A 115,092-nucleotide genomic window follows, 5' to 3' on the forward strand; every position below is an offset into this window, starting at 1 on the left:
GCTGGGCGTGGTGCTCGGCGACGTGGCCGGGCACGACGTGCAGGCCGCCGCCCGGATGGGTCAGGTACGCGCCGCGCTGCGCGCGCTGGCGCTCAGCGACCCCCGGCCGGACGCCGTCCTGGCCGGGCTGGACCGGCTGGTCACCAGCCTGTGCGCCGAGGCCGGCACGCACGAGCTCTTCGTGACCGTGGTGCTCGGCGTGGTCGACGCCGAGCGGCAGCGGCTCACCCTGGCCAGCGCCGGCCACCCGGCCCCGCTGATCCGGCGGTGCGACCCGGCCGGCGAGCCGCTCGCCGAGTACGTGGAGGTGCCCACCGGCGCCCCGCTCGGGCTGGGCTCCCGGCCGGCAACCACCACTGTCCGCTTCGCCCCCGGCGACACGCTCCTGTTGTTCAGCGACGGCGTGGTGGAACGGCGGCGGCAGGGCCTGGCCACCGGCCTCGGCTCGCTGGCCGAGGCGGTCGCCGGCGCGGGCAGCGGGGACCCTCGGGCACTGTGCGCGGTGGCTTCCGCGGCGGTGCCCGGCGCCACCGAGGACGACGTCGCGGTGCTCGCGGTGGAACACGCGCTGCGGCCGAGCCGGTCGGCGAGCATGGAGGTGCCGGCCGAGCCGACCGCGCCGAGCCGGGTGCGGCACTGGATGAGCGGGCAGCTCACCGAGTGGGGGGTGGCCGACTCGGTGATCGGGGCGGCGGTCCTGTGCACCAGCGAGCTGACCACGAACGCGTTGCTGCACGCCGGCACCGCCGCCCGGGTGGAGATCGACCTCAGCCCGGAGCGGCTGCTGGTGTCGGTCGCCGACTCGGGCACCCGGGGCACCGTCACCCGGGCGCAGACCGACACGTTGAGCAGTCGGGGACGCGGGCTTGGCCTGATCGAGGAGCTCAGCGACGCCTGGGGGACGGACCCGACCGTACGCGGGTCGACCGTCTGGTTCGAGATCCTGCTGCCGTCCGACTGACGCCGCTGGCGTCGGCCGGGCCCGGAGAGGGTAGGAGGCGCTTCATGCCTACCGACAACCCCGCCGGTGTCCTCTTCGACGTCGACGGCACCCTGGTCGACAGCACCTACCTGCACACCGTGAGCTGGTGGGAGGCGCTGCGCCAGGACGACCGGCCGGTCCCGATGGCGACCATCCACCGCGCCATCGGGATGGGCTCGGACAAGCTGCTCGACCACCTGCTCGGCCCGGAACGCGACCGGGACGCCGACGACCGGCTGCGCGACGCCCACGACACCCTCTACGGCGAGTACTGGGAGCGGCTCCAGCCGCTGCCGCGCGCCGCCGACCTGCTGCGCGCCTGCGCCGAGCACGGGCTGCGGGTGGTGCTCGCCACGTCGGCCGCCGAACACGAGGTGGCCGCGCTGCGCCGGGCGCTGGCCGCGGACGACGTGATCGACACCGTCACCTCGTCGGCGGACGCCCGGCAGAGCAAGCCGGCGCCGGACATCCTGGTCGCTGCGCTGGAGCAGTCCGGACTGGACGCCGCCCGGGTGGTCTTCGTCGGCGACTCGGTCTGGGACGTCGCCGCCGCCGGCAAGTTGGACATCCCGTGCGTGGGCCTGACCTGCGGCGGCACCAGCCGCGGCGAGCTGGCCGGAGCCGGCGCGGTGGCCGTCTACGAGGACCCGGCGGCGCTGCTGGCAGCGCTGCCCGACTCGCCCGTCCTCGCCCGGAGGTGATCCCCGCGCCACACCGGCGCGGCGGGGAGGAATACGGACACCCTCGGCGGGGCATGGACTGTCACCACCTGCCCGTGCCCCGCGGGCGCGGCGAAGGGTGGTGGTCGTGGAGCCGGTGGACGTCGCGTTCGCGGTGGTCGGTGTGGGTGCGTTGCTGGCGGGAGTCCTGCCCCGGGCGCTGGAACGCCGGCCGCTCTCCATGCCGATCGCCTTCCTGGCGCTCGGCATGCTCGTCTTCCTGCTCCCCACCGGCCTGCCCGATCCCGACCCGCTGGTGCACAAGGAGATCGCCACCCACCTCACCGAGATCGGCGTGATCGTCGCGCTGATGGGCGCCGGCCTGAAGATCGACCGGCCGCTGAGCTGGCGGCGGTGGTCGTCCACCTGGCGGCTGCTGGCGATCGCGATGCCGCTGTGCATCGCGGCGGTGGCCCTGCTCGGCTGGTGGTGGGCGGGCCTGGTGCCGGCCACCGCGCTGCTGCTGGGCGCGGCGCTCGCCCCCACCGACCCGGTGCTCGCCTCGGACGTGCAGGTGGGCGAGCCGACCGACGTGGAGGACAACGAGGACGAGGTGCGCTTCGCGCTCACCTCCGAGGCGGGGCTCAACGACGGGCTGGCCTTCCCGTTCGTCTACGCGGCCATCGCCATCGCCGCCACCGGCCTCGCCCCGGCCGACTGGCTGGGTCGGTGGCTCGCCGTCGACGTGCTCTACAAGGTCGCGGTCGGGGTGCTCGGCGGCTGGCTGGTCGGCTGGCTGCTGGGCAAGTTGTTCTTCCGGGCGCCCAACCCGCTGCGGCTGGCCCGGCACGCCGAGGGCTTCCTCGCGCTGGCCGCGACCTTCCTGGCGTACGGGCTGGTGGAGGTGGTCGGCGGGTACGGCTTCCTGGCGGTGTTCGTGGCCGCCCGGGCGATCCGGGCCGCCGAGCGCACCCACGAGTTCCACTCCGTGCTGCACGACTTCGCCGAGCAGGTCGAGCGGCTGCTGACGGTCCTGCTGCTGCTGCTCTTCGGCGGCGCCGTGGTGGGCGGCCTGCTGGCCCCGCTGACCTGGCCGGCCGCCGCGGTCGGGTTGGCGCTGATCTTCCTGGTCCGGCCGCTGGTGGCGTGGTTGTCGCTGCGCGGCGCCCCCGGCCGCCCCGCCGAGCACTGGGTGATCGCGCTGTTCGGCATCCGGGGCGTCGGCTCGCTCTTCTACCTGGCGTACGCGACCACCGCGGTGGACTTCCCGCAGGCCGATCTGGTCTGGGCCGCCACCGGGCTGGTGGTGATCGTCTCCGTGGTGGTGCACGGCGTCGCGGCCACCCCGGTGATGCGGCTGCTGGACCGGGCCGGCGAGCGCACCGCCGACCCGGCGGAGCGGGCGGCCGAGCCGGTGGCCGGTGCGGCCCGGGCCTGACCCGCCCACCAGCCGCCTCGCCGACCTGTCGCCCACCCGGGTGGCCCGATGCCGTCCCGGCAGGGCGCCCTCCGCCGGGCGGGCGGAGGGCGTGCCGGCGGTCAGCGCAGCCGCTCGACCAGGGCCCGACCCAGGTCGCGCCCCGACCGCCAGGCGCTCTGCACCCGGGGCGGGCCGAACGCGTCCCCGGCCAGCCCGACGCCGTCGGCGTCGAGGTGGTACGTCCCCTCCGGTCGGGCGGTCGGCTTGGCGTACGTCCACCGGTGCACGTGCACCAGCTCGGCCGGCTCGGGCAGCCCGAGCAGGTCCCGGACGGCCTGCTCGACGGCCGGCCCGGCGGCGGTCGGCTGGGCCAGGTGACCGGCGGCGAACCCGGGGGTGGTGTGCGCGACCAGCACCGGGGCGTCGTCGCCGCGCCGGTCGCCGTCGTCGCAGACCAGGTTGAGCACCGGGTGGTCGTTGACGAACGCGCCGCGGAACCGGGGCCACCGGCGCTCCGGGAAGCGCAGCACCGCGGCGAGCGAGGGCGACCAGCGCTGCGCCTGGGTGGCCCGGGTGGCCGCGGCCAGCGCCGGGTCGAGCAGCAGGGCGGCCTGCGGTCCGGGCATGGCCAGCGCCACCGCCGCGCAGGGCGACCCGTCCACCACCGGGCCCGGTTCGACGCCGAGCACCAGCCGGTCCACCGCCACGGGCAGGTCGCGGGCCAGGTGTTCGACCAGCGACCGCAGCCCGCGCGGCGCCGCCCAGCGCATCGGGCCCGGCACCTCCCGGCGGCCGTCGGCGCCGTACGCCAGGAAGGTGTCGGTCCACTCGCGGACCAGGCCGGCGGCTCGCCACCGCTCGACCACCGCGGCGAAGTCCGGGTCGCTGACGGTGAGGTACGCGGCGCCGAGGTCCGCCGGCCGGCCGTCGAAGCGCCGGCTCGCCATCCGGCCGCCCGGCACCCGGCCGCGTTCCCGGAGCTGGACCGGCACGCCGGCGCGGTGCAGCTCGGCGGCGCAGGCCACCCCGGCGATCCCGGCGCCGACCACCACCACCTGCCCCCGGTCCGCCGCCATCCGAGGATCGTATGCGCCCGGACCCGGGCGCCCGGCCGAGCCGCCCGGCGGGTCGCTCGCTCGGAGGGTCGCGGCCGGCGGCGCTCAGCAGTTCGCGGCTGCCGAGCGCGGCCCGGCGGGTCACGGCCGGCGGCGAAAGCGGCCGGCGGTTCGCATGAACCGCCGCCGATCCGGGTATTGGCACGCCTGTTCGAAGGAAGGTGGAGATCATGACGGACCGCAGCAACGACCAGTCGGACCCGCGGGGCGCGATCAAGGACCCGGACGAGTGGGTCACCGGCGAGGAGCCGCCGACCGCGGCCCAGGAGTCCTACCTGTCCACGCTGGCCCGGGAGGCCGACGCGGAGGTGCCGGACGGGTTGACCAAGGCGGAGGCCTCGAAGCGGATCGACGAACTCCAGGCGGAGACCGGCCGCGGCCGGTGAGCCCGTCAACGCGGTGGCAGGCGGTGCAGCTCGACCCGGTCGAGCCGCCCCGCCGCCACCCGGGCGGTCAGGTAGGTGGCGTACGGCTGGGCCCGGCGGTCGGTCGGTGATCCCGGGTTGAGCAGCCGCAGCCCGCCGGGGGCCACGGTGTCCCACGGGATGTGCGAGTGGCCGAAGACCAGCAGGTCGCAGTCGGGGAACCGGGCGGCGCAGCGCTCCTCACGCCGGGTGCGCGGGCCGGTCTCGTGCACCACGGCCACCCGCAGCCCGGCCAGTTCCACCTGGGCGATCTCGGGCAGCCGGGCGCGCAGCGGCGGGCCGTCGTTGTTGCCGTAGACCCCGACCAGCCGGCGGGACCGGGCCAGCATCGCGTCCAGCAGCGCCTCGTCCACCCAGTCTCCGGCGTGCAGCACCACGTCGGCGGCGTCGATGGCCGCCCAGAGCGGCGCCGGAAGGTCCCTGGCGCGCTTCGGCACGTGCGTGTCGGCGGTGATGACCAGGCGCATTTCCGCATTCTCCCGGCTCGCCGCGGATCCCGCCGGGAGCGCGCGGGCAACCGGGTCTTCACACGGCGGCAATCAGGCCGTAGGTTGACGACCATGCATGGGAGCGCTTCCAGCGGCGCTCGTCGATCGATCCCCGGGAGAGAGAGCATGAGAAGCAGACCGGCGCTCGCCGCGGCCGCCGCCGCGCTCACCGTCGCCGCCGCCACCGTCGGCATCCTCCGCGCCCCGGCCGCGTCCGCGGCCGACTCGGCGTTCTACGTGGACCCGGCCACCGCCGCGGCGGCCTGGGTCGCGGCCAACCCGAGCGACCCGCGCGCGGCCGTGATCCGGGACCGGATCGCGAACGTGCCGCAGGGTCGCTGGTTCACCCGGACCAACACCTCGACCGTACGCGGCGAGGTGGACGCCCTGGTCGGCGCGGCGGCCGCCGCCGGCAAGGTGCCGATCCTGGTGGTCTACAACATCCCGAACCGGGACTGCAGCGGGGCGAGCAGCGGCGGCGCCCCGGACCACGCCAGCTACCGGCAGTGGGTCGACCAGGTGGCGGCCGGGCTGGCCGGCCGCCCGGCCACCATCGTGCTGGAGCCGGACGTGCTGCCGCTGATGACCAACTGCCAGACCGCCGCCCAGCAGGCCGAGACGATGGCCTCGATGGCGTACGCCGGCAAGCGGCTCAAGGCCGCCTCGGCCGCCGCGAAGGTCTACTTCGACACCGGCCACTCGGCCTGGCTCTCCCCCAGCGAGGCGGCCGCCCGACTCACCGGCGCGGACATCGCCAACAGCGCGGACGGCATCTCGCTCAACGTCTCCAACTACCGCCGCACCGCCGACGAGGTCGCGTACGCCAAGGCGGTGATCGCGGCGACCGGGGTGTCCCGGCTCAAGGCGGTCATCGACACCAGCCGCAACGGCAACGGGCCGGCCGGCTCGGAATGGTGCGACCCCGAGGGCCGGGCGATCGGCACGCCGAGCACCACCGCCACCGGCGACCCGGCGATCGACGCGTTCCTCTGGGTGAAGCTGCCCGGCGAGGCGGACGGCTGCATCGCCCCGGCCGGCCAGTTCGTGCCGCAGCGGGCGTACGACCTGGCCGTGGCAGCCGGACCCACCACCGCACCGCCCACCACCACTCCCCCCACCACCACCCCGCCGACCACCACCCCGCCGACCACGACCCCGCCGACCACCCCGCCGGCCGGTGGGTGCGCGGTGACCTACACGCCGAACTCCTGGCCGGGTGGGTTCACCGCCGAGCTGCGGTTGACCAACCACGGCGCCGCCCGCACCGGCTGGACGCTCACCTTCACCGCCGGCGCCGGGGTGCGGCTGAGCAACGGGTGGAACGGCGAGTGGAGCCAGTCCGGCGACCGGATCACCGTCCGCAACGCCGCATGGAACGCCAGCCTGCCCGCCGGCGGCACGGTCACCCTCGGCTTCCAGGGCACGTACTCCGGCGGCGCGCTGCCCGCGCCGGGCGGCTTCGCGCTCGACGGCACCGCCTGCTCCTGACCCCCATCGGCACGCCGGCCGGGCCCGCCACCGGGTCCGGCCGGCCCCGCGCCGGCCCTGTCCGCAGCCGTACCCGTTCGGGTGCATCCGTTGTCGCTGGAACGACAACAGATGCACCCGGTCTGTCCGCCAGTCGCGGCGGTCTCCGGCGGCGCGCCTGCCGCACTCCGTGGCCGGGCGGGCGTTACCCGCGCAGGCTGCGGGGAACGTAGCAGGCTGACGAAGGAGGACGCTCATGACCAATCCGACCTCGGCCTGGCGTCCCGGGATGCCGGGCGGTGATACCCTCCCCACCGGCCCGGCGGGCCGGCTGGCGGCGCCCAGCGGCGACGGGCACGGGCCGGAGACGGGCCCGCCCACCGTGACGATCGGCTCGTATCCGGACTATCCGTCCGCCCAGCGGGTGGTGGACTACCTGGCGGACAACCGGTTCCCGGTGGAGCACACCGCCATCGTGGGCACCAACCTCACCCTGGTCGAGACGGTGCTCGGCCGGATGACCACCGGCCGGGCCGCGCTGGTCGGTGCCGGCACCGGGGCCTGGTTCGGCCTGTTCATCGGGCTGCTCTTCGGCATCTTCACGGTGGGCAACTGGCTCGCGGTGATCCTGGTCGGGCTGGTGATCGGCGCCATCTGGGGCGCGGTCTTCGGCGCGGTGGCGCACGCGATGACCGGCGGCCAGCGCGACTTCACCTCGGCCAGCTCGCTGCGCGCCGGCCAGTACGCGGTCATCGTCGACGTCCAGTTCGCCGAGCAGGCCCGCCAGCTGCTGGGCCGGATGCACCTGACCGGGGGGCGTCAGCAACCGGCCTGAGCGCCCAGTACGACCATCCGACGGCCCCGGGGCACCCCGGGGCCGTCGGCGTGTGCCGCCACCGGATGCCGGCGCCGCGCGGCACCGGTCAGCGGTCGGCGGCCGGCCGGGCGTGCAGGTGCTCGCCACCGCACGCGGTTTCTCGGTTTGTCTTTCAAAGCTGTATGACCTGCCGTCGTCACGGCCCACCACAGCCAGCTCTCCGCGCGAAGAAGCACTAGTCAAAATTTGAAAGAGTGCTACTCTTGCGACGTGACCGAGAGCCTGGACCGCACCCGCCTCGCCGCCTGGCGCGCGTACATCGAGGCCAGCCAGCGGCTCTTCACCCAGCTGGAGGACGACCTGCGCGCCGACAGCGAGTTGAGCTTCGCCGACTACCACGTGCTGGTGCTGCTCTCCGAGGCGCCCGGGCAGCGGCTGCGAATGGGCGATCTGGCCAGCCGGTTGGTCTTCTCGCCGAGCCGGCTGACGTACCAGATCTCCTCAATGCAGAAGCGCGGCCTGGTGGCCCGGCAGCCCTGTCCGGACGACCGGCGCGGCAGCGAGGCGGTGCTCACCGCCGCCGGGCTGCTCACCCTGCGCGAGGCCGCCCCGCACCACCTGAAGTCCGTCCGCACCCACCTGATGGACGACCTCGACGACGCCGAGGTCGCCTGCCTCACCCGGGTCTTCGAGCGGCTCGGCCGGCGCCTGCGCGCCGGACGCGACGCGTCGACCGCTCCCGGCGACAGCGACAGTTAAGGAGCCCCGCGATGCCCGCCATCACCGTCGACAACGTGCTCGTCCTGCCCCGCCTGCCCCGGCTCGACGAGTCCACCACCTTCCGGCCGGTCCGCCGGCTGACCACCGCGCCGAGCGGCTACGAGGGCGAGGGCTTCCCGGTCCGCCGGGCCTTCGCCGGGGTGCCGCTGAGCGAGCTGGACCCGTTCATCCACCTCGACCAGATGGGCGAGGTCGACTACGCCCCGGGCGAGCCGAAGGGCACGCCGTGGCACCCGCACCGCGGCTTCGAGACGGTGACGTACATCATCGACGGCGTCTTCGACCACCAGGACTCGCACGGTGGCGGCGGCACCATCACCGACGGCGACACCCAGTGGATGACCGCCGGCAGCGGGCTGCTGCACATCGAGGCTCCGCCGGAGCACCTGGTGGTCAGCGGCGGGCTGTTCCACGGCACCCAGCTCTGGGTCAACCTGCCCCGGGTGGCCAAGATGATCCCGCCGAAGTACCAGGACATCCGCGGCCGGGAGGCCGCCCTGCTCACCACGCCGGACGGCGGCGCGCTGATCCGGGTGATCGCCGGCGAGATCGCCGGCCACCGGGGGCCGGGCGCCACGCACACCCCGATCGCCGTCACGCACGTGACGGTCCAGCCGGGGGCGCAGGTCGACCTGCCCTGGCGGCCGGACTTCAACGCCCTGGTCTACGTGCTGGCCGGGCGCGGCACGGTCGGCGCGGACGCCCGCCCGGTGCACACCGGGCAGCTCGCCGTGCACGGGCCGGGCGACGCCCTCCGCTTCGCCGCCGACGCCCGGCAGGACAGCCACACCCCGGCACTGGAGCTCTACATCATGGGCGGCGAGCCGATCCGGGAGCCGGTGGCGCACTACGGCCCGTTCGTGATGAACAGCCGGGACGAACTGATCCAGGCGGTCGAGGACTTCCAGGCCGGACGGCTCGGCGTGATCCCGGCGCAGCGGCTGCCGCACACCGGGGGCCAGGGCCCGCGGCCCTGACCGTCGCCGTTGCGGAGCGCCCCGGCCACGCCGGGGCGCTCACCGCCGTCTCGGGTGCGGGATTCAGGACACGGCGAATATGCCGGCGACGCCGAGGATCACCATCACCAACACGGCCACCAGCGCCCCCCGCTCGCCCTCCACCGCCTGCTCGCGGTACTCGGTCACGGAGTTCGTCGTCTCGCCGGGCATGGTGTGGCCTCCTCGGTGGTTCGCGTCGGTTCGGGGCGGGCGTGCCGGGGGTGGCCGCCGGTCAGCGGGTGTCTGTCGGCGTGCGGACCTCCGGCGGGGGTCCTACCGTGAGGTTGTCGACCTCGGGAGGGCTGGAGCGGTGGCGCTGCGGGACTGGTTCCTCACCGCACCGGAACGCGCCAACCCGGTGTCAGAGTTACCCATCTGGACCAGCGGAAACCTCGCCGAGCCGTTAATTCACGGCGCCGCGTACTTCGACCGGCTGGTCGACGAGGTGGACGCCCTCGAGGCCGGCGACCACCTCTTCTTCACCGACTGGCGGGGCGACCCCGACCAGCGGCTGCGCCCGGACGGCCCGACCGTGGCCCAGCTGTTCGCCCGGGCCGCGCAGCGCGGGGTGGTCGTCAAGGGGCTGATCTGGCGGTCCCACCTCGACGCGCTGACGTACAGCGAGGCGGAGAACCGCACCCTCAGCGCGGCGGTCTCCGCGGCCGGCGGCGAGGTGCTGCTGGACCAGCGGGTCCGCCGGGGCGGGTCGCACCACCAGAAGTTGGTGGTGCTCCGGCACCCGGGCGCGCCGGAGCGGGACGTGGCGTTCGCCGGCGGGATCGACCTGTGCCACAGCCGGCGCGACGACGTGGTGCACCACGGTGACCCGCAGGCGGTACGGATGTCGGCCCGCTACGGCGACCGGCCGCCCTGGCACGACGTGCAGCTCGCGGTCCGCGGCCCGGTGGTCGGGGCGCTGGACCGGGTGTTCCGCGAGCGGTGGACCGACCCGATGCCGCTGGACTCGGAGAACCCGATGGCCTACCTGCGGGACCGGCTGCGCGGGGCGGACCTGCGCCCCGACCCGCTGCCCGGGCAGCCGGCCGACCCGCCGTCCCGCGGCCCGCACCACATCCAGCTGCTGCGCACCTATCCCGCGGTGCGGCCCCGGTACTCCTTCGCCCCGGACGGGGAGCGGACGGTGGCCCGCGGCTACACCAAGGCGGTCCGCCGGGCCCGCCGGCTGATCTACCTGGAGGACCAGTACCTCTGGTCGCGGGAGGTGGCCGAGTTGTTCGCCCGGGCGCTGCGCGACAACCCGGACCTGCACCTGGTGGCGGTGGTCCCGCGGTTTCCCGATGTCGACGGCCGGCTGGCGCTGCCGCCGAACACCGTCGGCCGGGAGCAGGCGCTGTCGCTGTGCGAGCGGGTCGCGCCGGACCGGGTGCACGTCTTCGACGTGGAGAACCACGCCGGCGTCCCGGTGTACGTGCACGCCAAGGTCTGCGTGGTCGACGACGTCTGGGCCAGCGTGGGCAGCGACAACTTCAACCGCCGGTCGTGGACTCACGACAGCGAGCTGTCCTGTGCGGTGCTCGACGAGACGCGCGACGAGCGGGCCCCGACCGACCCGGCCGGGCAGGGCGACGGGGCCCGGGTCTTCGCCCGGGAACTTCGGTTGCGCCTGTTGCGCGAGCACCTGGACCGGGATCCGGACGGCGGCGGGGACGCCGACCTGCTCGACCCGGCCGACGCGGTGGCCGCGATCACCGCCGCCGCCGAGGCGCTCCAGCGGTGGTACGACGGCGGCCGGGTGGGCCGCCGTCCGCCGGGCCGGCTGCGCCCGCACCGCCCGGAACGGCTGCGCTGGTACACCCGCGCCTGGGCGCTACCGGCGTACCGGCTGGTCTACGACCCGGACGGCAGGCCGCTGCGGGCGCGACGGGCCGGCACCTGGTGAACCGGCGCCGGCCGCTCGCCGCCGCGCTGCGCCAGCACCCGCTCCGCCGGTGCGCCGACCGGCCCGGCGGACGCGCCCCGGCCGCCGGGGTGGACGGTGAAGCCGCCGGGATAGGCGAACGAGGCGCGCGGCGCGTAGAACCCGAAGCCGATGGTGAGCGGGTTGGCCGGCCGGAGCGCGTAGGTGGAGTGCCCGGGCTCGAGGAACTCCACCGACTCGATCACGAACGAGGTGACCGGCTCGGCGACGTACGGATACACCGAGCTGAGCAGTTGGTCGTCGCGGGCGGTGAGGTACCGGTGGTGCCCGCTGCTGATCACGCTGCCGGTCTCGCCCACCTGGCACCGGGCCCGGATCAGCGGCACCCCGTCGATCTCCGTCTCGGCCACCAGCGTGCCGCCACGCACCTCGATGGTGGTCCGGCCGAGCGAGGTCGGGGCGCCGCGGGCGACGGCGTACTCGCGGACCCGCCGGCTGGAGGTGACGTAGTGCGTCCACCAGCCGCCGGCGTTCTCACCGCCGGGCGCGTCCACCCCGCTCAGCGACACCCCGACATAGGTCAGCGAGTACGCCCCGAAGCCGGAGGTCTGGCTGTCGTCCTCGACCACGTACTGGTTCATGAAGACCTGCCGGTCCGGCTGCGCGCGCAGCCCCGGCGGCACCAGCGCGGCGACCGCGTCCGGGTCGGCCGGCAGCCAACTGAAGTAGAGCGTGCGGCTGTTCACCACGAGCTGGGGAGCGGCTGGATCGAGCACGACGCCTCCGAACCGGACGATGTACAGGCGACGCTAGGCCGGTCCCGTCGATGGGACAACGACGGAAAGTCGACACTCCTGCCAACTTGTCGGGTTCCCGGCTGCCCGGTCGGCGGGTCCGGGTGACCGAGCGGTGACCGACTGCGGATGTCCGGCCGGCACCGCGTGGGTCGTCCGAACCGGTAATCACCCTCACAGTCGCTCCGCACTATGTCCGGTTCATGCCCTTGATGGCGTAAAATAACTTAAGTACATCGTACTTTCGGCTAGCTTTGGCCAAGCCGATCAGGCTAAGGTGAGTCCCGAACGGCCCATCTGAAGCTAAACCAAAGCGTCACGTCTCATATCCGCGGACGAGGTGCAGGGAGGACCACCCCATGACCGCGCCAACGATCAGCGAGCAGGCGACGAGCGCACCCACCACGGAGAAGCTCGACCCACGAGCGCTCACCGACAGCGCCGCCGACCTGCTGAACGCGATGGCCGCACTGCCCGCCAACCACCCGTCGCGAGCCGCGCTGCGCGACCGGGCGATCGAGGCCTGGCTGCCGCTGGCCAACCACCTCGCCCACCGCTACAGCGGGCGCGGCGAGCCCACCGACGACCTGGCGCAGACCGCCGCCGTCGGCCTCATCAAGGCCATCGACAAGTTCGACCCGTCCCGTGGCGTCGACTTCGCCGGCTACGCGATCCCCACCATCATCGGTGAGCTCAAGCGGCACTTCCGGGACCGCACGTGGGACATCCGGGTGCCCCGCCGCCTGCAGGAGCTGCGGCTGGCCATCTCCGACGCGAACAGCACGCTGCTGCAGACCCTCGGCCGCTCGCCGACGGTCGCCGACATCGCCGCCCACCTCAAGATCACCGAGGAAGAGGTGCTGGAGGGTCTGGAGGGCGCCCGCGCCTACAACGCGGTGTCGCTGTCCACCCCGACCGGCGACGGCGACCGGGCCACCGAGCTGGGCGACATGCTCGGCGGCGAGGACGGCGAGTTCGAGCTGGCCGAGCTGCGGGTGGCCCTCGGCCCGGCGCTCGCCACCCTGGACGAGCGCGAGCAGAAGATCCTCACCCTGCGCTTCTACGGCAACCTCACGCAGTCGCAGATCGCCGAGCAGATCGGCGTCTCGCAGATGCACGTTTCCCGGCTGCTGGCTCGGGCGCTGACCAAGCTGCGCGGGCAGCTCGACGGCACCTACTGACGCCGGTGGTGGACGGTGGCCGGGTCGGCGGGCCCGGCCACTGTCGTGTCCGGCCACTGGGCCGTCGGGTCACCGGGTGACCCGACGGCCCGTGCGGTACGGCCCGCCTGGCGGGCCGGTGGCACCCGGCGACGTCGGGACCGATCCCCCGCCCGCCGGGGCCGGGCCCGACAGCGCCGCGTGAGCCGCTCCCCCGGTCAGCGGGGCTCGCGCCACATCGGCCAGAACGGCGTGCCGTCGGGCAGCCGGAACGGCTCCGCCACCCGGTAGCCGTGCCGGGCGTACAGGTCGCGGCTGAGTTCGCTGCTGGCCTCCAGGTAGCCCGGCACGCCGTGGGCGTCCAGCCAGTCGTGGTGGTGCCGCAGCAGCGCCGTGCCGAGCCCCTGCCCCTGCCGCGCCGGCCGCACCGCGAGGAACGCCAGGTGGTGGTGCTCCGGATGCGGGTGGTTGGCGGCGAAGAGCTCGTCGAGGTGCACGAAGCGTTCGGTCCACTCGCCGCAGGCCGCGGCGAGTCGGGCGGCGTAGTCCGCTGGCGGCGGCACCGGCTCGCCGACCGAGGGGAACCAGACCGCCACCGCGTCCCGGTCCTCGGTGCCGTACACCAGGCCGTGCCGCATCGCGTGGTCGACCAGGATCTCGAAGTTGCGCGCCAGCACGGCCTGGCGCCGGGCGGCGTCGGGCACCAGCCACCGGGTCGCGTCGAGCACCAGAAACGCCTCCGCGATCCGCCCGGCCACCAGCGCCGTCTCCGCCGGTTCCAGCCGCCGCACGGCCACCTCGGCCGCCCGGGTCACCGCCGCACCGCCGTTCCGCCGTCGGCCACGCCGGCCCCGGCGGCGCCGTCGGTGCCCGGCCCGGGCGCCACGTCCGCCGCCGCGCTCTCCGCGCCCAGCCCGATCCGGGCGTACGTCCGCGGCCGGCGCCGGCGCAGCAGCAGTGCCTGGAGCACACCGAGCAGCGCGGCGGTCAGGTAGGCGACCGGGACCGCCCAGCGCAGCGGCGACTCCGGGGACACCCCGAGCAGGTCGGCGAAGTTGTCCACCGCCAGCGCCACGACGACCAGCAGGGCCAGGGTGGCCAGTCCGGGTGCGACCGCCCGGCGCCAGAGCGTCTCCGCCGCGCCGGAGCGGGCGAAGAAGGCGATCACCGCCACCGAGGTGGTGGCGATCAGCAGCAGCACCCCGAAGCCGCCGCTGGTGCCGCACCAGTAGAACAGCTGCACCACCGGGTCCCAGCCGTTGGCCGCGTACAGCACGATCACCACCAGGCCGAGCGCGCTCTGCGCCAGCGACGCCGCCCGGGGCGCCCCGGTGCGCGGCGAGGTCTGCCCGAACACCCGGGGCAGCACCCGCTCCCGGCCGAGCGCGAAGGCGTACCGGGCGGTGGTGTTGTGGAACGAGATCATCGCGGCCAGCACCGAGGTCAGGAAGAGCGCCTGGCCGATGGTCACGGCGGTGTCGCCGAGGTGCGCGCCGGCCAGGTTGAAGATCAGCCCGACGCTCTGCTCGCCCGCCTCGGCGACGATCCGGTCCGGACCCACGGCCACCGTCATGCTCCAGGCGGAGAGGGCGTAGACCGCGGCGATGATGGCCACCGAGAGGTACGTGGCCACCGGCACCGTCCGGCGCGGGTCCCGGCTCTCCTCGCTGAACACCACCGCGGACTCGAAGCCGACGAAACCGAGGATGGCCAGCACCAGCACCGCGCCGACGCCGGGCACCGCCAGGTTGTCCGGGGAGAGAGCGGCGAGGCTGACCGTGCCGCCGGCCGGGTTGGCCAGCTGCCCGAGGTCGAAGACCAGGATCACCAGGATCTCGGCGACCAGCAGCGCGGCCAGCACCCGGCCGTTGACGTCGACCCGGAGCACGCCGAGCACGCCCACCACGGCCCACGCGGCCAGCGCCACCACCCACCAGTCCGGGTGTGCGCCGAAGAGCCGGTCCAGCACCGGCTCCGCCGCCGCGCCGATGGTGCCGTAGAGCCCCACCTGCAGGGCGTTGTAGGCGAGCAGGGCCACCCAGGCCGCGCCCACCCCGGCCGGGCGGCCCAGCCCCCGGGAGACGTACGCGTAGAAGGCCCCGGCGTTGGCGACCCGGCGGGCCATCGCCACGTAGCCGACGGAGAAGAGCCCGAGCACCGCGGCGACCACCAGGAACGCCAACGGGATGCCGGTCACCCCGATGACCCCGTAGCCGGTGGTCACCACGCCGGCGACCACTGTCAGCGGGGCGGCGGCAGAGAGGACGAAGAAGATCACCGAGGGGATGCCGAGCCGGCCGCGGGCCAGTGCCGCGGAGACGTTGCTCGGACGTTCGATCGTTGCTGTCGGCATGGCGCTGCTCCGATTCGAGGGGAGGGGAAGGGGATCAGGGCACGCCGCGCAGCACCGCGGCGCCGACCGCCGCCTCGGTCTGCGCGACCAGTTCCTTCAGCGGCGCGGGAAGCGCGGGGACGAGCAGGCTGAGCCGGTGGTGGGCGCGGGGCCCGGCGCTCCAGAGCACCTCGCGGGTGAGCCCGGCGGCGGAGATCAGACCGAGCAGCAGCGCGTCCGGCACGTTCGGCGGTTCGGGACGGTCCAGCAGGGCGCGCAGCCGGGTCGCCGGCCAGGCGGCCGCGTTGAGGTCGACCGGCTGGTAGCTGACCGTGGTACGCAGCAGCCGCCGGCTCTCCTGGCGGCGCAGCACCCCGGCCCGGGCCAGCCGCTCCCCCACCGCGCCGGCCGCGGTCTGCGCCAGGAAGCTCAACCACGTCCGCACGGCCCGGTGCTGGGGCTCCCCCACCAGCTGGTCGAGCACGGTGTGCGCCAGCGCGTCCGCCGGTGGCCGCCGGTCGAGCACCGCCACCTGCCCGGCCGCGATCGTGACGTGTCCATAGAGGACCAGCTCGCCCAGCAGGGCGCCGGCGAGACCGAGGCCGGTCGCTGTCGGGTTGAGCCGCGCCTTGCCGCGAGAGTCGTTGTGGGCGACCAGGAAGAACTCGTCGGCGGTGAGCAACGGCCCTCCCGGGGGTGTCCGTCCACAGTGCTCGCGATCCGGGAAAGGATGCACCCGCCGCTACCGCAATGCAACTCCCGGATCCGGCCGTTGCACTCCGTGCTGGCGCGACCTGCGGATCTTGTCGTGACAGACTCGGAGGGTGACCGCGAGCCCCACCGTCCGCCGCCGCCGTATCGCCCGGGAACTGCGCCAGTTGCGCGAGCGCGCGGGCATGACCTTGGACGTCGCCGCCCGGCAGTTGGACATGTCCAAGAGCAACCTGTCCCGGATCGAGACCGCCCAGATCGGCATCAAGCCGCGCGACGTGCGGGCCGCGCTGGCGCTCTACCGGGTCACCGGCGCCGACGCCGAGGCGCTCATCGAGATCGCCCGCGGCGCCCAGCAGCGCGGCTGGTGGCAGAAGTACAGCGACGTGCTGCCGGACTGGTTCGAGTTCTACGTCGGACTGGAGGCGGAGGCGGCCACGCTGCGGACGTACGAGGCCGAGGCGGTGCCCGGGCTGCTGCAGACCGAGGCGTACGCCCGGGAGGTCTACCGGCTGACCGCGGGCGAGGAGGGCATCGAGCGCAAGGTCGCCGCCCGGATGCACCGGCAGAACGTGCTGCACCGGGAGAACCCGGTCGAGCTGTCGGTGGTGCTGAACGAGGCGGTGCTGTGCCGGCCGGTCGGCGGGAACGCCGTGATGGCCGCCCAACTGACCCACCTCGGCCGGATGGCTCGACTACCGAACGTGACTGTACAGGTACTTCCGTTCACCGCTGGCGGGCACCCCGCGATGAACTCGCCGTACGTCGTACTGACCTTTCCGGACACTGCCGACGCCGCCGTGGTCTACCTGGAAAACCTCAGCACAGGGCTGGCTCTGGAGGAAGCGGATCAGGTCCGCGGGTATAGCCTGGTGCACGAGGAGCTGTGCCGGATGGCACTGCCTCCGGCGGCGTCGTTGGCCCGCTTGGAGGAGGCTTCTCGTCACTTTGCGTGACCGCATCGGCTGCGGCACGCCGGCACAGACGAGGGGTACCGCGAATGACCGCGCTCGACCTGACCCGGGCCCAGTGGCGCACCAGCACGCGCAGCGTGGGCAACGGCAACTGCGTCGAGGTCGCCGCCGCCGACGGTCGGGTCGCCGTGCGGGACAGCAAGGACCGGGGCGGGCCGGTGCTGGCCTTCGGGCGGCCGGCCTGGCACGCCTTCCTCGCCGGCCTTGCCGGGGTACGCGCCGACTGACGCGCGCGGCGCGGTGCGAGACTGGGCCGTGCTCCGCGACGTCTCCCTCGACCTGCCGGTCCGGCCGGCGCTGCCGGACCTGGTCGCGGCGCTGCGGGCGACCGGGGCCGGGGTGCTGGTGGCGCCGCCGGGCACCGGCAAGACCACGCTCGCCCCGCTGGCCGTGGCCGACGAGGTGCCCGGCCGGGTGCTGATCGCCCAGCCGCGCCGGGTGGCCGCCCGGGCGGCGGCGCACCGGATGGCCACGCTGCTCGGCGAGCGGGTGGGCGACCGGATCGGGTACGCGGTCCGCGGTGAGCGCCGGGTCGGCCCGCGCACCCGGGTCGAGGTGGTGACGACCGGGCTGCTGGTGCGCCGGCTGCACCACGACCCGGAGCTGGCGGGCACCGGCGCGGTGCTGCTCGACGAGTGCCACGAGCGCCACCTCGACGCCGATCTGGCGCTCGCGTTCACGGTCGAGGCCCGCGCCGCGCTCCGCCCGGACCTGTGGCTACTGGCGATGTCCGCCACCCCGGAGGCGGACCGGTTCGCCGCGCTGCTCGGTGGCGAGGCCGGCCCGGCGCCGGTGGTCCGGGCCCCGGCGGCCCTGCACCCGGTGACCCGGATCTGGGCCCCGCCACCCCGGCCGGTGGCCGCGCCCGGCGCCGGACCGGTCGACCGGGCGCTGCTCGACCACGTCGCAGCCACCGTCCGGCGGGCGCTGCACGAGCGCGACGGGGACCTGCTGGTCTTCCTGCCCGGCGCGGGCGAGATCGCCGCCGTCACCGCCCGGTTGGCCGACCTGCGCGACGAGGTGACCGTCCTGGCGCTGCACGGCCGGCAGCGCGGCGCCGAGCAGGACGCCGCGCTGCGCCCGGCTGACCAGCGGCGGGTGGTGCTGGCGACCGCGGTGGCGGAGAGCAGCCTGACCGTGCCCGGGGTGCGGGTGGTGGTGGACGCCGGGCTGGCCCGGGTGGCCCGCACGGACCTGGCCCGCGGGCTCGGCGCGCTGGTCACCGTGCCGGTGTCCCGGGCGGCGGCCACCCAGCGGGCCGGCCGGGCCGGCCGGGAGGCGCCCGGGCACGTCTACCGCTGCTGGTCGGCGGCCACCCACGAGCGACTGGCCGCCCAGCCGGCGCCGGAGATCGCCACCGCCGACCTGACCGGGTTCGCGCTGCAGCTGGCGGCCTGGGGGCGACCGGACGGCGCCGGGCTCGCCCTGCCCGACCCGCCGCCGGCGGCGGCGCTCGCGGTGGCCCGGGACACCCTCGCCGCCCTCGGCGCGGTCGACCCGGACGGCCGGATCACCGACCGGGGCCGGGCGATCGCCGCGGTCGGCACCCATCCCCGGCTGGCCCGGGCGCTGCTGGACGGCGCCGACCGGGTCGGCCCGGACCGGGCGGCCGAGGTCGTCGCGCTGCTCGCCGAGGACACCGTCGCCGGGCCGGGCGACGACCTGGCCGCCGCCTGGCGCCGGCTGCGCGCGGGCGCCGATCCCGGTGCCACCGCCCGCTGGCGGGCCGAGGTACGCCGGCTGCGCGCCGCCCTGCCCGCCGAGGCGGAACCGGCCGCCGGCCGGGACGGCCCGCGGGGCCGGCGACGGGCAGGGACGGCCGGCCGGGACACGCTGCCGGACGACCTGGCCGCCGGGCTGCTGGTCGGGCTGGCCCACCCGGAGCGGCTGGCCCGGGCACGCCGGCCGGGCGGCTCGGCGTACCTGATGACCGGCGGCACCGCGGCGGAGCTGGCGCCCGGGTCGGCGCTGGCCGGGTCCGGCTGGCTGGCGGTCGCCGTCGCGGACCGCTCCCCCGGCGCGCCGACCGCCCGGGTTCGGCTGGCCACCCCGCTGGACGAGGCGACCGCCCGGGAGGCGGCCGGCCCGCTGCTGCGCACCGAACGGGAGGTCGCCTGGTCCGGGACCGACGTGGTGGCCCGCGAGGTGGTCCGGCTCGGCGCGGTCGAGCTGGTCGAGCGGCCGCTGGCCCGGCCCGACCCGGAGGCGGTCACCGCGGCCCTGCTCACCGGGCTGCGCCGCACCGGCCTCGGCCTGCTGGACTGGACGCCGGCGGCGCGGGCGCTACGCGAGCGGCTGGCGTTCCTGCGCCAGGCGCTCGGCGCGGACTGGCCGGCGGTGACCGACGAGGCGCTGCTGGCCGCCGCGCCCGACTGGCTCGGGCCGGAACTGGCCGCCGCGCGGCGCCGGGCCGACCTGGCCCGGGTGGACGTCGCCGCGGCGCTGCGCCGGCTGCTGCCCTGGGCGCAGGCGGCCCGGCTGGACGAGCTGGCCCCGGAACGGATCGCCGTGCCGAGCGGCTCGCGGATCCGGGTCGACTACGCCGACCCGGCCGCCCCGGTGCTCGCGGTGAAGCTCCAGGAGACGTTCGGCTGGCGGGACGCGCCGCGGGTGGCCGGCGGCCGGGTGCGGGTGCTGCTGCACCTGCTCTCGCCGGCCGGGCGGCCGGTGGCGGTCACCGCCGACCTGGCCTCCTTCTGGCGGTCCGGGTACCCCCAGGTGCGCGCGGAGCTGCGCGGCCGCTACCCGCGCCACCCCTGGCCGGAGGACCCGACCACGGCCGAGCCCACCCGGCGCACCGCCCCGCGCCGCCGCTGAGCGGTGCTCACCGCGCCCGGGCCGGCGGGCGCTCAGCCGGCCGGTTCACTCAGGGGCGCCCGCTCACTCCTCCACCACGTCGGCGATCACCACGGTGACGTTGTCCGGGCCGCCGGCGCGCAGCGCCAGGTCGATCAGCTTCCGGGCGCACTCGTCCCGGTCCGGATGTTCGGCGAGCACCTCGGCGATGGTGTCCGGCCGGACCACGTTGGAGAGCCCGTCGCTGCACAGCAGCCAGCGGTCGCCGGCCCAGGGCACCATCGTGGCGTACGTCGGGGAAACCTCGTCACCCTGCAACGCCTGGGTGACCACGGCCCGGCGGGGGTGGCTGCTGGCCTGGTCGGGGGTGATCAGGCCCTGGTCGACGAGCATCTGCACATAGGTGTCGTCCCGGGTGATCTGCTTGAGCACCCCCTCGCGGAACAGGTAGGCCCGGGAGTCGCCGACGTGGGCCAGCGCCAGGCAGCTGCCCGTCCGGGCGAAGAGCAGGGCGGTCAGCGTGGTGCCCATGCCCTGTCGCTCCGGGTCCTCGCTGACCGCCTGGCGGATCCGGGTGGTGGCCAGCTCGATGCCGCTCTGCAAGGCGGCCACCAGGGCGTCCTCCGGCGTCTCCACGTCCAGCGGAGCGACCGCGGTGATGGCGATCGCGCTGGCCAGGTCGCCGGCCGCCATCCCACCCATGCCGTCGGCGACGGCGACCAGCCAGGGCCCGGCGTGCAGGGCGTCCTGGTTCCCGCTGCGGATCAGCCCACGGTCGCTCGTTCCGACGGAACGCAGCTTCAGGGTCATGGGAGGCAGCCTGCCAGGAGAAGGGCGCAGTTGTCTCTAGGAGATCAGGACGACCGGGCGTGGCGCGGTGAATCTCACTGCCGGCGGGGGCGGTTCGCCATCCAGGCGGATCGATTGACACGAGGGCCGACGGCTGGAACCATCGAGCCCGACCATTGGGAGCGCTCCCAGGTCACCGCCACCGCCGCACGTCCGTCCCCCGCCGTCCCGGAAGGACAACCCCGTGACGCCATCCCGACGCCGCCTCGCGTTGCTCGCCGCGGCCACCACCCTGGCGCTGGCCGGCGGCACCGCCGCCCCGGCCCAGGCCGACCCCCCGCCCGACGCCCCCGAGCAGATCGACAACGGCGACTTCAGCGCCGGTGTCTCCCCCTGGTTCTCCTACGGCACCGGCCCGCTGGCGGTGACCGACGGCCGGCTCTGCGCCACCGTCCCCGGCGGGCTGGCCAACCCGTGGGACGCCGGCATCGGCCAGGACGGGGTGCCGCTGCTCGCCGGATCCGAGTACACCCTCGGCTTCGACGTCTCCGCCACCCCCGGCACCCCGGTCACCGCCGTGCTGCAACTGGGCAGCGCCCCCTACACCACGTACGCCAGCCTGACCGGCACCGCCACCGGCACCGCCCAGCGGTTCGAGAAGACCTTCACCGCGCCGGCCGACAACCCGACCGCCCAGCTCATCTTCCAGGTCGGCGGCAGCGCCGACGAGCAGACCGTCTGCCTGGACGACGTGTCGCTGCGCGGCGGCGAACCGCCCGAGCCGTACGAGCCGGACACCGGCCCGCGGGTCCGGGTCAACCAGGTCGGCTACCTCCCCGGCGGCCCGAAGCACGCCACCGTGGTCACCGAGGCCACCGACCCGCTGCCGTGGGAGCTGCGGTCCGCCGCCGGCACCGTGCTGACCACCGGCGACAGCACCCCGCGCGGGGTGGACGCCGCCTCCGGCCAGCGCGTGCACACGGTGGACTTCTCCGCGTACCGCACCCCGGGAGCCGGGCTGACGCTGACCGTCGACGGCGAGACCAGCCACCCGTTCGACATCTCCGGCACCCTCTACGACGGGCTGCGTGCCGACTCGCTCCAGTTCTTCTACGCCCAGCGCAGCGGCATCGCCATCGACGGCGACCTGCTCGGCCCGGCGTACGCCCGCCCGGCCGGGCACCTGGGCGTGGCGCCCAACCAGGGCGACACCGACGTGCCCTGCCAGCCCGGCGTCTGCGACCACCGGCTGGACGTGCGCGGCGGCTGGTACGACGCCGGCGACCACGGCAAGTACGTGGTCAACGGCGGCATCGCCACCTACCAGCTGCTGAACACCTTCGAGCGGACCAAGACCGCGCGCACCGCGGGCGGCGGCGCGGGCCTCGCCGACGGCACCCTGCGGGTGCCCGAGCGCGGCAACGGCGTGCCGGACATCCTCGACGAGGCCCGCTGGGAACTGGAGTTCCTGCTGCGCATGCAGGTGCCGGCCGGCGAGCCGCTGGCCGGGATGGCCCACCACAAGGTGCACGACCGGAACTGGACCGGGCTGCCGCTGCTGCCGCACGACGACCCGCAACCCCGCGAGCTGCACCCGCCGTCCACCGCGGCCACCCTCAACCTGGCCGCCACCGCCGCCCAGTGCGCCCGGCTCTACGCCCCGTACGACGCGGCCTTCGCCAGCCGCTGCGCCACCGCGGCGCGGACCGCGTACGCCGCGGCCGAGGCCAACCCGACCCGCTACGCCGACCCGCAGGACGGCAACGGGGGTGGCGCCTACAGCGACGGCGACGTCAGCGACGAGTTCTACTGGGCCGCGGTCGAGCTGTTCCTGACTACGGGCGAGCAGCCCTACCTGGCCGACCTGACCGCGTCCCCGCACCACACCGGCGACGTGTTCGGCGCCCAGGGCTTCGGCTGGGGCAGCACCGCCGCGCTCGGCCGGCTCGACCTGGCCACCGTGCCGAACGGGCTGCCCGCCGCCGACCTGGCCCGGGTACGCGCCTCGGTGAGCGCCGCCGCCGACTCCCACCTGGCCACCCTGAACGGCCAGGCCTACGGGCTGCCCATGCCGGGCGACCGGGGCAGCTACTTCTGGGGCGGGAACAGCAACATCATCAACAACGCGGTGGTGCTGGCCACCGCGTACGACCTGACCGGGGACGCGCGGTACCGCGACGGCGCGGTGCAGGCGATGGACTACCTGCTCGGCCGCAACGCGCTGAACATCTCGTACGTGACCGGCTGGGGCGACCGGACGGCCCGCAACCAGCACAGCCGGATCTTCGCCAACCAGCTGGACCCGGCGCTGCCCAACCCGCCGGCCGGCTCCCTCGCCGGCGGCGCGAACGCCAACCTGGAGGACCCGTTCGCCGCGCAACTGCTCGCCGGCTGCGCCCCGATGTTCTGCTACGTCGACGACATCAACTCGTACGCGACCAACGAGGTGGCGATCAACTGGAACTCGGCGCTGGCCTGGATCGCCTCGTTCCTGGCCGACCAGGGCGACGCGGCGGCGGTACCGGCCGCCACCTGCACGGCCACGTACACCAACTACGGCACCTGGCACGGCGGCACCGGCTTCACCGCCCAGGTGACCATCCGCAACACCGGCCCGACGCCGGTGCAGGGCTGGACCGCCCGGTTCGCCTTCACCGGTGACCAGAAGGTGCGCGAGGCGTGGCTGGCCAGGGTGACCCAGGCCGGTGCCACGGTGACCGCCCGGAACGAGTCGTACAACGCCCGGATCAACCCGGGCGGCACGGTGACCTTCGGGTTCAACGCGGTGACCGGCGGCGGCGCCAACCCGCCCCCCGGCCTGATCACCGTCAACGGCACCCCCTGCACCGCCGGCTGACCCCCGCGCCGCCGGGCGGTGGTGGCCCCACACCCAGGGCCACCCCGCCCGCCCCCCCGACCCGAAGATCCGCGCGCGAACAGTGAAAGAGTGGCCTTCCGGCAGGCCGAGGCCACTCTTTCACTGAACGCGCGAAGGAGGCCGCGGGGCGGGGATCGACGGGGGTGGGTGTAGGAGCATGGCGGGCGTGATCGAGCGGCAGAGCGTGACGGTGCGGCGGGGTGGACCGGCGGACGCGGGGGCGGTGCTGCGACTGCTCGACGACGCGACCGCCTGGCTGGTGGCCCGGGGCCGCACCGGTCAGTGGGGCACCGAGCCGGCCTCGACCGATCCCCGGCGCATCGCGCAGGCGGACGCCTGGGCCGGCGGTGGCGGGCTCTGGCTGGCCGTCGTCGACGAGCGGCCGGTCGGCGCGCTGGTGGTGGGCGCGGCCACCGAGTACGTGCCGCCGGCCACCGAACCCGAGCTGTACGTCAACCTGCTGGTGACCGACCGGGCGCACGCCGGGCTGGGCATCGGTGGCCGGCTGCTGGCGCACGCCGCCGACCTGGCCCGGGAACGCGGCGTGGGCCTGCTCCGGGTGGACTGCTACGCGGGTGACGACCGCGCGCTGGTCGGCTGGTACACCCGGCAGGGCTTCACCCCCACCGACCCGTTCACCGTCGAACGCCCGGGGCGTCCGCCGTGGCCCGGGCAGGTCCTCACCCGCCGGCTGGACTGACCGCCGGCTCGACCGCCCGCCGGCTGGACCGACCGGCGGCTGGACCGACCGGCGGCGCCGCTCAGCCGATCTCCTCGTCCACGAAGCACCAGCGCCAGGTCTCCCCGGGCTGGACCGAGCGCATCACCGGATGCCCGCTCTGCTCGAAGTGCTTCGTCGCGTGCTGGTACGGCGAGGAGTCGCAGCAGCCGACGTGCCCGCAGGTCAGGCAGGCGCGCAGGTGCACCCAGTCCGGGTTGCCGATGGCCACGCAGTCGGGGCACACCTCGGTGGTCGACGGCTCGGCGGTGCCCGCCTCGGTCAGGTGCGCGCAGCTCATCAGTCGACCCCCCGGCGCAGCAACGACTCCTCCAGGTCCAGGTCTCGATAGGCCCGCACCAGCACCTCCTCGGGGATCCGGCCGGCGTCCCGGGCGGTCCGGAACACCTCCCGCTCGGCGTCGATCATCTCCTGCCGCAGCCGACCGTACGCCTGCGACGGCGTCTCCCGCACGGTACCGCCCAACTGCTCCCAGGCCATGTTGGTGCGCTCGTCGAGCAGCCGGCGCAACCGCTCCACCACCGGGGCGGGCGCGGTGTCGGCGAGCGCGTCGAGGCGTTCCCGGGCGGCCCGGCTGGCCTGCTGCTGCGCCCCGGCGGCGGAGAGCGCGTCCTGCACCGGGTCGTCCGGCGGCAGCTTCAGCATGCGGGCCACCGCCGGCAGCGTGGCGCCCTGGCCGACCAGGGTCGCCACGATCACCGCGAACGCCAGCCAGATGAACAGCGCCCGCGGGTAGGGCTGGTCGCCGGCCACGGTGAGCGGCAGGGCGAGCGCGCCGGCCAGGGTGACCACGCCGCGCATCCCGGCCCAGCCGATCACGAGCGGGTAGCGCACCTCCTTCGCCGCGCCGCGCTGCCGTACCCGGGGCACCAGCCGGGTCAGGTAGGTGGCCGGGAAGAGCCAGGCGAACCGGGCCAGGAAGGCGGTGGCCAGCACCGCCACCGTGATCACGACCAGCGAGCCGACCGGCTCGTCCAGGTCGCGTAGCACCTCCGGCAGTTGCAGCCCGACCAGCAGGAAGACCAGCCCCTCCAGCAGGAACCGGACGAGCCGCCAGACCGCGCCGAGCTGGAGCCGGGACGCCGCCGACAGCAGCCGCGGCAGCTGGTGGCCGAGCGCCAGCCCGGTCACCACCACAGCCATCACCCCGGAGGCGTGGATCGCCTCGGCGGCGAAGACCACCGCGAACGGGATGATCAGCGACAGCGCGTTGTCCAGCAGCGGGTCGCTGATCCGCCTGTGCAGGAAGCCGAAGACCAGCGCGCCGAGCGCGCCGACCAGCACCCCGCCGCCGGCGGACCGGAGCACCTCCAGCCCCACCTCGCCCACCCCGACCGCCGACCCGACGGCGGCCAGCGAGGCCACCCGCAGCAGCACCAGCGCGGTGGCGTCGTTGAGCAGGCTTTCCCCCTCCAGGATGGTCACCACCCGGCGGGGCAGGCCGATCCGGCGGGCCACCGCGGTGGCGGCGACCGCGTCGGGTGGGGCGATCACCGCACCCAGGGCCAGGCAGACGGCGAACGGCGCGGCCGGCACCAGCAGGTGCACGACGAGGCCGACCGCGAACGCCGTGAAGATCACCAGCCCGACGGCGAGCAGCAGGATCGGCCGCAGGGCGAGCCGGAACGCCGGCACCGAGGTCTCCAGGGCCGCGACGTAGAGCAGCGGCGGCAGGATGCCGACCAGCACCAGTTCCGGGTCCAGCCGCACGTGCGGCAGGCCGGGCAGGTAGGAGAGCGCGAGGCCGACCACCACCAGCACGATCGGCGCGAGCAGGCCCAGCTTGCGGGCCAGCGCCGCGCCGAGCGTCGCGATCGCGAGGAAGACGACGACCTCGAACAGTGGCTCCATGGAGTACGAGCCTAGGCGGCCTCACCACCGGGGACGATCATCGGGCGCGCAACTTCGGCAGCACCTCGGCGCCGAACGCGTCGAGGAAGGCCCGCTGCTCCTGCCCGACGTGGTGCAGGGCGATCTGGTCGAAGCCGAGGGCCAGGTACTCCTCCAGCCAGCCGACGTGCCGGCCCAGGTCGGCGGAGACGTTGACCACCCGCTCGACCGTCGCCATCGGCACGTCCGCGGAGACCGCGTCGAAGTGCTCGGCGGTCTCCAGGTCCCAGCAGACCGGCGGGGGGAAGACGTTGCTGCGCCACTGGTCGTACGCGATCCGCTCGGCCTCGGCCTGCTCCGGCGCCCAGCTCACGTGCACCTGCAGGTGCAGCGGGCCGCGGCCGCCGGCGTCCCGGTAGGCGTCGACCATCCGCCGCAGGTGCGGCAGCGGGGCGTTGACGGTGATCAGCCCGTCCGCCCACTCGGCGCACCAGCGGGCGGTGGCCACGCTGACCGCCGCGCCGATCAGCGCCGGCGGCTGCTCGGGCCGGGTCCACAGCCGCGCCCGGTCCACCCGGACCAGGCCGTCGTGGCTGACCTCCTCGCCGGCCAGCAGCGCCCGGATCACCTCGACGCACTCGCGCAGCCGCGCGTTGCGGACGTGCTTGCGCGGCCAGCCGTCGCCGGTGATGTGCTCGTTGCTCGCCTCGCCGGTGCCCAGTGCGGCCCAGAACCGGCCCGGGTACATGGCGGCCAGGGTGCCGATCGCCTGGGCGATGATCGCCGGGTGGTAGCGCTGGCCGGGCGCGTTCACCACGCCGAACGGCAGGGTGGTGGCCTGCAGCGCCGAGCCGAGCCAGGACCACGCGAAGCCGGACTGGCCCTGCCGGGCGCTCCACGGCGAGAAGTGGTCCGAGCACATGCCGGCGTCGAAGCCGACCCGCTCCGCGTGGATCACCGCGTCCAGCAGGGCGCGGGGATGGATCTGCTCGTGGGACGCGTGGAAGCCGAACACCGTCATGCGGTCGTTCCGTACCCACGACGGCGTCCGGTTACGCCGCGATCCCCGGTCGCCGCCCTGTCCGGGTGGCGAACCGGTCGCCCTACCCGTCGTGGCGAACCCCCATCGTCCTACTCGGCGTGCGCCCCGGCGCCGGCCGAGGCCGCTCCCTCGCCCACCCACACCGTCTTGGTGTTGCAGAACTCGCGCATCCCCAGCGCGGACAGTTCCCGGCCGTAGCCGGAGTTCTTCACCCCGCCGAAGGGCAGCTCCGGGAAGGAGGTGGTCATCCCGTTGACGAAGACGTTGCCGGCGTCCAGGTCGGTGGCGAACCGCTCCTGCTCGTCCGGGTCCCGGGTCCAGGCGTTCGAGCCGAGCCCGAAGTTGGTCCCGTTGGCCACCTCGATCGCCTCGTCGTAGGAGGACACCCGGTAGAGGCCGGCGACCGGCCCGAACACCTCCTCGCCCCACATCCGCATCTGCGGGGTCAGGTCGGTCACCACGGTCGGCGGGTAGTACCAGCCCGGTCCGGCTGGCGGCTCGCCGCCGCAGAGCACCGTCGCGCCCCGGTCGACGGCGTCGCGTACCTGGGCGTGGATCTCGTCCCGGCCGCCCTCGCTGGCCAGCGGTCCGACGTCGGTGTCGTCGTTCATCGGGTCACCGACGCGCAGCGCGGACATGTTCGCGGCGAACCGCTCGGCGAACGCGTCGAAGACGTCGGTGTGCACGATGAAGCGTTTCGCGGCAATGCAGGACTGCCCGTTGTTCTGGCAGCGGGCGGTGGTGGCCACCTCGGCGGCCCGGTCCAGGTCGGCCGAGGGCATCACCACGAACGGGTCGCTGCCGCCGAGTTCCAGCACGGTCTTCTTCAGTTCCCGGCCGGCGATCTGGGCGATGGATCGGCCGGCGCGTTCGCTGCCGGTGAGCGTCGCGGCCCGGACCCGGGGGTCGCTGAGGATCCGGTCGACGGCGTCCGAGCCGACCAGCAGGGTGGTGAACGCGCCCTCGGGGAAGCCGGCGCGGCGGAACAGGTCCTCCAGCAGCAGCGCGGTCTGCGGCACGTTCGAGGCGTGCTTGAGCAGGCCGGTGTTGCCGGCCATCAGCGCCGGGGCGGCGAACCGCAGCACCTGCCAGAGCGGGAAGTTCCACGGCATCACCGCCAGCACCGGCCCGATCGGCTGGTAGCGGACGAACGCCCGGGTCGCCTTGACCGCCGGCGCGTCGGCCGGCTCGTCGGCGAGGAAGGCTGCGGCGTTGGCGGCGTAGAACCGGCAGGCGGTGGCGCACTTGGTCACCTCGGCCTTCGCCGCCGCGTACGTCTTGCCCATCTCGGTGGTCATCAGCCGGGCGGTGGCGTCGCGGTCGGCCTCCAGCAGGTCGGCCGCCGCGGTCAGCCACCGGCCCCGCTGGTCGACCGTGGTGCCGCGCAGCTGCCGGTAGGCCAGGTCGGCCCGCTCGATGGCGGCGTCGATCTCCTCGTCCGGCATCGCGTCGTACGTCTTGAGCACCTGTCCGGTGGCCGGGTTGGTGGTGGCGATGGGCATCTCGTACTCCTGTCACTCGAAGAGTGAGTGCCGCACGCCCGGCTCCTCCCGGCGGCGAGCGGCGCGGCGACGCTGGATGATGACCAGGTCGACGACGGCGACCACCGCGAAGAGCACGCAGAGGACACCCAGCCAGACCAGGTCGGCCCGGAACGCCAGCACGGCGAAGACGGCCATGGTCAGCAGGCCGAAGCCGGCGAGCACGAGCCGGAGGTTCAACGCGCTGTAGGCGTGGCCGACCGTGCCGCGGGCGCGTCGGGGCTGCGCTCTCGTCATTCCCTCGACCTACCCCCGCAGCGTCGCGGCTAACCGGCGTTCCGACCCGCCTGGTGGCGTCGACGGACCGGACCGGTGTTCCGGCCGCCCGAGCGGGTAAGCAGGGCGGGGCCAGCCGTCGGTCGGTCCCGTGCCGGGCCGGTGGGGTGCGTTACAGCGGTGCGCCGCGACCGGGGCGGCGCCGGTCGGGCCGGGGAGGATGGGGGCATGACCACGACCCACGCGGCGCCGGTGACGGTCGCCATGACCCGGCGTGTCGACCCCGCCCGCAGCAGCGAGATGGTGGCGTGGATGCGGGCCGGCACCGCGTTGGCCGAGGTGTTCCCGGGTTTCCTCGGTGCCGGTTGGGTGCAGACCGCGCCCGGGTCCCCGGAGTGGCACATGCTGTACCGCTTCGCCGACGCCGAGACGCTGCGCCGGTGGGAGGAGTCCCCGCAGCGACGCTGGTGGCTGACCTCGGCGCAGGGCATCGTCGAGCACACCCGGGCCGAGCGGCGCACCGGCATCGAGGGCTGGTTCGACCCGCCGCGGGAGCGCAGCGTCGAGGAGCTGGCGGCCGCCGTCGAGCCCGCCGTGCCGCCGTCGCCGCCGCGCTGGAAGCAGGCGGTGACCATCTGGCTGGCGTTCTTCCCGCTCAGCCTCACCGCCACGCTGCTCACCGGCCGGCTGATCGCCGGCGTGCCGGTCGCCGCGCGAGTGCTGCTGATGACGCTCTGCCTGACACCGTTGATGACCTACCTGGTGCTGCCCCGGATCACCCGGGCGCTGCACTGGTGGCTGCACGGCCAGCCGATGCCCTGGCGCAGCCGCCGCTGACCCCTACCACGTACGGCTCGGGTGCGGCAGCGGTGTGCCGCATAGCCGACACGAGCCGACCCAGCCCCGACGGCGGACGCATAGAGTTACCGGGCTGTCGCTCTCCGCTGCCGGACTGGGGAAGTCATGCCTCGACGCTGGGTCGCCGCCGTCGCCTGCCTGGTGGCACTGGTCGCGCTCGCCTGCGAGGGCGGCCGGGCCGAGCCCGGGCCGACCGGAGCGCCGCCGGGGGCCGGCGGGATCTCCGCGCTCGGCGACTCGCTCAGCACCGGCTTCGGCTCCTGCCTGGTGCTCACCTCGTGCGAACGCAACTCCTGGTCGACCGGGGACGGGCTGCGGGTGCGCAGCCACTACCGGCGGCTGCTCGACCGCGATCCGGGCGTCCGGGGCCGGGCCTTCAACCACGGCCGGCCGGGCGCGCGTGCGGCGGCACTGGTCGGCCAGGCCGAGGCGGCGGTACGCGACCGGCCGGACCGGGTCACCGTGCTGATCGGGGCGAACGACGTCTGCCGGGGCGGGGTCGAGGCGATGACCCCGGTGGCCGAGTTCCGGGCGCAGGTCGACCGGGGGCTGCGGGCGCTGCGCACCGGCCGGCCGAAGGCCCGGGTGCTGGTGGTGAGCATTCCCGACCTGTACCGGCTCTGGCAGGTCGGGCACACCGACGCGCGGGCGGTGCGGGCCTGGGACCGGGGGGTCTGCCCGGCGCTGCTGGCCGCCCCCACCTCGCAGGCTCCGGCCGATCGCGCCCGGCGGGCCGCCGTCCGGGAGCGGATCGTCGCCTACAACGGACAGCTCGCCGCGGCCTGCCGGGCGTACGGGTCGCGCTGCCGCTACGACGGCGGCGCGGTGCACCGGGTGCGCTTCGGCCTGGACCTGGTCAACCCGCTGGACTGGTTCCACCCGAACGCGGCCGGGCAGGGCCGACTCGCCGAGGTCAGCTGGCGCGCCTGGGGCAGCACCGACTGACCACCGCGCCGGCCGACCGGCGGCGTGCGGGCGGTCCCACCCGCTACACCGTCGCCGCGGCGGTCCCGCCCGCCACACCGTCGCCGCGGCGGTCCCGCCCGCCACACCGTCGCCGCGGCGGTCCCGCCCGCCACACCGTCGCCGCGGCGGTCCCGCCCGCCACACCGTCGCCGTGGCGGTCCCGCCCGCCACGCCGTCCCCGGCACGCCGTCGCCGCGGCGGGCCGGTCAGGGCCGGCGGGGTTCCGGTACGCCGGTGCCGTGCTGGCGGTAGAGGGCCCGGGACCGCTCGGCGAGGTCCTTGGTGGCCGACGAGTTGGCCCAGGTGCCGAGGATGATCGCCGCGCCGGGCACCACCTTGGCGAAGACCCGCTTCGCTGCGCGTACCCCGGCCATCTGGGCCAGCCGCACGCCGAGCCGCAGCATCACCTTGCCGAGCGCCTGCTGACCGCCGGAGCCGAAGAGGGCGCCGGCCCGCTCCCGGCCAGCGGCCACGCCCAGGGCCAGCCGGGCGCTCTCGGCGACCTTGTGCACCCGCTGCAGGACGAGCAGGTCGGTGGCCCGGTCGGGGTGCACCGGGTCGACCCCGTAGGCGGCGGCGATGTGCAGCACCATCCGGGCCTGGGTCCAGGCCAGCACCCCGACGTCGATCACCGCGCCGGGCAGGCCGGCCGCCCCGCTCACCGCGCCGGAGAGCCGGGCCCGGTTGACGAACCGGCGGACCGCCTGGTCGGCCAGCGCCTCGGCGGGCGCCCCGGGCTGTTCGTACCGGACCCGGGCGGCCCACTGCGCCGCCTCGGGACCGAGCCGGCGGACGGCCTCCAGGGCGAGATGCTCCGGGGCGTACTGCGGGTCCTCCCGCATCCGGTCCCAGAGCTTGGCCGGCGGCCCCTCCGGGGCGTCCTGTGGTGTCGCGGGCACCGCCGCGGGCGGGGTGACGGGCTGGCCGTCGGCGGGCGCGGAGTCGGTCACGTCATCTCCTGCGAGGGGTCGGTACGGGCGGAGACGGCGGGGTCAGCGGCGCTTCTGCAACTTGGCCGCGAGACCCCGCAGCTTCTGCTGGGTGGCCGGCTTGGCCAGTTCCCGGCGGCCCCGGTCGACCAGTTGCTGCCCCTTCGGCGAGCGCAGGAACGCGCTGATCCGTTGCATCAGAGCCATGACGTCCTCCTGTCGGTGGTACCTCACTCATGTGTACCCCGGACCGACAAGGTGCGAACCCCGGAACGCCGGATCCGTCACCGTCCACTGTGGTCGGGAGGAGACTACTTCCCGCTCAGGACGATCGCCTCGACGACCTTGGTGGCCCGCCACTCGTGCTTGGCGTAGTGCTCCGGGTAGGCGGAGATCTGCACGGCCTGGGCGGCGTCGGTGAGCCGCATTCGCTGCCAGCCGGGCACCTGCTCGAGCGCGGAGAGGAACTGCCGGGTGGCGAACTCCGGCTCCATCAGCCGCCGAACCGGGCCCCAGCCGCTGCTCGGGCGCTGCTGGAACAGGCCGACGGAGTCGTGGTCCCAGCCGACGGCCTGGTGCGGGTAGTTCTGCGACTCGGGCAGCACGCCGCTGGCGTAGTTGTAGAGGTTGCTCTCCTGCATGGCGGTGGCCACCGCGATCACCAGCGCGCGGCGCGGCACGCCCATCTCCCGACCGGTCCGCACGATGGCCTCGGCGTTCTCCATTTGCGCCTCGGTGAGCCCGGCGACCGGGGCCGGATCGACCGGCCGCGGCTTGCGGGTGGGCCGGGTGTCGGTGTCCGGGTCGGCGGCCGGCGTGGCCGAGGTGGCCGCCCGGTCCGCGTCCCGGCTGGGCCGGTCCTGCTCGGCGCGCTGGGTGGCCTCGGCGCGGGCGGTGAGCGCCTCGCCGCGGGCCGCCGCGTCGGCGCTCTCCCCCTGGGTCTGGGCGACGGCGGCCAGGCTGAGGCAGCAGAGCACGCCGGTGGCGAGCGCCACCCGGGCCCGGGCCGGCCCGTGCAGCAGGTTCCGGGCGTACGCGGCGGAGGCGCGGAGGGCTGTCCACCGATCGGTCGACGGGGTATCGTCCGAACGGTCAGTCAGGTCACCGGGGGTGGTCTGGGTGTCGAGGGTGCGGTCGTCACGCATCAGCCGAGGCTAGGCAGGCCGAAACCCCGATCACCCACGGTGATCACGTGGTCCTCGTTACAGTATCGGCGACCGCGCCCGGACGGCGGGGGCGACCCGGGCGCCTCCGGGCACGGACCTCGCGGAACCGGCAGACCTCCGGATCGCCGCAACCTCCGGACGGCAGGCGGAAACCTCGCGATCCTCCGGGGACCACCCCATGATCGACCAGATCACCCGTACGGCCGATGGGCGTTTCGGCCGAACGGCCAACACTGGCCGACCGCCCGACGAGATCGGGCGATACCCACCCATCCCAACCCACCCGCCGGCCGCCCGACCGAAGCGGGAAGGAATGCAGCAGGATGGCGGGTACGTTCCCCGAACCGGGTGCCGTCCCGCAGCGGCGACCCGTACGCGCCTTCAGGGAGGTCCGCACCGGTGCTCGACCCACACGAGCTGTACGAACTCACCGACGATCTGCCCGACCTCGGTCAGCCGGTCCTGATCCAGGCGCTGACCGGTTTCGTCGACGCCGGCAACGCCACCCGGTTGGCCCGCGAGCAACTGCTCAACTCGCTGGAGTCCCGCCCGATCGCCCGGTTCGACGTGGACCAGGTCTTCGACTACCGCTCCCGCCGGCCGGTGATGACCTTCGTCGAGGACCACTGGGAGTCGTACGACGCGCCGAAGCTGGAGCTGCACCTGCTCCACGACGACGACGAGACACCCTTCCTGCTGCTCACCGGCCCCGAGCCGGACCTGCAGTGGGAGCGGTTCGTGGCGGCCGTCGCCGGGCTCTCCGCCCGGCTGGACGTCCGGCTCACCGTCGGGCTGAACTCGATCCCGATGGCGGTGCCGCACACCCGGCCCACCGGGGTGACCGCGCACGCCACCCGGCGCGACCTGATCGCCGGCTACGAGCCGTGGTTGCAGCGGGTGCAGGTGCCGGGCAGCGTCGGCCACCTGCTGGAGTACCGCCTCGGCGAGCAGGGCCGCGACGCGCTCGGCTTCGCCGCGCACGTGCCGCACTACGTGGCGCAGAGCGAGTACCCGGCCGCCGCCGAGGTCCTGCTCGCCTCGGTCTCCCGCAGCACCGGGCTGCTGCTGCCACGCGACGGGCTGCGCGCGTCCGCCGAGGTGGTCCGGGTCGAGATCGACCGGCAGGTCGCCCAGACCGAGGACGCCGCCGCGCTGGTCCAGGCGCTGGAGGAGCAGTACGACGCGTTCGCCCGCGGCCGTGGCGAGAAGAATCTGCTCGCTGCCGAGACCGGCCCGCTGCCCACCGCCGACGAACTCGGCGCCGAGCTGGAACGCTTCCTGGCCGAGCAGACCCGCCCGGGTGACAACCCGCCGAGCTGACCGGCCGGGCCGCGACACCCCGGGCGGCTGACCCGGCGGCGTGGCGGCGGATACGGCAGGCTGGTGCCATGCGTCTGGCGACCTGGAACGTGAACTCGGTGAAGGCCCGCCTGCCCCGGCTGTTGGACTGGTTGGCCGGCACCGGGCCGGACGTGGTCTGCCTGCAGGAGACCAAGTGCCCGGACGGCGCCTTCCCGGTGGCCGAGGTGGGCGAGCTGGGCTACACGGTGGCCAGCCACAGCGACGGCCGGTGGAACGGGGTGGCCATCCTGTCCCGGGTCGGGCTGTCCGACGTGACCGTCGGGTTCACCGGCGAGCCCGGCTTCCCCGAGCCGGAGGCCCGGGCCATCTCGGCCACCTGCGCCGGCCTGCGGGTCTGGTCGGTGTACGTGCCGAACGGCCGGACGCCGGAGGACCCGCACTACGCGTACAAGCTGGCCTGGTTCGGCGCGCTGCGGGACGTGCTGGAGACCGAGCTGACCGGCCAGCTGCCGGTGGCGGTCTGCGGCGACTTCAACGTCGCCCCGACCGACGCCGACGTGTGGGACCCGGCGCTGTTCCGGCACTCCACCCACGTCACCCCGGCCGAGCGGGCCGCCCTCGCGGCGCTGCGCGACCTCGGCCTGGTCGACGTGGTGCCGACCCCGATGAAGGGTCCGCACCCCTACACGTACTGGGACTACCGGGCCGGGATGTTCCACCAGAACAAGGGCATGCGGATCGACCTGGTGTACGCCTCGGCGTCGTTCGCCCGAGCGGTCCGCTCGGCGTACGTGGACCGGGAGGCGCGCAAGGGCAAGGGCCCCTCCGACCACGCCCCGATCGTGGTCGACGTGGAGCTGGTGCCGGCGGTCGAGTCGTTCTGACCGGGCCGGCCCGCATCCGGCCGCTGGTTAGGGTGAGGGCATGGCAGTCGTGAAGATCAACGCGATCGAGGTGCCGCCCGGGGCGGGCGAGGAACTGGAGAAGCGGTTCGCCGCCCGGGCCGGCGCGGTGGAGAACTCCCCCGGCTTCCTCGGCTTCGAGCTGCTCCGCCCGGTCGGCGGGGAGAACCGCTACTTCGTCTACACCAAGTGGGAGTCCGAGGAGGCGTACCAGGCGTGGGCCGCCGGCCCCTCCCGGGCCGCCCACGCCGCCGCCCCCGGCGAACCGAAGCGCCCCCCGGTCGCCTCCGGCGCCACCCTCCTGGAGTTCGAGGTCGTCCAGCAGGTCCCCTGACCCACCCCGCCACCCCCGTTGATCATGAGGTTGACGGCGATGTCGATCTCCTCGGCTGCCGCCAACCTCATGATCAACTCTGGTCGTTCCGGGAGGTGGTGAGGGAGGCGAAGGCGATGACGTTGTCGGTGTAGCCGGTGCGGCCGCCGACGAACTCGCCGCCGCAGGTGATCAGGCGCAGGCCGGGCGGGCCGTCGTCGCGGTAGACCCGGTCGGCGGGCAGGCGGTCCTTCGGGAACCGCTCGACCGAGTCGACCCGGAACGCCACCACCGAGCCGTCGGCGCGGGTCACCTCGATGGTGTCGCCCGCGCGCAGCTGGCCCAGGTCGTGGAAGACCGACGGGCCGTCCTTGGTGTCCACGTGCCCGACGATGACCGCCCAGCCCGGCTCACCGGGGGTCGGCCCGCGGTCGTACCAGCCGGTCTCGTGGTGCCGGCTCAGCGGCGGTACGGCGATCGACCCGTCCCGGGCCTGGCCGACCGGTTCCACCGGCGCGGCGACCTTGATCGCCGGCACCGAGAGGCGCACCGGCCGGCTGGCCTTCAGCCCGCCGGACTCGCCGCGGGCCGGCCGGTCACCACCGGCGGCGACCCAGTCCAGCGGCCCCACCGAGCGGCCCAGGCCCGCCCCGGTGGCGAAGACCCCGACCAGCACCAGCACCACGGCCAGCGGAATCGACCACGGGCTACGGCCACCGGGCCGGCGGCGACCCGGCTGCGCGCTGCGGGCGGTGGTCGTCATGGCGGCGGCCTCACCGTCGGGCGGCGCCGCGGACGGTACGGGGCCGGCGCAGCGCCAGCACCCAGACGACCAGCCCGACCACGGTGAGCGCCAGCCCGCCGGGGATCAGCAGCCCGCCGGTCATCCCGCCGGCGCCACCACCGAACCCGGTCGCCGGACCGCGGCTGGGCTTCACCGCCTTGACCACCTGGAGCATGGTCGAGGCGGTCTCCCCGTCCGGGCACTCCAGCTTGACCCGGTAGTTGCCCGGCCGGGTGCGCTCCCGGACCATCGGGGCCGCGGTCAGCAACCCCCGCTGCGGCTGCACCTGCACCCGGCCGAAGGCGTCCGAGACGACGATCGCCGGGATCGAATTGTCCTTGCAGCTGGCCTTGACGCCGACCAGGAAACCGGGCTCGACGGTGCTCGGGCTCACCTCGACGAAGACGGTCGGGCCGGGGATGGGCTGGGGAGCGGCCAGCGGCGCGGCCTGGGCCGGGGCTGCCGCCAGCAGCGGGCCGGCGAGCAGGGCCGCGATCGAGAGCGCCAGACCATCGCGGGTCACTGACACGACGCCCCCTCCCGGCGCGCTGGAGCAGTGCCGGACAGCCGAGGCGCCCGGGCCTGCCGTACGGGATGGATCCTCTCATCCCCGGTCGTACATCACATCCGATCCGGCGCGGCCGTCGCGTACGCTCGGGTCGCTGTGACCACCACCGACTCCGAACCCGCCACCGTCGCGCCGCCCGCGGCCCGGTCGATCCGCACCTTCCACCCGCGCCGCGGCCGGCTGACCGACCGCCAGCGCGCGGCGCTGGAGCAGCTCTGGCCGGCGTACGGCCTGGCGGTCCCGGACGACGGCCGGACGGCCGTCGAACCGGCCGAGCTGTTCGGGCGCCGGGCCCCGCTGGTGCTCGAGATCGGGTCCGGCATGGGTGACGCCACCGCCGCGATGGCCGCTGCCGATCCGGATCGAGACTATCTGGCGGTCGAGGTGCACACGCCCGGAATCGCCAACCTGCTGGACCTGGTCCGGCGGCACGGACTGGGCAACGTTCGGGTCGCCCGGGGCGACGCGCTCGACCTGGTCCGGGCCCTGCCGGCCGGCTCGCTGGACGCGGTGCACGTCTTCTTCCCCGACCCGTGGCCGAAGGCCCGGCACCACAAGCGGCGGCTGATCCAGCCGGCGCACGTCGCCCTGCTGCGCTCCCGGCTGGCGCCCGGCGGCACGCTGCACTGCGCCACCGACTGGGCCGAGTACGCCGCGGCGATGCGCCAGACGCTGGACGCCGACCCGGGGCTGGTGAACGCCCACGACGGCTACGCGCCGCGCCCGGCGCACCGGCCGGTGACCAAGTTCGAGCGGCGCGCCCTGACCGCCGGGCGGGAGATCTTCGACCTGGTCCACCGCCGCCGCTGACCCGCGGCGACCGGCCCGGCCCCGTCGGCGCTCCTCGGCCCTGCCGGGACGGCCCGCCCGGTCGGCGCCGGTCGCCCCTGAGCGGCCCGGCCCGGTCGGCGCGGTCGGCCTGAGCGGTTCGGCCCGGTCGGCCGGAACGGCCCGGCCCGGTCGGCCTGAGCGGCCCGACCCGCCCGGCTTGTGTGGCTCTGCCCGGCCCGGTTGGCGCGCGGGGCCATGATCCAGGCACCATGGACGCGCTATGACGCTCACCGCCGCGCTGCCGACAAGCGCCGACCCCGACACCCTCTACGACGCGTTCGCCGGCTGGGCGAAGGAGCGCGGTCTCGACCTCTACCCCCACCAGGAGGAGGCGGTCATCGAGATCGTCTCCGGCGCCAACGTGATCATGAACACCCCGACCGGCTCCGGCAAGAGCCTGGTCGCCATCGCGGCGCACTTCGCGGCCCTGGCCGACGACCGGACCACCTTCTACACCGCGCCGATCAAAGCCCTGGTGTCGGAGAAGTTCTTCGCCCTCTGCGAGGTGTTCGGCGCCGACAACGTCGGCATGCTCACCGGCGACGCCAGCGTCAACGCCGACGCCCCGATCATCTGCTGCACCGCCGAGATCCTGGCCAACCTCGCGCTGCGCGAGGGCGAGCGGGCCGACGTCGGCCAGGTGATCATGGACGAGTTCCACTTCTACGCCGAGCCGGACCGGGGCTGGGCGTGGCAGGTACCGCTGATCGAGCTGCCGCAGGCCCAGTTCATCCTGATGTCCGCGACGCTCGGCGACACCACCCGGTTCGTCGACGACCTGACCCGGCGCACCGGGCGGGCCACCGCCGTCGTCCGCTCGGCCGAGCGGCCGGTCCCGCTGCTCTTCTCGTACGCGATGACGCCGCTGCACGAGACCCTCGAGGAGCTGCTGGAGACCAGGCAGGCCCCGGTCTACGTCGTGCACTTCACCCAGGCCGCCGCGCTGGAACGCGCCCAGGCGCTGATGAGCGTGAACGTCTGCACCCGCGCCGAGAAGGACATGATCGCGAGTGCGATCGGCAACTTCCGGTTCACCTCCGGCTTCGGTAAGACGCTGTCCCGGCTGGTGCGGCACGGCATCGGCGTGCACCACGCGGGCATGCTGCCCAAGTACCGCCGGCTCGTGGAAACCCTCGCCCAGGCCGGCCTGCTCAAGGTCATCTGCGGCACCGACACCCTCGGCGTCGGCATCAACGTGCCGATCCGCACCGTGCTCTTCACCGGCCTGAGCAAGTACGACGGCACCCGCACCCGGCTGCTCAAGGCCCGCGAGTTCCACCAGATCGCCGGGCGGGCCGGCCGGGCCGGCTTCGACACCGTCGGCCGGGTGGTGGTGCAGGCCCCCGAGCACGTGATCGAGAACGAGAAGGCGCTCGCCAAGGCCGGCGACGACCCGAAGAAGCGGCGCAAGGTGGTGCGCAAGAAGCCGCCGGAGGGCTCGATCGGCTGGGGCCAGCCCACCTTCGAGCGCCTGGTCGAGGCCGAACCGGAGCCGCTCACCTCCAGCTTCCAGGTCAGCCACTCGATGCTGCTCAACGTGATCGGCCGGCCCGGGGACGCGTTCGCCGCGATGCGGCACCTGCTCACCGACAACCACGAGGACCGCGCCGCCCAGCGGAAGCACATCCGGCGCGCCATCGCCATCTACCGGGCACTGCGCGCCGGCGGGGTGGTCGAGGAACTACCCGAGCCGGACGAGACCGGGCGGCGGGTCCGGCTCACCGTCGACCTCCAGCTCGACTTCGCGCTCAACCAGCCGCTGTCGCCGCTCGCGCTGGCCGCGATCGAACTGCTCGACCGGGAGTCCCCGGCGTACGCCCTCGACGCGCTCTCGGTGATCGAGTCGATCCTTGACGACCCGCGGCAGGTGCTCTCCGCGCAGCAGTTCAAGGCCCGTGGCGAGGCGGTCGCCGCGATGAAGGCCGAGGGCATCGAGTACGAGGCCCGGCTCGAACTGCTCGACGAGGTGACCTGGCCCAAGCCGCTCGCGGAGCTGCTGGAGTCGGCGTACGAGATGTACCGGCAGGGGCACCCGTGGGTGGCCGACCACCAGCTCTCCCCCAAGTCCGTCGTCCGCGACATGTACGAGCGGGCGATGACCTTCACCGAGTACGTGCAGTTCTACGGGCTGTCCCGCTCCGAGGGGCTGGTGCTGCGCTACCTCGCCGACGCGTACAAGACGCTGCGCCAGACCGTGCCGGAGGACGCCAAGACCGAGGAGCTGGTCGACCTCATCGAGTGGCTCGGCGAGCTGGTCCGCCAGGTCGACTCCAGCCTGATCGACGAGTGGGAGCGGCTGCGCAACCCGTCCGACGTCGAGGAGGTCGCGTCGTCCCTGGACGACCGGCCGCCGGCGGTCACCCGCAACGCCCGCGCGTTCCGGGTGCTGGTGCGCAACGCGCTGTTCCGCCGGGTGGAGCTGGCCGCCCTGCGCCGCTGGGACCTCCTCGGCGAGCTGGACGCCACCGACGGCTGGGACGCGGACGCCTGGGCGGACGCGCTGGAGCCGTACTTCGACTCCTACGACGCGATCGGGACCGGGCCGGACGCCCGCGGGCCGGCGCTGCTCATGATCGAGCAGGGCCGGGAGCGCTGGACGGTCCGGCAGATCCTCGACGATCCCGAGGGCGACCACGACTGGGGCATCAGCGCCGAGGTCGACCTCGCCGCGTCGGACGAGGTGGGCGCGGCGGTCGTCCGGATCACGTCCGTCGGCCAACTCTGAAATTCTGCCGCCGAGGGCCGTCCGGGATGTCCCGGACGGCCCTTTTCGTTCCCTGGGCGATGTCAGCCCCGTCGATTAGAATGTATGTACTAATCGACGTCCTGACCTGGGAGGACGACCGTGACCGCGCCCGCCTCCACGCCGCTCACCCCCTACGCCACGCTGCTCGGCTTCACCCGCTACGTCGACCGCACCGGCCCCACCAAGGCCACCTTCGTCGGCGGGCTGCGCAAGCAGCGGGCCAGCCGCTCCGGCTTCAACCCGCACGGCCAGTTCGTCAAGGCGCTCAAGGCCGACATCGCCTTCCACACCGGCGGCACCCACCTCGACCAGGTGGTCGACGTGGTCAAGCCCCGCTGGCGCCCGCTCTACCAGGCGCTGGTGCCGGGCGCGGCCACCTGGCTGCGCTCGCTGGGCGAGCCCACCTCGGTCGATCTGGCCCAGACCCGCGACGCGCTCGCCATGCTCGGCGACCTGCCCGTCAAGATCAACCCCCACTTCGGCGTACGCCACGCCGACGGCCGGGCCGAGGCCGTCCGGCTGCACTTCGACGAGACCCCGCCGAGCGAGGAGGCCGTGCTCGCCACCCTGCACCTGATGGCCCGGCACATGGACCACATCCTCCCGCACGCCGAGCCGGTCCTGGTCGACGTGCGGCGCGGCCAGGCCCACCGGATGCCCGACGGGGTCAAGTTCGACCAGATCGAGCACTGGCTGGCCGGCGAGGCCGCCGCCTTCCGCGCCATCTGGTCCACCGCCGCCTGACCCCCAGGCACGGGACACGCACGTACACGGAAAGAGTGGCTATTTCTCGTCGGATAGCCACTCTTTCCGTGTACGTGCATGCGGTCGGGGCGTAGTTGTCCACAGGGCGTGGCGTGGGGTGAAGGGGTGGGGCAGGGTGCGGGGGTGAGTCGCGAACCCCGCCGTCCGGCGGAACTCGTCGGGCGGGTCTTCTACTCCCGGGAAGCGATTCAGCGTGGCCTGTTGACGAAGAACGATCTCCGCACGAGCGCATGGCGGCGGCTCTTCCACAACGTCTACGCCGATGCGCGACTAGAGATCTCGCACCACACCCGCTGCCGGGCCGCCGCGTCGTGGCTCTTCCCGCCCGGGTGTGCGATAGCAGGCAGATCGGCGGTCGCGCTCCACGGCGGAGCCACCTGCGGCCCGGACGACGATGTCGAGGTGGTCGTCGAGCCATCAGCACGGTTCGGCCCGTTGGCTGGTCTCCTGATCCACGTCGCTCCATGGCGGGACGGCGAGGTGAGCCGGATCGATGGCATTCCCGTCACCACGGTCGAACGTACGTGTTGGGACGTGGCGCGTTGGCTCGACGTCGTCGACGCCGTTGCCCTCATCGACTCGCTCGGCCATATCGGTGCAGTCGGACGCACCGAACTGGACCGGTATCTCGTGACGCGGCGAGGCGAGCGCGGATCGCGTAGGTTCGCCGAGGCGATCAGCCTGACCGACCCCGGCGCGGAGTCGCTGCCGGAGTCGCGACTGCGGGTGCGCCTCGTCAGGGCCGGACTCCCGCGCCCCGTCACCCAGCACGTCATCACGCGAGCTGGACGGTTCGTCGCCCGGGTCGATCTCGCCTGGCCCGAACTCAAGGTCGCCATCGAGTACGACGGACTCTGGCACCACGATCCCGCACAGTTCCATCGCGACCGGCAACGTCTCAACAGAATCCTCGGCGACGACTGGATCGTGCTGCACGTCACGAGCAAGCGAATGCGCGAGGACTTCGATGGCTTCCTCGCGGAAGTCCGCGCAGCCCTAACCCACCGCACCCGCCCCCGCCCCTAACGCCGCCACCAACCCACCAAGACCGACACCCCGCCCAGCCGGACGGCCAAACAGAGAAAGAGTGGCTATTCCTCGCGGAATAGCCACTCTTTCAGTGAACGTGCGCCCGTCGAGGCGCCCGGAGCGCCTCGGGTCAGGCGGCGAGGTACTTCTCGAGGTCGTCGACGATCTTGTTGGCGGCGCCGACGCCGATGCCGGTCATCCAGATCTCGTCGGAGACCACGTACGTCTTGCCGGCCTTGACCGCCGACAGGCCCTTCCAGAGGCTGCCCGCGGTGACCTTGGCCTGCTCGCCGGCGGCCTTCTCGCCGTACGCCGTCACGAAGATGACGTCGCCGTCGACCTCGTTGACCCGCTCGGGGCTGACCAGGTCGAACCGCTTGTCCTCCTTGTTCGCCAACTGCTGCCGCTCGGGGCGGCCCAGCCCGGTGTCGCCGATGACGATGCCGGAGAAGGAGTCCGGGCCGTAGACCCGGATGTTGCCCGGGACGAAGCGGACGATGGAGATCTTGCGGTTGGCGGCGTCGCCGAGCTTGGTGCCGAACTCCTTGGCCCGCGTCTCGTACGTGGTCAGCAGGTCCTTGGCCTGCTGCTCCTTGCCGAGCGCCTTGCCGTCGAGGAGGAAGTTCTCCTTCCAGGTGATGCCCACCTTCTCGGTGAAGACGGTCGGCGCGATGGCGGCCAGCTCGTCGTAGAACTTCTCCTGGCGGAACTTGCTGCCCAGGATCAGGTCCGGCTTCAGGGCGTTGATCGCCTCCAGGTCGGGCTCGGTGAGCACCCCGACCTCCTTGATGCCGGCGAGCTTGTCCTCGCCGAAATAGGTCGGCCAGCTCCGTGCCTCACCGGCGGTGGCGGCGCCGACGGGCGTGATGCCGAGGGAGAGCGCGGTGTCGATCTTGTCGGTGTCGAGCACGACGACGCGCTTCGGCTCGGCCGGCACGTTGGTGGTGCCCATGGCGTGGGTGATCTCCCGGGTCTCCCCGGTGGTGGTGCCGGCGACCGGGTCGCTCTCACCGCAGGCGGTGAGGCCGACGCCGAGGGCCAGCGCCGCGGTGAGAGCGGCGGCGAGACGACGCATCAGATTCCTTCCGAGGGGTACGAGCCGGCGAGAGCGTTCCCGCCGACGGTTGGGGCGGCGCCGGACGGCGCGGCACCGGAGTGGGTGCCACCGGACCGGGCGGCGCCCGGGGCGGCGTCGGACGACGCGACACTGGAGGAGGCGGCGTCGGCCGGGGTGGCCTGTGCCGGCGGGGTGGCCAGGGTCGGGCTGGTGAGCGCGGGCACCACCAGCGGCGCCCCGGTGACCGGGCAGGGCACGACCACGCAGTCGAGGCCGAAGACGTCCCGGACCAGGTCGGCGGTGAGGATCTCGCGGGGCGGCCCGGCGGCCACCACGGCGCCGGCCCGCATCGCGATCAGGTGGTCGGCGTACCGGGCGGCCTGGTTGAGGTCGTGCAGCACGGCCACCACGGTGCGGCCGCGCTCGGCGCGCAGCCGGTGCAGCAGGTCCAGCACCTCGACCTGGTGGGCCAGGTCGAGGAAGGTGGTCGGCTCGTCGAGCAGCAGCGCCTCGGTGTCCTGGGCGAGGGTCATCGCGATCCACACCCGCTGCCGCTGGCCGCCGGAGAGGGTGTCCACCGGCCGGTCGGCCAGCCCGGCGACGTCGGCGAGCGCCATCGCCCGGTCGACGGCGGCGCTGTCCTGCTCCGACCACTGCCGCCACCAGCGCTGGTACGGCTGCCGGCCGCGGCCGACCAGGTCGGCGACGGTGACGCCCTCGGGCACCAGCGGGCTCTGCGGCAGCACGGCGAGCCGGCGGGCGACCTCCCGGGTCGGCAGTTCCCGGATGGCCGTGCCGTCGAGCAGCACCGTGCCGCGGCGGGGGGTGAGCAGCCGGGCGAGGGTGCGCAGCAGGGTGGACTTGCCGCAGGCGTTCGGGCCGACGATGACCGTGAACGCGTCGGCGGGCAGTTCCAGGTCCAGCCCGTCCAGCACGGTCCGCTCGTCGTAGCCGGCGACCAGGTCGCGGGTGGAGAGCATCGTGCCTCCTTCGAGGGGTCGGCGGTCGGGGGCCGGCCCGTGTCGGCCGGGGTCGGCGGGCGTCACGACGACCGCCGGCGGCCGCGCAGCAGCAGGAACATCAGGTAGGGGCCGCCGATGGCGGCGGTGAGCACGCCGGCGGGCAGTTGGGTGGGGGCGAACAGCCGCCGGCCGGCCAGGTCGGCCAGCACCAGCAGCAGCGCGCCGAGCAGCGCGGCGCAGACCAGCGGCGGGCGCTCCGCGCGGACCAGCCGCCGGGCCAGCTGCGGGGCGACCAGGGCGACGAAGTCGACGGCGCCGACCTGGGCGGTGACCGACGCGGCGGCGAGCACCCCGGTCACCGCGAGCCCGATCCGGCGGGCCACCGGACGCAGCCCGATCCCCCGGGCGGTGTCGTCGTCCAAGGCCGAGCTGTTCAGCGCCCAGCCGGCCCAGAGCAGCACCGGTAGCAGCGCCAGCAGGGTGAGCGCGATCCAGGCGGTCTCGGTCCAGCCCTTGCCGGCGAGCGTGCCGATCAGCCAGATCTGTGCCCGCAGCCCGTCGATCGGGTCGGCGGTGAGCATGACCACCTCGGTGAGCGCCCGCAGCGCGAAGGCGACCGCCACGCCGGCGAGCACGAACCGCTGCGCGGCCAGCCCGTGCCGGGCGCCGAGGACGAGCAGCAGCAGCGCGGCGGCCAGCCCGCCGGCCAGGGCGGCGGGCGCCACCACCACCGCGGCCGCGCCGGTGGTCAGCGCCACCGTCGCGGCCAGACCGGCGCCCTGGGTGATGCCGATGACGTCCGGGCTGGCCAGCGGGTTGCGGGCCACGCTCTGGATCAGGGTGCCGGCCACCCCGAACGCCGCGCCGGCCACCGCGGCCAGCACCAGCCGGGGCAGCCGCAGGTCGAAGACCACCAGGTCGTACGGGGTGCCGGCGCCGGAGAGGGCGCGCAGCACGTCGGCCGGGGCGACGTACGGGGTGCCCAGGGAGAGGCTGAGCACACCGGCGGCCAGCAGCAGCACGACCAGCGTGGCGGCGACCAGCACCGAGCGGCGGCGCACCTGCAGGCTGACCGGGCCGACCCGCAACAGCGAGCGGCCGGGCAGGCCGGCGACGCCGGGGCCGCCGGTCTTCGGCTCGACGGCCGGGACGGGTGCGACGGGACGGGCTGGGGCGCTCACGCGGTCACCACCTTGGCGCGGCGGACCAGGAAGGCCAGCAGTGGGGCACCGATCAGCGCGGTGACGATGCCGGCCGGCACCTCTCCGGGCGGGGCGACGAGCCGGCCGATCACGTCGGCGGCGAGCAGCAGCGCCGGCCCGAGCAGCGCGGAGACCGCGAGGGTCCAGCGGTGGTCGGCGCCGACCAGGGCCCGGGCCAGGTGCGGCACGGCGAGCCCGACGAACGCGATTGGCCCGGCGGCGGCGACCGCCGCCCCGGTGAGCAGCACGGCCGCCGCGCCACCGCCGAGGCGGACCAGCCCGATCCGGTGCCCCAGGCCGCGGGCGACGTCGTCGCCGAGGGCGAGCGCGTCCAGGCCGCGGGCGACCAGGGCGGCCAGCGCGAGCCCGGCGAGCACGAACGGCAGCACCTGGGCGGCCACCGTGAGGTCCCGGCCGGTCAGCCCGCCGACCACCCAGAACCGGTACTCCTCGAAGGTGCGGGCGTCGATGCTGAGCAGCGCGTACACCACGGAGGCGAGACTGGCGTCGAGGGCCGCGCCGACCAGCGCGAGGGTGACCGGGCTGGCGCCCTCGCGGGCGCGGCTGGCGACGGCGAAGACCAGCAGCCCGGCCAGCAGCGCGCCGCCGATGCCGAACCAGACATAGCCGGCGAGGGTGCCGACGCCGAAGACCGAGATGGCCAGCACCACGCCGGTCGACGCGCCGGCGCTGATGCCGAGGATCCGGGGCTCGGCGAGGGGGTTGCGGGTGAGCGCCTGGAACAGCACCCCGGCGACGGCCAACGCGAGCCCGACGGCGAGCCCCAGGGCGGTACGCGGCATGCGCAGTTCCCGGACGATGGTGCTGGCCTCGCCGCCGTCTGGGGCGACCAGCGCGTGCCAGACCTGGTCGACGGGGAGCGGCCGGCTGCCCAGCGCGAAGCTGGCCAGCACGGCGAGGAGCAACGCGAGCGCGGCGGCGAGGGTGACCGCCACCCGGCGGCCGCCACGGCCGCCGGTCCGGCCGCCGGCGGGCGCCGGTCGGGTGGCGAGGGTGGTCACGGATCTCCTGCACGTTTCGCGCTTAGGTACGCCTTACCTTAGCCGACCCGACTTAGCCGGACCTAACTCGCGGCCGTCGATCCGGCTCCCCGTCGGGCAGGGCGGACAGCGCCGGTTCACGGCGCGGCGGGCCCGCTCCGCCCTAGGGTGTGGGCATGCGATTCGACCAGCACACGGTCGTGCTCCTGGTCCGTCCGCCGGACGCCCCGGACCTGCCGCTCGACGCGCTCGACCGGCTGCAGGACGCGCACCTGGCGCACCAGGCGGGGCTGGTGGAGCAGGGGCTCGTCCTCGCCGCCGGCCCGTTCGTGGACGCCGACGACGAGCGGCTGCGCGGTTTCGTCGTCCTGTCGGTCAGCCCGGCGGAGGCCCGCGAGCTGTACCACAACGACCCGGCGGTGCGGGCCGGCCGGCTGGCCGTCGAGGTGATGAGCTGGCTGGTGCCGGAGGGCAACCTGCGCTTCGAGAGCGTGCCGCTGCCGCGGTCGATGCTGGAGGCCGCCGCCGGCGACTGACCGGCGCCGGCCGTCGGGCGACGGACACCGAGCGACGGACACCGGCCGACAGACGCCGCCCGGCGGGCGGTGGACGCCGGGCGGTCAGTCCCCGGTGCGCTGCGCGGGCGCCGGGTCGACCGGCGCGTCGAGCTGGTGGTCGGCCCAGACGTAGGTGTCGGGCAGCAGTTCGCCGACCGGCACCACGCGCAGCGCGTCCGGCGGGCCGACGATCACCCGCAGGTCGGGGAAGTAGTCCCGCAACACCTGCCGGCAGCGGCCGCACGGCGGGATCACCCCGCGCCCCCGGTCGCCCACCGCGACGATGGTCTCCAGCTCGGTCACGCCCTGGGTGGCGGCCGCGCCGATCGCCACCACCTCGGCGCACGGGCCGCCGGTGAAGTGGTAGACGTTCACGCCGCTGAAGACCCGGCCGTCGGCGCTGCGGACGGCCGCGGCCACCGTGTGGTTCTCGCTGCGGCAGCGCAACTTGGCCACCGCCGTGGCGGCCTGCACCAGCGCCCGGTCGGTCTCGCGCATCATCCCGCTCCCCACGCCTCGAATCGGCGGTCAACTCTAGACCGGGCGACGGACCGCCCGGCCGGCCGGCGACCCGACAGCCAGGCGACGCGGCGGCCAGGCGGCCGGCGCGGGGGCCGGATAACCCGGGGGCGCCCCGGCGCCCGGCTGCCTATCCTTGGCCACGACATGCAGAATCCAGCCGCACCCGCCGGGACCGACGTCCGCGACCTGCACCGCCGCCTGAACCCGCTGATGTTCCGTGACCAGCGCCGCCTTCAGCGGCGGCTGGACGGGGTGCGGAAGCTGCGGGACCCGCAGCGTCGGGAGTCGGCGCTCGCCGAGATCGCCGCCGACGTGACCGCGGCGGAGCTGCGGCTGGAGTCCCGCCGGGCCGCGGTGCCGGTGATCACCTATCCGGCCGGGTTGCCGGTCAGCGAGCGCAAGGACGAGATCGCGGCCGCGATCCGCGACCACCAAGTGGTGATCGTGGCCGGCGAGACCGGCTCCGGCAAGACCACCCAGCTGCCGAAGATCTGCCTGGAGCTGGGGCGTGGCGTGCACGGCCTGATCGGGCACACCCAGCCCCGCCGGCTGGCCGCCCGGACGGTGGCCGACCGGATCGCCGAGGAACTCGGCACCGAGCTGGGCGACGTGGTCGGCTACAAGGTGCGCTTCACCGACCAGGTCAGCGACCGCAGCCTGGTCAAGCTGATGACCGACGGCATCCTGCTGGCGGAGCTGCAGACCGACCGGATGCTGCGCCAGTACGACACGCTGATCATCGACGAGGCGCACGAGCGCAGCCTCAACATCGACTTCATCCTCGGCTACCTCAGGCAGCTGCTGCCCCGCCGTCCCGACCTCAAGGTGATCATCACCTCGGCGACCATCGAGACCGAGCGCTTCGCCCGGCACTTCGCCGGCCCCGCCACCGACGAGCACCCCGAGGGCGCGCCCGCGCCGGTGGTCGAGGTCTCCGGCCGGACCTACCCGGTGGAGGTGCGTTACCGCCCGCTGGTCGAGGTCACCGAGGCCGAGGAGGAGGACGCCGACGACGAGGAGACCGTCCGGGACCAGATCCAGGCGATCGGCGACGCGGTCGAGGAACTGGCCGCCGAGGGGCCCGGTGACATCCTGGTCTTCCTCAGCGGCGAGCGGGAGATCCGGGACACCGCCGAGGCGCTGGGCAAGCTGGTGCAGAAGAAACGCGCGCTGCTCGGCACCGAGATCCTGCCGCTGTACGCCCGGCTCTCCACCGCCGAGCAGCACCGGGTCTTCGCCCCGCACTCCGGCCGCCGGGTGGTGCTGGCCACCAACGTGGCGGAGACCTCGCTGACCGTCCCCGGCATCAAGTACGTGGTGGACCCGGGCACCGCCCGGATCTCCCGCTACAGCAGCCGGCTCAAGGTGCAGCGGCTGCCGATCGAGCCGATCTCCCAGGCGTCGGCGAACCAGCGCAAGGGGCGCTGTGGCCGCACCTCGGACGGCATCTGCATCCGGCTCTACGACGAGCAGGACTTCCTCTCCCGCCCGGAATTCACCGACCCGGAGATCCTGCGCACCAACCTGGCCTCGGTCATCCTCCAGATGACCGCGATCGGCCTCGGCGACATCGCCGCCTTCCCGTTCATCGACCCGCCGGACCGGCGGAACATCACCGACGGCGTCAACCTGCTGCACGAGCTGGGCGGGCTGGACGTCACCGAGGCCGACCCGGCGAAGCGGCTCACCCCGCTGGGCCGGCGGCTGGCGCAGCTCCCGGTCGACCCGCGGCTGGCCCGGATGGTGGTCGAGGGCGAGCGCAACGGCTGCGCCACCGAGGTGATCGTGATCGCCGCCGCGCTGTCGATCCAGGACCCGCGGGAACGGCCGGCCGACAAGCAGGCCCAGGCCGACCAGGCGCACGCCCGGTTCACCGACCGCGAGTCGGACTTCGTCACGCTGCTCAACCTCTGGCGGCACCTGCGGGAGCAGCAGCGGGCGCTCTCCTCCAGCGCGTTCCGGCGGATGTGCAAGGCCGAGTTCCTCAACTACCTGCGGGTGCGCGAGTGGCAGGACATCGTCAGCCAGCTGCGCCAGGTGCTGCGTACCCCCGAGGGGGACGGGCGGGGACGCGGCCGGCGCGGCGCCGGGGAGGCCGCGGCCGACGGTGGCCGGCGCAGCGCCGCCGGCGCGGACCTGCCGGAGGAGATCGACACCGCGAAGGTGCACCAGTCGCTGCTGGCCGGCCTGCTCTCCCACGTCGGGCTGAAGGACGCGCAGAAGAACGAGTACCTGGGCGCCCGGGGGGCGAAGTTCGCGCTCTTCCCCGGCTCGGCGCTGTTCCGCAAGCCGCCACGCTGGGTGATGGCCGCCGAGCTGGTGGAGACCTCCCGGCTCTGGGGTCGGGTCGCCGGCCGGATCGAGCCGGAGTGGGTCGAGCCGCTCGCCCAGCACCTGGTGAAGCGCAGCTACAGCGAGCCGCACTGGGAGAAGAAGCAGGCGGCGGTGATGGCGTACGAGAAGGTCACCCTCTACGGCGTCCCGCTGGTCACCGCTCGCAAGGTCAACTTCGGCCGGATCGACCCGGCGCTGAGCCGCGAGCTGTTCATCCGGCACGCGCTGGTCGAGGGCGACTGGTCCACCCACCACCAGTTCTGGCGGGACAACCAGCGGCTGCTGACCGAGATCGAGGAGCTGGAGCATCGGGCCCGGCGGCGGGACATCCTGGTCGACGACGAGACGATCTTCCAGTTCTACGACGAGCGGATCCCGGCCGACGTGGTCTCCGGCCGGCACTTCGACGCGTGGTGGAAGAAGACCCGGCGGGACCGGCCGGAGCTGCTCACCTTCACCCGCGAGCTGCTGGTCAACGCCGGCCGGGGCGGGGTGGACGAGGCCGACTACCCCGACGAGTGGTCCGCCGACGGGGTGAACCTGCCGCTGACCTACCGGTTCGAGCCGGGCACCCCGACCGACGGGGTGACCGTGGACATCCCGCTGCCGCTGCTCAACCAGGTGCCGGCCGAGAGCTTCGACTGGCAGGTGCCCGGGCTGCGCGAGGAACTGGTGGTCGCGCTGATCCGGTCGCTGCCCAAGGCGGTGCGCCGCAACTTCGTCCCGGTGCCCGACTACGCCCGGGCGGCGCTGGCGGCCATGCCGGCCGGTGAGGAGCCGCTGCTCGACGCGCTGACCCGGCAGCTGCGTCGGATGACCGGGGTGACCGTGCCCCGGGACGCGTGGGACCTGGAGAAGCTGCCGGCGCACCTGCGGGTCAGCTTCCGGGTGCTCGACGAGGAGAACAAGCCGGTCGCCGAGGGCAAGGACCTGCCGGCCCTGCAACGCCAGCTCAAGGCGGAGGTACGTCAGGTGGTGGCGGCCGCCGCGCCGGACGTGGCCCGCACCGGGCTGCGCGAGTGGAGTATCGGCACCCTGCCACGCACCATCGAGCAGGTCCGTGCCGGCTACGCGGTGACTGCGTACCCGGCGCTGGTGGACGAGGGCGCCACGGTCGGGGTGAAGGTGTTCGACTCGCCGGCCGAGCAGGAGGCCGCGCACTGGGCCGGCACCCGGCGACTGCTGCGGCTGACCGTGCCCTCACCGGCGAAGTTCCTCCAGGGGCGGCTGTCGAACGAGGCGAAGCTGGCGCTGAGCCGCAACCCGCACGGCGGGGTGCAGCCGCTCATCGAGGACGCCGCCGGGGCGGCGATCGACAAGCTGGTCGGCGACGCGGGCGGGCCGGCCTGGGACGCCGACGGGTTCGCCGCGGTGCGTGAGAAGGTCCGCGCCGACCTGGTGGACACCGTCGTCGAGGTGATGGACCGGGTACGCCGGGTGCTCGCCGCCGCGTACGCGGTGGAGCAGCGGCTCGGTCGGACCCAGAACCTGGCAGTGGTGGCCGCCCTGGCCGACATCCGGGCCCAGCTCACCGGCCTGGTGCACGCCGGCTTCGTCACCGAGACCGGGTACGCCCGGCTGCCCGACCTGCTGCGCTACCTGACCGCGATCGAGCGGCGGCTGGACCGGCTGCCGGGCAACCCGCAGCGGGACAAGCAGCAGCAGGACCGGATCGCGGTGGTGTGGAAGGAGTACCAGGACATGCTCGCCGCCCTGCCGCCGACGAAGCGGACCTCGGCGGCGGTCCGGCAGATCCGCTGGATGATCGAGGAGCTGCGGGTGAACGTCTTCGCCCAGGCGCTGGGCACCCCCTACCCGGTCTCCGAGCAGCGCATCTACCGGGCGATGGACGAGGCCGAGGGCCGCTGACCCGGCCCGACCGCTACGCCAGGGGCTCGACGCCGGCCGGCAGCTGGCCCTCGGCGGTCGCGTCCCGGACGTAGTCGAGCAGGATCCGGCGCAGCTCCCGCCCGGCGTGGGTGGGCACCACGTCCCGCCGGCGGGCCACCGCGATGGTCCGGGTCACCCCGGGCGGCGCCAGCCGGGTGAACCGTACGCCCGGGCGGCGGGCGATGCCCGGCACCAGCGCGACGCCCAGCCCGGCCTCGACGAAGCTGAGCACCGCGTCCATCTCGCCGCCGTCGACCGCGACGGTCGGCTCGAAGCCCGCCGCCCGGCACGCCTGGAGGGTGGCGTCGCGCAGGTCGTAGCCCTCGCGGAACATCACCATCGGCTGGTCGCGCAGGTCGGTGATGAGCAGCCGACCGGTCGGCATCGCGGCGGGCAGCTGCTCCACCGACGCCACCACCAGGCTCTCCCGCAGGATCGGGTCGGCGCGCAGGCCCGGGTCGATGCCCTGCGCGGGCATGATGATCAGGGCCAGGTCGAGGTCGCCGCGGAGCAGGTCGCGGACCAGGTCCTGCGAGCCGCCCTCCTCGACCCGCAGGTCGATGGTGGGGTGCGCGTCACGGAACCGGCGCAGCACCGGCGGGGCGAGCGAGGTGGCCAGGCTCGGGGTGGCGCCGAGGCGGACCCGGCCCCGCCGCAGCCCGACCAGCTCCTGCACCTCGCGGGTGGCGGTGTCGACGTCGGCGAGGATCCGCTTGGCCAACGGCAGCAGCACCTCGCCGGCCGCGGTGAGGCTGATGTTGCCCCTTACCCGCTCGAAGAGCGGGGCCCCGAGGTCGGTCTCCAGGGCGTGAATTTGCTTACTCAACGAAGGCTGGGTTATCCCCACCAGGTCGGCGGCTTGGGTGAAATGTCGTACTTCTGCGACCGCGACGAAGTACCGGAGCTGATGGAGCTGCATCTACATAGCTTATGGCTATCAAGACTACGAGGTCGATGCATTGGACGACTGATCAAACTGCTCCTAGCGTCGGTCGCGTGGTAGTCACGAGAACACGGTCGCCCATCCGCTCCAATGTCGGCCTCAAGGCCGTCATGGCGGTGACGGGCATCATCCTGGTGCTGTTCCTGATCCTGCACATGCTCGGCAACCTGAAGGTGTTCACGGGGGAGACCTCGTTCGACCACTACGCGCACTGGCTGCGCGACATCGGCAAGCCGCTGCTGCCGGGCGTCTGGTTCCTCTGGATCCAGCGCGGCGCGCTGACGATCGCCGTCGTGGCGCACATCGCCGCCGCCACCATGCTGGCCCGGCGCTCCCGCGCCGCCCGCCCGGTCCGGTACGCGCACCGCCCGAAGGTGCAGGGCAGCTACGCGGCCCGCACGATGCGCTGGGGCGGAGTGATCATCCTGCTCTTCGTGATCTACCACCTGCTGGACCTGACCACCGGCCACCTCAACCCGGTCGGCGACCCGAGCAAGCCGTACGCCAACGTCGTCGCCGACTTCGCGCCGGAGCGCTGGTACGTCACGCTCTTCTACACCCTGGCGATCGTCGCGCTCGGCTTCCACCTGCGGCACGGGGCGTTCAGCGCGTTCCGCAGCCTCGGCCAGCAGACCCCGAAGGGCGAGCGCCGGGCGCGCACCGCGGCGCTGGTCTTCGCCGTCGCCCTCTGCGCCGGCTTCCTGGTGGTCCCGTTCGCCGTACTCACCGGATTGGTGTCCTGACATGGATCTTTACACCGAGGGCGACCCGATCGCCGACACCAAGGCTCCCGACGGCCCGATCGAGACCCGCTGGGAACGCCGCCGCTTCGACGCCAAGCTGGTCAACCCGGCCAACCGGCGGAAGATGACGGTGATCGTGGTCGGCACCGGCCTGGCCGGCGGCTCGGCCGCCGCCACGCTCGCCGAGCAGGGCTACCAGGTCAAGTCCTACTGCTACCAGGACAGCCCGCGCCGGGCGCACTCGATCGCCGCCCAGGGCGGCATCAACGCCGCCAAGAACTACCGCAACGACGGCGACTCGGTGCACCGGCTCTTCTACGACACGGTCAAGGGCGGCGACTTCCGCTCCCGCGAGTCGAACGTGCACCGGCTGGCCGAGGTCTCGGTCAACATCATCGACCAGTGCGTGGCGCAGGGCGTCCCGTTCGCCCGCGAGTACGGCGGCCTGCTGGACACCCGCTCCTTCGGCGGCGCCCAGGTGCAGCGCACCTTCTACGCCCGGGGCCAGACGGGCCAGCAGCTGCTGCTCGGCGCGTACCAGGCGCTGGAGCGGCAGATCGGCCTGGGCAACGTGGAGATGAACTCCCGGCACGAGATGCTGGAGTTGATCGTCGTCGACGGCAAGGCCCGGGGCATCGTGGTCCGGGACCTGGTCACCGGCGAGATCACCACCGAGTTCGCGGACGCGGTGGTGCTCGCCTCCGGCGGCTACGGCAACGTCTTCTACCTCTCCACCAACGCCAAGGGCTGCAACGTCACCGCCACCTGGCGGGCGCACCGCAAGGGCGCGTACTTCGCCAACCCCTGCTACACCCAGATCCACCCGACCTGCATCCCGGTCTCCGGCGACCACCAGTCGAAGCTGACCCTGATGAGCGAGTCGCTGCGCAACGACGGCCGGGTGTGGGTGCCGAAGGCCAAGGGCGACACCCGCGGCCCGAAGGACATCCCCGAGGACGAGCGGGATTACTACCTGGAGCGGATCTACCCCTCCTTCGGCAACCTGGTGCCCCGGGACATCGCCTCCCGGGCCGCGAAGAACGTCTGCGACGAGGGGCGCGGCGTCGGCCCGACCGGGCTCGGCGTCTACCTCGACTTCGCCGACGCCATCCAGCGACTCGGCCGCAAGGCCATCGAGGCCAAGTACGGCAACCTCTTCGAGATGTACGAGCGGATCACCGGCGAGGACCCGTACGAGGTGCCGATGCGGATCTACCCCGCCGTGCACTACACGATGGGCGGCCTCTGGGTCGACTACGACCTGCAGTCCACCATCCCCGGCCTGTTCGTGATCGGTGAGGCGAACTTCTCCGACCACGGCGCCAACCGGCTCGGCGCCTCCGCGCTGATGCAGGGCCTCGCCGACGGCTACTTCGTGCTGCCGAACACCATCGCCAACTACCTGGCCGCCGGCCCGTTCGAGAAGGTCGACGGCAGCCACCCGGCGGCGGTCGAGGCGCGGCGCGACGTCGAGGACCGGATCCAGCGGCTGCTGGCGGTCAACGGCGACCGGACCGTCGACTCGTTCCACCGCGAGCTGGGCCAGATCATGTGGGAGCACTGCGGCATGGAGCGCAGTGAGGCGGGGCTGCGCAAGGCGATCCACGAGATCCGGGCCCTGCGCGAGCAGTTCTGGCAGCGGGTCCGGGTGCTCGGCGACGGCGACGGGCTCAACCAGTCGCTGGAGAAGGCCGGCCGGGTGGCCGACTTCTTCGAGCTGGCCGAGCTGATGTGCATCGACGCCCTGCACCGCGAGGAGTCCTGCGGCGGCCACTTCCGGGCCGAGCACCAGACCCCCGACGGTGAGGCGCAGCGCGACGACGAGCGGTTCGCCTACGTCGCGGCGTGGGAGTTCACCGCCACCGGCGAACCCTCGGTGCTGCACAAGGAAGACCTGAAGTTCGAATACGTCCACCCCACGCAGCGGAGCTACAAGTGAACCTGACCCTGCGCATCTGGCGCCAGTCCGGCCCCGAGGACAAGGGTCGGATGGTGACCTACCAGGTCGACGACGTCTCCCCGGACATGTCGTTCCTGGAGATGCTCGACGTGCTCAACGAGCGGTTGATCCTCGCCGGCGAGGAGCCGGTGGCGTTCGACCACGACTGCCGCGAGGGCATCTGCGGCATGTGCGGCCTGATGATCAACGGCAACGCGCACGGGCCGCAGCGCGGCACCACCGCCTGCCAGCTGCACATGCGGCAGTTCTCCGACGGCGACACGATCGACATCGAGCCGTGGCGGGCCCGGGCCTTCCCGGTGATCAAGGACCTGGTGGTCAACCGCGGCGCGTTCGACAAGATCATCGCGGCCGGCGGCTACATCACCGCGCCGACCGGCAGCGCCCCCGAGGCGCACTCGGTGCCGGTGGCCAAGGCCAACGCGGACGCCGCCTTCGAGTCGGCGGCCTGCATCGGCTGCGGCGCCTGCGTGGCGGCCTGCCCGAACGGCTCGGGCATGCTCTTCACCGCGGCCAAGGTCACCCAGCTCTCGCTGCTGCCGCAGGGCCAGCCCGAGCGGTACACCCGGGTGATCGGCATGGTCGACGCGCACGACGAGGCCGGCTTCGGCGGCTGCACCAACGCCGGCGAGTGCACGGTGGTCTGCCCGAAGGGCATCCCGCTGAACACCATCGGCCGGCTGAACCGGGACTACCTGAAGGCCACCGCCAAGCGGGGCGACACCCCCGGCTCCTGAGCCTGGCGGCTCGTCGGACGGGCCGCCGCACTCCCCGATCGGGAGCGCGGCGGCCCGTCCCCCTTCTCCCAGCTCTCCCGCGAGCCACGGCTCGGCGGGGGACCGCCCGCCCGGCCGCCGGTTCAACCCGGCCTGCCGGGGTAGCACCCGGGGGACGCGCACGGCGAAGGGAATCGGGCATGAAGGCACTGACCTGGCAGGGCAAGCGGGACGTACGGGTGGAGGACGTGCCCGACCCGCGCATCGAGGAACCGACCGACGCGGTCATCCGGGTCACCTCCACCGCGATCTGCGGCTCCGACCTGCACCTGTACGAGGTGCTCGGGCCCTACCTGAAGCCCGGCGACGTGCTCGGCCACGAGCCGATGGGCATCGTCGAGGAGGTCGGGCCCGGGGTGACCCGGCTCAAGCCCGGTGACCGGGTGGTGGTGCCGTTCAACATCGCCTGCGGCTCCTGCTGGATGTGCGACCGGCAGCTGTACGCGCAGTGCGAGACCACCCAGGTCACCGCGCAGGGCAAGGGCGCCGCGCTGTTCGGCTACACCTCGCTCTACGGGTCGGTGCCCGGCGGGCAGGCCGAGTACCTGCGGGTGCCACACGCCGGGTTCGGCCCGATCAAGGTGCCGGCGACCGGCCCCGACGAGCGCTGGCTGTACCTCTCCGACATCCTCCCCACCGCCTGGCAGGCGGTGAAGTACGCCGACACCCCGCCGGGCGGCACCCTGGCCGTCTTCGGGCTGGGCCCGGTGGGCCAGTTCTGCGCCCGGATCGGGCGGCACCTCGGCGCGGGCCGGGTGATCGGGCTGGACCTGGTGCCGGAACGGCTGGCGATGGCCCGCCGGCACGGCATCGAGGTGCTCGACGTCAGCGAGCTGGACGACGTGCCGAGCACGCTGATCGACCTGGTCGACGGGCGCGGCCCGGACGCGGTGATCGACGCGGTCGGCATGGAGGCACACGGCGCGCCGCTGGGCAAGCTCGCCCAGACCGCCGCCGGGCTGCTGCCGGACGCGCTCGCCCGGACGATGACCGACAAGATCGGCGTGGACCGGCTGGTCGTGCTCAAGGCCGCGCTCAAGGCGGTCCGCCGCGGCGGCACCGTCTCCGTCTCAGGGGTGTACGGCGGCGAGGTCGACCCGCTGCCGCTGATGGAGATGTTCGACCGGGGCGTGCAGCTGCGGATGGGGCAGTGCCACGTGCGCCGCTGGGTCGACGAGATCATGCCGCTGCTCGCCGACGACGCCGATCCGCTGGGCGTGGCTGACCTGCGGACCCACCGGGTGCCGCTGGCGCGGGCGCCGCAGGCGTACGAGATGTTCCAGAAGAAGGAGGACGGCTGCGTCAAGGTCGTGCTCGAACCGTGAGCCGGGTCGTGGTGGTCACCGGCGCCACCAGCGGGATCGGCCGGGCGGCGGCCCGGGCCTTCGCCGAGCGCGGGGACCGGCTGGTGCTCGCCGCCCGCTCGCCCGCCACCCTCGCCGAGGTACGCGCCGAGTGCGCCGCCGCCGGCGCCCAGGCGCTGGACGTACCGACCGACATCACGGCCGACGGCGCGGTCGACGCGCTCGCGGACGCGGCGGTGGACCGGTTCGGCCGCGTCGACGTCTGGCTGCACACCGCGGCGGTGATGGCGTACGGCCGGTTCGAGGAGACCCCGGCGCGGGTCTTCGAGCAGGTGGTACGCACCGACCTGCTGGCCGCCGCGGCGGTGGCCCGGGTGGCGCTGCGCCGGTTCCAGGCCGCCGGTGGCGGGACGCTGATCCTCGTCGGCTCGGTACTGGGGCACATCACCGCCCCCTACCTGAGCGGCTACGTGGCGAGCAAGTGGGGGTTGCAGGGGCTGGGCCGGGTGCTGCAGCAGGAGGCCCGGGACACCCCCGGCGTCGAGGTCTGCCTGGTCAGTCCGGGCAGTGTGGACACCCCCGTCTACCAGCGGGCCGCGAACCATTTGGGTCGGCTCGGCCGCCCACCCCTGCCGGTCACCACCCCGGAGCGGGTCGCCCGGGCCATCCTGGACTGCGCCGACCGGCCCCGCCGGGAGGTCTCCGTGGGCCGGGCCAACGTGGTGATGCGGGTCGGCTTCACCGCGCTGCCCGGCGTCTACGACGTCCTGGTCGGGCCACTGATGCGGCTGCTGGCGCTGACCGACCGGCGCACCCCGCCGCGCGACGGGGTGGTGTTCGCTGCCGACCCGTCCAGCGAGGTGGTCCGCGGCGGCTGGCTGCCCGACCTCGGGCAGCTGGCCCGCGCCGTCGGCGGCCTGCCCGGCGCGGTCGGATCGGCGCTGCGGCGGCGGCCGTGGTGAGCACGGGATCACCCGCTTCGATCTCTTCCCCTATGGTGGCCGGAGGACATGATCCGCGCCGGACGGGAGAGACGATTGGCCATCAGAGTGAACCGCAGGACCGCACTGGGCATCGGCACGGTGGCCACCGCCGGCACCGTGCTGGGTAGCGCGGTGCCCGCCGCCGCTGACCCGGGATCGTCGGCCGTCGCCGGCCGCTCCGCCCGGGTCAACGCCCGACCGGAACTGGTCGCGCCGCTGATCCAGGCGGCCTACCTGCGGGAGACGACGACGGCCGGCGGGAACTGGCAGGCCTACCTCAGCCTGGCCACCGCCGACGGGCCGCTGGAGGTCGTGGCCGACTCGCCCGACCAGGTGCTCGAGGCGTACAGCGTGAACAAGATCGCGGTCGCGGTGGCGGTGCTCGACAAGGTCGACCGAGGGCTGCTCACGCTGGACCAGCGGGTCGACGTGACCGCCGCGATCGTGGTGCCGGGCGGGGACGGCATCTTCAGCCTGGACAACGCCTACCCCAGCTCGGTCACCCTCGGCCACGCGCTGGCCGCCCTGCTGACCGTCTCGGACGACACAGCGGTACGCCTCTGCGGCCTGGTCTGCCCGGCCGCCGAGCTGAACAGCATCCTGGTGGCCAAGGGCTTCCCGAAGACGCAGGTGCAGCCGGTGGCCAACCCGAACCGGTTCTTCCTCGGCACCAGCACGCCCCGGGAGACGCACGACCTGCTGCGGGCGCTGGTCGCCGGCACCCTGCTCACGCCGGCCTCCACCGCGTTCCTGCTCAAGCTGCTGCGCTCCCCCATCGCGTTCAACGAGGGGATCCGGCGCACCACGTCGTCGGCCGAGCGGGCCCGGATCGCCACCAAGGCCGGCTGGTTCGCCGACGCCCGGCACGAGGCCGGCGTGATCTTCGACGCCGCCGGGGCACCGCTGGTGACGTACGTGCTCTTCGCCGACGGGCAGGCCGACCCGGACAACTACGGCGCCACCCACCCCGCCGTGACGGCCCGGGCCCGGCTGGGCCGGCGGATGCTGGACGTCACCGCCAACCTCACCGGCGCCGGGGTGACCCACCGGCTGGCCGCCCAGCGGCCGAGCAACGGCGGCTGAGCCGCCCGCGTGCCGCCGTGACCGCCGTGGCCGCCCGATTCGCCCGGCCACGGCGGTGCCACGGTGGCTACCGTGTAGGGCGGGAGACGGCGGAGGGGACGGCGATGCGGCGACCAGTGGGGCGATCGGAACTCGACCAGGCGTGGGGGCGCCGACTGCGCGGCGGCGTCGGGCTGGCCGCGCTCGCCGGGCTGGCCTGGGTCGCCCGGGACGTGCCGGCGGCGCTCGGTGGCCGGCTCACCGGCGCCCGGGCCGAGCGGGCCGCCCGCTCACCGCAGTTCCGCGACGGCACCTTCCACAACCGGGCGAGCACCCGGACGATGGTCGCCGACCCCGGCCGCAACCTGCTCTGGGAACTGGTCTTCGGCAAGCAGCAGCGCCGGCCCCGCTCGGCGGTGCCGCTGCTGCGCCCGGCCGAGCCGCCGGCCACCGACACCGACCGGCAGCTGAACGTCGTCTGGTACGGCCACGCCTCCGCGCTGATCGAGATCGAGGGCCGGCGGGTGCTGCTCGACCCGGTGTGGAGCGAACGCTGCTCACCGTCGGCCATGGTCGGCCCGCGCCGGCTGCACGAGCCCCCGGTACGCCTCGACGAACTGCCGCCGGTCGACGCGATCCTGATCTCGCACGACCACTACGACCACCTCGACATGGCCACCGTGCGAGCGTTGCTGGCGAGCCAGTCCGCGCCGTTCCTGGTGCCGCTCGGGGTCGGCGCGCACCTGGACCGCTGGGGCGTACCGGCGGACCGGATCGTCGAGCTGGACTGGTCGGAGTGCCACCGGGTGGGCGGGTTGGAGATCACCGCCACCGCCGCCCAGCACTTCTCCGGGCGGGGGCTGCGCCGCGACGGCACGTTGTGGAGCTCGTGGGTGATCGCCGGGGCGCGGCGCAAGGTCTTCTACACCGGTGACTCCGGCTACTTCGACGGGTACGCCGAGATCGGCGCGGAGCACGGCCCGTTCGACGTGACCCTGATGCAGATCGGCGCGTACGACCGGGCCTGGCCGAGCATCCACATGTTCCCCGAGGAGGCGGTCAGCGCCCACCTGGACCTGCGCGGCGGGCTGCTGATCCCGGTGCACTGGGCCACCTTCAACCTCGCCCTGCACGACTGGTCCGAGCCGGTGGACCGGCTCTGGGCCGAGGCCAAGGCGCGCGACGTGCGGCTGGCCGTGCCGCGGCCGGGCGAGCGGGTGGTGGTGGACGACCCGCCCGCGGTCGACGGCTGGTGGCAGTCGGTCGCCTGAGCGGTCCACTGGTCCGGGGCGCCGCCGGCGCGCCCGACGCCCCGCCGGACGCCCGGCCGGCGGTCAGAGCACGAAGGCGTCGGTCCAGAGGGCGCCGGAGCGGCCGGAGAGCGCGTCCAGCATGGCGACCGCCTGGTTGTCGGTGAGCTGCGCGACGAAGTCGACGATGGCCCGCCCCCGGGCCTTGCCGATCCGGTCCGGGGTACGCGGATGCAGCTCCGCCTCGGCCAGCTCGACCAGGTCGTGCAGCCGGCGCGGCAGCCGGGACTCCTCCTCGGGGTCGAGCAGCCAGTCCAGCAGCGCCTCCACCAGCGTGCCCAGCAGCCGGGCCTGGCCGCGCTGGTGCAGGGCCAGATCGGGCCGGGCCAGCACGAACCGGTGGTGGACGAACTTGAGCACCTGCACCTCGTGCCACTGCGCCGGGGCCAGCAGCACGTGCCCGGAGCGCACCGACGGGTGCTCCACCACGGTGATCGCGTCGACGAACCGGGTGGTCCACCGGGCGGAGAAGCGGGCCACGTACTGCTCCGCCTCGATCGAGCCGTCGAACGGCACCGCGAGCAGCCCCTCCACCAGTTCCTCGCGGACGTGCTCGACGGCGGCGGCGAACGCCTCGTCGTCGGCGACCCAGGCGTCCTTGCGGTGCAGCTGCCGGCGCAGCCGCTCGATCGCCGCGCCGGGCCGGCGGGCCGCGCTGCCCAGGGCGGCGTCGGTGATGGCCCGGAAGTGCCCGCTCTCGCGCTGCCACGCCATCAGCTCGGCGGCCACCGCCCCCTGCTGGAGCACACCGACCCGGTAGAAGTCCTCCACGTCGTGGATGGCGTACGCGATGTCGTCGGCGGTGTCCATCACGGACGCCTCGACGGTCTGCTGCCAGTCCGCGATCCGGCCGACGAACGGCTCCCGGGCCTGGCGCAGGTCGTCCACCTCGGTCCGGTACGCGCCGAACTTCGCCGAGCCGCTGGCCGGGTCGTCCGGCGGCGGGGTGGCACCGCGCGGCGGCGGCTCCATCAGCCGGGGGTGCGGATCGGGGTGGTCCAGCCGGGTCCACGGATATTTCAGCAGCGCCGCCCGGACGGCCGCGGTCAGGTCCAGGCCGGTGGTCGCCGCGCCCCGGATCTCGGTGCTGGTGACGATCCGGTACGACTGCGCGTTGCCCTCGAAGCCGTCGGCGAGCCCCAACCGGTGCCGGGCCAGCCGGTCCAGCACCCGCTCCCCCAGGTGCCCGAACGGCGGGTGGCCAAGGTCGTGCGCCAGTGCAGCCGCCTCCACCACGTCGGGATCGCAGCCACCGAGCTTCGCCAGCAGGTCGCGGTACTCGCCGTCGGCGGTGAGCCGTTCGGCGATCGCCCGCGCCACCTGGGCGACCTTGAGGCTGTGGGTGAGCCGGTTGTGCACCAGCAGGCCGGAGCCGACCGGGCTGATCACCTGGGTGACCCCGCCGAGGCGGGCGAAGAACGGCGAGCCGACGATCCGGTCGCGGTCCGACCGGAACGGACTCGTCGCCAGATCGCCGAGGGCCCGGGCGCTGCCGCCGAAGAGCCGCCGGGCGCGCGGCTCCGCAGGTTGCTCCATGATCGCCACGCTAGCGCAGGGTGGCCGGCGCCGACGACGGCTCGCCGCCGTACCGGCCGGGCGCGACGACGGCCGTCGGGGCCGGCCGGCAGAATGCAGGGCGGACCCCAGACCCGAAGGCGGATCGAGATCGTGACCCTCTCTGTTCATCAGCGGATCGCCGAGGAGCTCGGCGTCGCCGAGCGTCAGGTGCGGGCAGCCGTCGAGCTGCTCGACGGCGGCGCCACCGTGCCGTTCATCGCCCGGTACCGCAAGGAGGCCACCGGCCTGCTCGACGACACCCAGCTGCGCACCCTGGAGGAGCGGCTGCGCTACCTGCGCGAGCTGGACGAGCGACGGGCCGCCGTGCTGGAGTCGATCCGCGGCCAGGGCAAGCTGGACGAGGCGCTGGAAGCGCAGATCATGGCCGCCGACTCCAAGTCCCGGCTGGAGGACATCTACCTGCCCTACAAGCCGAAGCGGCGGACCCGGGCGCAGATCGCCCGCGAGGCGGGGCTGGAGCCGCTGGCCGACACGCTGCTGGCCGACCCGTCCCGGGAGCCCCGGGAGGTGGCCGCCGGCTTCGTCGACGCCGACAAGGGGGTGGCTGACGCGGCCGCCGCGCTAGACGGCGCCCGGGCCATCCTGATCGAGCGGTTCGCCGAGGACGCGGATCTGATCGGGTCGCTGCGCGAGCAGATGTGGTCGCGGGGCCGGCTGGTCTCCCGGGTACGCGACGGGCAGGAGCAGCCCGGCGCGAAGTTCGCCGACTACTTCGACTTCGCCGAGCCGTACCCGAAGCTGCCGTCGCACCGGATCCTGGCGATGTTCCGGGGCGAGAAGGAGGGCGTGCTCGACCTGACGATGGACCCGGAGCCGGGGGGTGACCCGGACGCGCTGGTTACCGGCCCGACCCGGTACGAGGCGGCCATCGCCGGCCGGTTCGGGATCACCGACCAGGGGCGCCCGGCCGACCGGTGGCTGGCCGACACGGTGCGCTGGGCCTGGCGTACCCGGATCCTCATCCACCTCGGCGCGGACCTGCGGATGCGCCTGTGGCAGGCGGCCGAGGAGGAGGCGGTCCGGGTCTTCGCCACCAACCTGCGCGACCTGCTGCTGGCCGCCCCGGCCGGCACCCGGGCGACCATGGGCCTCGACCCGGGGCTGCGCACCGGGGTGAAGGTCGCCGTGGTGGATGCCACCGGCAAGGTGGTCGCCACCGACACGATCTACCCGCACGAGCCGCGCCGGCAGTGGGACGCCTCGATCGAGACGCTGGCCCGGCTCGCCGCGGCGCACCGGGTGGAGCTGGTCGCGATCGGCAACGGCACCGCCTCGCGCGAGACCGACAAGCTGGCCGGTGAGCTGATCAAGCGGCACCCGCAGCTCAACCTCACCAAGGTGGTGGTCTCCGAGGCCGGCGCGTCGGTCTACTCGGCGTCCGCGTACGCCGCGCAGGAGCTGCCCGGGCTGGACGTCTCGCTGCGCGGGGCGGTCTCCATCGCCCGACGCCTGCAGGACCCGCTCGCCGAGCTGGTCAAGATCGACCCGCGGTCGATCGGGGTCGGCCAGTACCAGCACGACCTGTCGGAGGTAAAGCTCTCCCGGTCGCTGGACGCGGTGGTGGAGGACTGCGTGAACGCGGTCGGGGTGGACGTGAACACCGCCTCCGCGCCGCTGCTGACCCGGGTCTCCGGCATCGGCGCCGGGCTGGCGGAGAACATCGTGCTGCACCGGGACGCCAACGGCCCGTTCCGTTCCCGGGCCGAGCTGAAGAAGGTGCCGCGGCTCGGCCCGAAGGCGTTCGAGCAGTGCGCCGGCTTCCTGCGCATTCCCGACGGCGACGACCCGCTGGACTCCTCCAGCGTGCACCCGGAGGCGTACCCGGTGGTACGCCGGATCCTGGCGCACACCGGGCAGGACCTGCGGTCGCTGATCGGGAAGAGCGCCATCCTGCGCGGGCTGCGGGCCACCGATTTCGTCGACGAGACGTTCGGCCTGCCGACGGTCACCGACATTCTCGCCGAGCTGGAGAAGCCGGGCCGCGACCCGCGGCCGGAGTTCCGCACCGCCACCTTCGTCGAGGGGGTGGAGAAGATCAGCGACCTGGCGCCCGGCATGGTGCTGGAGGGCGTGGTCACCAACGTGGCCGCGTTCGGCGCGTTCGTGGACGTCGGGGTGCACCAGGACGGCCTGGTGCACGTCTCGGCGATGTCCCGGACGTTCGTCAAGGACCCCCGCGAGGTGGTCAAGTCCGGTGACGTGGTCCGGGTCAAGGTGCTCGACGTCGACGTGCCGCGCAAGCGGATCTCGCTGACCCTGCGACTGGAGGACGACGCGGAGCCCGGCGGCCGCCGGGAGCGCGGCGGCGGTCGCGGGGAGTCGGGCGGCCCGCGCGCCGACCGCGCCGACCGCGGTGCCCAGGGCGGGCGCGGCGGCCAGGGCGGGCGCGGCGGCCAGGGCGGTCGCGGCGGCGGCCAGGGCGGTCGCGGTGGGTCGCAGCGGCAGGGCCGGGGTGGTACGGCCCCGGCGCCGGCGCCGGCCAACGGCGCGATGGCCGACGCGCTGCGCCGGGCCGGCCTGGCTTGACCAGCCGGGCTGCCTGACGGGCTGGGCTGCGTGACGGGCCGGGGTGCGTGACGGGCCGGGCTGTTTGACGGGCCGGTCCACCTGCGCATCGGGAGGCGATGTGTGCCGGGCCAGCCTGGCCCGGCACAGCGCGGTGGTGCCAGGGTCGCCCGGCCCGACTGCACCCCGGAGCGACAGCGTGACTGCCCGGTGGTCGACCGTGCCGCAGGCTCGGCGCAGGCGGTCTTCCCGCCGAGCGGACGCTGTGGAGCTGATGTCGTAGACGGATCGCGGTGGTGACACCACGAACGGTCCACTCCGCCCCGACGGGACCCGCGCGGACCAGGACCGTCGCGCCCTGTCGACCTGCCCGCACAGCCGGGGCACACCAATCCGCCACCCGTCGAGCGACAGGACGGTGCGTGTGGCGACCGCTCGCCACGACCGGCGGTCTCACTGAGCCGCCCTCCAGCACAACAGCGGCCCGGGCGGCGGGTACCCCGGGGGGCCAGCCGGGCGGCGTTGAGGTGGGTGGGCGGGGGCGGTCGGGCGGGTGGGCGTACCGTCGCGTCGTGGGTGAGGTGGACGGCCTGGACTGGCGGGAGCGGCAGCGCCGCGCGGTGCGGGCGCACGCGGCGGCCGACGAGCGGCGCCGGGCGGCGGAGCGGGCCGAGGCCGCCGAGTTGGTGGCCGAATTCGTGGCCGAGGCGACCCGGCGTGGGCTGGCCACCACCCGGCTGGTCGCCCGCGACTACGCCGGGCGCGGCCGCTACCGCACCCGGCTCACCGGCTGGTACGTCGACCGGGCCCGGACCCGGGCGGTGGACGTCGACGGGCGGTTCCACCTGCTGACCGTGCCCGGCGGTCTGCGGGCGCGGCTGTTCGGCGCCGAGCCGCAGCCCAGCCCGCCGCCGCTGATCGTCGGGGAGGGCGGCCGGGACGGCGAGTCCGTCCCGCTCCGCACGCTGCTCGCCCGCCGGCTCGATGCCGGCGACGGCTGGCCGTGACCTGACTCAGCGGCCGCCCGCGCGGGCCGCCCGGCCTCCGCCGCCGGCTCGAGGCAGCTCGCCGCGTTGCGCGGCGCCGTGGCGGGCACGGTGTTGCAGGGCGCCGAACCGCCCGCGACGCCTGCCGTGACCGGACTTAGCGCCCGCGTCGCGCGGGCCGCCCGGCCTCGCGTCGGGCCAGCCGCCACCAGCCCAGCTGCTGTACGACGAGGGTGAGCAGCCCGGCGAGCACGATCGCGCACAGGTTGATCAACAGCTGTAGCGCCGAGCCGGCCGCCTCGTGCCAGACCCGGTACGCGGCGGCCACCGCGACGTTCGCGGCGGCCGGGACCGTGGTGACCGAGATCAGCACGCCGACCAGGCTGCCGGACTTCTTCGAGGTGAGCGAGAGCATGCCGGCCACCCCGGCGAGCAGACCGACCACCCAGGAGAGGGCGTCGGGCCGCCAGATGAAGTCGGTCAGCGGCCGTTCGGCCAGCAGCATGTCCCGGGTGACCAGGCCGGCCAGGTCCAGCGCCCAGGTGCTCAGCACGGTGGCCACCATCGCGGCCAGGAAGCCGACCACCAACGCCTGCACCGACCGGAGGATGACCCGGCCCCGGCGCCGCAGCAGCGCCACGCAGAGCGCCGCCAGCGGACCGAACTCCGGGCCCACCACCATCGCGCCGACGATGAGGATCGGCTGGTCCAGCAGCACACCGATGCCGGCGATCATCGTGGCCACGATGAGCAGCACCAGGTAGGTCGCGGAGAGTTCGGTCTGCTCGCCGGTCTTCGCGGCGATCTCGTCCCAGACCACCGCGTCGGCGCCGCTGCCGGGGGCGGTACGGGCGGCCCGGTCGGCGGCCGTCGAGATGGTCAGCTCCACGTCGTCGGCGGCGATGCCGCCGCGAGCTTCCACGCCGAGCTGCCGCAGGCCGTGCAGCACGCTGTCGGCGCTCTCCCGGACCACGTCGCAGAGGATGAGGTCGCCGCGCGGCTGGCGGGCGGCGTCGCTGAGCACCACCAGGTGGGTCACCCCGGGGTCGGCGGCCAGCAGATCCGTCACGGCCGGGGACTGGTCCGGCGGCACGATGACCCGCAGGTGCAGCACGGCACTCCCCTCGCCCGATCGGCCGCCGAGCAATCTACCGCCCGCCCGCCAACCCGAGGGTCCCGCGGGATCTACCTGGTCAGGGCCGTTTCCTCGGCGGGAGTTCTGGGGTTGATCCGACTGGTTACCGCCCGAGTGTCGTGATTCGGCACTGCTGCGAGCTAACCGCCTGTTACAACCCCTTTGTTGCTCAATGACTGTTGCAGGAGGTAAGAACGGTGCCTGGTCTCGTGATTGCGCCCGAACGCCCGCCGCGGCGGCCGGTCCGGCCCGAGCGGGGCAAGCGGATCATCGACGTGACCGTGGCCGCCGTGCTGCTGCTGCTCGCGACGCCGGCGCTGGCGCTGGTGGCGCTCCTGGTCGCGCTGGGCCTCGGCCGCCCGGTGCTGTTCCGCCAGCGCCGCGCCGGGCTGCACGGCCGGCTCTTCGACGTGGTCAAGTTCCGCACCATGCGGGCGCCCGACCCGAGCCGCGGGCTGGTCACCGACGGCGACCGGCTCACCCCGCTCGGCTGCTGGCTGCGGGCCACCAGCCTGGACGAGCTGCCCACGCTCTGGAACGTGCTGCGCGGCGACATGAGCCTGGTCGGGCCGCGCCCGCTGCTGCCGGAGTACCTGCCCCGCTACTCCCCCACCCAGGCCCGTCGACACGAGGTGCGGCCCGGGGTCACCGGGCTGGCCCAGGTACGCGGCCGCAACGGCCTGAGCTGGGAGGAGAAGTTCGACCTCGACGTGGAGTACGTCGACAACCGCTGCCTCCGGCTGGACCTGTCGATCCTCGTGGCGACCGTCCGCACGGTGCTGCGCCGCGAGGGCATCGCCGCTGCCGGCTCCCCGACCGCCCCCGAGTTCCTGGGCACGCCGAACCGGTCGGCGTCCCTCGATCGCACCCCGGCATGACCACCTGCCCCGGAGGCGCCTGATGAGCCCGACCATCTACCTGTCACCGCCCGACGTCGGGCCCCTGGAGGAGTCGTACCTGCTCGCCGCCCTGCGCTCGGGGTGGGTCGCGCCGGTCGGCCCCGATCTCGACGCGTTCGAGCGCGACGTGGCCGAGCGGGTGGGCGCCCGCGGTGCGGTAGCGGTGAGCTCCGGCACCGCCGCCCTGCACCTGGCCCTGCTGGGCGTCGGGGTCGGGCCCGACGACGTGGTCGTCGTGCCGACCCTGACCTTCGTGGCCACCGCGAACGCGGTCCGGTACACCGGCGCCCGGCCGGTCTTCGTCGACTGCGACCCGCACACCGGCAACGTCGACGTCCCGCTGCTGGCCGAACTGCTACGCCGGCTGGCCGACCGTGGCGAGCGGGTCGGCGCCGTGGTGCCGGTGGACATGTTCGGCAGCTGCGCCGACTACACGGCCCTGCTGCCGCTCTGCGCGGAAGCCGGCGTACCGGTGGTGGAGGACGCGGCCGAGGCACTCGGCGCCCGGCACGGCGGGCGGCCGGCCGGCACGTTCGGCCGGATCGGCGCCCTCTCCTTCAACGGCAACAAGATCATCACCACCTCCGGGGGCGGCATGCTGGTCTCCGACGACCTGGCGCTGCTGGCCCGGGCCCGGCACCTGGCCACCCAGGCGCGCGAGCCGCTGCCACACTACGAGCACCGCGAGACCGGCTACAACTACCGGCTGAGCAACCTGCTGGCCGCGTTGGGTCGGGCCCAGCTGGTCCGGCTGGACGGCATGATCGCCCGCCGCCGGCAGCTGCGCGACCGGTACGCCAAGCTCTTCGCACCGGTACCCGGGGTCGAGCTGATCGGCGCGGAGGACGCCGAGGCGAACTGCTGGCTGACCTGCATCCGGGTGGACCCCGAGCGGGCCGGTTGGCGAACCGCGGACCTCGCCACCCACCTGGCGGGGCGGGAGATCGAGACGCGGCCGGTGTGGCAGCCGATGCACCGGCAGCCGGCCTACGCCGGGGCCGAGAGCCTGCTCACCGGGGCGGCCGACGCGCTCTTCGCCGAGGGGCTCACCCTGCCCAGCGGCAGCGCGCTCACCGACCCGCAGATCGGGTACGTGCACGGCGCGATCGACGAGTTCCTGTCCCTGCGGACCGGAGCGGCGACGGCGTGATGATCCCACTGGTGGTGGTCGGCTGCGGCGGACACGGCCGGGAGGTGCTGACCATCGCCCGGGCCGTCAACGCCGCCGCCGGCCGGCAGCGCTGGCAACTGCTCGGCTTCCTCGACGACCGGCCCGCCGAGGAGAACCTCAAGCGGGTGCAGCGGCTGGACGTGCCGTACCTGGGTGGGCTCGACTGGCTGCGCGACGCGCCGGCGGACACCCACCACGTCATCGGCATCGGGGATCCCCGCGTCCGGCGCGCGGTCGGGCAACGCCTCGACCGGTACGCCACGCCGGCGGCCAGCCTGGTCCACCCGGCGGCCACGATTGGCCCGGACACCGAGCACGGGCCGGGGTTCGTCGCGTTCGCCGGCGCCCGGGTCACCACCAACGTGACCATCGGCCGGCACGTGCACCTCAACCAGAACGCCACCGTCGGCCACGACAGCACGCTCGCCGACTACGTCTCGGTGAACCCGCTCGCCGCCGTGTCGGGTGACTGCCAGTTGGCCGAAGGGGTGCTGATCGGGACCACCGCCGCGGTGTTGCAGGGGCTGCGCGTCGGACGGGACAGCACGGTCGGCGCGGGCGCCTGCGTGGTCCGGGACGTGCCGGAGGGCGTCGTGGTCAAGGGCGTACCCGCCCGGTGAGCGGAATCGTCCGCGCGGCGCGGGCGGCCCGTACATTCGGACGGCGATCGTAAAACCGCCCAAAAGGCTGGTCATGGCATGTAACTACTTAGACGAGCACAAAACTCCTCCCGCCGGTGCGTGGTGGGAGTGGTCGGAGACCGGACAGGAGCACACATGCCGCGGGACACACAGAGCACCCGTACGGAACTGACATCGCGGACCAGGGCACGCCGCCGGGCCATCGGCTTCCTCGCCACCGACACCACGGCGTGGATCGGCGGCTTCCTCGCGGCCGTCTGGACCCGGTACGAGTTCCAGCTACCCCCTGGCATGCTCGCCCGCGCCGCCGGGGTGGGCGCGGTCGCCGCCGTCGTGCACGTAGCGGTGGCCGGGCTGCGCCGGCTCTACTCGGGCCGGCATCCCCTCGGCAGCCTGCAGGAGGTGCAGGGCGTGGCGGGTACCACGCTCACCACGGCGGGCATCGTGCTGCTGGGCCTGCTGCCGTCGGTCGACCGGCCGGTACCGGCGAGCACACCGCTCGTCGGCGGCGCGCTCGCCCTGCTCTTCATGCTCGCCGCCCGGTTCGCCTACCGGCACCGCCGGGATCTGGCGATGCGGCCGGACGTCCGCTCCTCCACGCCCGTCCTGCTGTTCGGAATGGGTGACGCCGGGCAGGGCCTGCTGCGGGCGATGCTGAGCGACCCGCGCGGCCGGTACCTGCCGGTCGGCGCGCTCGACGACGACCCGGACAAGCGCGACCTGCGCATCGGCGGGGTACGGGTGCTCGGCGGCCGGCACGACGTGGGCGCCGCCGTCCGCCGCACCGGGGCCAGCACCGTCATCTTCTCGGTCGCCAACGCCGACGCCGCGCTGATCCGGCAGATCCGGGAGGCCACCCTGCAGACCGGCGCCGCGTTCAAGGTGCTGCCCCCGGTCCGCGACCTGCTCGACCACCGGATCACCGTCACCGACGTCCGCGACGTGCGGATCAGCGACCTGCTCGGCCGCCGCCAGGTCGTCGCCGACCTGCCCCTCACCAGCAACAGCATCGCCGGCCGTCGGGTGCTGGTCACCGGCGCCGGCGGCTCGATCGGTTCCGAGCTGTGCCGTCAGCTGATGAAGGCCGACCCGGGTGAGCTGATGATGCTCGACCGGGACGAGTCGGCCCTGCACAGCCTGCAGATGTCGCTGGCCGGGCGGGCCTTGCTGGACGGCCCCGAGCTGATCCTCGCCGACCTGCGCGACGACGAGGGCATCCGCCGGATCATCCAGGAACGCCGGCCGGACGTCATCTTCCACGCGGCCGCGCTGAAGCACCTCACGCTGCTGCAACGGCACCCCGGCGAGGCGGTGAAGACGAACGTCTGGGGCACATTGTCGGTGCTGGACGCCTGCCGCGACGTGGCCAAGTTCGTGAACATCTCCACCGACAAGGCGGCCGACCCGATCAGCGTGCTCGGCTACTCCAAGCGGATCACCGAGCGGCTGACCGCACACGCCGCCTCCCGGTTTCCCGGCACCTTCCTCAGCGTCCGGTTCGGCAACGTGCTGAGCAGCCGGGGCTCAGTGGTCACCGCGTTCCAGCGGCAGATCGAGGCGGGCCGCCCGCTGACCGTCACCCACCCCGAGGTGACCCGTTATCTGATGACGGTGCAGGAAGCGGTGCACCTGGTGCTGCAGGCCGCGGAGATCGGCCGGGACGGCGAGGCGTTGGTGCTCGACATGGGCGAACCGGTGCGCATCGCCGACCTGGCCCGGCAGCTGGCCGAGCAGGCGCAGAGCTCGGTGCCGATCGTCTACACCGGGCTGCGCCCCGGCGAGAAGCTGCACGAGGACCTGCTGGGCACCGGCGAGATCGACACCCGGCCGCTGCACCCGCTGATCTCACACGTGGCCGTCCCGGCGCTGGACCCGCTCGAGGTCAGCGGGCTCGACCCGTACGACGATCCGGAGAAGGTCATCGCCCAGCTCGCGCTGCTCTGCGCCGAGCCGTCGGGGCTCCGCGACGGCTCGGTGCAGGTGCCGCTCTCCCGCTGACCACAGGTCGACCCGCCGCCCGCGTTCACCGGGCGGCGGGTCGTTCCGTGTCCACCGACGCCGAACCCTTCCCGGCCGACCCGGGACGCGCGGCGTCACGGGTTCACATCGCGGTGGATCGAGCCGGCCGCCGCACGGGTGGCGTGGGGTGGCGGGACCGGCTCGGACGGCTGGTGGGCGGCACGGTCACGTGAGCTGGTGCTGACGAGCCCAATGGGTGTGACGACCTGCGGAGACGATGCGGGCCGGTGACCCGAATGTCGGTCACCGGCCCGTGAGACCAGCGGTCAGCGGCGGATGCCGGCCCAGTCGTGGTGGCGCCGGACGGTGGAGAGGATGAAGTCGACGACCCGGCGTGAGGTGTCCGGCACCCGGTAGTCGGCCGGGCACGGTACACCCGCGGCGGCCACCTGTTCGACGGTGACCTCGACCGCCTCCACCACCCCCTGCCGGTCGAGACCGGTCATGATGATGCCCCCGGCGTCCAGCGCCTCCGGGCGTTCGATCGACTCGCGTAGCGTGACCGCCGGGAACCCGAGGATGGCCGACTCCTCGCTGATGGTCCCGCTGTCCGACAGCGTGCAGTAGGCCCTGCTCTGCAGGTGCACGTAGTCGAGCAGGCCGAACGGCTCGTGGAACGCGATCCCGTCGAGGGCGGTGACGTCCGGCGCCAGCGCCTCCAGACGCTTGCGGGTGCGCGGATGGGTGGAGACCAGCACCGGGTAGCCCCAGCGGTCGCGGACCGCACGCAGGCACTCCAGCAGCCTCGCAAGCCGGTCCGGGCGATCCACGTTCTCCTCCCGGTGAGCGCTGACCAGGAAGTATTGGCCGGCCGTGAGTTCCAGCTGGCGCAGGATCGTGGAGGCGGCGATGTCGGCCCGGTAGTGCTCCAGCACCTCCCGCATCGGCGATCCGGTGTGCAGGATCCGTCGGGGGTGCAGCCCTTCGGCCAGCAGGTTACGCCGTGCGTGCTCGGTGTAGACCAGGTTGAAGTCGGCGACGTGGTCGACCAGCCGGCGGTTGGTCTCCTCCGGCACGTTCAGGTCGAAGCAGCGGTTGCCGGCCTCCATGTGGTAGACCGGCACCCGCATCCGCCGAGCCATCAGCGCGGCGATACAGCTGTTGGTGTCCCCGAGCACCAGCAGCGCGTCCGGTCGCAGCTCGGCGATGGCCGTCTCCACACCGACCAGCACGCCGCCGAGCACCCGGCCGAGGGAGGACGTGTCGACCCGGAGAAAACGGTCCGGCTCGCGCAGCCGCAGTTCGGTGAAGAAGACGTCGGAGAGGCTGCTGTCCCAGTTCTGACCGGTGTGCACGAGCACGTGGTCGACGGTGTCGTCCAACCGGGCGATCACCCGGGAGAGCCTGATGATCTCGGGTCGGGTGCCGACCATCGTCATGATCCGGGTCATGACCGTCCTCTCTCCGCGGCCACCTTGGCCAGAATGTCCTCGAACTGGTCGACGCCCACCCGGAGTGACATCCGGTCCCGGTAGACCTGGCGGGCCCGGCTACCCAACTCGGCCCGGGCCGCCGCCGGTCGGGCCGCCGCCTCGGTGAACCGTTCGGCCAGCGCGCGCCAGTCCCCGGGTGGACTCACCAGGCCGACGCCGGTGGCGCGGACCAGTGCGGCGGCATCGCCACCCACCGCCGCGATCACTGGCACGCCGCAGGCCAGCGCGGCCTGCAGCTTCGACGGGATGGTGCCGCGCAGGGCCGGCAGGTCGCGCAGGCAGACCAACTGCCAGTCCGCGGCGGCGTACAACTCGGCCATCTGCTCCGGCGGGCGGCGGCCGACGAACCGTACGTTGTCGGCGCCGAGGTCGGTGGCGAGCCGCCGCGCAGCGTCCTCGTCGGCGCCCGAACCCACCAGCACCAGGTCCATCCGGTCGCCGACGGCGGCCGCGGCCCGGATCGCCGTCTCGATCCCCTGCAACAGTCCCAGGTTGCCGGCGAACATCACGGTGCAGCGGCCACGATGGCCGAGCACGGCGCGGGCCTCGTCGGTGGCCGGCACCGGGCGGAACAGCGCGTCGTCGGTCCAGTTCCACACCACCCGCACCCGGGCCGGATCGGCCCCCCGCTCCACCACCAGGTCGGCCATCGCCGGCGAGATCACCACGATGGCGCCGGCCAGCCGGTACGTGGTCCGCATCAGCGTGGTGAGGCCGCGCTCCAGGGCGCGGCCGCCCCGGCCGGTCGGCGCCATCCCCGACTGCAGCACCGACTCGGGCCACATGTCCTGCACGTGCAGCACGATGGGGGTTCGCCGGGCCGCCCGGACCAGTGCGGCGGCGGCGATGGCGGTGGGTGGCGGGTGGTAGACGTAGGTCACGTCGACGCCGCCCAGCCAGCCGAGACCGGCCAACGCACTGCTGGCTCCGAAGGAGAGATGGCTCAGCGCGCGCCGGGCGGCCGAGGTGTCGTGGCTCGGGTACGCGGGCACTCGGCGGATCGCCACCCGGCCGTCGATCTCGCGGTGCCGCCACCGCTGTCGCCAATCGGGAAAGACCCGACCGTGCGGGTAGCTCGGGAACGTGGTGAGCACCCGCACCTCGTGGCCCCGTTCGGCGAGCTGGTTGGCGAGATTGCCGGGGATGAACACACCCTCGGGCGGATACCACTGGCTGACCAGACCGACCTTCACGCGGCGACCGCCACGGGCGACGGGCGGGCCGCCTCCACCGGCTCCGGCCAGGTGTCGGGTCGGGCCGGGTCGAACAGCTCGTTCGTCCAGAACATCGTGACCAGCTCGTCCGGGCCGGTGTTGACCAGCTTGTGCGCCCACATGGTGGGCATGTCGATCAGTACCGGCTCGGTGCCGGTGACCGGGAACCGGAGCACCTCGGTGTCGCCGACCCGGCGCAGGCTGATCTCGGCCGAGCCGCGCAGCACCACGAAGCGTTCCACCTTGGCCAGGTGGAAATGCTCACCGCGGGTGACTCCCGGCCGGGTGGTCGAGCAGAAGGTCTGGCCGGCGCCCCCGTGTGCCTTGACCGTCTCGACGAGCTCACCCCGGGCGTCCGCCCGGCGAGGCAGGGCAAGCGGGTAGCGCGCCGGGAAGCAGTGGGACCGGTAGGTGTTGAACAGTCGCACGTCGTGCCGATCCAGCAGGGACGGGATCTCGCCGGTGCGGTAGACGGCGGCGATCTCGGTGAGCCGGTCCGCGAGGTCTCGGACACCGGTCCGCAGCGCCGGCATGCCGGGGTCCCAGGACCCGCCGGCCGGTATCCCGGCCAGCCTGGCCGCCGCATCGGTGACGTGCACGAGCGCGAACTCCCGGTCGCCGTGCACCTCGGGTCGCCCGCCGTCGGCCAGCAGCCGGCAGAAGGTGGCCACCGCCGAGTTGTAGTGCGGCCGGCCGTGCTCTCCGTAGAGGTTCGGCAACATCAGGTCGTCGAAGGGCAGACCGACATCGGCGAGAATGCCGGCGGCGGTGGCCTTGGCGTCGCCGTACGGAGTGCCGTTGCCGGCCTGCACGGAGTTGGCGAAGACCAGGGCGCCGGGCGGGGTCGGACAGCGCCGCAGCCCCTCGGCGAGCTGAACGGCGAGGTCGACGTTGCCACCCGCCACCTCGGCGGGCTCCCCCCGATTCACGCCGGCCAGATGGAGCACCCGGTCGACCCCGGCGACCTTCGCGGCCACCTGGCTCGGGTCGGTCAGGTCGGCCCGGGTGACGACGGCAGGCTCAGGCCAGCCGAGTGCGCGCAGCAGCACCCGCACATGCCATCCGAGGAAACCGCCGGCACCGGTGATCGCGAGCCTCAGCACGCCAGCACCGGATCCCGCAGGGCCAGTTCCGCACGGACCTCCGGCAACGTCTTCAACAGCTCGACGATCGCGGGTACGTCCAGCCGCGGCGCGTTGGCCGAGTTGAAGTCCTCGACCGGCCCCGCCCCGAGTTCGCCCTCGGACACGTAGAGCGCGTAGTTCAGGTCCCGGGCGTCCAGCGGCACCCGGAGGAAGTCGCCGAAGTCGTCGGCCTGGGCGAGCTCCTCCCGACTGGCCAGCGTCTCGTCCTGCTTCTCGCCGTGGCGTACGCCGATCACGTCGAGCTTGGCCGGTACGTCGAACAGCTGGCAGACGGCCTCGGCCAAGTCCCCGATGGTGCAGGCGGCGGCCTTGCGAATGAAGATGTCGCCGGCCCGGGCGTGCTGGAAGGCGTGCTCGACGAGCTCCACCGATTCCTCGAGGGACATCAGGAACCGGGTCATGCCCGGGTCCGTCACCGTGGGGGCGCGGCCCGCCTTGATCTGCTCGATGAAGAGCGGGATGACCGAGCCACGCGAGTACATGACGTTGCCGTACCGGACGCAGGAGACGGTGGTGGCGCTGTTCGGGTTGTTCCGCGCGTGCGCCTGCGCCACCTTCTCCATGAGTGCCTTGGTCATGCCCATCACGTTCACCGGGTAGACGGCCTTGTCCGTACTCAGCACGACCACCGAGCCGACTCCGCTGCGCTGCGCTGCCTCGACGACGTTGGCGCTGCCCACCACGTTGGTGCGGACCGCCTCCAGCGGGAAGAACTCGCAGGACGGCACCTGCTTCAGGGCCGCCGCGTGGAAGACGTAGTCGATGCCACGGCTGGCCCGCAGCACCGAGTCGTAGTCCCGCACGTCGCCGACGTGGTACCGCACCCGGTTGTCCCCGAGCAGTCGGCGCATCGCGTCCTGTTTGGCCTCGTCCCGGCTGAGCACCCGGACCTCCTCGACCCCCCGGTCGAGGAGCCGGCGCACCATGGTTTGGCCGAAGGATCCGGTGCCGCCGGTTATCAACACCCGGCTACCAGCAGGTAGAACGCTCACGGACGCTCCTTCGATGCTCGACCTGGGCGGCGCGCACCCATGAGGCCGCCCGCACGTGTACATCCGGTCAACGAGAGCAACAAGGTGAAGAAACGCCCAAACGGGCATGTTCAACCCAATCAGCGATTCCTGCGCCCAGACAGGAGCTTGAAGTAGCGCGACCGAATTCGGTAGAGCGTCGGATCGGACATCGACGCGATGGCCAGCCGGTCGATCAGCGGCAGATCGGGCCCGAACAACACCCGCAACGTCTGGCCGTTGTACCGGAGCTCTTCCGCCCACCAGAGCTGCTTCAACAGTTGACGACTGGCTTCGGGCAGGTTGAGCCGCGCGCTCGCCAGCAACGCCTGGTACGCCTGATGCCGCCGGCGAGTCGACTCGTTGAGCTGCGTAAACGACTCAGCGCGCTGGTTGGAGTTTCCTTCATGCATCCGGTAATGCAGCACGACATGCGGCAGCGAGATCACTCGGCTGGCCAGCGCTTCGGCCGCGTGCCCGAGCCAGATGTCCTCACTCCGGAGGCTCTCGTCGATCGGAAAGACGAGGTCTGCAAGGCCGCGTGTCATCGTGATGCTCCCGCCAGACCTGCTCGCCGAGTCTCCGCGCGGCAGCACCATCCCGTCCCATCGGGGGTTCTCCGAGAACGTCCGTAGCTTGAAGAAGGCGACGACCCGCTCCTCCGCCGGTGTCCCGCCGAGGGCCTCCGCCCGGTGACGCAATGAGTCCACGGGCATGATGTCGTCCCCGGCGAGCAGCACCACCACCGCACCTGTCGACGCGGCGTACGCGAGGTTGAAGGCCCGCGCCTTACCGATCTTCCGGCCTTGCCCGACCACCTGGATGCGGGGGTCCGCCGCTGCGGCGGCAGTGATCAGTTCCACCGTCCGGTCTGTCGAACCATCGTCGACGAAGAGCAGTTCCCAGTCCGGGTGGAGTTGGGATCGCACGCTGGCGATCATTTCTTCGACGTGCTGCTGCTCGTTGTATACCGCCGACAAGATCGAAATCTTCATTTTTCCTCCATAGTGTCGTGGCTGCCACTCGCCAAGGAGGTGGACGCCAGAGTCATCTCACGCCCGAGGAGGCCGCGACGGGAACTTGTGGGCGGGCGGAATCGCCATGCCTTTCCCTTCTGAGGGCTCGATGCGCAACCAGCCAGTTGACCAGGTAGAGGAGCGCCGACGTCGTGCCGAGGGCCCAGACCGCTGCGTGGTCCGACCATCCCAACAGCGCCGCGACCGTCACGGCACCGGTGACCACGACGAACCGCACGGCGTCCCAGGCGAATTGCATTGCCTGCCGGTTCAGCACGATCAGGGTCTGCGAGAGTGGCGCCGCCACAAACTGGGTGGCCATACTGATCGCCAACGCTTGGGCATAGCCTCCGCTCGCGTTCCAGCGCTGGCCGAAAACGAGCGGGAACAGGGCCGGCCCCGCCATCAGCACGATCAGACCACCGGCCGCAGCCACCACCGCGAGGAGCCGGCTGGCCCGCCGGAAGAGGACCTGCGCATGGGCCGGATCGTCGCGGACGATTCTGGAGAACTCGGCGAGATAGACCTGAGCGACAGCGGCGCCCACAAGCGCCACCGGCATTGCGAGAACCCTCTGAGTCAGCCCAAGCCAGCCCGCGACTGTCGCCCCATAGCAGTAAGCGATGATCAGCACCGGTAACTGCCCGCCCAGGATGTTGAGTAGCCCCGACGGAGCTAGCAGGATCGGGAACCGGCGGTAGCCGACCGCGCAGCGACGCAACCGAGCCGGGGCAGCACCAGCACTGGCCGCGGAGCCGGAGAAACCGCCACCACGTACCAGGCTCGCCGCGGCAACCGCATGACCGATGCCCTGCCCCACTATGAGACCGCCGGACTGCACCCCTGCGAAACCAGCGGAAACCTGTGCCAGAACGGTGCCGACGGACTGGTACAGATTGCGACGACCGATCGCGGCATAGCGACGGTGTCGGGCGGCGAGTTGATTGAGCACCACGACGGCGGCCATCACCGCGGCCAGCCCAGGTACCACCCAGAGCCAGGACCGGAGCTCGGGTTCGTTGAACGCCTCCGCTATCCGACCGCCGAGGAGCGCAACGCCCAGGGTGCCCAGAACCGCAGCGCTCGCGGCGGACAGCAGGCCGAGGAACACCAGGGCGTAGGCGTCGGGCTCAGCGCGCGGCAGCGGTACGGCCAACTCGAAGCGAAGGGCCGCCACGGTGCTGACTGTCGCCGCGAGCGTAACGGTGATCGTGAAGATGCCGAAGTCCGCCGGGTCATAGAGCCGAGACAGGACCGGAGTGCCTGCCAGCACCAGGACCTGTCCGCAGAGGGTGCCGAGGATGATGTTGAGCACTCCTCGTCGACTGACCGTCAGGCGGGCACGCAGGGCCTTCGGCAGCACCTCGCCCCTTTCGCCGCAGCCTCCCGCTCCGCCAGTCTCACAGTCGAGCTCCCGCCGCCACCGGGTGGTCCGGTCCGGTGGACCGCACCCGATGTCTGCCGGGTTCGAATGTCGGAGCTCGCCCGGTTGCGGTTCCGTACGCCGATGCCCGTCGTGCGGCACGTCGCCGGTCCTCCGCGGAAACCAAGAGGAAGGCAGGTCGACCCGAGCGGCTCCAGCGCGCCCCGCCGTACCAGATGAGGAGGTACGCGACGAGACCCAGGTTCATCAGGGCATCGGGCCCAGCAACCGTCCAGGTGCCAACGGTCGCGGTCACGCCGGCGTAACCGATCAACTCCAACGTGTTGTAGCTGGCTCTCCGCAGGCTCCGGAAGGTGAGTACCTGCAACGCGACGCCGAGCAGCGCGGCGAAGACCAGGACCCCCAGTGTGCCGAAGTTGTGGTGGGCTGAGCCCCAGAGCGACGGGGGCGCAGTGCCCACGGTCGATCCGTAGAGCGTCGCGAACACCTCGTTCGCCAGGGAACTGCCGCGGTCGCCCGGAAGGATGCCCTGGAGACCAGCCAACCACTCGCGCCCGTACTGCACAGGGAGCGATTCGGTGTATCGATACGCAGCGAGGCCGGAGAGCTGGTTGTCGTTGAGGAATCGGCGGTACAGCTCCTCGGAGGTCGCCGCCACCGGACTGTCAGCCGCTCCGGCGCTGCGGCCCAGTGCGTATGTGGCCAACAACGCGAAGGGCAATCCCATCGCAGGCAGCAGCAGCACCCACCGCGAGACACGCCGTCGATTGACCAGGAACACGTAGATCAGCAAGGTAACCAGGAACAGGATGAACGCACCGCGCTGCCCGGTGCCCAACAGTCCGAAGACCGCGAGTCCGACAAGCACCAGGCCGCCAAGCCGCGCCGCAAGCCCGGACCGCATGAAGACCCATGTCAGGATCACGACGACCAGCGCCGGGTAGATGACGTTCTTGAATTGATTGGCGTATCCGGGGAAGAGGTACGTTTCTCCCGCGTACGACTGGAGCCGCAGTGTTGCCACGTCTTGCGGGCTACCGCTGAGCTGCCCCTGCAGCCCGAGGAGGAAAGCGCTGTAGCCCACCGCTGCGAAGTAGGTGAGCATGATCGCCAGCGACAGTGCGGTCACCAGCAAGACAGGGCCCTTGGGCGGCACCAGGGACACCTGGAAAGTCCGCCGCTCACTCCGGGGCGGAGTGAGCTGCTCCGATCTGGTGCGTAGCGCCAGGTAGGTGACGCAGCTGGCCGCTATGTAGATCATCACCGCAGCGACCATCATCTGCAGGTATGCGTTGTCGACGGAGGAGCCGGGTTCGACCAGCGCAGCCGTACCGACGACCATCAGGAGCTGAGTACAAACGAACAACCCGTCCGGGGTCAGTACGCCGTAGTGGCGTACTGACAACAGGTAGTGCACCACTGCCAGCAGCAGTAGCGGCATCACAATCCACATCATTCTGGTAGATCCGTCCGTCTCCCGAGCGCCGGCCCGCCGGTCGCCGCAGTCCGTTCATGCAAATAGCCGAGCCACCCAGGCAGCGACCACGCGACTCATCGCCTGTCGGCGCGTTCGATTGCCGCAGTGACGTGCTGCTCCAGCGGCGCCCGGAGCCAGCTGGCGACCTGCTGACTGAGATGGTGCCGATCGATATAGACCAGGATGTTTCCGAGGATCGCCGGGCAGACCTCCGGACCACAGAGGTGATCGTTGAGGTCCAGGTACCGTCCGCCGTTGCGCCGCACCAACTCGGCCTCGCTTCGGGTGAAACCGACGTTGATGCCGGACGCTCGCCGCACCGCGCAGGCCATTGCGTCGGTCAACCGATCGGAGAGGCAGACGGGTACGTCCCCACGCGCATAGGGCGTGTCCGCGAGCACGGTGACGTTCGATACCGCACGAAGCCGGTCGAACATCCCCTCCATGCCCTCCCACCACTCGTCGTCCGGCACTCGGTCGCGTCCGGTCGCATTGGTGCCGTTCGCAACCAGCAGCAGGTCCGGCTGCTCCGCCACGATCCGTTCAAGCGCCTTCCTCCGCCACGTGGCGCACTCCCAGTACTCCCGCCCCAGGAAGGAGCTGTACTTACTCACCTCGGCTGTGGGGCATCCCGACTTGGTCAGCGAGACCAGTCGGATGCCCTGCGCTTCGGCTATCGTCCGCAGTGGCGGGAACCACTGTGCCGCGTGGGAGTCTCCGAACAGGACGATCGTGCGTTCGGAGTCGGTCTTGCCGTACTCACAACGATGGACTTCCACATCACGAAACTCGCTGTGGCAGCCGTCGTGGAAGACGGCCGGGAAGTCGTCTCGAGCCTCTCCTAGTGGCGGCGTCAGGTTGGCCGGCACATATCGGGTCCAATGCTCCGGCGCTGTGTGCGCCTGGACCTCGGCTGCGGCGAGCACCTGGGCGGGTCGGTCGAGGTGCAGGACCGGCGGAATCGCCAGCACCACGGCACAACCGGCGGCAACCAGCGTCGCCGCGCCCGCGGCGCCCACCGTCCGCCGGTGCCGAGCTGACAGCCAGGCATGATGCCGCAACGGCTGCTCCACGAACCGGAAGGTGAGGTAGGCGGCAACGGCCGTAACGGACAGCATTCCCAGCTTGGCGAGCCAACCAAGGGAACCACCACGTCCGGCTCCGGTGAGCAACAGCAACGGCCAATGCCACAGGTAGATCGAGTAGGAAAGAACACCGATGATGGTCAGTGGCCGACAACTGAGGACCACTTGAACCGGACCGCGACCCATGCTTCCGGAAATCAGCAACAGCACCGTACCGGCGACGGGCAGGGTGGCGATCCAGCCTGGGAATCCGGCGTGGTCGCCGAGGACGAAGGACCCGATCAGGATCGTCACCAGGCCAGCGATGCCCAGTACCTGCACCAGACGGGCCCCTGCCGGCGCCTTGCTTACGGTGAGGGCGACGAGCCCGCCGGCCGCCAACTCCCAGGCACGGGTGGGCAGACCGAAGAAGGCCCAGGGTTGGGCGACGACGGTGATCACCACGCACAGCCCGAGGGAGATGACCAGCACACCGCCCACCGCGATCCGGACGGCGGTCCGAGGGGACGCGGCCCGCCGCAGGAGCAAGGCGGCGATGACGAGCATGGCGGGCCAGAGCAGGTAGAACTGTTCCTCGACCGCGAGCGACCAGTACTGCTGGAACGGTGACGCACCGACGTGGTCTTGGAGGTAGTCGGTGTTGCGGATGGCGAACCAGTAGTTCGAGACGTAGGTCAGGGTTGCGAAAGCGTCTCGGCGCAGGTCGATCAGGGACAGTGGCGGCATGGCCAGACGCGCCAGCACGAAGGTAGCCACCGCGACCAGGATTGCGGCCGGCAGGAGGCGCCGTACTCGCCGAGCGTAGAAGTTCGCGAATGAGATTCGCCCAGTCTCGGCCAACTCCCTGGTCAGCAAACCGGTGATGAGGAAGCCGGAGATGACGAAGAAGACGTCGACGCCGACGAATCCCCCGTCGAAGCCCGGCACACCGGCGTGGTAAAGCACGACCATCGTTACCGCCAGACCGCGCATCCCCTCGATGTCAGCTCGAAAGGACGCCGATCTCGACTTGCCGACCTGCACTGACACCTCCCCACGAGGGCGGCGGAACACCGCTCCGTCCGCCATGCTAGGCCGGGAATTTCATGGTTTCAGGCGCTTTCGGCATCATTGTACGGATTCGAGGGCGGGCGGAACCATCAGGACTTCTGACTTAACGGGGCCAACGACACCGAGTTACGCCCAGCGCCAGCGAGGGGCGGGCTCTCCTGCTGCGGCCTTGTTACAGCCCCGCCGGCTCTACTGGCTCCCATCAGGACTGCGCCCGCCGGTACGCGGGTCTGGACGTCCGGAATGTGGTGAGGTGTAGGCATGGAACGGATCCGGCTCGGGCTGGTGCTGCACCCCACCCGGGACGTCTCCGAGGTGGTCGGGACCATCACCGACTGGGCGGCCCGGCATCGGATGGACCTGGCGGTACGCGCCGAGGACACGCACCGGGTGCCGGCCACGGTCGAGCCGCTACCGGTCGACGAGGTGGCCGCCGCGTCGAACGCCCTGGTCGCTATCGGCGGGGACGGCACGATGCTCGGCGCGCTGCGCTCCGCGGTACGTGACCCGAAGCCCGTGCTCGGCGTGCACGTCGGCAAGCTCGGCTTCCTGGTGGAGGTGGAGCCGCCGGACCTGCCACGAGCGCTGGAACGGCTGGCGAACAAGGACTTCACCGTCGAGCGGCACAGCTGCCTGGCCTGCGACGTCTGCGGCGACGACGTGGTCGCGTTCAACGACGTCGCGCTGGTCCGCCAGCCCGGTGCCGGCTTCGTCAACGCCACCCTCTCCGTAGACGGCCAGCAGTACGGCTACTACCGCTGCGACGCGCTGGTGGTGAGCACCCCGACCGGGTCGACCGCGTACAGCTACGCCGCCGGCGGACCGCTGATCTCCCCCGCCACCGACGCGGTGGTGGTGACGCCCTCCGCCCCGATGTCCGGCATCTCCCGCTCGGTGGTGCTCTCCCCGGAGGAGACCATCCGGCTGGACCTGCGGCCCGGCTCCGGGCCGGTCGCCGTCGAGATGGACGGTGTGATCATCCGGGACGCCGCGACCGAGGGGTCGGTGCAGGTGCGCTACCGGCGGGACGCGGGCCTGGTGGTCCGCCTGGACCCGCGCCGCTACCAGGAGCGCAACCAGCTCAAGCTGAGCCTGCTGGATCTTCCGCTGCTTCCCGAGCAGCTGCGCGAACTGCTCCCCGAGAACCTGCGCCAGCAGCTCAACCGCCGCGAGCTGCCCCCACCCCGCTGAACCGGGTCGAGGGCGGCTCAGGCCTGCTTGAGCACCTCTGAGACCAGGTCCTTCGCCTCCTGCTGGATGCGGGTGAGGTGCTCGGGGCCCTGGAACGACTCGGCATAGATCTTGTAGACGTCCTCGGTGCCGGAGGGCCGGGCGGCGAACCAGCCCGACTCGGTGGTCACCTTGAGGCCGCCGATCGGCGCGCCGTTGCCCGGCGCGGTGGTGAGCGTCGCGGTGATCGGCTCGCCGGCCAGCTCGGTCGCCGTCACCTGCTCCGGGGAGAGCTTGCCGAGCACCGCCTTCTCCTCCCGGCTCGCCGGGGCGTCGATCCGGGCGTACGAGGGCGCGCCGAAGCGCTCGGCCAGCTCGGTCCAGTGCTGGCTGGGGGTGCGCCCGGTGGTCGCGATGATCTCGGCGGCGAGCAGGCAGAGCAGGATGCCGTCCTTGTCGGTGGTCCAGGTGCTCCCGTCGCGGCGCAAAAACGACGCGCCGGCGCTCTCCTCGCCGCCGAAGCCGACCGCGCCGTCGAGCAGGCCGGGCACGAACCACTTGAAGCCGACCGGCACCTCCAGCAGCGGGCGGCCCAGATCGGCGGCGACCCGGTCGATCATCGACGAGGAGACCAGGGTCTTGCCGACCGCGGCGGCCGGCCCCCACTCGGTGCGGGTGCGGAACAGGTGGGCGATCGCGACCGCCAGGTAGTGGTTGGGGTTCATCAGCCCGACGTCCGGGGTGACGATGCCGTGCCGGTCGGCGTCGGCGTCGTTGCCGGTGGAGACCTGGTAGTCGGCGCGGGCGGCGATCAGCGAGGCCATCGCGTTCGGCGAGGAGCAGTCCATCCGGATCTTGCCGTCGCCGTCCAGGGTCATGAACCGCCAGGTGGGGTCGACGGTCGGGTTGACCACCGTGAGGTCCAGCCGGTGCCGCTCGGCGATCTCGCCCCAGTAGGCCACGCTCGCCCCGCCGAGCGGGTCGGCGCCGATGCGCACGCCGGCGGCGCGGATCGCGTCGATGTCGATGGCCGCCGGCAGGTCGTCCACGTAGCCGGCGAGGAAGTCGTACGTCCCGGTGGTGTCGGCGGCGCGGGCCCGGGCGTACGGGACGCGCCTGACCTCGGTCAGCCCGCCGGCCAGGATCGCGTTGGCCCGGTCCTGGATCCACTTCGTGACGTCGGCGTCGGCCGGGCCGCCGTGGGTGGGGTTGTACTTGAAGCCGCCGTCGTCGGGCGGGTTGTGCGACGGGGTGATCACGATGCCGTCGGCGAGCCCGGTGGTGCGCCCCCGGTTGTGGGTCAGCACGGCGTGCGACAGCGCCGGGGTGGGGGTGTAGCCGTCCCGGCTGTCCACCAGCACGGTGACCCCGTTGGCGGCGAGCACCTCCAGCGCGGTCACCGCGGCCGGAGCGGAGAGGGCGTGGGTGTCGCGGGCGAGGAAGAGCGGGCCGTCCGGGCCGCGCTCCCGGCGGTGGTCGCAGAGCGCCTGGGTGACGGCGAGGATGTGGTCTTCGTTGAACGCGCTGCGCAGGCTCGACCCGCGGTGGCCGGAGGTGCCGAAGGAGACCTGCTGCGCCGGGTCGTGCGGATCCGGGTGCTCGGCGTAGTAGGCGGTCACCAACCTCGGCACGTCGACCAGGTCGGCGGGCTCGGCGGGCTGGCCGGCACGGGGATGGGCCACTGCGGCAACCTCCTCAGGCGGGGACGGACGTCGACTCTTTCCCTCGGGCGGGCGGGGTCACACGTGGCGGTGCCTCACAGCTCCACCCGCTGGCCCTTGCCGATCACCACGACGCCGTTGTCCGACACGGTGTAGCGCTGCCGGTCCTTCTCCAGGTCGACGCCGATCTCGGCGCCCTCGGGCACGACCACGTTCTTGTCGAGGATGGCCCGGCGGACCACCGCGTGCCGGCCGATCTCGACGCCCTCCATCAGCACCGAACCGTCGACGTGCGCCCAGGAGTGCACCTTGACCTTGGGCGAGACGACCGAGTTCTCCACCAGCGAGCCGGAGATCACCGCGCCGGGCGAGACCATCGAGGCGACCGCCCGGCCGACCCGCTCGCCCCACTGGTGCACGAACTTGGCCGGCGGGTACGGCGGCTGCTCCGTGTAGATCGGCCACTCGAAGTTGTAGAGGTTGAACACCGGGTGCACGTTGATCAGATCCATGTGGGCGTCGTAGAACGAGTCGAGCGTCCCCACGTCGCGCCAGTAGCCGCGGTCCCGGTCGGTGCTGCCGGGCACCTCGTTGTCGCGGAAGTCGTAGACGTTCGCCTCGCCGCGCTCGACCATCATCGGGATGATGCTGCCGCCCATGTCGTGCTTGCTGGACTTGTCCTCCGCGTCGCGCTCGACGGCGTCGCAGAGCGCCTTGGTGGTGAAGACGTAGTTGCCCATCGAGGCGTAGATCTGGTCGGGGGCGTCGGGCAGGCCGACCGCGTCGGTGGGCTTCTCGCGGAACGCCCGGATCCGCCGGCCGTCCTCGCCGACCTCGATCACGCCGAACTGGTCGGCCATCGACAGCGGCTGCCGGATGCCGGCCACGGTGACCGCGGCGCCGGAGGCGATGTGGTCCTCCACCATCTGCCGCGGGTCCATCCGGTAGATGTGGTCGGCGCCGAAGACGATCACGTAGTCGGGCTGCTCGTCGTGGATCAGGTTGAAGCTCTGGTAGATCGCGTCGGCCGAGCCGGCGAACCACCAGGGACCGCGGCGCTGCTGCGCCGGCACCGGGGTCACGTAGTTGCCCAACAGGGTGGACATCCGCCAGGTCTTGGTGATGTGCCGGTCGAGCGAGTGCGACTTGTACTGGGTCAGCACCACGATCTTGAGGTAGCCGGCGTTGGCCAGGTTGGAGAGGACGAAGTCGACCATGCGGTACATCCCGCCGAAGGGGACGGCCGGCTTCGCCCGGTCCGTGGTGAGCGGCATCAGGCGCTTGCCCTCCCCGCCGGCCAGGACGATCGCGAGCACCTTGTCAGCCATGCTCCGACGCTATCCATCCGCGTCGGACTTCACCACTCGTACGGGCACACTTCTGCACTAGGGTGCGGGGGGTGACCGACTCCCCTCAGCTGCGCGTCGACCTGCTCACCCGGGAGTACCCGCCGGAGGTGTACGGCGGCGCCGGGGTGCACGTCGAGTACCTGGCCCGGGAGCTGCGCCGGCTGGCCGAGGTGCGGGTGCACTGCTTCGGCGCGCCGCGCACCGAGCCGGGCGTCACCGCGTACGCCGAGCCGTTCGCCCTCACCGGCGCGAACGCCGCGCTGCGCACCATGGGGGTGGACCTGGAGATGGCCGCCGGCTGCGCCGGCACCGACGTGGTGCACAGCCACACCTGGTACGCCAACCTGGCCGGACACACCGCGAAGCTGCTCTACGGGGTGCCGCACGTGGTCACCGCGCACAGCCTGGAGCCGCTGCGGCCGTGGAAGGCCGAGCAGCTCGGCGGCGGCTACGCGCTCTCCTCCTGGTGCGAGCGGACAGCGGTGGAGGCCGCCGACGCGGTGATCGCGGTCAGCGCCGGGATGCGCCGCGACGTGCTGGCCGCCTACCCGCAGGTGGACCCGGAGCGGGTCCGGGTGGTGCACAACGGCATCGACACCGGGCAGTACGCCCCGGACCGGGGCACCGACGTGGTGGACCGGCTCGGCATCGACCCGGCCCGGCCGAGCGTGGTGTACGTCGGCCGGGTCACCCGGCAGAAGGGGCTGCCGTACCTGCTGCGGGCGGCCCGGGACCTGCCGGCCGACACCCAGCTGGTGCTGCTCGCCGGCGCGCCGGACACCCCGGAGATCGCCGTCGAGGTGGAGAACCTGGTGCACGAGCTGCGGGCCACCCGCTCGGGGGTGGTCTGGGTGGCCGAGATGCTGCCCAAGCACGAGGTGATCCAGGTGCTCACGCACGCCACCGTCTTCGTCTGCCCGTCGGTCTACGAGCCGATGGGCATCGTCAACCTGGAGGCGATGGCGTGCGAGACCGCGGTGGTGGCCACCGCCACCGGCGGCATCCCGGAGGTGGTCGCCGACGGCGAGACCGGGCTGCTGGTGCCGATCGAGCAGGCCACCGACGGCTCGGGCCGCCCGCTGAACCCGGCGGCCTTCGTCGCCGACCTGGCGACCCGGATCAACGAGGTGCTGGCCGACCCGGAGCGGGCGGCCGAGTTCGGCCGGGCCGGCCGGCGCCGGGCGGTGGAACACTTCTCCTGGGACACCGTGGCCCGGCGGACGCTGGAGGTGTACCGGTCGGTGGGCGCCGTCGGCTGAGCCGCGCGGGAACGGATCACGCGCAGTAGGTTGGCGGGGTGACTGGACGGTTCCCGATCGAAGACGTCTCCCCCGTCGTCTCGTGCGGTCGCTACCCGGCCAAGGCCGTGGTCGGCGAGGCGGTGCCGGTCGCGGCGCGGGCCTACCGCGAGGGCCACGACGCGCTCGGCTGCAACGTGGTCTGGCGTGGGCCCGACGGGCAGCCGCGCCCGTTCACCCGGATGCGCCCGGGCGAGCCCGGCCAGGACCGCTGGCACGCCACCATCCGCCCGGACGCGGTCGGCGCCTGGACCTTCGCCGTCGAGGCGTTCCAGGATCCGTACCTCACCTGGCAGAACGCGGTCAGCAAGAAGATCGCCGCCGGTCAGGGGGCAGCCGAGCTGGCCAACGACCTGGCCGAGGGGGCGCGGGTGCTGACGGCGGCGCTCGAGCTGGTGCCGGCCGCCGACCGGGACCGGGTCCGCGCGGCGGCGGAGGCGCTGCGCGACGACGAGGTCGACCTGCCCCGGCGGGTAATCCCGGCCCTCGACCTGGCCGGGCTGCTCTGGGAGCACCCGGTGCGCGAACTGGTCACCACCGGCGAGGAGCACCAACTCTGGGTGGACCGGGAGCGCGCGCTCTTCTCCGCCTGGTACGAGTTCTTCCCCCGCTCGGAGGGGGCGGTCCCGGCCACCGTCGACGCGCCGGCCCGCTCCGGCACCTTCGCCACCGCCACCGAACGCCTGCCCGGCGTCGCCGCGATGGGCTTCGACGTGCTCTACCTGCCGCCGATCCACCCGATCGGCCGGATCAACCGCAAGGGCCGCAACAACTCGCTCACCGCCGGGCCGGACGACGTCGGCTCGCCCTGGGCGATCGGCGCCGAGGAGGGCGGGCACGACGCCATCCACCCCGACCTGGGTACGGCCGAGGACTTCCGGGACTTCATCGCCGCCGCCGCGGAGCAGGGCCTGGAGGTGGCGATGGACCTGGCGTTGCAGTGCGCGCCGGACCACCCGTGGGTAACCGAGCACCCGGAGTGGTTCACCACCCGGGCCGACGGCACCATCGCGTACGCGGAGAACCCGCCGAAGAAGTACCAGGACATCTACCCGCTGAACTTCGACAACGACCCGGAGGGGATCCGCGCGGAGATCCTGCGGGTGGTGCTGCACTGGGTCGGCGAGGGGATCCGGATCTTCCGGGTGGACAACCCGCACACCAAGCCGTTCGACTTCTGGCACTGGCTGATCTGGCAGGTCAAGCAGGTCGACCCGGACGTGCTCTTCCTCGCCGAGGCGTTCACCCGGCCGGCGATCATGCACGGGCTCGGCAAGATCGGCTTCACCCAGTCGTACACCTACTTCACCTGGCGCACCTCGGCGGCCGAGATGCGGGCGTACTGCGCGGAGCTGGTCGCGGCGGCCGACTACATGCGACCGAACTTCTGGCCGAACACGCCGGACATCCTGCACGAGTCGCTGCAGCACGGCGGCCCGCCGATGTTCAAGATCCGGGCGGTGCTGGCCGCCCTACTCTCCCCCTCCTGGGGCATGTACGCCGGCTTCGAACTCTTCGAGCACGAAGCCCGCCCCGGCGCCGAGGAGTACCTGGACAACGAGAAGTACGAGCTGCGCCCCCGGGACTGGGCCGGCGCGCAGGCGCAGGGCCGCTCGCTGGCCCCGTTCATCGCCACCCTGAACCGGGTCCGGCGGGACAACCCGGCCCTGCACCGGCTGCGCAACCTGGTCTTCCACGACATCGACAACCCGGCGCTGCTCTGCTGGTCCAAGCACGACCCGGACACCGGCAACGCGGTCATCGTGGTCTGCTCGTTCGACCCGCGCGAGGTGCAGTGGGGCAACACCACCCTGGACCTGCCCGCGCTCGGGTTCGACTGGCACGAGCGGTTCACCGTGCACGACGAGCTGACCGGCGCCCGGTACGAGTGGGGCCAGCGCAACGCTGTCCGGCTCGACCCGTACCTGCAACCCGCGCACGTGCTGACCGTGCGCCGCCCGACCGCTCCCGACACCCCGCCCCCGGCGGTGCCGGCCCCGGCCGAGCTGACCGTCGCCGACGTGCCCGCCGACCTGTCGGGCGGCACCGCCCCCACCGCACCCGCGCAGGAGGACGACGCCCGATGGAGCAGCTGATCACCGGCGCGACGCACGACCCGCACGCCGTGCTCGGCGCGCACCCCGCCGACGGCCGCACCACCATCCGCACCCTGCGCCGGGGCGCCGGCGACGTGGCCGTGCTGGTCGGCGAGGAGCGGCACCCGATGAAGCGGGTGCACGACGCGGGCGTCTTCGAGGCGGCGGTGCCGGGCACCGTCCTCGACTACCGGTTGGAGGTCGACGGCAGCGTCCACGACGACCCCTACCGCTACCCGCCGACGCTGGGCGAGCTGGACCTGCACCTGATCGGCGAGGGCCGGCACGAGCGGCTCTGGGAGGCGCTCGGCGCCCGGGTCTTCGACGAGGGGGTCGCCTTCACGGTCTGGGCGCCGAACGCTCGCGGGATGCGGGTGGTCGGCGACTTCACCGGCTGGGCCCCGGACGACGGCTGGCCGATGCGCTCGCTCGGCGCCAGCGGGGTGTGGGAGGTGTTCGTGCCCGGCGTCCGGGTCGGCGCCCGGTACAAGTACCGGGTGCACGGCGCCGACGGGCAGTGGCGGGACAAGGCCGACCCGTTCGCCGCGTACGCGGAGGTGCCGCCGGCCACCGCGTCGGTGGTGCACCACTCCCGCTACGAGTGGTCCGACGCCGCCTGGCTGGAGCGGCGGGCCGCCCGCCGGTCGCACCAGGAGCCGATGAGCGTCTACGAGGTGCACCTGGGATCCTGGCGGCCCGGCCTGGGCTACCGGGAACTGGCCGACGAGCTCACCGCGTACGTCACCGAGCTGGGCTTCACCCACGTGGAGTTCCTGCCGGTGATGGAGCACCCGTTCGGTGGCTCGTGGGGCTACCAGGTCACCGGCTACTACGCCCCCACCTCGCGGTTCGGCGACCCGGACGACTTCCGCTACCTGGTGGACCGGCTACACGGCGCCGGGATCGGGGTGATCCTGGACTGGGTGCCGGCGCACTTCCCCAAGGACGAGTGGGCGCTGGCCCGCTTCGACGGCACCCCGCTCTACGAGCACCCCGACCCGCGGCGGGGCGAGCACCCCGACTGGGGCACGTACGTCTTCGACTTCGGCCGCCGGGAGGTGCGCAACTTCCTGGTCGCCAACGCGCTCTACTGGTTGACGGAGTTCCACGTCGACGGGCTGCGGGTGGACGCGGTCGCCTCGATGCTCTACCTGGACTACTCCCGCCAGGAGGGGCAGTGGACGCCGAACGTGCACGGCGGCCGGGAGAACCTGGAGGCGATCGCGTTCCTCCAGGAGGTCAACGCCACCGTCTACAAGCACCACCCCGGGGTGGTGATGGTCGCCGAGGAGTCGACGGCCTGGCCGGGGGTGACCCGGTCGACCGCCGACGGCGGGCTCGGCTTCGGGTTCAAGTGGAACATGGGCTGGATGCACGACACCCTGCTCTACACCTCGAAGGACCCGATCTACCGGCAGCACCACCATCACCAGCTCACCTTCTCGCTGGCGTACGCCTGGAGCGAGAACTACGTGCTGCCGATCAGCCACGACGAGGTCGTGCACGGCAAGGGCTCGCTGGCCGGGAAGATGCCCGGCGACACCTGGCAGCGGCTGGCCAACCTGCGGGCGCTGCTGGCGTACATGTGGGCGCACCCGGGCAAGCAACTGCTCTTCATGGGCTGCGAGCTGGCCGACGACCGGGAGTGGAGCGAGGAGCGCGGGCTGGACTGGTACCTGCTGCACGACCCGGCCCGGGCCGGGGTGCAGCGGCTGGTCGGCGACCTGAACACGGTCTACCGGGACACCCCGGCGCTCTGGGCGCAGGACACCGAGCCGGCCGGCTTCCGCTGGATCGCCGGCGACGACGTCGCCAACAACACCGTGTCGTTCGTCCGGATCGCCCCGGACGGCTCCACGCTGGTCTGCGTGGCGAACTTCTCCGCCCTGCCGCTGCGCGACTACCGGGTCGGGCTGCCGTCCGGCGGCACCTGGGCGGAGGTACTCAACACCGACGCGCACCACTACGGCGGCTCGGGGGTGGGCAACCTGGGCGCGGTGCACGCCGAGGACGTGCCGTGGCACGCGATGCCGGCCTCCGCCGCGCTCCAGGTGCCCCCGCTGGGCGTGCTCTGGCTGCGACCGGCTTGACCGGGGCGGGCCTCCCGGCTCGCGCCGCGGCTGCCGACGATGCCCCTCAAGCCTGATACCTCAGAGTCATCAATATGCCTCTGAGGTATCAGGCTGGAAAGGGAAGTGCTATCCAGGTCGGTCGCCCTGCGTCACCACGCCGCCGTCCCGCCGCGGCGCGACCGCAGGCCCCGGCAGGTCACCGCCGGGCGGCGAGCACCGGCTCGGACGTCCGTCAGACCAGGCCCGCCTCGCGCAGCAGCTTCCACAGCCCGGCGCCGTCCGGCGCGGAGAGCCACTTCTGCCCCACCGGCCCCTGCGACGAGGGCCCGGCCGGAGCCGGCAAAGTACCGGCCAGCACCGCCTGGGTCGGCGAGAGCCGACGGATCGCCACCCCGGCCACGTTCTCCGGGTGGGCGACCACGAACTCGCGGTAGATCTCCTGGTCGTGCTGGCCGTCGTCGCCGACCAGCAGCCACCGCACGTCGGGGAACTCCTTGGCCAGCCGGGCCAGGGTGACCCGCTTGTGCTCGCGGCCACTGCGGAACCACCGGTCGGCCGTCGGGCCCCAGTCGGTGAGCAGCAGCGGCCCGGCCGGGTAGAGGTGCCGGGACAGGAACCGGGTCAGCGTCGGCGCGACGTTCCACGCGCCGGTGGAGAGGTAGAAGACCGGCGCTCCCGGGTGCGCGGTGACCAGCCGCTCGTAGAGCACCGCCATGCCGGGCACCGCGGTGCGGGCGTGTTCGTCCAGGACGAACGTGTTCCACGCGGCGAGCAGCGGGCGGGGCAGCGCGGTGACCATGACCGTGTCGTCGATGTCGGAGATGACACCGAACCGGACGTCCGGGTCGAGGATGCGTACCGGCGCCTCCACCGGCTCGGCGTCCGGCATGCTCAGCCGCACCGACCCCCAGCCGGGCGGCAGGTCGGCCGACACCACGGTGTCGATGAAGCCGCTGCGGTCGGCCTGCGCCTCGTGCCGCACCCCACCCGCCTCGATGGTCACCGTCACGTGCTTGGCCGGCAGGGTGGTGAAGCTGCGCCAGCCGCGCACCTTCTCCAGCCGGGCCCGCTGGCGGGTGTCCGGCCGGCCCAGCAGCACCCGGCACATCACCCGCACCCAACCCGGCGCGCCGTAGCCGGTGTACGCGATGATGTTGATCCGCCAGCCGGTGCGCCGCAGCCGGCGCTCGACCAGCTGGTGGATGGCGTCCTCGATCCGCGCGGCCCGGTGCAGGTGCGGTACGGCCAGCTGGCCGGCGGGAGTGGGTGGCACGTTTGCCACCCTGCCACACCCCGGCCAGGCCGGCCACGCGAGACGACCGCACCGCCCGGCGCCGGCTCCGCCGATCCGCCGCGCCCGTCCGGCCGTACGTGAAACACTCCGGTCGGGACGACGACGGGGGCGTTGGTCGTGTCGCAACCAGTGCGCAACCGGGAGCGTCGGCGCCCGCAGCTCGACCGGCCGGCGCTCGTCGCGCTGCTGTTCGGCCTGGTCGGGGTCGGCTACCGGCTCGTCCTGACGCTGCAGACCGTGCCCGTCTCCAACAGCGACGAGGCGACCTTCGGGCTGGCCGCGCTGCACATCGCCGAAGGCCGGCACCGCCCGGTCTTCCTGTACGGGCAGCGCTACATGGGGATGCTGGAGTCCTACCTGGCCGCGCCGCTGGTGGCGCTGGCCGGCCCGAGCTGGCCGGTGCTGCGGCTGCCGCTGCTGGCGCTCTACGCGCTCTTCCTCTGGCTGATCCACCGGCTCACCCGGCGGATCGCCTCGCCGTGGTTTGCCACCTTCGTCGTCGGCCTGCTGGCGCTCGGCTCGGAGCGGGTGATCCGCGACCAGGTCACCGTGGTCGGCGGCCGGCCCGAGGTGAAGGCGGCGGTGCTGCTGATGCTGCTGATCGTGGTGGGGCTCGCGCAGCGTACGCTCCGCCACCGGCGGCTGGCCGTCGGGCTGTTCGGCCTGCTCGCCGGGATGGCCGTCTGGTCGGACTGGCTGATCGTGCCGTACCTGGTGGTCGCCGGGCTGGCCCTGCTCTGGGTGCTCCGGCGGGAGCTGCTCGGCTGGGCCGGCGGACTGCTGCTGGTCGGCTTCGGGCTCGGCGTGGCGCCGATGGTCCGGGACAACCTGGTCGCCCCGCCCGGCGAGGACTCGGTGTCGGTGTTCCGCGAGATCAGCGCCGGAACCGGGGCCGTACCGCCGTGGTCCGAGCGGCTGCGCGGCGGGCTGCTGGAGGGGGTGCCGCTGGCCGGCGGGCTCTGCCCGGTCGACGGCTGCGCCCGCTGGCAGGAGTGGTTCGGGCTGCTCTACCCGGTGCTGCTGGTGGCCGCCGCGGCGGTGGCGGTGGTCGCGTACCGCCGCGGCGGCCCGCGCGGCCGGCGGGTCGGCCCGGTGGTGCAGCTCGCGCTGGTCGTCGGCGCCGCCGCCACCCTGGCGTCGTACCTGCGCAGCCCGCAGGCCGCCACCGACCCGCTGGGCAACGCGCGCTACCTGTCGGTGCTCCAGCTGTCGCTGCCGGCGGTGCTCTGGCCGCTCTGGCTGGCGGCGGTCGCCTGCTGGCGGGGCACGGTCGGGGTGGCCGGCCGGCTGACCGGCGCGCTCGCCACCGCCGCGCTGGCCGCGCTGGCCGCCACCACGCTCGTGGTCACCGTGCTCTTCGCCGCCGTCGGCACGGCGGCGTCGCGGACCGAGGAGCGGCAGGCCCGCGACCTGGCCGCCGCGGTGCGCGGCAGCGGCCTGCGCGAGGTGTACGCCGACTACTGGACCTGCAACCGGCTGGTCTTCAACACCGCCGAGGAGGTGGTCTGCGGGGTGCTCGACGGCCACCTCACCCCGGGGCAGAACCGGGTGCCGGCGTACTGGGACCGGGTGGGGCGGGCCGACCGGCCCGGCTACGTGGTCGAGGCCGGCTCGACCCTGGAATGGCGGCTGCGCCGGCTGCTCGGCGACCGGGCCGACGCCGCGCTGGTCACCGAGGCGGGCGGGTATCGCGTGTACCACCCGGCGGAGCCGGTGCGGCCGTGGCAGTAGGCCCGCCCCGTACGCTGACCGGGCCGGCCCGATCGCCGGCACGATCGAGGAGTCACCGATGCTCGTCCTGCTGCCACCCTCGGAGGGGAAGGCCGACGCCGGCACCGGCCGCCGGCTGGACCTGACCCGGCTCTCCCTGCCGGAGCTGACCCCGGCCCGGGAGGAGGTGCTGGCGGCCCTGGTCACTCTCGCCACCGGCGACCCGGAGACGGCGCGGGCCACGCTCGGGCTCAGCCCCGGGCAGGCCGGCGAGCTGCGGCGCAACGCCCGGCTGCGGGAGGCCGCCACGGCGCCCGCCGGCCGGATCTACACCGGGGTGCTCTACGAGGCGCTCGACCTGGCGTCGCTGCCCCCAGCGGCGCTGCGCGCGGCCCGCCGGTCGGTGCTGGTCAGCTCGGGTCTGTGGGGCGCGGTCCGGCTCACCGACCGGATCCCGCCGTACCGCTGCCCGATCGGGGTGAAGCTGCCGGGCGTCGGCGCGCTGGCGACGTGGTGGCGGCGGGCGCTGGCGCCGGCGATGATCGAGGCGGCCGGCGACGGGCCGGTGCTCGACCTGCGTTCCGGCGCGTACGCGGCGACCTGGACGCCCCGCGGCAAGCTGGCCGAACGCACGGTGACCGTCCGGGTGCTGCACGAACGCGACGTCAACGGGGTGCCCGTCCGGTCCGTGGTGAGCCACTTCAACAAGGCGACCAAGGGTCGGCTGGTCCGTGACCTGCTGCTCGCCGGCGCCCGGCCGCGGACCGCCGACGGGTTGGTGACGGCGCTGCGCGACCTGAAGTACCCGGTGCTGGAGCAGCCCACGGCAACCGGACGGCCACGGGTGGTCGACGTGGTGGTCACCGAGCTGTAGGGCAGCCGCAAGATTTCCTCAAGGCTGGCGCGGATCGGTACCGCGGGGGCGGCGCACGGGTAACGGTAAGGGGACCCGACGCCCCACGAGGAGCGCCCCTGTTGGAACCGACCCTGCTCGACCGCCCCCGGCTGCCGGCGACGCCGCCGCCGCTGGACTGGCTGACCCTGGCCGACGCGTTCGAGGCCGCCTGCCTGCTGCGCTGCATGCCCCCACCGGCCGGGGTCGGGCACCGGCAGCCGCCCCCGCCGCACCGCAACGGCACGGTGGAGTTCAACCGGGAGGAGGCGGCCCAGCGGATGCGGCAGCTGCTCGCCCGCCTCGACGTCCCGGTGGAGCACGAGCTGGCCGTCGGCGGGCTGCGCCGCCGCTACGAACTGCACCGGCTCTCGGTGCCCCGGGAACACCGGCCGGCGTACGCCCGGCTACTGGAGGCCGGCTGGCGGCAGGGGCGGCGGGAACTGCTCGGCGGGCCGTTCCCCGGCGCCTCGATGCCGCGCCGGGTGTGGCGGCCGCGGCTGGCCGCGGCGGCCTGGCGGGCCGCCCTGCTGGCCGGCGGACGGCACGTCCGCCGGCACATCCTCGGCGTACGGCTGACCGACCGGGAACTCGCCGCCGTGCTGATCCGCGGCGCCGCCCTGCTGGACGTCCCGGCGCTGCTCCGCCCGGGCACCGGCTGCTTCCTGGTCAGCGTCGCCGACGGCCCCGACCGTCAGCGCATCCTGCACAGCACCGCCCTCGGGCCGGCCAACCGGGCCAGCTGAGCCCACCGGCCTCCCGGCGGTGGTGCTGCACGGCGGCCCCCGCTCCGGCGCCCCGGCCCGACCGGGGCCGCCGGCCCCGGCCCGCGCAGGACGAACCGCTCGACCGCCTCGGCCGGCCCGGGCTCCGGGCTTGCGTGCCGTCGCCCGCAGGGCGCAGAGTGCAGCGCGTGAGTCGATTCCGGTCCCGTCGCGCCCGCCCGCGCCCCGCCCGCCCGCGGGCGCTGCTGGCGCTGCTGCTGGTCGCGGCGCTGACCGGCGTCGCCGGCTGCCGCGACGCCCCCGCCGCGTCGGTGCCGATCCGGATCGCCACCGGCAGCCCGACCGCCGTCTACCACGCCTTCGGGCAGTCGCTGGCCGCCATCCTCAACCGGGAGCTGCCCGGGGTGCGCGCCAGCGTGGTGGTCACCGCCGCCTCCGCGGAGAACGTCCGGCTGGTCGGCGCCGGCGACGCCGAGCTGGGCTTCACCCAGGCCGACGTGCTGCCGGCCGCGCCCGCCACGCACCCGTCGGTGCTCGCGGTGGCCCGGGTCTACGACGACCTGCTGCACCTGGTCACCACCGCCGGCGGCCCGGTGCGCACGCTGGCCGACCTGCGCGGCCGGCGGGTGTCGGTGGGCGCGGCCGGCTCCGGCACCGAGATCACCGCGAGCCGGCTGCTGGCGGTGGCCCAGTTGGGCGACAACGCGGTCCACCGCGAGCGGCTGGGCCTGGACGACTCGGTCGCTGCGCTGCGGTCCGGGCGGATCGACGCGTTCTTCTTCTCCGGCGGGCTGCCGGTACGGGCCGTCGAGGAGCTGTCCGGCGCCACCGCCATCCGGATCGTCGACCTGGGCGACTGGACCGATCCGCTGCGCCACGGCAACCCCGAGGTGTACGTCTCCCGGGACATCCCCCGCTCCGTGTACGGCGTGGACCCGGTCACCACGGTGGCCAACCCGAACTTCCTGGTCGTCCGGGCCAACCTGCCGGAGTCACTGGTCCGGGAGGTGACCCGGCTGCTGATGGAGCGCCGGGCGGAGCTGGCCGCCGCGCATCCGGCGGCCGGGCGGATGAGCCCCCGCGCGGCGATCGCCACCGCCCCGCTGCCGCTGCACCCCGGCGCCGCCGCCTGGTACCGCGCCACCAAACCCTGATCCCAACGGTGATCGTCTGACGGTGGGCAGGTCCACGGTCGCCCTCCCGGCCTGCTCACGATCAGACGATCACGGCGCCCCGGGGTGTGGGGGCGGTGGGTGTGGAGTCGGGGGGTGGGGGGTGGTCGGTGGGGGTGGGGAACCAGAGGCCGGCGACGAGGCCGCGGGGCTGCCCGGGGCGCATGGTGAGCCGCCCGTCCGAGGCGTCCGCCAGCACCGCGGCGATGGTCAGGCCCAGCCCGGCGCCGTCGACGTTCTGCACCTCCGGCGCCCGCCAGAAGCGTTCCGTCGCCTGGCCCAGCTGGCTGGCGGTCATCCCCGGGCCGGTGTCCCGCACCTCCAGCGCGATCCCGCCGTCCTGCCGCCGGACGGTCACCGTCACCTCCCCGCCGGCGCCGCTGAACTTCACCGCGTTGTCGATCAGCGCGTCCAGGGCCTGGTCGATGGCGGTCGGCACGGTCCGCGCGTACGCGGGCGCGTCGGTGGCCACCAGCCGGAGGGTGACCGACCGGTGCCGGGCCAGCGGCTCCCAGGCGGACATCCGGGCGGCGGCCACCTCCGCCGCGTCCACGGTCACCCGCTGGTTCTCCCGCCGCTCGGCGCGGGCCAGGGTGAGCAGCGCGTCCAGCACCAGGGCCAGCCGGTCGGTCTCCTCCAGGGCGAGCCGGTGCTCCGCGCGCCCCTGCGGATCGGTCAGGCTCGGCCCCAGTTCCTCCACCCGCAGCCGCAGCGCGGTGAGCGGATTGCGTAGCTGATGACTGGCGTGCGCGACGAAGGCGCGTTGCCGGTCCATCACGTCCGACACCACGTCGGCCATGTGGTTGAAGCTGGTCGCCAGCCGGCGCAGCTCGGGCGGACCCAGCCGGTGCTGCACCCGGGCGCCCCGGTCCCCCTCGGCGATCTCGTGGGTGACCGCGTCCAGTTCGGTGACCGGGCGAAGCACCCAGCCGGCCAGGCCGAACGCGGTGAGCACGCAGGCCAGCACCGCGAGCAAACCCAGCCCGGCAAGCAGCAGCCACCAGGTGGTGACGGTACGGCGGACCGCGTCGGCCGGGGTGGCGGTGACCACCGCGCCGAGCACCTCGCCGCCGTCGTTGATCGGCACCGCCACCACGATCGGCCCGTCCACCCACGGCCAGACCGACTCCGGTCCGCTGGCCTGCTGGCCGGAGAGGGCGGTGTCCAGCGCCGCGCCGGTGCCCGGGGCGGCCCGCCAGCTCGCCGAGGCGACCACGGTACGGCGGTCCCGGTCGACCACCGCCGCGCCGATCCCGTACAGCTCGTCGTAGCTGCGCAACTCGTTGTCGATCGGGCCGGGCGTTCCGCCGCGCAGCGCCGGCCCCGCCAGCGAGGCGAACCGGGTCGCGTCGGCGAGCCGGTCGGCGCGGACCCGGTCGGTCTCCCGGGTGGCCAGGGTGGCCGCCAGCGGGGTCTCCAGCGCCATCAGGACCAGCACCATCAGCAGCAGATAGCTGATCACCAGGCGGCGGCGCACCAGTGCCCCCTCACTCGCCGCGCAGCCGGTAGCCGACCCCGCGCACCGTCTCCACCAGGCGCGGGTCGCCCAACTTGCCGCGCAGCGAGCCGACGTGCACCTCAACGGTGTGCCGGTCGGCCCAGGTGGTGCCCCAGGCGTCGAGCAGGATCCGGTCGCGGGGCACCGCCACCCCCGGCTGCCGGGCCAGCGAGAGCAGGATGTCGAACTCCTTGCGGGTGAGCGCCACCGCCCGGCCGGCCACGGTCACCGTACGGGCCGCCACGTCGATCCGGACCGGCCCGGACTCGATCAGGTTGCGCTCGGGCACGGTGTGCGCGGCCCGGCGCAGCACCGCCTCGATCCGGGCCTGCAGCTCCACCATCGAGAACGGCTTGACCACGTAGTCGTCCGCGCCGAGCCGCAGCCCGAGCACCCGGTCCCGCTCCTCGCCCCGGGCGGTCACCGCGATGATGCCGAGTTGCGAGCTGCGCCGGCGCAGCTCCCGGCACAGGTCGGTGCCGTCGCCGTCGGGCAGGGTCAGGTCGAGCAGGACCAGGTCGCAGGGGGCGGCGGAGAGCGCGGCGGCGACGGTGGCGGCGTGCTCGACCTCGTAGCCCCGCCGGGTGAGGGCGGACGAGAGCGCGGCGGCCACCCGGCGGTCGTCCTCGACCAGCAGGATGCGCAAGCGGGTCCCCCATTCGTCGGTCCGTCGACCCGAATGGTGGCAGAAGCCGGACCGGGGCGGGAGGGCCGGCCCCGGTGGTACGGCGTCGGTCGGACGCGCTAGAGGCCGAAAGTGTCGTCGGCGACGGCGTCCCGGACTCCGTCCACGAAGCCCCGGAAGCCGGGATCGTCGTGGCTGGCCGGCACGCTGGTCACGTTCTCCCCGGTGGCCTGGGTGACCGCGTCGACCAGCGGCGGGAAGTCGATCTCGGCGTCGGCCAGGGTGTCGTCGTCGGCCTCGCCGAGGTTGATCACGTGCTGCACGTCCTCGCTCGGCGTGTCCGGGTCCTCGGCCCACTCCCCGCCGGCCTGGTAGCACTCGTCGTACAGCGCGCGCTGGCTGTCGGTCCAGTCGTCGTCGTAGCTCTGCATCGCCATCCCTCTCCGAACCGCTCCACCTGAGCATGCCGGGCCGGAGGCGACGGACGGGCCGGTACCGGCGAAACCGGCCGCGCCGGGACGAGCCGCCCGCCGCCCTCCCGGGCGCGTAGGCTCCCGATGTGATCTACAAGCTGCTGCCGACCACCGAGTGGGACGAGGCGCTGGCCGCCGGGCGCCTGGCGGGCACGGCCGTGGACCGGCAGGACGGCTTCGTCCACCTCTCGGCCGCCGACCAGGTGGTGGAGACGGCCCGCCGGCACTTCGCCGGCGTCACCGGGCTGACCCTGCTGACCGTCGACCCGGCCCGGCTGGGCGACGCGCTGCGTTGGGAGCCGTCCCGCGGTGGGCAGCTCTTCCCGCACCTGTACGGCCCACTGCCGGTGGCCGCCGTGGTGGCCGCGCAGGCGCTGCCGGCGGACACCCCGGCCGCCGACGCGGTGGCCGCCCTGCTCGACTGAGCGGTTCCCGGCGTACGCCGGACAGGGCCGCGCCCGGGACGACGTGGTCGTCCCGGGCGCGGCGAGGTCGGTGCGCGCGCGCTCAGCGGTGGCAGAGCCGGGCGATCTCCTCCTGGAACCGGTCCATCGGGTTGGCCTCCGCCGGGCCGAGCAGGTAGGTCTTCAGCTCCCGGCGGGCCTCGGTCAGCGGGTCGTCGCCGGCCCGGGTCAGCGAGACGATCTTCTCCAGCTCGCCGCAGTCGGCGGAGAGCAGGTACGCCGCGCGGGCGGTCGGGTACTCCCGGCGGAACTCGTCCTCCGGCAGCCCGCCCGGGTTGGCCACCACGTACGGCCGCTGGCTCTGCACGAAGTCGGAGACCACACTGGACACGTCGCTGATCAGCAGGTCGGTCTGGTTGAAGCAGTCGAACAGCGCCGGCGTGCGGCCGGTGACCACCAGGTGCCGGGTGCCGTCCAGCGAGGTCGCGTCGGTGTCGCCGCCGGCGGCCCGGATCCGCCCCACGATCCGGTCGTGCACCGCCTTGGCCTCCTTGGCCCGCGAGCCGGTCAGCGGGTGCGGCTTGTAGACCAGCCGGATCCGGGGCGAGACGGCGAGCAGCCCCTTGACGATCCGCTCGCCCATCAGCACCAGCGAGGTGTGGTAGGGGTCGTCGTCGAGCCAACCCTCCCAGGTGGGTGCGTAGAGGACGGTGAACGGCCGGTCCACCGCCTCGGCGCCGAAGGTGTGCACGCCGGCCAGCTGCGGGCGTCCGATCTCGACGATGTCGGAGTCCAGCACGCCCACTCCGGCCCGGGCGTACCGCTCGCGGCCGGCGAGCCCGGCCACCCAGACCTCGTCGTACACCTTGCTGTAGGGGTTGACGCTGGCCGCCTTGTCGCTGTCGCCGTGCCCGACGAAGACGTGCTTCATGCCCGGCTCGCGGAGCATGTGGATGTTCGCGCCCACGTTGGCGGCGTAGAGCGCCGCGCGCACGCTGCCCAGTTCGAGGTTCATGAAGTCCACCCCGGCCGGTACGCAGATCACCGGCAGCCGGGTGTCGGCGAGTTCGAGGAACGCCTCCTTGTTGCGCAGCAGCACCACCGCGCGCTGCTGCAGCGCCTCGGTCGGGGCCAGCCACATGTTGGCCTGGTAGACGTCCTTGGCCGGGCCGGCGAAGTAGAGCGCCACCTCGGGGCGGTAGGTGTCCAGCCAGCGCTGCACGGCGGGCAGCAACGGGCTCTGCCCGCTGCCCCGGCCGCGCAGCCAGGTCAGCGCGACGATCGCGCCGACCACCCCGGTCACCGCGACCGCCACCGCCGCGGTCACCAGGAACGGGGCCGCGTCGTCCGACACCGCGGCCACCACCGCGGCCGGCACCAGCAGCACGTTGACCACCGGCATCCGGTCACCGGCGATGGCGGACGCCCAGGCCGGCGGCTCGGGAGCCGAGCGGAGCCGACCCAGCTCGATGTTGCGCACCAGCGCCGACTGCGGATTGCGCCGCTCGATCATGGTGACCAGCGCGCCGGAGAAGACCGCGACCACCCACACCGCGGCGGGCAGCACCAGCAGCAGGCTGAGCTCGACTCCGCTCAGCGCCACCTCGGCGGCCACCAGCAGCACGCTCGCCAGGTCGCGGGTCAGCTGCCGGTACCCGCGGTTCAGGCCGACCTTCTCCAGCAGCACGTCGGAGGCGGGCGACCAGCGCATCAGGGCGAATTCGCCGAGCACGGCGACCAGCCCGGCGACGGCGAACAAGCCGATCCAGCCGAGTGCGCCCGCGGCGAGCATGACCAGGTAGGACAACACCAGCAGCGCGCCGCGGGCGGCAACTCCGATGCGTCCTGTCAACGTGCCGAACAACGAGTACGCTCCCTACGAAGATCGATGACGGGCCGGGCCCATGTCGTGCTCTTCCCCCCGCGGCGGGCCGTCAGCGCGTGCTGCGACCTTAACGCGAAGGGACAGCCGGGCGTCGCTCGGGTATCCGGCACCTTTCGGTCAAACCCCGCACCCGGCCGTCCACGCCGCACCGCGGGCACACTCCCACGGCGTCGTCGCGGACGGCCGGCGTGCCGCTCAGCCGCGCCGGAAGCAGGTCACCGCGCCGGGCGCGGGACGCTCGGCGAACTGCTCGAAGCCGAGCCGCGGCGCCATCTCCCGGGCGTAGCTGTTGCCGTTGTAGACACAGATGGTGCCGACGCCGAGCCGGTCGATCGCCGCGGCCACCTCCGCCTCGGACGGGGTGATGGTCCCGTCGGCGAACTTGGCGAGCAGCAGCCGGTCCTTGGCGAAGTCGGAGTTCAGGTCGTACTCCACCAGGTAGAAGTCGCGGGGCAGGACCACCCGCACCCGGCTGGTGACAATCAGCGAGGTCCGCATGATCACCGACGGGGCGAGGACGAGCCCGTCCGGCCGGTCCAGGTCCTTGATCCAGAACGCGATCCCCTGTCGCTGCTGCGGCAGCTTCCAGGTCGGCCGGTCGTGCACGGTCACCCAGCTCTCCTTCGACCACATCGGGGTGGCGAAGACCGCGAACGAGGCGACCATGGCCGCCGCGACGCCGACGCCGACCACTCGGCGCAGCGCCGGCATCCGGGCGGGGATGTCCACCGTGCAGAGCAGCCCGACCAGCGTGGGCAGCGCCAGCAGCCAGGGCACCCGCCAGAGCACCACCGAGATGCCACTGAGGTCGCTCAGCAGCTCCAGCACCCCGGGGATGAGCAGCACGCTGAGCGTCAGGGTGCCGCCGGCGGCGAGCAGCGCCGGGGTGCGCCGGCGGGCCAGCAGCGGGCCGCACCACAGCGCCAGCCCGCAGATCACCCCGACCACGCCGATCATCAGCGTCCGCCGGTAGGTGTACTCGGCGTCGAAGAACGCGTCGTCCGCGCCGGTGGCGGCCGCCATGTCGAGGACCAGCTGGGAGACCACCACCGAGCCGACCGGGTACGTGACAGCGGCCGCGCCGGCCAGCAGCGCGTCCTTCCAGCGGCCGACCAGCAGCATGGCGAACGCCGCGGCGCCGACCAGCATCGGCAGGATGATCGCGGCGGTGGTGGTGAGCCCGGTCGCGGTCACCGAGAGCGCGACGATGAGCAGCAGGCCCCACCGGGAGCGGTTGTCGAACCAGTTGGTCAGGTAGAGCCACATCAGCGGGATGACCGCCGAGACGAACATGCCCTTGCCCTCGTAGAGCCGGGGCAGGTGGAAGGTGCCGAGCGCGGCGTCGCTGCCGGCCACCAGGTAGAGGAAGGCGACGGCCACGCTGAACGCGAGCAGCGGCCGGCGCGGGGCCCAGCGCTGCACCAGCCGCCAGAGGGCGAGGATGGCGAGCACCGCGAGCACCGGCAGCAGCACGTACCAGGTGGCCGAGGCGCCGTGGATGCCGAAGACCCGGCCCAGCGCCCCGGCGAACACCTCGATGGACGCGATCGGCGGCTGGGAACCCATCGGCGGCGCGACGTTCTCGGTGAACAGGAAGTCGTTCATCGGGATGATGTCCCGCTCGGCGATCCACACCGACTTGCCGACGTAGTAGACGTCGTCGGGGGTGTTGCGGGCGATGAAGAACGAGGAGATGGCGACCAGCAGCGAGACGACCAGCGCGTACCCGGACTGGAACGCGGTCGGCGCCGGCGCGACCGACGCGGTCACCGGCGAGCTCAGCCACATCCGGCGGATCAGCAGCATCCCGCCGACCGCCGCGACCGCCCCGGCGCTGGCCGGGACCCACCAGGACATCCCGTCGCCGGCCGTGGTGTTCGCCAGACCGGCGGTGACCGCGGCCACGGTCGCCGCGGCCAGCACCACGACCAGCCAGCGGCGGGGGTACCCGGCCGCCTCCCCGGTGGTGGCCGCCGGCGCGGCGGCCGTGGCCGGGTCGACCGGGGACGCCGCCGGGCGCCGTCGCACGGCCCGCAGCACCGCCACCCCGGCCAGCACCAGGCAACCGGCCAGCCAGATCGTGAAGGTCACCGACGGGGCCAGGCTGAACAGGAATGCCGCGTGGTAGAGCACCGTCCAGAGCGCGAACGCCAGCACGCCGGCGTCGGTGAGGACGGCGGGCGCGGCGGCGATCAGGGACCGGAGCCGGCCGGGTTCCGCCGGAGCCGGGGTCGCGGCCGCGGCGGAGCGCGGCGGGACGACGGCGACGTGGTCGACTTTCGACACGGGGGGTCCTTGTCGGTTGTACGGGCACGGTGTGGGCGATGAAACGGGACGACGGTGCCGGCGGGGCCCGTCGGCGACCCGACTGGCAAGCAGACTAGCCGGACCGTTCGGGCGCCGGTGTCCGGCGCGGGCGGCGCCGGCGGGTCGGCAGGTCAGCCGGTGACCGGGGCCTCCCGCTGTCGGGGCAGCGCCCCGTCCGCGCCCAGCCCGATCGCGACCGACTCGACCAGGGTGTCGAGGTAGCCGGTGGTGAGCGGGGTGCGGGCGATGGCGAGCCGCCAGTAGAGCGGGCCGACGATGAGGTCGACCGCCGCGTCCGGGTCGGTGTCGGCGGGCAGTTCGCCGCGCTGCACCGCGCGGCTGATCAGCCGGCCGCCGATCTCCTGCTGCCGGGCGCGCAGCACCCGCTGCAGGGTCTCGTCGATGGTCGGGTTGCGGGCCGCCTCGGCCAGCAGGTCGGGAATGATCTGCGAGGCCAGCGGGTGCCGCAACGCGTGCGCCACCACCTGGAAGAGCAGTTCGAGGTCGCCGCGCAGGGTCCCGGTGTCCAGCGCCGGCAGCTTGCCGCCGGCGGCGGCGGCGACGATGTCCAGCACGAGTTCCAGCTTCGAGCTCCACCGCCGGTAGATGGCGGTCTTGCTCACCCCGGCGCGGCGGGCCACCGCCTCGATGGAGAGCCGGCCGTAGCCGACGGCCGCGAGCTCCTGCATCAGGGCCCGGCGGATGGCCGTGGTGATGTCGTCACGGAGCACGGCCGCGCCGGCCGGCGTGCGCCGTTTCTCGGTCGTCACCTGGGACTCTTCTCGGCTGTCACGTGGAACAATGTAGCGCAACGACGGTACGGTTGCGTCCCGACGTGTTTTGAACTACGGTCCACGCAGCGACGGGGGCGGCGCTCCACGCACTGGCCACGCTAGATTCCATCGTCGCGCGCATCCCCGTCGAACCGAAAGATCGGAGCGCCCATCCATGGCCGACACGGCGCTGGCCGACCCCGACGCCGGCCTCACCCAGGCGCAGCTCGCCGCCCGGTACGGGCTGCGGGTCGCCGGCGAACGTCCCTCGCTGGCCGAGTACAGCCGGCGGCTCTGGCACTACCGGCACTTCATCTCCGCGTACGCGAACGCCAAGCTGGTCGCGTCGTTCAGCAATGCCAAGCTGGGGCAGCTGTGGCAGGTGCTCACCCCGCTGACCAACGCGGCGGTCTACTACCTGATCTTCGGCCTGGTGCTGGAGCAGCGGGAGATCCCGAACTTCATCGCGTACCTCTGCACCGGCCTGTTCATTTTCAACTTCACCCAGACGGCGGTGCAGAACGGCACCCAGTCGATCACCGGCAACCTGGGCCTGATCCGGGCGCTGCACTTCCCCCGGGCCTGCCTGCCGCTCGCGGTCACGGTCACCCAGTTCCAGCAGCTGCTCGGGGCGATGGTGGTGCTGATCGCGATCGTGCTGATCACCGGCGAGCCGCTCACCCTCGGCTGGCTGGTGCTGGTGCCGGCGATCCTGCTCCAGACGATCTTCAACGCCGGGCTCACCATGGCGGTGGCCCGCCTGGGCGCGAAGGTGGCCGACCTGAAGCAGGTCATGCCGTTCCTGCTGCGCGCCTGGATGTACGGCTCCGGGGTGCTCTACAGCGTCACGCTCTTCGCGGAGAACCTGCCCGGCTGGGCCACCCGGCTGGTCGAGCTGAACCCGATGCTGGTCTACATCGAGCTGGGCCGGGTCGCCCTGCTGGAGGACGCCCCGCTGCTCAACTCCTCCCTGCCGCAGCTCTGGCTGGTGGCGGTGGGCTGGGCGATCGTGATGGGCGCCGGCGGTTTCCTCTACTTCTGGCGCGGCGAACAGGAGTACGGCCGTGGTTGAGCACTTCGAGACGTCCAACGACGTGACGGTCACCCTGCCCCGGGTCCGGGAGCGGATCCCGACAGTGGTGGTCGACGACGCGCACGTGATCTACCGGGTGCACAAGGGCGCCGGCGGCGGTGGCGGGCCGGTGGGCGCGCTCAAGCGGATCGTGACCCGCACCTCCGCGCCGAACATCCGGGAGGTGCACGCGGTCAAGGGGGTCAGCTTCACCGCGTACCGGGGTGAGGCGATCGGGCTGATCGGCAGCAATGGCTCGGGCAAGTCGACCATCCTGCGGGCGATCGCCGGCCTGCTGCCGGTGAACCGCGGCGCGATCTACACCCAGGGCCAGCCCTCGCTGCTGGGCGTGAACGCCGCCCTCTTCAACGACCTCGCCGGCGAGCGCAACGTCGTACTGGGCTGCCTGGCGATGGGGATGCACCCGACGGAGGTGCAGCGGCAGACCCCGGAGATCATCGAGTTCTCCGGGATCAACCAGCGCGGCGACTTCGCCTCGCTGCCGATGCGTACCTACTCCTCCGGCATGGCCGCCCGGCTGCGCTTCTCGATCGCCGCGGCGAAGAAGCACGACGTGCTGCTCATCGACGAGGCGCTGGCCACCGGCGACAAGGGCTTCCGCAAGCGCAGCGAGCAGCGGGTGCGGGAGTTGCGGGAGAGCGCCGGCACGGTGTTCCTGGTCAGCCACCAGCTCTCCTCCGTCCGCGACACGTGCGAACGGACGATCTGGCTGGAATCGGGCGTCATCCGGATGGACGGCCCGACCGACGAGGTGGTCCGGGCCTACGAGGCGTTCGCCAACGGCAAGTAGGCCCAGCCATCGACCCGCGTGCGCGCGGGCCGCGTCGTCGCGTTGGGGCGGCGCGGCCGGCGCGTTAAGGTTCATCCCGTCGCCGCGCCGGCGGAACCTTCTGTTCACGTACCCCTGAGAGTGAGGATCGGCAATGACGCAGGACCACACCACTGGCCCGGACGCCGCGCCGCAGACCGCGGCGCCGTGGCGGCCCTCGCGGACGGTGGCGGTGGTCCTGGCGGGCGGCACCGGGACCCGGCTGGGCCTCGGCATCCCGAAGCAGCTGCTGAAGATCGCCGGCAAGCCGATCATCGAGCACACCCTGGCGGTCTTCGAGGCGGCCCCGGAGATCGACGAGATCATCGTGCTGATGGCCGCCGGCCACGTCGCCGACGCCCAGCGGATCGTCGAGAAGGCCGGCTTCCGCAAGGTCACCAAGGTCATCGAGGGTGGTGACACGCGCAACGCCACCACCCGGATCGCGCTGGAGGCGGTCGGCGCGGGCGACTGCAACATCCTCTTCCATGACGCGGTGCGGCCCCTGGTCAGCGGCCGGATCGTGCGGGAGTGCGTGAACGCGCTCTGGACGTACTCGGCGGTCGACGTGGCCATCCCGTCGGCCGACACGATCATTCAGGTCGATGAGGACGACTGCATCACCGACATCCCGGTGCGCTCGTCGCTGCGCCGCGGGCAGACCCCCCAGGCGTTCCGCTCCGGCACCATCCGCGAGGCGTACCGGCGCGCCGAGAGCGACCCGGACTTCGCCGCCACCGACGACTGCGGCGTGGTGCTGCGCTACCTGCCGGGCACGCCGATCAAGGTGATCGACGGCTCGGACGAGAACATCAAGGTCACCCACCCGGTCGACGTGCACCTGGCGGACAAGCTCTTCCAGCTCGCCGCCGCCCAGGCGCCCCGGCTGACCGACCACCGCAGCTACACCGAGGAGCTGACCGGCCGGACGATCGTGATCTTCGGCGGCAGCTACGGCATCGGGCACGACCTGGCCGAGCTGGCCCGCGGCTACGGCGCCCAGGTCTTCCCGTTCAGCCGCTCCAGCACCGGCACCCACGTCGAGCGCGCCGCGGACGTCGAGGCCGCGCTGAAGACCGCTTTCGAGGCCACCGGCCGGATCGACCACGTGGTGGTCACCGCCGGCATCCTGGAGAAGGGCGCCCTCGTCGAGATGGACGAGGAGACCATGGACCGGGTACTCCAGGTCAACTTCGTCGGGCCGGTCATCGCCGCCCGGCAGGCGCTGCCCTACCTCCAGCAGACCAAGGGTCAGCTGCTGCTCTACACCTCCAGCTCCTACACCCGGGGCCGGGCCCAGTACGCGCTCTACTCCTCCACCAAGGCCGCCCTGGTCAACCTCACCCAGGCGCTGGCCGACGAGTGGGCCGAGTTCGGCGTACGGGTCAACTGCGTCAACCCGGAGCGGACCGCCACCCCGATGCGCACCAAGGCGTTCGGTGAGGAGCCGGAGCACACCCTGCTCGCCGCCGAGACCGTCGCCCGGGCGTCGCTGGACGTGCTGATCTCCGACCTCACCGGGCAGGTCATCGACGTACGCCGGGCGCCGGGCGAGGTGCCCGCCCAGCCGACGCCGGCGCAGGCCGACCAGGCGGCGGGCGCCGCCGTCGGCGGCTGACCCGGGCGCGGCGACGGCGGGAGGCGCAGCCGAGATGCGTGGTGACCTGGTCCGGAAGCTGATCGCCCGGGGCCTGACCACCGGGCTGGCCGTGCTGGCGTTCCTGGTGGTGGCGCTGACCGGCGCCACCGGCTGGGGGCTCGGCCTGGCGGTGGCCGCGCTCGCCGCGGCGGCGTGGGAGCGGCGGGTCCGGCCCGGCGCCGACAGCGTGCCGGAGACCGTGCTGGTCGCGGCCAGCATCCTGGTCGGCTACGCCCGGCGGCTCGACGCCGGGTTCGATCCCGTGCTGGCCGTCACCGCGCTGGTGCTGCTGGGCCTGGTGCTGCTCGTCGGGCCGCTGCGCGACGCCGGCAACCTGGAGATCCGGGCCGCCAACCTGCCGGTGCGCGGCTGGACGCCGCTGGTCGCCGCCCGGCTGGGCAGCGCCCTGCTCGGGCTGCTCGCGGTGGTCGCGCTGGCGGCCGCGTTCGCGCTGCCCGCCGCCGTCGCGCTGGTCGCCAGCCTGCTGGTCGGCGCGAGCGCCGGCGCGGTCGGCCTCGACCTGGCCCGGCGGCGGTTCCGGCCGCCGGCCGGCGGGTCGGCGGTGACCCGGGCGCTGCGCCGGCACCAGCCCGAGTTCCTGCTGCACTTCTCCGCGCCGCCCGGCTCCGAGTACCAGGTCACCATGTGGCTGCCGTACCTGGAGCGGATCGGCCGGCCGTTCCTGGTCATGGTGCGCGAGCCGGAGTTCCTGCGCAGCATCGCGGCGGCCACCACCGCCCCGGTGGTCTACTGCCCCACGCTGAAGGCGATGGACGAGGCGCTGGTGCCGAGCCTGCGGGTGGCCTTCTACGTCAACCACGGCGCCAAGAACAGCCACTGCATCCGGTTCACCCAGCTCACCCACGTGCAGCTGCACCACGGCGACAGCGACAAGGCGCCCAGCGCCAACCCGGTCTCGGCGATCTTCGACCGGATCTTCGTGGCCGGCGAGGCCGCCATCGACCGGTACGCCCGGGCCGGGGTGGAGATCCCGGCGGAGAAGTTCGAGGTGGTCGGCCGCCCGCAGGTGGAGGCGATCAAGGTCCGCCCGGAGCCGGCGCGCGGCCTGGCGCAGCCGACGGTGCTCTACACGCCGACCTGGACGGGGCACCACGCGGACGCCAACTACTGCTCGCTGCCGGTGGCGGAGACGCTGCTGCGACGGCTGCTGGCACGCGGGGCCACGGTGATCCTGCGGGCGCACCCGTACACCGCGCAGAACCCGGCCTCGGCCCGGCAGCTGGGCCGGCTCACCGAACTGCTGGCCGCCGACCGGGCGCGCACCGGCCGGCAGCACGTCTTCGGCGCCGCCGCCCGCGAGCTGACCCTGACCGAGTGCGTGAACCGCTCGGACGCGCTGGTCTCCGACGTGTCCGGGGTGATCTCCGACTACCTCTACTCGGGCAAGCCGTACGCGGTGACCGACATGGGCGGCGACGGTGACCGGTTCACCGAGCGGTTCCCGCTGGCCGGCTCCGGCTACGTGCTGAGCCGGGACATGGCCAACGTGGACGAGGTGCTCACCGCGCTGCTCGACACCGACCCGCTGGCACCGGACCGGTGGGCGACCCGGCGGCGCTACCTGGGCGACTTCCCCGCCGAGTCGTACGCGGAGGCGTTCCTGGCCGCCGCCCGCCGGGAACTCGACCGGGGCGGCCGGCCGCCGGCGCCGCGTACGGGCGGGCTGCCGGTCGAACCGGAGGCCGTCTCCCCCGCCACCTGACTCCGCCCGAACATCCGGCGCGGTGCCGGTGAAATCGGTCAAGAGGGACTTATCCTACGTCGAGTCCCGATACCCGAGTCCTGCGAGTCGACATGGCTGACACCGCGCTCTCCCCCGCCTTCGTCCACCCCACGGCCGACGTCGAGGAGGGCGCGTACGTCGGGGACGGCACGAAGGTCTGGCACCTGGCGCACATCCGGTCCTCCGCCCGGGTGGGCGCCGGCTGCGTCATCGGCCGCAACGTGTACGTCGACGCCGGCGTGACGGTCGGCGACCTCGTGAAGATCCAGAACAACGTCTCCGTCTACCAGGGCGTCACCCTTGAGGACGAGGTCTTCGTCGGCCCGTGCGTGGTCTTCACCAACGACCTGCGCCCCCGCGCGCAGAACCCGGACTGGACGGTCACGCCGACCCTGGTCCGCCGGGGCGCCTCGATCGGCGCCAACGCCACCCTGGTCTGCGGCATCGAGGTGGGCGCGTACGCGATGGTCGCGGCCGGTTCGGTGGTGACTCGGGACGTGCCGCCGTACCAGCTCGTGGCCGGGAACCCGGCCCGCCCGCTGGGCTGGGTGGACGCCCGGGGCGAGGTGATCTCCCGCGACCCGGGCACCCGCCCCGCCGGCCTCGACCTGGCCTGATCGGCCGACCTCAGAGCTGACCGGCGGCCTCGGGGCTGACCGGCCTCGCCTCGGCCTGGGCTGACCGGAGGGGCCCGGCCGGGTGGTCAGCCGCCGATCACGATCCGGCGGACGCCGGTCCAGCGCGCCGGGTCGGTGATCCGGCGACCGTCCACCAGCACCCGTACCGAGGGCAGGTCGGCGGGGGTCAGCGACCGGTACTCCGGGTGGTCGGCCTGGATCACCGCGGCGGTGACGGCCTGGTCGTCGTACGCCGGCAGCCCCAGCGCGGTCAGCTCGGCGGCCGTGTACATCGGGTCGCAGACGTACGGCCGGGCACCCCGGGCGCGCAGCGCGTCGACGGTCGGGAAGACGCCGGAGAAGGCGGTCTCCTTCACCCCGCCCCGGTAGGCGGCGCCGAGGACCAGCACCTCCACTCCGGTCAGGTCGCCGTACGCGGTGGCCAGCAGATCGACGGCGTACTGCGGCATCTGGGCGTTCGCCTCCCGGGCGGCGCGGACCACGCTGGCGGCCGGGTCGTTCCACAGGTACATCCGCGGGTAGACCGGGATGCAGTGCCCGCCCACCGCGATGCCGGGCTGGTGGATGTGGCTGTACGGCTGGGTGTTGCAGGCCTCGATCACGGTGGTGACGTCCACCCCGACGGTGGCGGCGAACCGGGCGAACTGGTTGGCGAGGCCGATGTTCACGTCCCGGTAGGTGGTCTCGGCCAGCTTCGCCAGCTCCGCCGCCTCGGCCGAGCCGAGGTCCCACACGCCGTTGGCGCGGGGCAGGTCCGGCCGGGGGTCGAACTGGAGCACCGACTCGTAGAACGCCACGCCCCGCGCTGTCGACGCCCGGTCCACGCCGCCGACCAGCTTCGGGTAGCGGCGCAGGTCGGCGAAGACCCGGCCGGTGAGCACCCGCTCGGGGCTGAACACCAGGTGGAAGTCCTCGCCCACGGTCAGCCCACTGCCCTGCGCCAGCATCGGGCCGAACCGGTGCCGGGTGGTGCCGACCGGCAGCGTGGTCTCGTAACTGACCAGGGTGCCCGGCCGGAGCCCGGCCGCCACCGCCCGGGTGGCGTCGTCCATCCAGCCGAAGTCCGGCAGCCCCCGGTCGTCCACGACGAGCGGCACCACCAGGACCACCGCCTCGGACCGGGCGACGGCCGCCGCGGTGTCGGTGGTGGCCGACAGCAGGCCGGCCGCCACCGCCTCCTTCAGCCGGACGTCCAGGTCGGCCTCGCCCGGGAACGGGACCGCCCCGTCGTTGACCAGCCCGACGACCCGCTCGGAGACGTCGGCGCCGACCACCCGGTGCCCGCTCGTCGCGAACTGCACGGCGAGCGGCAGCCCGATCTTCCCGAGGGCGACGACACAGATGTTCATGGCTCTTCCTTCTTCGTCTTGGAAACGGCGGCCGGCCGACCCGGTGGCGCGGGCACTACGGCGACAACGAGCCGGCCGGGCGGTTGGTGCGGAGTGGCCCGGATCCGGGCCCGGTCAGAACCGCGGGATGGATGAGGCGCTCAGGACAGCGCGACGGTCGCCGCGGCTACGGGTGCGAGGTCGGTGTCGATCGCCACCGTGCTGCCCTCGGCCGCGGACTGGAGCAGCGCGGCGGCGACCCGCACCGTGCGCAGCCCCTGCCGCAGGGTGACGATGTCGCTCTGCTTGCCGTCGACCGCGTCGCGGAACCGTTCGTGCTCCACCAGGAGCGGTTCGCGCTTCGGGATCGCGTACCGGACCATGTCGCCCTCGGCCACGCCACGGAAGGCGCGCAGCGCCTCCCATTCGGTGTCGATCGCCCCGTTGGCGTACCAGGTCAGGTCGGCGGTGAGGGTGTCGGCGACGAAGCAGCCCCGCTCGCCGGTGACCACGGTGGACCGTTCCTTCAGCGGGCTCAGCCAGTTGACCAGGTGGTTGACCATCGCGCCGCCGGCCAGCTGGCCGACCGCGGCGACCATGTCCTCGTGCAGCCGGCCGCTGCGCGAGACGGTCCGCGCCGACACCGTCCGGTACTCCCGGCCGACCACCCAGCTGGTCAGGTCGATGTCGTGGGTCGCCAGGTCCATCACCACGCCCACGTCGGCGATCCGGTGCGGGAACGGCCCCTGCCGCCGGGTGACCACCTGGAACACCTCGCCCAGCTCGCCGGCCTCCAGCCGCAGGCGCAGGCTCTGCAGGGCCGGGTTGTACCGCTCGATGTGGCCGACCCCGGCCACCAGGCCGGCGGCCTCGAACGCCTCGACCAGGCGGCTCGCGGCGGCCACCGACTGGGCGAGCGGCTTCTCGATGAGCGCGGGCACGCCGCTGGCGGCCAGCGCCAGCCCGACCTGCTCGTGCAGCGCCGTCGGGCAGGCGACCACGGCGTAGTCGACGCCGATCGCCAGCAGGCCGTCCAGGTCGGGCACCACCGGCACCCGCAGCGCGCTGGTCGGGTCGCCCGCCGGGTCGACGATGCCGACCAGCTCCACCCCGTCCAGGGCGGCGAGGACCCGGGCGTGGTTACGCCCCATGGCGCCGAGACCGATCAGGCCGGCGCGCAGCCGGGCCCGCGTCATCGGGCACCCCCGGCGAGGTTGGCGGCCTCGGCGATCCGCTCCAGGTCCTGCTGGGACACCGCCGGGTGCACCGGCAACGAGATCACCTCGGCGGCGGCCCGGTCGGTCTCCGGCAGCTCCCACGGGCCCGGTCGGCCGTCCTCGGCGAGGTAGGGCCGCAGGCGGTGGATCGGCGTGGGGTAGTGAACGGCGTTGCCGACGCCCAGCTCGGTGAGGCGCCGGCGGGCCGCGTCGCGGCGACCACCCGGCACCCGCACCGTGTACTGGTGGTAGACGTGCCGGGCGGCGTCGGCGACCGGCGGGGTGACCATGCCGGTGATCCGGGCGTCGAGCAGCTTCGCGTTGGCCCGCCGCTGCTCCGTCCACTCCGGCAGCTGGCGCAACTGCACCCGGCCGATCGCCGCGGCCACGTCGGTCATCCGCATGTTGGCGCCGACGATCTCGTTGGCGTACCGCTGCTCCATGCCCTGGTTGCGCAGCAGCCGCAGGGTACGGGCCAGCTCGCCGTCGGCGGTGCTGACCATGCCGCCCTCCAGCGAGTGCATGTTCTTCGTGGGGTAGAAGCTGAAGCAGCCGGCCGTGCCGAACGCGCCGACCGGCCTTCCCGCCAGGGCGGCGCCGTGCGCCTGGGCGGCGTCCTCGACCACGGCGAGCCCGTGCCGGTCGGCGACCGCCATGATCCGGTCCATCGCGGCGGGGTGCCCGTAGAGGTGCACCGGCAGGATCGCCACCGTGCGGTGGGTGACCGCCGCGGCAACCGCCGCCGGGTCCAGGCAGAAGCTGCCGGGTTCGATGTCGACGAAGACCGGCCGGGCGCCGACCAGCCGGATCGCGTTGGCGCTGGCGGCGAAGGAGAACGACGGGACGATCACCTCGTCGCCCGGGCCGAATCCGAGC

99 protein-coding genes (2 of these 99 cut by a window edge) are annotated in these 115,092 nt (G+C 73.5%); 53 read left to right on the plus strand and 46 right to left on the minus strand.

Going from position 1 to position 115,092, the window contains the following annotated elements; all coding sequences use genetic code 11:
* The 3 genes from GA0070609_RS18535 to GA0070609_RS18545 form a co-directional block, all read left to right on the plus strand.
* Positions 1-961, plus strand: the 3' portion of a protein-coding gene (locus GA0070609_RS18535) for an ATP-binding SpoIIE family protein phosphatase (RefSeq protein WP_088994951.1). 1,169 nt of this gene lie to the left of the window's left edge; only the last 961 of its 2,130 coding nucleotides appear in the window; its start codon lies beyond the left edge, outside the window; it ends in the stop codon at positions 959-961.
* Positions 962-1,005: 44 nt separating this feature from the next.
* Complete coding sequence (locus GA0070609_RS18540) at positions 1,006-1,683, plus strand: HAD family hydrolase (RefSeq protein WP_088994952.1); 678 nt, start codon at positions 1,006-1,008, stop codon at positions 1,681-1,683.
* A 106-nt stretch (positions 1,684-1,789) separates the two neighbouring features.
* On the plus strand, positions 1,790-3,079 hold the full coding sequence (locus tag GA0070609_RS18545; protein WP_088997816.1) for a cation:proton antiporter: 1,290 nt from the start codon (positions 1,790-1,792) through the stop codon (positions 3,077-3,079).
* A gap of 101 nt (positions 3,080-3,180) precedes the next feature.
* Here the strand turns inward: GA0070609_RS18545 and GA0070609_RS18550 are convergent, their stop codons facing one another.
* Positions 3,181-4,116 carry an NAD(P)/FAD-dependent oxidoreductase gene (locus GA0070609_RS18550; RefSeq protein WP_172899530.1) on the minus strand — a complete coding sequence of 312 codons (936 nt, stop codon included), beginning with the start codon at positions 4,114-4,116 and terminating at the stop codon, positions 3,181-3,183.
* A 230-nt stretch (positions 4,117-4,346) separates the two neighbouring features.
* Here GA0070609_RS18550 and GA0070609_RS18555 point away from each other — a divergent pair, with 230 nt between their 5' ends.
* Positions 4,347-4,562, plus strand: coding sequence for a DUF3072 domain-containing protein (locus GA0070609_RS18555; protein WP_088997817.1), 216 nt, complete (start codon positions 4,347-4,349; stop codon positions 4,560-4,562).
* 5 nt (positions 4,563-4,567) lie between these two features.
* Here the strand turns inward: GA0070609_RS18555 and GA0070609_RS18560 are convergent, their stop codons facing one another.
* Positions 4,568-5,068: a metallophosphoesterase family protein gene (locus GA0070609_RS18560; protein WP_088994954.1), complete on the minus strand. Its 501-nt coding sequence runs from the start codon at positions 5,066-5,068 to the stop codon at positions 4,568-4,570.
* A gap of 147 nt (positions 5,069-5,215) precedes the next feature.
* Here GA0070609_RS18560 and GA0070609_RS18565 point away from each other — a divergent pair, with 147 nt between their 5' ends.
* The 4 genes from GA0070609_RS18565 (at position 5,216) to GA0070609_RS18580 (ending at position 9,130) form a co-directional block, all read left to right on the plus strand.
* On the plus strand, positions 5,216-6,577 hold the full coding sequence (locus GA0070609_RS18565; RefSeq protein ID WP_088994955.1) for a glycoside hydrolase family 6 protein: 1,362 nt from the start codon (positions 5,216-5,218) through the stop codon (positions 6,575-6,577).
* Between the two features lie 235 nt (positions 6,578-6,812).
* Positions 6,813-7,391 (plus strand): general stress protein, encoded by a 579-nt coding sequence (locus GA0070609_RS18570; protein WP_088994956.1) that lies wholly within the window; start codon positions 6,813-6,815, stop codon positions 7,389-7,391.
* A gap of 252 nt (positions 7,392-7,643) precedes the next feature.
* Positions 7,644-8,132, plus strand: a complete 489-nt coding sequence (locus GA0070609_RS18575) for a MarR family winged helix-turn-helix transcriptional regulator (protein ID WP_088994957.1) — start codon at positions 7,644-7,646, stop codon at positions 8,130-8,132.
* 11 nt (positions 8,133-8,143) lie between these two features.
* A complete protein-coding gene (locus GA0070609_RS18580) occupies positions 8,144-9,130 on the plus strand; it encodes a pirin family protein (RefSeq protein WP_088994958.1) in 987 nt (328 codons plus the stop codon).
* A gap of 63 nt (positions 9,131-9,193) precedes the next feature.
* Here the strand turns inward: GA0070609_RS18580 and GA0070609_RS34910 are convergent, their stop codons facing one another.
* On the minus strand, positions 9,194-9,322 hold the full coding sequence (locus GA0070609_RS34910) for a hypothetical protein (protein ID WP_255456070.1): 129 nt from the start codon (positions 9,320-9,322) through the stop codon (positions 9,194-9,196).
* A gap of 139 nt (positions 9,323-9,461) precedes the next feature.
* On the opposite strand from GA0070609_RS34910, the gene GA0070609_RS18585 reads away from it, so the two are divergent.
* Positions 9,462-11,051, plus strand: a complete 1,590-nt coding sequence (locus GA0070609_RS18585) for a phospholipase D family protein (protein ID WP_088994959.1) — start codon at positions 9,462-9,464, stop codon at positions 11,049-11,051.
* Here the strand turns inward: GA0070609_RS18585 and GA0070609_RS18590 are convergent.
* The gene (locus GA0070609_RS18590; protein WP_088994960.1) at positions 11,000-11,806 is read right to left on the minus strand and encodes an acetoacetate decarboxylase family protein; all 807 of its coding nucleotides are present in this window, start codon (positions 11,804-11,806) and stop codon (positions 11,000-11,002) included. The two genes, GA0070609_RS18585 and GA0070609_RS18590, sit on opposite strands and share 52 nt — an antisense overlap.
* Positions 11,807-12,183: 377 nt before the next feature.
* Between GA0070609_RS18590 and GA0070609_RS18595 the strand changes: the two genes are divergently transcribed.
* Positions 12,184-13,005: a SigB/SigF/SigG family RNA polymerase sigma factor gene (locus GA0070609_RS18595; protein WP_088994961.1), complete on the plus strand. Its 822-nt coding sequence runs from the start codon at positions 12,184-12,186 to the stop codon at positions 13,003-13,005.
* Between the two features lie 197 nt (positions 13,006-13,202).
* Here GA0070609_RS18595 and GA0070609_RS18600 read toward each other — a convergent pair whose 3' ends face one another.
* From GA0070609_RS18600 to GA0070609_RS18610, 3 genes are read right to left on the minus strand one after another with little or no spacing between them, the layout of a single operon-like run.
* Complete coding sequence (locus GA0070609_RS18600; RefSeq protein ID WP_231928328.1) at positions 13,203-13,799, minus strand: GNAT family N-acetyltransferase; 597 nt, start codon at positions 13,797-13,799, stop codon at positions 13,203-13,205.
* Positions 13,796-15,337 (minus strand): APC family permease, encoded by a 1,542-nt coding sequence (locus GA0070609_RS18605; protein WP_088994962.1) that lies wholly within the window; start codon positions 15,335-15,337, stop codon positions 13,796-13,798. The genes GA0070609_RS18600 and GA0070609_RS18605 overlap by 4 nt, the downstream gene beginning before the upstream one ends.
* Positions 15,338-15,371: 34 nt before the next feature.
* On the minus strand, positions 15,372-15,998 hold the full coding sequence (locus GA0070609_RS18610; RefSeq protein WP_088994963.1) for a GOLPH3/VPS74 family protein: 627 nt from the start codon (positions 15,996-15,998) through the stop codon (positions 15,372-15,374).
* 142 nt (positions 15,999-16,140) lie between these two features.
* Between GA0070609_RS18610 and GA0070609_RS18615 the strand changes: the two genes are divergently transcribed.
* From GA0070609_RS18615 to hrpB, 3 genes are read left to right on the plus strand one after another with little or no spacing between them, the layout of a single operon-like run.
* Positions 16,141-16,983, plus strand: coding sequence for a helix-turn-helix domain-containing protein (locus GA0070609_RS18615; RefSeq protein WP_088994964.1), 843 nt, complete (start codon positions 16,141-16,143; stop codon positions 16,981-16,983).
* A gap of 44 nt (positions 16,984-17,027) precedes the next feature.
* Positions 17,028-17,228: a DUF397 domain-containing protein gene (locus GA0070609_RS18620; RefSeq protein ID WP_088994965.1), complete on the plus strand. Its 201-nt coding sequence runs from the start codon at positions 17,028-17,030 to the stop codon at positions 17,226-17,228.
* Positions 17,229-17,256: 28 nt separating this feature from the next.
* A complete protein-coding gene (hrpB, locus tag GA0070609_RS18625; protein ID WP_088997819.1) occupies positions 17,257-19,818 on the plus strand; it encodes an ATP-dependent helicase HrpB in 2,562 nt (853 codons plus the stop codon).
* A gap of 63 nt (positions 19,819-19,881) precedes the next feature.
* Here the strand turns inward: hrpB and GA0070609_RS18630 are convergent, their stop codons facing one another.
* The gene (locus GA0070609_RS18630; protein WP_088994966.1) at positions 19,882-20,607 is read right to left on the minus strand and encodes a PP2C family protein-serine/threonine phosphatase; all 726 of its coding nucleotides are present in this window, start codon (positions 20,605-20,607) and stop codon (positions 19,882-19,884) included.
* Between the two features lie 223 nt (positions 20,608-20,830).
* On the opposite strand from GA0070609_RS18630, the gene GA0070609_RS18635 reads away from it, so the two are divergent.
* Together GA0070609_RS18635 and GA0070609_RS18640 are read left to right on the plus strand one after the other, a co-directional pair.
* Entirely contained in the window at positions 20,831-23,443 is a 2,613-nt protein-coding gene (locus GA0070609_RS18635; RefSeq protein WP_088994967.1) for a glycoside hydrolase family 9 protein, read from the plus strand.
* A 178-nt stretch (positions 23,444-23,621) separates the two neighbouring features.
* The gene (locus GA0070609_RS18640; protein ID WP_231928329.1) at positions 23,622-24,164 is read left to right on the plus strand and encodes a GNAT family N-acetyltransferase; all 543 of its coding nucleotides are present in this window, start codon (positions 23,622-23,624) and stop codon (positions 24,162-24,164) included.
* 61 nt (positions 24,165-24,225) lie between these two features.
* Here GA0070609_RS18640 and GA0070609_RS18645 read toward each other — a convergent pair whose 3' ends face one another.
* From GA0070609_RS18645 to GA0070609_RS18665, 5 genes are all read right to left on the minus strand, one after another.
* Positions 24,226-24,483: a UBP-type zinc finger domain-containing protein gene (locus GA0070609_RS18645; RefSeq protein ID WP_088994968.1), complete on the minus strand. Its 258-nt coding sequence runs from the start codon at positions 24,481-24,483 to the stop codon at positions 24,226-24,228.
* Entirely contained in the window at positions 24,483-26,054 is a 1,572-nt protein-coding gene (locus GA0070609_RS18650) for a Na+/H+ antiporter (protein ID WP_088994969.1), read from the minus strand. The genes GA0070609_RS18645 and GA0070609_RS18650 overlap by 1 nt, the downstream gene beginning before the upstream one ends.
* 37 nt (positions 26,055-26,091) lie before the next feature.
* Positions 26,092-27,054, minus strand: coding sequence for a TIGR03885 family FMN-dependent LLM class oxidoreductase (locus GA0070609_RS18655; RefSeq protein WP_088994970.1), 963 nt, complete (start codon positions 27,052-27,054; stop codon positions 26,092-26,094).
* 110 nt (positions 27,055-27,164) lie between these two features.
* Positions 27,165-28,577, minus strand: a complete 1,413-nt coding sequence (locus GA0070609_RS18660; protein WP_088994971.1) for an NADP-dependent succinic semialdehyde dehydrogenase — start codon at positions 28,575-28,577, stop codon at positions 27,165-27,167.
* A gap of 12 nt (positions 28,578-28,589) precedes the next feature.
* The gene (locus GA0070609_RS18665; RefSeq protein WP_088994972.1) at positions 28,590-28,853 is read right to left on the minus strand and encodes a DUF6343 family protein; all 264 of its coding nucleotides are present in this window, start codon (positions 28,851-28,853) and stop codon (positions 28,590-28,592) included.
* A gap of 207 nt (positions 28,854-29,060) precedes the next feature.
* Between GA0070609_RS18665 and GA0070609_RS18670 the strand changes: the two genes are divergently transcribed.
* Entirely contained in the window at positions 29,061-29,669 is a 609-nt protein-coding gene (locus tag GA0070609_RS18670) for an antibiotic biosynthesis monooxygenase (protein ID WP_088994973.1), read from the plus strand.
* A 126-nt stretch (positions 29,670-29,795) separates the two neighbouring features.
* Entirely contained in the window at positions 29,796-30,635 is an 840-nt protein-coding gene (locus GA0070609_RS18675) for a GDSL-type esterase/lipase family protein (protein WP_088994974.1), read from the plus strand.
* Between the two features lie 227 nt (positions 30,636-30,862).
* Here GA0070609_RS18675 and GA0070609_RS18680 read toward each other — a convergent pair whose 3' ends face one another.
* The 3 genes from GA0070609_RS18680 to GA0070609_RS18685 form a co-directional block, all read right to left on the minus strand.
* Positions 30,863-31,606, minus strand: coding sequence for an EcsC family protein (locus tag GA0070609_RS18680; protein ID WP_088994975.1), 744 nt, complete (start codon positions 31,604-31,606; stop codon positions 30,863-30,865).
* 42 nt (positions 31,607-31,648) lie between these two features.
* Positions 31,649-31,792, minus strand: coding sequence for a hypothetical protein (locus GA0070609_RS33650; RefSeq protein ID WP_172899365.1), 144 nt, complete (start codon positions 31,790-31,792; stop codon positions 31,649-31,651).
* Between the two features lie 104 nt (positions 31,793-31,896).
* The gene (locus tag GA0070609_RS18685; RefSeq protein ID WP_088994976.1) at positions 31,897-32,730 is read right to left on the minus strand and encodes a peptidase M23; all 834 of its coding nucleotides are present in this window, start codon (positions 32,728-32,730) and stop codon (positions 31,897-31,899) included.
* A 420-nt stretch (positions 32,731-33,150) separates the two neighbouring features.
* On the opposite strand from GA0070609_RS18685, the gene GA0070609_RS18690 reads away from it, so the two are divergent.
* The 3 genes from GA0070609_RS18690 to GA0070609_RS18700 all read left to right on the plus strand — a co-directional run bounded on the left by GA0070609_RS18690 (position 33,151) and on the right by GA0070609_RS18700 (position 35,289).
* The gene (locus GA0070609_RS18690) at positions 33,151-34,071 is read left to right on the plus strand and encodes a proteasome assembly chaperone family protein (protein ID WP_088994977.1); all 921 of its coding nucleotides are present in this window, start codon (positions 33,151-33,153) and stop codon (positions 34,069-34,071) included.
* 68 nt (positions 34,072-34,139) lie between these two features.
* Entirely contained in the window at positions 34,140-34,937 is a 798-nt protein-coding gene (locus GA0070609_RS18695; RefSeq protein ID WP_088994978.1) for an exodeoxyribonuclease III, read from the plus strand.
* 40 nt (positions 34,938-34,977) lie between these two features.
* Positions 34,978-35,289 carry an antibiotic biosynthesis monooxygenase family protein gene (locus tag GA0070609_RS18700; RefSeq protein ID WP_088994979.1) on the plus strand — a complete coding sequence of 104 codons (312 nt, stop codon included), beginning with the start codon at positions 34,978-34,980 and terminating at the stop codon, positions 35,287-35,289.
* Positions 35,290-35,362: 73 nt separating this feature from the next.
* Here the strand turns inward: GA0070609_RS18700 and GA0070609_RS18705 are convergent, their stop codons facing one another.
* Both GA0070609_RS18705 and GA0070609_RS18710 read right to left on the minus strand, forming a co-directional pair.
* Positions 35,363-36,031 carry a class F sortase gene (locus GA0070609_RS18705; protein WP_088994980.1) on the minus strand — a complete coding sequence of 223 codons (669 nt, stop codon included), beginning with the start codon at positions 36,029-36,031 and terminating at the stop codon, positions 35,363-35,365.
* A 10-nt stretch (positions 36,032-36,041) separates the two neighbouring features.
* Positions 36,042-36,581 carry a hypothetical protein gene (locus tag GA0070609_RS18710; protein ID WP_408630602.1) on the minus strand — a complete coding sequence of 180 codons (540 nt, stop codon included), beginning with the start codon at positions 36,579-36,581 and terminating at the stop codon, positions 36,042-36,044.
* Between the two features lie 135 nt (positions 36,582-36,716).
* Between GA0070609_RS18710 and trmB the strand changes: the two genes are divergently transcribed.
* The 4 genes from trmB to GA0070609_RS18730 all read left to right on the plus strand — a co-directional run bounded on the left by trmB (position 36,717) and on the right by GA0070609_RS18730 (position 41,988).
* On the plus strand, positions 36,717-37,430 hold the full coding sequence (gene trmB / locus GA0070609_RS18715; protein ID WP_088994982.1) for a tRNA (guanosine(46)-N7)-methyltransferase TrmB: 714 nt from the start codon (positions 36,717-36,719) through the stop codon (positions 37,428-37,430).
* A 241-nt stretch (positions 37,431-37,671) separates the two neighbouring features.
* Positions 37,672-40,176, plus strand: a complete 2,505-nt coding sequence (locus GA0070609_RS18720; RefSeq protein WP_088994983.1) for a DEAD/DEAH box helicase — start codon at positions 37,672-37,674, stop codon at positions 40,174-40,176.
* Positions 40,177-40,296: 120 nt separating this feature from the next.
* On the plus strand, positions 40,297-40,941 hold the full coding sequence (locus GA0070609_RS18725) for a hypothetical protein (protein ID WP_088994984.1): 645 nt from the start codon (positions 40,297-40,299) through the stop codon (positions 40,939-40,941).
* 144 nt (positions 40,942-41,085) lie between these two features.
* Positions 41,086-41,988 (plus strand): endonuclease domain-containing protein, encoded by a 903-nt coding sequence (locus tag GA0070609_RS18730; RefSeq protein ID WP_157748239.1) that lies wholly within the window; start codon positions 41,086-41,088, stop codon positions 41,986-41,988.
* 133 nt (positions 41,989-42,121) lie between these two features.
* On the opposite strand, the gene GA0070609_RS18735 is transcribed toward GA0070609_RS18730, so the two are convergent.
* The 4 genes from GA0070609_RS18735 to GA0070609_RS18750 all read right to left on the minus strand — a co-directional run bounded on the left by GA0070609_RS18735 (position 42,122) and on the right by GA0070609_RS18750 (position 46,234).
* A complete protein-coding gene (locus GA0070609_RS18735) occupies positions 42,122-43,066 on the minus strand; it encodes an ABC transporter substrate-binding protein (protein WP_088994986.1) in 945 nt (314 codons plus the stop codon).
* Positions 43,066-44,028, minus strand: a complete 963-nt coding sequence (locus GA0070609_RS18740) for an ABC transporter ATP-binding protein (protein WP_231928330.1) — start codon at positions 44,026-44,028, stop codon at positions 43,066-43,068. Before GA0070609_RS18740 ends, GA0070609_RS18735 begins: the two co-directional genes overlap by 1 nt.
* 62 nt (positions 44,029-44,090) lie before the next feature.
* Positions 44,091-45,191: a FecCD family ABC transporter permease gene (locus GA0070609_RS18745; RefSeq protein ID WP_231928331.1), complete on the minus strand. Its 1,101-nt coding sequence runs from the start codon at positions 45,189-45,191 to the stop codon at positions 44,091-44,093.
* Positions 45,188-46,234 (minus strand): FecCD family ABC transporter permease, encoded by a 1,047-nt coding sequence (locus GA0070609_RS18750; RefSeq protein ID WP_088994987.1) that lies wholly within the window; start codon positions 46,232-46,234, stop codon positions 45,188-45,190. The genes GA0070609_RS18745 and GA0070609_RS18750 overlap by 4 nt, the downstream gene beginning before the upstream one ends.
* A gap of 155 nt (positions 46,235-46,389) precedes the next feature.
* Here GA0070609_RS18750 and GA0070609_RS18755 point away from each other — a divergent pair, with 155 nt between their 5' ends.
* A complete protein-coding gene (locus GA0070609_RS18755; protein ID WP_088997822.1) occupies positions 46,390-46,749 on the plus strand; it encodes a YciI family protein in 360 nt (119 codons plus the stop codon).
* 84 nt (positions 46,750-46,833) lie between these two features.
* Here GA0070609_RS18755 and GA0070609_RS18760 read toward each other — a convergent pair whose 3' ends face one another.
* Positions 46,834-47,268 carry a cytidine deaminase family protein gene (locus GA0070609_RS18760; protein ID WP_231928332.1) on the minus strand — a complete coding sequence of 145 codons (435 nt, stop codon included), beginning with the start codon at positions 47,266-47,268 and terminating at the stop codon, positions 46,834-46,836.
* Positions 47,269-47,436: 168 nt separating this feature from the next.
* Between GA0070609_RS18760 and hrpA the strand changes: the two genes are divergently transcribed.
* Entirely contained in the window at positions 47,437-51,495 is a 4,059-nt protein-coding gene (gene hrpA, locus GA0070609_RS18765) for an ATP-dependent RNA helicase HrpA (protein WP_088994989.1), read from the plus strand.
* A gap of 13 nt (positions 51,496-51,508) precedes the next feature.
* Here hrpA and GA0070609_RS18770 read toward each other — a convergent pair whose 3' ends face one another.
* Entirely contained in the window at positions 51,509-52,435 is a 927-nt protein-coding gene (locus GA0070609_RS18770; RefSeq protein ID WP_088994990.1) for a LysR family transcriptional regulator, read from the minus strand.
* Between the two features lie 35 nt (positions 52,436-52,470).
* Here GA0070609_RS18770 and GA0070609_RS18775 point away from each other — a divergent pair, with 35 nt between their 5' ends.
* From GA0070609_RS18775 to GA0070609_RS18805, 7 genes are all read left to right on the plus strand, one after another.
* Positions 52,471-53,202, plus strand: a complete 732-nt coding sequence (locus GA0070609_RS18775; RefSeq protein ID WP_088994991.1) for a succinate dehydrogenase cytochrome b subunit — start codon at positions 52,471-52,473, stop codon at positions 53,200-53,202.
* Position 53,203: 1 nt separating this feature from the next.
* Positions 53,204-55,141, plus strand: coding sequence for a fumarate reductase/succinate dehydrogenase flavoprotein subunit (locus GA0070609_RS18780; RefSeq protein WP_088994992.1), 1,938 nt, complete (start codon positions 53,204-53,206; stop codon positions 55,139-55,141).
* Positions 55,138-55,899 (plus strand): succinate dehydrogenase/fumarate reductase iron-sulfur subunit, encoded by a 762-nt coding sequence (locus GA0070609_RS18785; RefSeq protein WP_088994993.1) that lies wholly within the window; start codon positions 55,138-55,140, stop codon positions 55,897-55,899. The genes GA0070609_RS18780 and GA0070609_RS18785 overlap by 4 nt, the downstream gene beginning before the upstream one ends.
* Before the next feature lie 179 nt (positions 55,900-56,078).
* The gene (locus tag GA0070609_RS18790; RefSeq protein ID WP_088994994.1) at positions 56,079-57,263 is read left to right on the plus strand and encodes a zinc-dependent alcohol dehydrogenase; all 1,185 of its coding nucleotides are present in this window, start codon (positions 56,079-56,081) and stop codon (positions 57,261-57,263) included.
* Positions 57,260-58,204, plus strand: coding sequence for an SDR family NAD(P)-dependent oxidoreductase (locus tag GA0070609_RS18795; RefSeq protein WP_088994995.1), 945 nt, complete (start codon positions 57,260-57,262; stop codon positions 58,202-58,204). Before GA0070609_RS18790 ends, GA0070609_RS18795 begins: the two co-directional genes overlap by 4 nt.
* Before the next feature lie 87 nt (positions 58,205-58,291).
* Complete coding sequence (locus tag GA0070609_RS18800; protein WP_231928334.1) at positions 58,292-59,308, plus strand: serine hydrolase; 1,017 nt, start codon at positions 58,292-58,294, stop codon at positions 59,306-59,308.
* 104 nt (positions 59,309-59,412) lie between these two features.
* Positions 59,413-60,558, plus strand: coding sequence for an MBL fold metallo-hydrolase (locus GA0070609_RS18805; RefSeq protein ID WP_088994997.1), 1,146 nt, complete (start codon positions 59,413-59,415; stop codon positions 60,556-60,558).
* A 63-nt stretch (positions 60,559-60,621) separates the two neighbouring features.
* Here GA0070609_RS18805 and GA0070609_RS18810 read toward each other — a convergent pair whose 3' ends face one another.
* Positions 60,622-62,133: a deoxyguanosinetriphosphate triphosphohydrolase family protein gene (locus GA0070609_RS18810; RefSeq protein ID WP_088997823.1), complete on the minus strand. Its 1,512-nt coding sequence runs from the start codon at positions 62,131-62,133 to the stop codon at positions 60,622-60,624.
* A gap of 93 nt (positions 62,134-62,226) precedes the next feature.
* Here GA0070609_RS18810 and GA0070609_RS18815 point away from each other — a divergent pair, with 93 nt between their 5' ends.
* On the plus strand, positions 62,227-64,701 hold the full coding sequence (locus GA0070609_RS18815; RefSeq protein ID WP_088994998.1) for a Tex family protein: 2,475 nt from the start codon (positions 62,227-62,229) through the stop codon (positions 64,699-64,701).
* 551 nt (positions 64,702-65,252) lie between these two features.
* On the plus strand, positions 65,253-65,687 hold the full coding sequence (locus tag GA0070609_RS18820; RefSeq protein WP_088994999.1) for a hypothetical protein: 435 nt from the start codon (positions 65,253-65,255) through the stop codon (positions 65,685-65,687).
* A gap of 136 nt (positions 65,688-65,823) precedes the next feature.
* Here the strand turns inward: GA0070609_RS18820 and GA0070609_RS18825 are convergent, their stop codons facing one another.
* Positions 65,824-66,780, minus strand: coding sequence for a DUF389 domain-containing protein (locus GA0070609_RS18825; protein ID WP_088995000.1), 957 nt, complete (start codon positions 66,778-66,780; stop codon positions 65,824-65,826).
* Positions 66,781-67,010: 230 nt separating this feature from the next.
* Between GA0070609_RS18825 and GA0070609_RS18830 the strand changes: the two genes are divergently transcribed.
* The 4 genes from GA0070609_RS18830 to GA0070609_RS18845 all read left to right on the plus strand — a co-directional run bounded on the left by GA0070609_RS18830 (position 67,011) and on the right by GA0070609_RS18845 (position 71,510).
* Complete coding sequence (locus tag GA0070609_RS18830) at positions 67,011-67,679, plus strand: sugar transferase (RefSeq protein ID WP_269459254.1); 669 nt, start codon at positions 67,011-67,013, stop codon at positions 67,677-67,679.
* Between the two features lie 22 nt (positions 67,680-67,701).
* Positions 67,702-68,850 carry a DegT/DnrJ/EryC1/StrS family aminotransferase gene (locus GA0070609_RS18835; protein WP_088995001.1) on the plus strand — a complete coding sequence of 383 codons (1,149 nt, stop codon included), beginning with the start codon at positions 67,702-67,704 and terminating at the stop codon, positions 68,848-68,850.
* Complete coding sequence (locus GA0070609_RS18840) at positions 68,850-69,491, plus strand: acetyltransferase (protein WP_231928892.1); 642 nt, start codon at positions 68,850-68,852, stop codon at positions 69,489-69,491. The genes GA0070609_RS18835 and GA0070609_RS18840 overlap by 1 nt, the downstream gene beginning before the upstream one ends.
* A 156-nt stretch (positions 69,492-69,647) precedes the next feature.
* Entirely contained in the window at positions 69,648-71,510 is a 1,863-nt protein-coding gene (locus GA0070609_RS18845; RefSeq protein WP_088995003.1) for a nucleoside-diphosphate sugar epimerase/dehydratase, read from the plus strand.
* 287 nt (positions 71,511-71,797) lie between these two features.
* Here the strand turns inward: GA0070609_RS18845 and wecB are convergent, their stop codons facing one another.
* From wecB to GA0070609_RS18885, 8 genes are all read right to left on the minus strand, one after another.
* Positions 71,798-72,922 (minus strand): non-hydrolyzing UDP-N-acetylglucosamine 2-epimerase, encoded by a 1,125-nt coding sequence (gene wecB, locus GA0070609_RS18850; RefSeq protein WP_088995004.1) that lies wholly within the window; start codon positions 72,920-72,922, stop codon positions 71,798-71,800.
* The gene (locus GA0070609_RS18855; RefSeq protein WP_088995005.1) at positions 72,919-74,157 is read right to left on the minus strand and encodes a glycosyltransferase family 4 protein; all 1,239 of its coding nucleotides are present in this window, start codon (positions 74,155-74,157) and stop codon (positions 72,919-72,921) included. The genes wecB and GA0070609_RS18855 overlap by 4 nt, the downstream gene beginning before the upstream one ends.
* Positions 74,154-75,281: a polysaccharide biosynthesis C-terminal domain-containing protein gene (locus GA0070609_RS18860; RefSeq protein WP_088995006.1), complete on the minus strand. Its 1,128-nt coding sequence runs from the start codon at positions 75,279-75,281 to the stop codon at positions 74,154-74,156. Before GA0070609_RS18860 ends, GA0070609_RS18855 begins: the two co-directional genes overlap by 4 nt.
* Entirely contained in the window at positions 75,275-76,315 is a 1,041-nt protein-coding gene (locus GA0070609_RS18865; protein ID WP_088995007.1) for an SDR family NAD(P)-dependent oxidoreductase, read from the minus strand. The genes GA0070609_RS18860 and GA0070609_RS18865 overlap by 7 nt, the downstream gene beginning before the upstream one ends.
* Before the next feature lie 119 nt (positions 76,316-76,434).
* Positions 76,435-77,328 (minus strand): glycosyltransferase family 2 protein, encoded by an 894-nt coding sequence (locus GA0070609_RS18870; protein ID WP_088995008.1) that lies wholly within the window; start codon positions 77,326-77,328, stop codon positions 76,435-76,437.
* A gap of 52 nt (positions 77,329-77,380) precedes the next feature.
* Entirely contained in the window at positions 77,381-78,712 is a 1,332-nt protein-coding gene (locus tag GA0070609_RS18875; protein WP_157748240.1) for a lipopolysaccharide biosynthesis protein, read from the minus strand.
* Positions 78,713-78,749: 37 nt separating this feature from the next.
* The gene (locus GA0070609_RS18880; RefSeq protein WP_157748241.1) at positions 78,750-80,174 is read right to left on the minus strand and encodes an O-antigen polymerase; all 1,425 of its coding nucleotides are present in this window, start codon (positions 80,172-80,174) and stop codon (positions 78,750-78,752) included.
* Between the two features lie 110 nt (positions 80,175-80,284).
* On the minus strand, positions 80,285-82,318 hold the full coding sequence (locus GA0070609_RS18885) for an acyltransferase family protein (RefSeq protein WP_157748242.1): 2,034 nt from the start codon (positions 82,316-82,318) through the stop codon (positions 80,285-80,287).
* A gap of 288 nt (positions 82,319-82,606) precedes the next feature.
* Between GA0070609_RS18885 and GA0070609_RS18890 the strand changes: the two genes are divergently transcribed.
* Entirely contained in the window at positions 82,607-83,536 is a 930-nt protein-coding gene (locus GA0070609_RS18890) for an NAD(+)/NADH kinase (protein WP_088995012.1), read from the plus strand.
* Positions 83,537-83,553: 17 nt separating this feature from the next.
* Here GA0070609_RS18890 and pgm read toward each other — a convergent pair whose 3' ends face one another.
* Together pgm and glgC are read right to left on the minus strand one after the other, a co-directional pair.
* Entirely contained in the window at positions 83,554-85,197 is a 1,644-nt protein-coding gene (gene pgm, locus GA0070609_RS18895) for a phosphoglucomutase (alpha-D-glucose-1,6-bisphosphate-dependent) (protein ID WP_088995013.1), read from the minus strand.
* Between the two features lie 74 nt (positions 85,198-85,271).
* Positions 85,272-86,504 (minus strand): glucose-1-phosphate adenylyltransferase, encoded by a 1,233-nt coding sequence (glgC, locus tag GA0070609_RS18900; protein WP_088995014.1) that lies wholly within the window; start codon positions 86,502-86,504, stop codon positions 85,272-85,274.
* A gap of 71 nt (positions 86,505-86,575) precedes the next feature.
* Between glgC and glgA the strand changes: the two genes are divergently transcribed.
* From glgA to glgB, 3 genes are read left to right on the plus strand one after another with little or no spacing between them, the layout of a single operon-like run.
* Positions 86,576-87,784, plus strand: coding sequence for a glycogen synthase (gene glgA, locus GA0070609_RS18905; RefSeq protein WP_172899366.1), 1,209 nt, complete (start codon positions 86,576-86,578; stop codon positions 87,782-87,784).
* Positions 87,785-87,822: 38 nt separating this feature from the next.
* Positions 87,823-89,919 (plus strand): alpha-1,4-glucan--maltose-1-phosphate maltosyltransferase, encoded by a 2,097-nt coding sequence (locus GA0070609_RS18910; RefSeq protein WP_088995015.1) that lies wholly within the window; start codon positions 87,823-87,825, stop codon positions 89,917-89,919.
* Positions 89,907-92,009: a 1,4-alpha-glucan branching protein GlgB gene (gene glgB / locus GA0070609_RS18915; RefSeq protein ID WP_088995016.1), complete on the plus strand. Its 2,103-nt coding sequence runs from the start codon at positions 89,907-89,909 to the stop codon at positions 92,007-92,009. Before GA0070609_RS18910 ends, glgB begins: the two co-directional genes overlap by 13 nt.
* A gap of 214 nt (positions 92,010-92,223) precedes the next feature.
* Here the strand turns inward: glgB and GA0070609_RS18920 are convergent, their stop codons facing one another.
* The gene (locus GA0070609_RS18920; protein ID WP_088995017.1) at positions 92,224-93,264 is read right to left on the minus strand and encodes an App1 family protein; all 1,041 of its coding nucleotides are present in this window, start codon (positions 93,262-93,264) and stop codon (positions 92,224-92,226) included.
* A gap of 138 nt (positions 93,265-93,402) precedes the next feature.
* Between GA0070609_RS18920 and GA0070609_RS18925 the strand changes: the two genes are divergently transcribed.
* The 4 genes from GA0070609_RS18925 (at position 93,403) to GA0070609_RS18940 (ending at position 97,766) form a co-directional block, all read left to right on the plus strand.
* Positions 93,403-95,016 (plus strand): ArnT family glycosyltransferase, encoded by a 1,614-nt coding sequence (locus GA0070609_RS18925; RefSeq protein WP_231928335.1) that lies wholly within the window; start codon positions 93,403-93,405, stop codon positions 95,014-95,016.
* 58 nt (positions 95,017-95,074) lie between these two features.
* Positions 95,075-95,869: a peroxide stress protein YaaA gene (gene yaaA, locus GA0070609_RS18930; RefSeq protein WP_088995019.1), complete on the plus strand. Its 795-nt coding sequence runs from the start codon at positions 95,075-95,077 to the stop codon at positions 95,867-95,869.
* Positions 95,870-95,967: 98 nt separating this feature from the next.
* Positions 95,968-96,633, plus strand: coding sequence for a hypothetical protein (locus tag GA0070609_RS18935; protein WP_172899531.1), 666 nt, complete (start codon positions 95,968-95,970; stop codon positions 96,631-96,633).
* Positions 96,634-96,791: 158 nt separating this feature from the next.
* Positions 96,792-97,766, plus strand: coding sequence for a TAXI family TRAP transporter solute-binding subunit (locus GA0070609_RS18940; protein ID WP_408630603.1), 975 nt, complete (start codon positions 96,792-96,794; stop codon positions 97,764-97,766).
* A gap of 61 nt (positions 97,767-97,827) precedes the next feature.
* Here GA0070609_RS18940 and GA0070609_RS18945 read toward each other — a convergent pair whose 3' ends face one another.
* From GA0070609_RS18945 to GA0070609_RS18955, 3 genes are all read right to left on the minus strand, one after another.
* A complete protein-coding gene (locus GA0070609_RS18945; RefSeq protein ID WP_088995022.1) occupies positions 97,828-99,261 on the minus strand; it encodes a sensor histidine kinase in 1,434 nt (477 codons plus the stop codon).
* A 10-nt stretch (positions 99,262-99,271) separates the two neighbouring features.
* Entirely contained in the window at positions 99,272-99,928 is a 657-nt protein-coding gene (locus GA0070609_RS18950; protein ID WP_088995023.1) for a response regulator transcription factor, read from the minus strand.
* Between the two features lie 98 nt (positions 99,929-100,026).
* Positions 100,027-100,338 (minus strand): hypothetical protein, encoded by a 312-nt coding sequence (locus tag GA0070609_RS18955; protein ID WP_088997826.1) that lies wholly within the window; start codon positions 100,336-100,338, stop codon positions 100,027-100,029.
* Between the two features lie 128 nt (positions 100,339-100,466).
* Here GA0070609_RS18955 and GA0070609_RS18960 point away from each other — a divergent pair, with 128 nt between their 5' ends.
* Complete coding sequence (locus tag GA0070609_RS18960; RefSeq protein ID WP_088995024.1) at positions 100,467-100,805, plus strand: DUF952 domain-containing protein; 339 nt, start codon at positions 100,467-100,469, stop codon at positions 100,803-100,805.
* Positions 100,806-100,887: 82 nt separating this feature from the next.
* On the opposite strand, the gene GA0070609_RS18965 is transcribed toward GA0070609_RS18960, so the two are convergent.
* The 3 genes from GA0070609_RS18965 to GA0070609_RS18975 form a co-directional block, all read right to left on the minus strand.
* The gene (locus GA0070609_RS18965) at positions 100,888-102,648 is read right to left on the minus strand and encodes a CDP-glycerol glycerophosphotransferase family protein (RefSeq protein ID WP_088995025.1); all 1,761 of its coding nucleotides are present in this window, start codon (positions 102,646-102,648) and stop codon (positions 100,888-100,890) included.
* Positions 102,649-102,864: 216 nt separating this feature from the next.
* Positions 102,865-104,955, minus strand: coding sequence for a DUF6077 domain-containing protein (locus GA0070609_RS18970; protein WP_088995026.1), 2,091 nt, complete (start codon positions 104,953-104,955; stop codon positions 102,865-102,867).
* 152 nt (positions 104,956-105,107) lie between these two features.
* A complete protein-coding gene (locus GA0070609_RS18975) occupies positions 105,108-105,707 on the minus strand; it encodes a TetR/AcrR family transcriptional regulator (protein ID WP_172899532.1) in 600 nt (199 codons plus the stop codon).
* Between the two features lie 217 nt (positions 105,708-105,924).
* Here GA0070609_RS18975 and GA0070609_RS18980 point away from each other — a divergent pair, with 217 nt between their 5' ends.
* From GA0070609_RS18980 to GA0070609_RS19000, 5 genes are all read left to right on the plus strand, one after another.
* Positions 105,925-106,821, plus strand: coding sequence for an ABC transporter permease (locus GA0070609_RS18980; protein WP_088995028.1), 897 nt, complete (start codon positions 105,925-105,927; stop codon positions 106,819-106,821).
* Positions 106,814-107,632 (plus strand): ABC transporter ATP-binding protein, encoded by an 819-nt coding sequence (locus GA0070609_RS18985; RefSeq protein WP_088995029.1) that lies wholly within the window; start codon positions 106,814-106,816, stop codon positions 107,630-107,632. The genes GA0070609_RS18980 and GA0070609_RS18985 overlap by 8 nt, the downstream gene beginning before the upstream one ends.
* 133 nt (positions 107,633-107,765) lie before the next feature.
* Positions 107,766-109,268, plus strand: coding sequence for a bifunctional cytidylyltransferase/SDR family oxidoreductase (locus GA0070609_RS18990; protein WP_088995030.1), 1,503 nt, complete (start codon positions 107,766-107,768; stop codon positions 109,266-109,268).
* 34 nt (positions 109,269-109,302) lie between these two features.
* Positions 109,303-111,012, plus strand: coding sequence for a CDP-glycerol glycerophosphotransferase family protein (locus tag GA0070609_RS18995; RefSeq protein WP_088995031.1), 1,710 nt, complete (start codon positions 109,303-109,305; stop codon positions 111,010-111,012).
* Positions 111,013-111,104: 92 nt separating this feature from the next.
* Positions 111,105-111,650 (plus strand): acyltransferase, encoded by a 546-nt coding sequence (locus GA0070609_RS19000; protein ID WP_088995032.1) that lies wholly within the window; start codon positions 111,105-111,107, stop codon positions 111,648-111,650.
* An 86-nt stretch (positions 111,651-111,736) separates the two neighbouring features.
* Here the strand turns inward: GA0070609_RS19000 and GA0070609_RS19005 are convergent, their stop codons facing one another.
* The 3 genes from GA0070609_RS19005 to GA0070609_RS19015 all read right to left on the minus strand — a co-directional run.
* Positions 111,737-113,020, minus strand: coding sequence for a nucleotide sugar dehydrogenase (locus tag GA0070609_RS19005; RefSeq protein WP_088995033.1), 1,284 nt, complete (start codon positions 113,018-113,020; stop codon positions 111,737-111,739).
* Positions 113,021-113,160: 140 nt separating this feature from the next.
* Positions 113,161-114,195 carry a Gfo/Idh/MocA family protein gene (locus GA0070609_RS19010; protein ID WP_088995034.1) on the minus strand — a complete coding sequence of 345 codons (1,035 nt, stop codon included), beginning with the start codon at positions 114,193-114,195 and terminating at the stop codon, positions 113,161-113,163.
* Positions 114,192-115,092, minus strand: the 3' portion of a protein-coding gene (locus GA0070609_RS19015) for a DegT/DnrJ/EryC1/StrS family aminotransferase (RefSeq protein ID WP_088995035.1). It continues 212 nt past the right edge of the window; the window shows 901 of its 1,113 coding nt (coding positions 213-1,113); its start codon lies off the right edge, out of view; its stop codon occupies positions 114,192-114,194. Before GA0070609_RS19015 ends, GA0070609_RS19010 begins: the two co-directional genes overlap by 4 nt.

This window comes from Micromonospora echinaurantiaca, from assembly GCF_900090235.1.
Classification (GTDB): Bacteria; Actinomycetota; Actinomycetes; order Mycobacteriales; family Micromonosporaceae; genus Micromonospora; species Micromonospora echinaurantiaca.

Bases quoted from the DNA above. Each gene is read 5' to 3' on its own strand.
- GA0070609_RS18540 (WP_088994952.1), top strand. From the start codon at position 1,006: ATGCCTACCGACAACCCCGCCGGTGTCCTCTTCGACGTCGACGGCACC.
- GA0070609_RS18555 (WP_088997817.1), top strand. From the start codon at position 4,347: ATGACGGACCGCAGCAACGACCAGTCGGACCCGCGGGGCGCGATCAAG.
- GA0070609_RS18560 (WP_088994954.1), bottom strand. From the start codon at position 5,068: ATGCGCCTGGTCATCACCGCCGACACGCACGTGCCGAAGCGCGCCAGG.
- GA0070609_RS18565 (WP_088994955.1), top strand. From the start codon at position 5,216: ATGAGAAGCAGACCGGCGCTCGCCGCGGCCGCCGCCGCGCTCACCGTC.
- GA0070609_RS18570 (WP_088994956.1), top strand. From the start codon at position 6,813: ATGACCAATCCGACCTCGGCCTGGCGTCCCGGGATGCCGGGCGGTGAT.
- GA0070609_RS18580 (WP_088994958.1), top strand. From the start codon at position 8,144: ATGCCCGCCATCACCGTCGACAACGTGCTCGTCCTGCCCCGCCTGCCC.
- GA0070609_RS34910 (WP_255456070.1), bottom strand. From the start codon at position 9,322: ATGCCCGGCGAGACGACGAACTCCGTGACCGAGTACCGCGAGCAGGCG.
- GA0070609_RS18595 (WP_088994961.1), top strand. From the start codon at position 12,184: ATGACCGCGCCAACGATCAGCGAGCAGGCGACGAGCGCACCCACCACG.
- GA0070609_RS18605 (WP_088994962.1), bottom strand. From the start codon at position 15,337: ATGCCGACAGCAACGATCGAACGTCCGAGCAACGTCTCCGCGGCACTG.
- GA0070609_RS18620 (WP_088994965.1), top strand. From the start codon at position 17,028: ATGACCGCGCTCGACCTGACCCGGGCCCAGTGGCGCACCAGCACGCGC.
- GA0070609_RS18630 (WP_088994966.1), bottom strand. From the start codon at position 20,607: ATGACCCTGAAGCTGCGTTCCGTCGGAACGAGCGACCGTGGGCTGATC.
- GA0070609_RS18640 (WP_231928329.1), top strand. From the start codon at position 23,622: ATGGCGGGCGTGATCGAGCGGCAGAGCGTGACGGTGCGGCGGGGTGGA.
- GA0070609_RS18645 (WP_088994968.1), bottom strand. From the start codon at position 24,483: ATGAGCTGCGCGCACCTGACCGAGGCGGGCACCGCCGAGCCGTCGACC.
- GA0070609_RS18650 (WP_088994969.1), bottom strand. From the start codon at position 26,054: ATGGAGCCACTGTTCGAGGTCGTCGTCTTCCTCGCGATCGCGACGCTC.
- GA0070609_RS18655 (WP_088994970.1), bottom strand. From the start codon at position 27,054: ATGACGGTGTTCGGCTTCCACGCGTCCCACGAGCAGATCCATCCCCGC.
- GA0070609_RS18660 (WP_088994971.1), bottom strand. From the start codon at position 28,577: ATGCCCATCGCCACCACCAACCCGGCCACCGGACAGGTGCTCAAGACG.
- GA0070609_RS18665 (WP_088994972.1), bottom strand. From the start codon at position 28,853: ATGACGAGAGCGCAGCCCCGACGCGCCCGCGGCACGGTCGGCCACGCC.
- GA0070609_RS18670 (WP_088994973.1), top strand. From the start codon at position 29,061: ATGACCACGACCCACGCGGCGCCGGTGACGGTCGCCATGACCCGGCGT.
- GA0070609_RS18675 (WP_088994974.1), top strand. From the start codon at position 29,796: ATGCCTCGACGCTGGGTCGCCGCCGTCGCCTGCCTGGTGGCACTGGTC.
- GA0070609_RS33650 (WP_172899365.1), bottom strand. From the start codon at position 31,792: ATGGCTCTGATGCAACGGATCAGCGCGTTCCTGCGCTCGCCGAAGGGG.
- GA0070609_RS18685 (WP_088994976.1), bottom strand. From the start codon at position 32,730: ATGCGTGACGACCGCACCCTCGACACCCAGACCACCCCCGGTGACCTG.
- GA0070609_RS18695 (WP_088994978.1), top strand. From the start codon at position 34,140: ATGCGTCTGGCGACCTGGAACGTGAACTCGGTGAAGGCCCGCCTGCCC.
- GA0070609_RS18700 (WP_088994979.1), top strand. From the start codon at position 34,978: ATGGCAGTCGTGAAGATCAACGCGATCGAGGTGCCGCCCGGGGCGGGC.
- GA0070609_RS18705 (WP_088994980.1), bottom strand. From the start codon at position 36,031: ATGACGACCACCGCCCGCAGCGCGCAGCCGGGTCGCCGCCGGCCCGGT.
- GA0070609_RS18720 (WP_088994983.1), top strand. From the start codon at position 37,672: ATGACGCTCACCGCCGCGCTGCCGACAAGCGCCGACCCCGACACCCTC.
- GA0070609_RS18735 (WP_088994986.1), bottom strand. From the start codon at position 43,066: ATGCGTCGTCTCGCCGCCGCTCTCACCGCGGCGCTGGCCCTCGGCGTC.
- GA0070609_RS18740 (WP_231928330.1), bottom strand. From the start codon at position 44,028: ATGCTCTCCACCCGCGACCTGGTCGCCGGCTACGACGAGCGGACCGTG.
- GA0070609_RS18755 (WP_088997822.1), top strand. From the start codon at position 46,390: ATGCGATTCGACCAGCACACGGTCGTGCTCCTGGTCCGTCCGCCGGAC.
- GA0070609_RS18760 (WP_231928332.1), bottom strand. From the start codon at position 47,268: ATGCGCGAGACCGACCGGGCGCTGGTGCAGGCCGCCACGGCGGTGGCC.
- hrpA (WP_088994989.1), top strand. From the start codon at position 47,437: ATGCAGAATCCAGCCGCACCCGCCGGGACCGACGTCCGCGACCTGCAC.
- GA0070609_RS18770 (WP_088994990.1), bottom strand. From the start codon at position 52,435: ATGCAGCTCCATCAGCTCCGGTACTTCGTCGCGGTCGCAGAAGTACGA.
- GA0070609_RS18775 (WP_088994991.1), top strand. From the start codon at position 52,471: ATGCATTGGACGACTGATCAAACTGCTCCTAGCGTCGGTCGCGTGGTA.
- GA0070609_RS18780 (WP_088994992.1), top strand. From the start codon at position 53,204: ATGGATCTTTACACCGAGGGCGACCCGATCGCCGACACCAAGGCTCCC.
- GA0070609_RS18790 (WP_088994994.1), top strand. From the start codon at position 56,079: ATGAAGGCACTGACCTGGCAGGGCAAGCGGGACGTACGGGTGGAGGAC.
- GA0070609_RS18805 (WP_088994997.1), top strand. From the start codon at position 59,413: ATGCGGCGACCAGTGGGGCGATCGGAACTCGACCAGGCGTGGGGGCGC.
- GA0070609_RS18810 (WP_088997823.1), bottom strand. From the start codon at position 62,133: ATGGAGCAACCTGCGGAGCCGCGCGCCCGGCGGCTCTTCGGCGGCAGC.
- GA0070609_RS18815 (WP_088994998.1), top strand. From the start codon at position 62,227: ATGCAGGGCGGACCCCAGACCCGAAGGCGGATCGAGATCGTGACCCTC.
- GA0070609_RS18835 (WP_088995001.1), top strand. From the start codon at position 67,702: ATGAGCCCGACCATCTACCTGTCACCGCCCGACGTCGGGCCCCTGGAG.
- GA0070609_RS18840 (WP_231928892.1), top strand. From the start codon at position 68,850: ATGATCCCACTGGTGGTGGTCGGCTGCGGCGGACACGGCCGGGAGGTG.
- GA0070609_RS18845 (WP_088995003.1), top strand. From the start codon at position 69,648: ATGCCGCGGGACACACAGAGCACCCGTACGGAACTGACATCGCGGACC.
- wecB (WP_088995004.1), bottom strand. From the start codon at position 72,922: ATGACCCGGATCATGACGATGGTCGGCACCCGACCCGAGATCATCAGG.
- GA0070609_RS18870 (WP_088995008.1), bottom strand. From the start codon at position 77,328: ATGAAGATTTCGATCTTGTCGGCGGTATACAACGAGCAGCAGCACGTC.
- GA0070609_RS18880 (WP_157748241.1), bottom strand. From the start codon at position 80,174: ATGCCGCTACTGCTGCTGGCAGTGGTGCACTACCTGTTGTCAGTACGC.
- GA0070609_RS18890 (WP_088995012.1), top strand. From the start codon at position 82,607: ATGGAACGGATCCGGCTCGGGCTGGTGCTGCACCCCACCCGGGACGTC.
- glgC (WP_088995014.1), bottom strand. From the start codon at position 86,504: ATGGCTGACAAGGTGCTCGCGATCGTCCTGGCCGGCGGGGAGGGCAAG.
- glgB (WP_088995016.1), top strand. From the start codon at position 89,907: ATGGAGCAGCTGATCACCGGCGCGACGCACGACCCGCACGCCGTGCTC.
- yaaA (WP_088995019.1), top strand. From the start codon at position 95,075: ATGCTCGTCCTGCTGCCACCCTCGGAGGGGAAGGCCGACGCCGGCACC.
- GA0070609_RS18955 (WP_088997826.1), bottom strand. From the start codon at position 100,338: ATGCAGAGCTACGACGACGACTGGACCGACAGCCAGCGCGCGCTGTAC.
- GA0070609_RS18980 (WP_088995028.1), top strand. From the start codon at position 105,925: ATGGCCGACACGGCGCTGGCCGACCCCGACGCCGGCCTCACCCAGGCG.
- GA0070609_RS18990 (WP_088995030.1), top strand. From the start codon at position 107,766: ATGACGCAGGACCACACCACTGGCCCGGACGCCGCGCCGCAGACCGCG.
- GA0070609_RS18995 (WP_088995031.1), top strand. From the start codon at position 109,303: ATGCGTGGTGACCTGGTCCGGAAGCTGATCGCCCGGGGCCTGACCACC.
- GA0070609_RS19000 (WP_088995032.1), top strand. From the start codon at position 111,105: ATGGCTGACACCGCGCTCTCCCCCGCCTTCGTCCACCCCACGGCCGAC.
- GA0070609_RS19005 (WP_088995033.1), bottom strand. From the start codon at position 113,020: ATGAACATCTGTGTCGTCGCCCTCGGGAAGATCGGGCTGCCGCTCGCC.
- GA0070609_RS19010 (WP_088995034.1), bottom strand. From the start codon at position 114,195: ATGACGCGGGCCCGGCTGCGCGCCGGCCTGATCGGTCTCGGCGCCATG.